Below are 115,343 nucleotides of genomic sequence, written 5' to 3'. Positions count from 1 at the left end.
TTCTTCCCAGGCGGTGTCGGTGATGAACTTCTCGACCGAGCCGATCGTCACCGCGCCGTGGCCGCTGAACTCGATGACGCAATTGCCCTCGCACAGCCGGTCCTGCGGGCAGATGCGGCCGCAGATTTCGGGCATGGTCGAGGTGGCGTTGCTAAGCTCATAGGCCTCGCGCAACCGGCCCTCCGCGGTCAGTCGCAGCCAGTCGGGGATGTGGTTGTGGAGCGGGCAGTGCACCGAGCAATAAGGCACGCCGCATTGCGAGCAGCGCCCTGCCTGATCCTCGGCGGCGGGGGTGGCATAGCGTTCGGCGATCTCGCGGAAATCCTCGGCGCGCGCGTCGGCGGCGCGCTTCGCCGGATAGGATTGCGGGCGTTCAACGAACTTGAGCATGTCGGCCATCGGTGTCCTCCGATCGCCGACCTCTCATATGGATCAGGCGCTGTCACGCCGAATTCGTCAGAACTGACAGCATTGCTGACCTAAATATCGGGCGAAGTTGCTAGTAGCTGCGACCAGCTTGCAACAAGAGCCGCAAAGTAGGTCCGGTTCAATCCTTATCGGATCGCCAGCGCAGCGAGCGCCATGACGCCGACGATGATTCGATACCAGGCGAAGGGCGCAAAGCCGTGCTTGGTGACGATCGCCATGAACCAGCGGATCACCACCATTGCGACGATGAACGAGACGACGAAGCCGATCGCGATTGCCGAAAGATGCGCGTCGCCCAGCTCATGCCGGCTTTTCCAGAGCGCCAGCGTCGTCGCGCCCATCATCGTCGGAATGGCGAGAAAGAAGCTGAACTCGGCGGCGGTTTCCTGATCGACTCCCATCGCGCGCGCGCCCATGATCGTCGCGCCCGAGCGGCTGACCCCCGGGATCATCGACAGGCATTGCACCACCCCGATCCCAAGCGCGGTCTTCCAGCGCATCGTCTCGACCGAGCCGCCGGCGGCGCGCGGCGCGACGCGCTCGATGAACAGGATCGCGACGCCGCCGACGATCAGCGCGACCGCGACGACGAACGGCCCGGTGCCCGGCGCCTCCAGCACCGCGCGGATCGCCGAATAGGCGATCGCGCCGACGAACGCCGATGGCAGGAAGCCGAGCAGGACGTTGCGCGTGAACTGGATCGCCGGGGGCTCGCGCCGCAGCAGCCCGGTGCCGACGCGGAGGAAGCGCCGCCAGAACAGCACGACCACCGCGAGGATCGCGCCGAGCTGGATGACGATGTCGAAGGTCGCATCGCCTTCGGACAGGCCGAGCAAGGCACCGGCGAGAACGAGATGGCCGGTCGAGGAGACCGGCAGGAATTCGGTGACCCCCTCGACGACGCCGAGCAGGATGATGGTGAGAAGGTCGTTCACGCGCGGTCCCCGCTAAAGGATGGCCGCGGCAGGCGTCAGCCCGCCGCGCGTTCGATCATGCTGAAGCGGCCCGCCTTGCGGTAGCGCACCAGCCAGTCGGGTGCGACCGCGTCGAGCAACGTCGCGCCGATCCCGAGCGCCGCCAGCCCCTCGGCGCCGGCGCCGACCACGCTGTCATGCCCGAGCAGCTTCCATTGGTCGGCGCTGATCGGCGTCCCCGGCAGCGCGGCGAGCAGCCCGCCGACCGCGTCGGGCAGGGGGGCGAAATGCGGCGTGCGGCCGATGTGGCGTGCGATCCGCTGGTGCAGTTCGAGCATCGTCAGCACCTCCGGCCCGCCCAGCTCGAAGGTGCGGCCGCCGAACGTCTCTGGATCGGCGAGCGCGGTCACCGCGGCGCGCGCGACGTCGCCGACGAACACCGGCTGGAAGCGGGCGTTCGGCTTGAGCACCGGCACCACCGGCAGTCGCGCGATCATCCCGGCGAAGCGGTTCACGAACTGGTCCTCACGCCCGAAGACGGTCGAAGGGCGCAGGATCGTCGCCGACGGGCAGGCGGTGCGGACCGCGTCCTCACCCTGACCCTTGGTCCGGGCATAAAGGGAGTCGCCGTTCGCGTCCGCGCCGATCGCCGAGACATGGACCAGCGCCGCACCGTTCCTCGCCGCGACGTCCGCGACGTGTCGCGCGCCGTCGACGTGAACGCGCGCCAGATTGCCCGCGAAGGTGCCGACGAGATTGACGACGCCATCCGCGCCATGGACCGCGTTGGCAATCGTCTCGGGACGGGTCACGTCGACCGCGACGAACTGCGTCTGCCCGAGACCGCCCTGCGGCTTCAGGAAGAATGCCTGCCGCGGATCGCGCTGGGCGATGCGCACCCGTGCGCCCGCCGACAGCAGCGCCTGCGCGATATAGCGACCGAGGAAGCCTCCGCCGCCGATCAGCGTCACCAGCTTGTTGTCCATGCCGTCCTTCATCCCGAAAGCCCTTTCGCCCGTGCGCGTGCCTTGCCCGCCGCACCCGGCGTTGACAAGGTTTAGCCGCTTTCGATGCCGCGGTGCAAAAAATGCCGCGGGTGCGACAAAATCGTGTTGACACCCCCGGCACCCGCCCATAGAGGCACCGGCCTACCCCGTGCCCAGATGGCGGAATTGGTAGACGCACCAGCTTCAGGTGCTGGCGATCGCAAGGTCGTGGAGGTTCGAGTCCTCTTCTGGGCACCATTTTCCATCAGCGCGTTGGCGCGATGGGACTGACGGAAATCCACGGCTTCGGGCGACCGTCTGGTACGAACGTACCGGGCTCACGCCGGTGAGTCCCGCGCATCATCGATCTTCGGAAATCTCGCGATCATGGGCGGCGTGTCGTTCCGGACAGCGCTTCCATGCGGCGGGCCGGACGTGATCCGGAATCCGGCTGACTGGCGCAGTCGCGGATAGCGACGCCGCGGATCACGTCCCCACCGCGTCGAGCAGCGAATTGTGCGGTTCGATACGCGGGCGACGACCGTGGGAATCGCGATCGTCGCTTCGGTCTTGCCGGCCATCCGGCGGCCTTTGCGAGCAAGCGAAGGCCGGCTCAAGCTCAACGTCGACCCCGCCAGGCCGTCAGGCGGGGTTCATCGCGTGAACCCCGCCATCCCGCCGGGTGAGCGCGTGGTGAGCGCGCTTATTGACAGGCGAGGCACTCGTCATAGTCGGTGGTTTCGCCGATCGAGAATTTCGGCGTCGCGATCGTGTTGTCGGCCTCGACCCCGCCCGAGCCTTCCGAGCCCGCGAAGCCGGCGCGCTGCACCGACTTGGAGCGGAGATAATACAGCGACTTGATGCCCAGCTCCCACGCGCGGAAGTGGAGCATCAGCAGGTCCCACTTTTCGACATCGGCGGGGATGAACAGGTTCAGCGACTGCGCCTGATCGATGTACGGCGTGCGATCGCCGGCGAGTTCGAGAAGCCAGCGCTGGTCGATCTCGAACGAGGTCTTGTAGCAGTCCTTCTCTTCCTGCGAGAGGAAGTCGAGGTGCTGCACCGACCCGCCGTGCTCGAGGATCGAGTTCCACACCGAATCCGCGTTCTTGCTCTTCTCGCTGAGCAGCTTCTCCAGATACGGGTTCTTGACCGCGAAGCTGCCCGACAGCGTCTTGTGCGTGTAGATGTTGGCCGGGATCGGCTCGATGCACGCGCTGGTGCCGCCGCAGATGATCGAGATCGATGCGGTGGGCGCGATCGCCATCTTGCAGCTGAACCGCTCCATGACGCCGACATCGGCGGCATCGGGGCACGGCCCGCGCTCATGCGCGAGCACCATCGACGCCTCGTTCACCTGCGCATTGATCTGCTTGAACATGCGGAGGTTCCAGCTCTTGGCCATCGCGCCCTCGAACGGCAGCCCGCGTGCCTGCAGGAACGAGTGGAAGCCCATCACGCCCAGACCCACCGAGCGCTCGCGCGCCGCGCTATAGGCCGCGCGCTCCATGCCGGGTTCGTGGCGGTCGATGTAATCCTGCAGGACGTTGTCGAGGAAGCGCATCACGTCCTCGACGAAGCCCTTCTCGTCCTTCCACTGGTCCCACGTCTCGAGATTGAGCGACGACAGGCAGCAGACTGCGGTCCGGTCGTTGCCGAGATGATCGGTGCCGGTCGGCAGCGTGATCTCGCTGCACAGGTTCGAGGTCGAGACCTTGAGCCCGAGTTCGCGGTGATGCTTGGGCATCGTCGAGTTCACATGGTCGGAGAAGACGATGTACGGTTCGCCAGTCGCCAGCCGGGTTTCGACCAGCTTCTGGAACAGGGCGCGCGCGTCGACGGTGGCGCGGACGGTCTTGTCTTTCGGCGACAGCAATTGCCATTCCGCGCCCTCGCGCACGGCGGCCATGAACGCGTCGGGGATCAGCACGCCGTGGTGCAGGTTAAGCGCCTTGCGGTTGAAATCGCCCGAGGGCTTACGGATTTCGAGGAACTCCTCGATTTCCGGGTGCGAGATGTCGAGGTAGCAGGCCGCCGAACCGCGGCGCAGCGAACCCTGGCTGATCGCGAGCGTCAGCGAATCCATGACGCGCACGAACGGGATGATGCCGCTGGTCTTGCCGTTGAGCCCGACCGGCTCGCCGATCCCGCGGACATTGCCCCAATAGGTGCCGATCCCGCCGCCGCGCGACGCGAGCCAGACGTTCTCGTTCCACGTCTTGACGATGCCGTCGAGGCTGTCGGGGACCGAGTTGAGATAGCAGGAGATCGGCAGCCCGCGGCCGGTGCCGCCGTTCGACAGCACCGGGGTGGCCGGCATGAACCACAGCTTCGAGATATAGTCGTACAGCCGCTGCGCGTGCGCCTGATCGTCGGCATAGGCGCTGGCGACGCGGACGAACAGGTCCTGATAGCTTTCGCCCGGCAGCAGATAGCGGTCCTTGAGCGTCTCCTTGCCGAAGTCGGTCAGCAGCGCGTCGCGGCTGTGATCGACGTCGAGCGGATAGGGCGCGGTACGCGCGCCATGCTTGGCGATCGCCTGTTCGGTGGCAGTCGCCTCTGCGGTCGCCTGGGCCGTCATGGTCTCGATCATGTCTGCGCTCATCGCCTCGGCGTCCGTGGTCGTGAAGTTCATGCTCTCGCCCGCCTGTCAGTGGTGCGATCCGTGTCGGATCGGCTATTTCAAGTTCGCGGCCGGTCGCGCCAGCGATGGGGGGCGTCACCCGCCACCTTACCACCGATAGCGCCGCAGTCCGGCCTCTACCTCTACAGATTGTGGCAGATGCGCCGGGCAGGCAAGTCCCCTCATCGCAGCCTGCGAACCGGTCGCCGGAGCGACGCGTGGACTTGAGCCGATTTTCGGAATGCAAGCAGGCAAAAATTTTTTGCATGCTACGCGCATGAAGCGGGCCGGCGCGCGGCGCTGTTGCCGCGGAGCGAGCGCGCTTATAGAGCGTCGCCATGACGACCGTGATCCGTACCGCCGACCTGATCGAGAGCGTCGCCGACGCGCTTCAGTTCATCAGTTACTATCACCCGATGGATTATATCCGCGCGCTGGGCACCGCCTACGAAGCGGAGCAGTCGCCCGCCGCCAAGGACGCGATCGCACAGATCCTGACCAACAGCCGCATGTGCGCGGAGGGGCATCGCCCGATCTGTCAGGACACCGGGATCGTCAACGTCTTCGTGAAATGGGGCATGGACTGCCGGCTCGACGACAACAGCCGCTCGATGCAGGAGGTCGTCGATGAGGGGGTGCGGCGCGCGTATCTCCATCCGGAGAACAAGCTGCGCGCCTCGGTGCTCGTCGACCCGGCGTTCACGCGCCGCAACACCAGGGACAATACGCCGTGCGTGCTGCACGTCGAGATGGTGCCGGGCAATACCGTCTCGGTCGATGTCGCGGCCAAGGGCGGCGGCAGCGAGAACAAGTCGAAGTTCAAGATGATGAACCCCAGCGATTCGATCGTCGACTGGGTGGTCGAGATGCTGCCGCAGATGGGGGCGGGCTGGTGCCCGCCGGGGATGCTCGGGATCGGAATCGGCGGCACCGCCGAACATTGCGTGCTGCTCGCCAAGCAGGCGCTGATGGAGCCGATCGACATGGGGCCGCTCAAGGCGCGCGGGCCGCGGAATGACATCGAGGCGCTGCGGATCGAGATCTTCGACAAGGTCAATGCGCTCGGCATCGGCGCGCAGGGGCTGGGCGGGCTGTCGACGATCCTCGACGTCAAGATCAAGGACGCACCGTGCCATGCCGCGGGCAAGCCGGTGGCGATGATCCCGAATTGCGCCGCGACCCGCCACGCGCATTTTACGCTCGACGGCTCGGGGCCGGCGTTCCTCGAGGCGCCGAAGCTGGCGGAATGGCCCGACGTCAACTGGACGCCCGACAAGGCCGCGATCCACGTCGATCTCGATACGCTGACGCCGGAAGTGGTGCAGTCATGGAAGCAGGGCGACCGGCTGCTGCTCAACGGCAAGATGCTCACCGGCCGCGACGCCGCGCACAAGCGCATCGCCGATATGCTCGCGAAGGGCGAGGATCTGCCGGTCGAGTTCAAGGGGCGCGTGATCTATTATGTCGGCCCGGTCGATCCGGTCGGCGAGGAAGTGGTGGGGCCGGCGGGTCCGACCACCGCGACGCGGATGGACAAGTTCACGCGGATGATGCTCGATCAGGGCCTGCTCGCGATGGTCGGCAAGGCCGAGCGTGGGCCGGCGGCGACCGATGCGATCCGCGAGGCGAAGAGCGCCTATCTGATGGCGGTCGGCGGGGCGGCCTATCTGGTCGCGCGCGCGATCAAGGGCAGCAAGGTCGTCGGTTTCGAGGACCTCGGGATGGAGGCAATCTACGAATTCGAGGTGTCCGACTTCCCGGTGACGGTCGCGGTCGATGCCGAGGGAAACAACGTCCACCAGCTCGCGCCTTTGGTGTGGCGCGAGAAGATCGCACGTGAGGGGTTGCTGGTGCCCGCCAATTGACGCCATCCGGGACTTGATCCGGGACGACGAAACCTCGTCGTTGCGAGCGTAGCGAAGCAATCCAGAGCCGGATCAGGACGCCCTGGATTGCTTCGCTACGCTCGCAATGACGGAAGGACTTAGGCCGCGTTCCCCCGCGGTTTGCGGCCCCATGGCTCCTCGCGGAACCACTTGGTGATGATGTATTTGGTGCCCTCCAGTACCGCCATGCCCTCATGCAGCGTCGCGGTGTTCGGACTGCCGTCGGGGTTCATGTTGTTCCACGCGAGCAGCATCCCCTTGCGCGGCGCGACGCGCAGGCCGCCCTTCGGGAACCAGGTCGCGCCGCCTTCCTCGACATCGTTGAGGTAGATCATCGCGGTGAAGGTGCGCTGGCCGCCGTTCTCGCGCATCGCCGGCCAGTAGCTTTCGGCCTCGTGGAAGTAATCGTGGTGCGCGCGGAACAGCTGGCCGGGGGCATAGCGCTGCCCCTGCATCGTCTCGCCGAACGCGGGCGCGATGCCGAGCGAGGCGGCGATATATTCGTCGATCTGGCGGATGCCGTCGGCGTTGCGATCCATGTCGCAACTGTCGCTGGTGCGGCTGGCCGGGCCGCCGCGATCGCTGAACAGCGTCGAGGGGCGGCGATTGCCGTCGATCACCTGCACCAGCCAGTCGCAATTGGCGGCGTCGAGGAAATCGGGGCAGCGCCACGCCGCGACCGTGTCGCTGGGCAGGCGCTGCATTCGCGGATCGGCGTCGAGCCGCGCTGCCACCGCCGCGCCCAGCTGGGCACGGACGGCGGACGGATGGCCGGGCGGGGTGGTGGCGAGCGACATGGCGAAAGTGTGTCGCGCGCCGCCGCGACTTTCAAGCCGTCGCGCTTATTCGAAGATGCTGTGGATGACGTCGACGACGGTGCCGTCCTCGATGTCGACCAGCAGCGCGTCGTCGTAATAACGCACCCAGCGATACGGCTCGCCGGCGTCGGGCAGGCGATAGGCGTAAGGATCGTAGATCCAGTAGCGCGGCGTGTAGAGGATCGGCGCGATCGCGATCCCGACGCCGAACCGCCGGTAGCCGCCCTGCCAGCCATAAGGCGCGTAGTAACGCGGCAGGCGGAAGACCGATCGCCGCTCGTTGCGATAGCGGTTCCAGTCATATTGCGGTTCGCGCCGCCATTCGCGGTCCCAGCGCCCGACGCTTTCTGCCCGCCATACCGCGGCGGGCGGGCGCGGCGCGTCGTGCCGGTCGTAGCGGCGGCGACCCGGCTCGGCGCTCCAGACACGATCGGGTGCGCGTCGCGCGGGATCGCGCCAGTCGTCGCGGCGATCCTGCGCCGCGCGATCGTTGCGCCAGTCGCCACGCGGCGTGGGCGGGCGCTCGCTCCGCCAGTCGCCGTTCGGGACGGATGGGCGCGGCGGATCGTCGAAGCGGCGATCGTCGCGCGGTGCGGGCGGGCGTCCGCTCCGCCAGTCGCCGTTCGGCGCGGGGGGGCGGTCGTCGCGATCCGCGCGCGCCGGATCGCGACGACCGGGCGCGGCGTCGCGTTCCCAGCGACCTGGTGCCGGCGCCGATGGCCGATCGACCGCGCCGGCCGTGCCAGCGTCCCCCGCGGATCGCGGCGGCGGCGCCGGCATTTCCGCGCGGTTGCGCCGCCATTGCCCGCGGTCCATCGACCGCCCGTCCTGCATGCCCCGGTCCTGCGCGCCCCTATCCTGCGCCAGCACCGGCGGCACCAGCGCGGTCATCGACAACAAGCCCGCCACCATCGCCTTCAACATCACCACCCTCCGACCATCTTGCCGCCTTTCTGCCACGGCGTCCGACAACGAAGACTGAACCGGTCGTGCAGCCGATTGAAAGCCGCGGCTCACCCCTCGGCGAGGATCGCGCGCACGCGCTCCAGCAACATGCGGCGCGGATAGGGTTTGCGGATCAGCCGGTCCTCGCGCACCCCCTCCATATCGGACGGATCGGCATGGCCGGTGACGAACAGCAATTCGACGTCGCGATGCAGGTCCTGCATCCGCCGTGCGAACTGGATGCCGGTCATGCCGGGCATCGCGATATCGGTGACGACCAGCCGGATCGCCGGTTCGTGGAGCAAGGCCTCCAGCGCCGACTCGCCATCGGCGGCCTCGACCACGCGACACCCGGCCTCGCGCAGCGCCTCGACCGCGACCTGCCGCACGCGATCGTCGTCGTCGAGCACCATCACCGTCGCGCCGTGCAGCGGCTCGGCGGGGGCGGCGGCGGGGGCGTCGGACGGCGCGTCGGCGGCGGTCGCGGCGCGCGGCACGAACACGCTGACCGTCGTGCCAGTGCCCGGCGTGCTGTCGATCCGCACCCCGCCGCCCGATTGCTTGGCGAAGCCGAACACCTGCGCGAGCCCGAGCCCCGAGCCCTTGCCGACCTCCTTGGTGGTAAAGAACGGCTCGAACGCGCGCGCCAGCACCGCGTCGGCCATGCCGGTGCCGGTGTCGGTCACCGCGACGCGGACGTAATCGCCGGGCGGCGGTTCCTCGGCGCGCTCCGGCCTCCCCAGCGTCTCGTTCGCGACCGACAGCACCAGCGTGCCGCCGTCGGGCATTGCATCGCGCGCGTTGATTGCGAGGTTGAGGATGATGAGCTCCATCTGCGTCGGATCGACGAAGGCGGGCCAGATGCCGGGCGGCGTCCGCGTCTCGATCGCAATGTCGCGCCCGAGGGTGCCGCCGAGCAGATCGAGCAGCCCGGTGACGGTGCGGTTCAGGTCGACGACCTTTGCCTCCAGCCGCTGCCGCCGCGAGAAGGCGAGCAATTGCGCGGTCAGCGCCGCGCCGCGCTCGGCGGCGATGCGGACATGGTCGAGGCGCGGTTCGAGCCGCGGGTCGAGCAGCCCGCGCTTCCCCGCGGCGACCAGCGAGTCGACGTTGCCGAGGATCACCGTCAGCAGATTGTTGAAATCGTGCGCGACGCCCGAGGTGAGCTGCCCGATCGCCTCCAGCCGTTGCATCTGGTGGAGCGTTTCCTCGACCCGCTCGCGCTCGGCGATCTGCGCGGTCAGTTCGGCGGTGCGCTCGGCGACGCGCGCTTCGAGCCGTTCGCCGGCGAGATGCGCGTCGGTCACGTCGATCGCGCAGGCGGTATAGCCCTGGAAGGCCTCGCCGACGAAGCGCGGGCGCGCCTCGATGTGCATCCAGCGCGTGGTGCCGGCGGGCGTCAGCAGCGGATGTTCCCCGCTGAGCGGCCGGGGCGCGGCGAACCAGCGCTTTCGCGCCGCCAGCGCGGCGTCGCGGCGGTCCGGACGAAGCAGCGCGACCCAGCCGCGCTCCTCGATCGTCTCGGGCGCGACGCCGAGGATCGTCTCGAACCCCCGGCTGGCGAAAGTGACCTGACCGTGCGGATCGGTCATCCACACCAGTGCGGGCAGGCTGTCGGCGAGCGTGCGGAAGCGGGCCTCGCTCTCGCGCCACGCCTCGGCCTGCAACTTGCGGGCGGTGATGTCGATGATCGTGCCGACGACGCGGACGCAGGCATCACCCTCGAAGATCCCGCGCCCACGGACCGACAGCCAGCGCACCGCGCCGACGCGTTCCTGCGCGACGCGATATTCGACATCGAACGGCGCGCGCACCGTCGGGTCGATGACCGGGGGGAAGGCCTCCTCCAGCACCGGAAGGTCGTCGGGTTCGACCAGCAACCGGAACGCCTCGCGCGACATCGGCTGACTGTCGGGCGGCAGCCCGTAGAGCGACATGCCGAGCGGCGAGCAGCTGAAGCGATCGTGCCGCAGGTCATATTCCCAGGTCGCGATCTCGCCGGCCTCGGTCGCCTGTTCGAGCGACGCGCGCCCGCGGGCCAGCGCCGCGCGCGCATGGTGGCGATCGGTACGGTCGACCCCCTCGATGAAGATCGTGACGACACTGCCGTGCTCGTCGGTGATCGGCTGGCAGATGAAGTCGATCCAATAGTCGCGAAGCACGCCGGGCGTCGCGGTCGGCAATTGCACCGGCATGTCGACCGCGCGGAACGGAGCGCCGGTCCGGCGGACCTCGTCCAGCCGCTCCAGAAAGCCCGAGGCGGCGACCTCGGGCAGCGCATCGGCATAGCGCCGGCCGACCAGATCGCGGTCGCCGGTCATGCGGCGGTAGGTGGCGTTGGCCAGCTCGATCACATAATCGGCGCCGCGCAGCACCGCGATGAAGCCGGGCGTCTGGTCGAACATCTGGACGAGCCGCGCGCGCTCGCGCGTGGCGGATTCGACGGTCCGCATCCGCTCGGTCACGTCCGACACCACCCCCAGCACGCCGCCGACCGTGTCGTCCTCCAGCAGCACCGCCGACAGCGACATGTCGAAGTGCAAGGTGGTCGGCTGTCCGTCGGCGAGAATGTCGAAGCGGCGATCGCCGAGCGTCAACGTCCGCGCGGTTGCGAAGACCTCGTCGACCATCGGCGCGACCTCGACCCACGCGCGGTGCCAGCGCTCGTCCGCGGGCTGGCCGAGCGCGGCGGGGTGACGGTCGTGGAGCAGCGCGGCATAAGCGTCGTTGTAGAAAACCCGGCGCTCCGGCCCCCAGATCAGCAGCATCTGCGCGCCCATCGGCAACAGCAGCTCCAGCGCCGCGCGCAGCGGTGCCGGCCATGCCGCGATCGGTCCCAGCGACGTGCGCGACCAGTCCGTCGCGCGCAGCAGCTTCCCGACTTCTCCTGCGCGCGCAAATGGTTGTCGGGCGCTGTCCTCGCGGGGAAGGGAAGGCATCATCCTGACTGATGTAGCTTAGCCGATGCACCGCGAACAGTTGGCAAAGTCACCCGCCGGCCGGTATTCGACGGCCATGAACCCAGCCTTCCGCTCGCTGCATCGTCACGGCATGGTGCGCGTCGCCGCCGCCACCCCGCTCGCCACCGTCGGCGACCCCGCCGCCAATGCCGAGGCCGCGATCGGGATCGCGCGCACCGCGCACGACGCCGGCGTCGACCTGGTCGTCTATCCCGAGCTGAACCTCAGCAGCTATGCGATCGACGACCTCCACCTGCAAGCGGCGCTGCAACGCGCCACACGTGAAGCGGTCGCGGCCGTTGTGGCGGCGAGCGCCGATCTACGCCCGGTGCTGCTGGTCGGCGCGGCGCTGGAGCGCGGCGGGCGGCTCTACAATTGCGCGCTGGCGATCGCGCGCGGGCGCGTGCTGGGGGTCGTGCCCAAGACCTTCCTGCCCAATTACCGCGAATATTACGAAAAGCGCTGGTTCGCGAGCGGGGTGGGGCTCACCGGGTTGACGATCGCGATCGATGGCGAGGAGGTGCCGTTCGGCGCCGACCTGATCTTTGCCGCCGACGATCTGCCGCATTTCTTGATCCATGCCGAGATCTGCGAGGATTATTGGGCACCGACCCCGCCCTCGACGCAAGGCGCGCTGGCGGGGGCGCTGATCTGCGCCAATCTGTCGGCGTCGAACGTCGTGATCGGCAAGTCGCGCGAGCGGATGATGCTGTCGGCATCGCAGTCGGCGCGCGCGATGTGCGCCTATGTCTATTCCGCGGCCGGGCCGGGCGAGAGCACGACCGATCTGGCATGGGACGGACAGGGCAGCGTCCATGAACTGGGCGAGTTGCTGGCGACCTCCGAACGCTTCGCGCACGAGCCCGGACTGACGATCGCTGACGTCGATACCGAGCGGCTCGTGCAGGAGCGGTTGCGCAACGGCACCTTCAACGACGCCGCGGCGTTCGCCGGGCATCCCGAGACGCGCTTCCGTCGCGTCGCGTTCCGGCACGAACCCGACTTCGCCGATGTCGGGCTCAAGCGCGAGATCCGCCGCTTCCCGTTCGTGCCCAACACGCCCGACAAGCTCGACGCGGATTGCTACGAAGCCTTCAACATCCAGGTCGAGGGGATCGCCAAGCGCTTGGTCGCCGCGCGCGCGCGGCGGCTGGTGATCGGCGTGTCGGGCGGGCTCGACAGCACCCACGCGCTGATCGTCGCCGCCAAGGCGCTCGACCGGCTGGGGCGGCCGCGCAGCGACATCCTCGGCATCACCATGCCCGGCTTCGCAACCAGCGAGGGGACGAAGGGCAACGCTTGGAAGCTGATGCGCGCGCTGGGGATCACCGCCGAGGAGATCGACATCCGCCCCGCCGCGACGCGGATGCTGGAGGACATGGGGCATCCGTTCGGGCGCGGCGAGCCGGTCTATGACGTGACGTTCGAGAATGTGCAGGCGGGGCTGCGCACCGATTATCTGTTCCGCATCGCCAACCAGCGCGACGGGCTGGTGGTCGGCACCGGCGACCTGTCGGAGCTGGCGCTCGGCTGGTGCACTTACGGCGTCGGCGACCAGATGAGCCATTATGCGGTCAATGCCGGCGTGCCCAAGACGCTGATCCAGTTCCTGATCCGCTGGGCGATCGGCACCGACCAATATGATCGCGAGACCGATGCGGTGCTCGAAGCGATCCTCGGGCAGGAGATCAGCCCCGAACTGGTGCCCGGCGAGGAATTGCAGAGCACCGAGAGCAAGATCGGGCCGTATCCGCTCAACGACTTCTTCGCGCATTACTTGATCCGCCACGGCCTCGCGCCGTCGAAGGTCGCGTTCCTCGCCTGGCATGCGTGGCATGATGCCGCAGCGGGGCGCTGGCCGCTCGGCTATCCGGAGAGCGCGCGCACCGCCTATGATCTGGCGACGATCATGCACTGGCTGGAGCGGTTCCTGATCCGCTTCTTCCAGACCAGCCAGTTCAAGCGCTCGGCGATCCCCAACGGGCCGAAGGTGTCGGCGGGCGGCGCGCTGTCGCCGCGCGGTGACTGGCGTGCGCCGTCGGACGGAACCGCGGCGGCGTGGCTGGCCGAGCTGAAGGCGAACGGGCCGCGGATCGACGGGTAATCGACTTCGTCATCCCGGACCCTTCGACACGCTCAAGCGGGACCCCGGATCAAGTCCGGGGTGACGAACGCAGCTTGGGCGGTGAACCCGAGGTTCGCCAGCAGGCTTTCCTTCCTTTCAACCGGGTCGTAGAAGGCGGCATGCTACAAGCAAGTCCGGGTTTCTCGCTGTCCACGCGTCCGGCGGCGCTCGCGCGCTGGCTCTATTGGGTTGCGGCGCTGATCGTGGCGATGGTCGTGGTCGGCGGGATCACGCGCCTGACCGAATCCGGGCTGTCGATCACGCAATGGAAGCCGATCAGCGGCGTGGTCCCGCCGCTCACGCAGGCGCAGTGGCAGGCCGAGTTCGCCAATTACCAGCGCATTCCCGAATATCAGCAGCTCAACCGCGGGATGACGGTGGACGGGTTCAAGGCGATCTTTTTCTGGGAATATCTCCACCGGCTGCTCGGGCGCGTGATCGGGCTGGCGTTCGCGCTGCCGCTGTTGTGGTTCGCGGTGAAGCGGCAGATCCCGCGCGGCTATGGCTGGCGGCTGAGCGCGCTGCTGGCGCTCGGTGGGCTGCAGGGTGCGATCGGCTGGTGGATGGTCGCCTCGGGGCTGTCGGTGCGCACCGACGTCAGCCACCTGCGGCTGGCGACGCATCTCGGGACCGCGTTGTTCATCCTCGGCGGGATCATCTGGACCGCGCGCGACCTGAGCACGCTCGCCGCCAACCCGCTGGCGCGCCCCGCGGCGCTGCGCGCCGGCCCCGCGTTGGCGATCGCGGCGCTGGGGGTGCAGATCACGCTCGGCGCGCTGACCGCGGGGCTCGACGCGGGTTATGCCTTCTCGAGCTGGCCGCTGATGGGAGACGCGTGGTTCCCCGCCAACGTCCCGATGCTGGCGCCGGCGTGGAGTAATGCGGTCGACAACCCGGTCGTCGTGCAGTTCCTCCACCGCTGGATCGCGTTCGTCGCGGCCGGGGCGCTAGTGTGGCTGGCGTATCAGGCGCGGAAGATGCGTGCGGATCGGGTCGCAGCGACGGTTGCGCTGCTGGTCGTGGTGCAGATCGCGCTCGGCATCGCAACGCTGCTGACGGGGGTCGAAATCGTCGTCGCGGTGGCGCATCAGGCCAATGCCGCGTTGCTGCTGATCGCGACCGTCGTCGCCGCGCATGCGGTCAGTCGCCGCCGGGCGTAGCAGCGGCTGCCGCCGCTGCCGGTATTATAATACCCGTCAGCAAACCCGCGGAAACCTTGACAGGATCGGCCGCGCGCGGCATTGCGCCGCCATCGACGCGTGCACCCGGCGGGGTGGCGCGTTTTTCTCTTTCGACGCGAAATGAAGGTCACCAGGCACCATGAAGGCGCTGATGAAGACCACCAAGGCGGCCAAGCCGCACGAGGTGGAAAAGAAGTGGCACATCGTCGACGCCACCGACCTCGTGGTCGGTCGTGCGGCGGTGGTGATCGCCAACGTGCTGCGCGGCAAGCACAAGACTAGCTTCACCCCGCACGTCGATTGCGGTGACAATGTCATCGTCATCAACGCGGACAAGGTGCGGTTCACCGGCAACAAGCTGACCGACAAGATCTATTACAAGCACACCGGCTATGCCGGCGGCATCAAGGGCATCACGCCCGCCAAGGTGCTGGAGGGCAAGTTCCCCGAGCGCGTGCTAGAAAAGGCCGTCGAGCGGATGATCCCGCGCGGTCCGCTGGGCCGTCAGCAGATGCGCAACCTGCGGATCTTCGCGGGCGCCGAGCATCCGCATGAAGCGCAGAACCCGGAAGTCCTCGATATCGCGGCGATGAGCCGCAAGAACAAGGTGGGCGCATAATGTCCGACAACCGCCAGTCCCTTTCCGATCTGGGTGCGGCGCTCCAGCAGCAGCAGCAGGCCACCGACGGCGCACCGGTCGAAACCTCGGCCGATGCGTATCTGGCCGGCGACGTGCAGGAGCCGGTGCAGCGCGCGCCGCTGCGTGCGCAGGAGATCGACAAGTACGGCCGCGCCTATGCGACCGGCCGTCGTAAGGACGCCGTTGCGCGCGTCTGGCTGAAGCCGGGCTCGGGCAAGATCACGATCAACGGTCGCGATCAGGAAATCTATTTCGCGCGTCCGACGCTGCGGCTCGTCATCAACCAGGTGTTCGGGATCACCGAGCGCGAAGGTCAGTATGACGTGATCTGCACCGTCAAGGGCGGTGGCCTGTCGGGTCAGGCCGGCGCGGTGAAGCACGGCATCAGCCAGGCGATCACCCGCTACGAGCCGGCGCTGCGCGCGCCCGTCAAGGCGGCAGGCTTCCTGACGCGCGATCCGCGCGTCGTCGAGCGTAAGAAGTACGGCCGCGCGAAGGCACGTCGTAGCTTCCAGTTCTCGAAGCGCTAAGACGCAGGCGACCCCGGATCGTTCGCACGATCCGGGGTCGCTGTGGTTCTGCTGGTTCCTGCGGAGGAGCGGTCAAGCGATTGGCCGCTCCTTTGTCGTGATTGCCCGGCCGGGACATGATCCGGAACTCCCGTTGACCCGGTAAGAAGCGGGGCCCCGGATCAAGTCCGGGGCGACGAAGCTATCGGGGCGGTGGACCGAAATCCGGTACATGCGCGGCGCGCGCCACGGACGTAGAGCGGAACGTTCAAAAATGCAGCGCTGGCGAAGGCCGGCGTAGCTGGGCCCTGTTCGCGGGGATGACGCGCGGTGCGGTGATGTCGGCCAGCGCCGCGAAAACGTCGCTACGCCGCGCCGTTCTCGCCGAGAAACGTCCGCAGCCGGTCGGCCATGTCCTGCAGCGTCACCTGCGCGATGTCGCCGTCCGCCCCGTTCGAGGTGCGCAGCAAATCGGCGATCGCGAGCTGGATCTGCGTGATATGGTCGATACGCTGGAGGCTCGCCATGTGGCGGCGCAGCGTCGCGCCGTCGCTGCCGAGATCATAAGCGAGATCGGCCAACATGCGCGACGCGAGCACCAGCTCGGCGGCGAGCGCCTGTGCCAGCGGGCGCGGCACGCCGCCCGCCGACGCGCTCCCGTCCGCCGGAAGCGTCGCCGCTGCAGCGGTCATTTCGAGCACATCTTCATGACGCCCGCCACCAGCGCGTCGCTGGCGACCGGCTGCGAGACCATGCCACGGGTCAGCGTGTAGCCGCCGCCGCTTTCGGCCGGGGCAAAGGCATAGCCGCCCGCCGCGTTCATCGCGCGCAGCCCGCCCGCACCGTCTTCATTGCCATCGAGCAGCAGCACGCCGACCGCATTGGCCGCCGCCGCCTTCGCCGCGGAGGCGAACAGCAGCGAGATCGACGGACGCTCGCCCGCAACCGGGTCCTTGGGGAGCAGGCGCAGCGTGCCGTTCGGCCAGCTGTCGATAACCAGATGCGCGTCGCCGTGCGGGGCGAGATAGATATTGCCCTGTTCCGGCTTCATGCCGTCGGTGGCGACCACCACCTTGGGTGCGCATTGCTCGGCGAGCTTCTCGGCCATGCTCTCGACCATGCCCGGCCCGAGATGCTGGACGACGATGGTCGGCGGACAATTGGCCGGGAAGCCGGCGAACAGGTCGAAGATCGACTTGGTGTTCGAGGCGTCGCCACCGACCAGTAACAGGCGACCGTTCCAGTCGATCGGCGGCGACTTGGCGGACTTGGGCGCACTCTTCGGCTTCAGGTCGGCCTTCTTCGCGGCCTTCAGGCGCTTGGCGAGCTTGGCGATGATCGCGTCCAGCTCGGCCGGCGCGGCGACGCGCGGCTTGGGGAAGCAGTCGAGCGCGCCGAGCCGCAGCGCCTCGATCGATTCCGCCGCGCCGTCCTGCGTGCGGGTCGAGAACATGATCACCGGCATGGGTTTGGTGTCCATGATCTCGGCGAGATAATCGAGGCCGCTCATCCCCGGCATTTCGACGTCGAGCGTCATCACGTCGGGGCGGGTGCTCTCCACCAGCCCGCGCGCTTCCGCCGCGCCATCGGCCATGCCGACCACTTCCACGCCCGGGATCCGCTCGAGAGCGCCCGAGATCAGCGCGCGCATGGTCAACGAGTCGTCGACCACCAATACTTTCGTTCCAGCCATGACCCCGTCCTACTCTACGCGCGTTAACTAATTGTATTCAGGCCGCATCCGCCATTGCGGCGCGCTCAACCAGCCGATCGAGCGCCAGCACCAGGATCAGCCGCTGGTCGATCGTCGCCAGCCCGTCGAGGAACTGCTGCGCCGCCGAATCGCCCATGTCGGGGAGCGGCTGCATGTCCTCGTTCTGGACGGTGACGATGTCGTTGACCGCGTCGACGATGATGCCCTGCAACTGCTCGCCGATCCGCACGACGATGATGACGTGGCGCGCGGTCGGGTCGGTCATGCCCCAGCCGAGCCGGTGGCGCAGATCGAGGACGGGGAGCACCACGCCGCGCAGATTTACCACGCCGCGCACGTGGCTGGGGACGTTCGGGAGCGGGGTGGCCGGCGACCAGGCGCGGATTTCGCGGATCGCCATAATGTCGACGCCCAGATACTGGTCGCCGAGCTGGAAGGTGATGAGCTGACGGGACATGGGGTTCGTTCCTTGTATCATCAGTGCAGGACGCGGCGGATCGCGGCGGCGAGCTTTTCGGGGTGGAAGGGCTTGACGATCCAGCCGGTGGCGCCGGCCTGTCGCGCGCGCTGCTTCTTCTCGTCGGAGCTTTCGGTGGTCAGCACCAAGATCGGCAGCGTGCGGCGACCGTCGGCGCGGACGTTCTCGATCAGCCCGAACCCGTCCATCCGCGGCATGTTGATGTCGGTGATGAGCAGGTCGGGCTCGTCCTCCTCGTCGAAGCTGGCCAGCGTTTCGAGCGCGTGGACGCCATCCTCGGCCTCGACGACGTGGTAGCCGAGGTCGGTAAGCGCGGCGCGCAGCAGCATTCTCATGCTGGGCGAGTCATCCACAGTCATGATCGTCTTGGTCACGGGTATCGGCTCCTGGGCAGAATGCGGGGCGTAGGCAGAGGCGGGATCAGAAGAATTCGACGTCGCCGAGCGACGCGGGCGGCGGCGGCGGGGCGGCCGGGCGGATGCGGACCACCGGCGCCGGGATCGAGTGTTCGGTCACGACTCGGCACCGGGCGAGGCCCACCGCCGGGCGGAACTCGACGCGCCGCGCGCCATTGCCGCCGACGTCCTCGCCGACCAGCGGGATGCGCTCGTCACGCAGGAAGCGGCGCGCGAAGGCGATGTTGTCGCCGCCGATGTCGCGAAAGCCGGAGCGCATCGTCGCCCCGCCGAAGATCCGCGCCTTGAGCCGCGAGCGCGCTCCGCCCATCGCCAGCATGGCGTTGATGAGGACTTCCATCGCATAGACGCCGTAGCGCTGCATCGAGGCGGGGTCGGAGGCATGACCCTCCGCTAACAGGTAGTGGTTAATACCTCCTACCTTGGCGACCGGATCGTAAAAACAGGCCGCGATACAGCTGCCGAGCACGGTGGTGAGCACCACGTCGGTCTCGTCGCTGACGCGCGTCTCGCCCTGCGCCACCGTGATGCGGCGCAGCCCGTCGCGGAGCGCAAGCGCGCTCATGCACGGCACTCCTGGAGCAGGCGGGGGGCGATGCGGCGCAGCGGCATCTGCTGGACGACCGCGCCGATCCGGTGCGCGACCGCCGGCATCCCGTAGACGACGCTCGACGATTCATCCTGACCGATCGTCACCGCGCCGGCCTGCCGCATGGCGAGCATCCCTTCGGCACCGTCGGCGCCCATGCCGGTCAGGATCGCGCCGACCGCGTCACCGCCGGCGACTCGCGCCACCGAGTGGAACAGCACGTCGACCGATGGCTGGTGCCCGCTCGCCTTCGGACCCGCGAGCAGGCGGCAGTAGCGGCGCGTCGCCGGACCGGCGATCTCCAGATGCTGATCGCCGCCGGGCGCCAGATAGACCTTGCCCGGACGCAGCACCGCGCCGGCGCGCGCTTCCTCGACGCTCGGCTTGCACAGCCGGTCGAGCCGCGCGGCGAAGCTGGCGGTGAAACTGGGCGGCATGTGCTGGACGATCACCGTCGGTGGGCAATTGGCCGGAAAGCCGGAGAGCAGCTCGATCAGCGCCTCGACCCCGCCGGTCGACGCGCCGACCGCGATCATCGACTGGTCGCGCGGCCGGTAATCGGCGAGCGGCGCCGGATCGAGCGCGCGTGGCGCCGCGGCGACGCTGCGCCCGCGCGACCCGGAGGCGGCACGGACCAGCGCGGGGAGTCGGATCGCCTCGTCGGGACGGCGCAGCGCGAGCTTGTCGAAACATTCGAACGCACCCAGCTCGAGCGCGGCGATGCTGGCGTCCGCGCCCTCTGAGGTCAGCGTCGACAGCATCACCACCGGGGTCGGGCGCAGCCGCATCAGCCGCTCGAGAAAGTCGAGCCCGTTCATCCCCGGCATCTCGATGTCGAGCGTCACGACATCGGGATCGAGTTCCTTGATGCGCGCGCGCGCTTCCTCGGCGCTCGACGCGGTGCCGACGACCTGGATTTGCGGATCGCTGGCGAGCGTGCGCTGGATCAGCGCCTGCATGGTCAGCGAATCGTCGACGACGAGGGTGCGGACGCTCATGCGCGCACCTTCAGATAGGCCGTGCGCCCGACGCAGTCGAACCGCGCGGCAACCTCGGGCGACAGCCGCTCCGAATGGCCGATGTAGAGCATCCCCCCGGTCTCCAGATGATCGGCCAGCCGCGCCTGCAGCTTCGCCTTCGTTGGTTCGTCGAAATAGATCATGACGTTGCGACAGCAGATCGCGTCGAACCGCCCCTTCATCGGCCACGGGCCGAGCAGGTTGAGCGGGCGGAACGAAATCGCCTCGCGCAGCGCCGGGTCGACCACCAGCCGGTCGCTGACCCAGGTCGCGCGCAATTTGGCAGGCACGGTGCGCAGCGTGTCGGCCGAATAGCGTCCGGCGCGCGCCGTCTCCAGCACGCTGGGCGACACGTCGGTGGCGAGCATCCGCAGATCGCCCTTGAGCAACCGCTGCGCCGCCGAGCGGTCGTGGCCGAGCGCGGCCATCAGCCAGGTATAGGGCTCCTCGCCGCTCGAACAGGCCGCCGACCACAGCCGCACGCGCCCGCCGCTCGCGAGCCGTTGCGACAGCGTCGGCCACATCCGCTCGACGAAATCCTCGAAATGATGCGCCTCGCGGAAAAAGCTGGTGTGGTTGGTGGTGAGCGCATCCAGCATCCGGTTGCGCTCGTCCTCATCCTGCTCGATCACGGCCAGATAGGCGGACACGCTGGTCAGCCCGCAGGCGCGCACGCGCGGCGCGACCCGGCCGTAGACGAGCTGCGACTTGCCCTCCGGCAACAGGATGCCGAGCGTGTCGTAGACGATTCGCGCAATCTTCTGGTGATCGGCGGGCGCGAAGTCGAACTCGCGCTTCGCCGCCGAGACGGGGAGGGCGATCGCGAGCGTCACGCGGCGTGCGCCAGTTGCGCGCGGCGCGAGCGCTGCGAGGTGAGCGCGTCGACGTCGATGATGAGCGCGACGCGCCCGTCGCCGAGAATCGTCGCGCCGGCCAGTCCGTCGATCGCCTGGTAATTGGCCTCGAGGCTCTTGACGACCACCTGCCGTTGATCCTGGATCGAATCGACCAGCAACGCGGCCTGGCCCTGATCGCCCTCGACGACGATCAGCACGGCCTTCTCCGGGTCGCGCTCGCTGCCGCCGATCCCGAGCTGCTCGGCGACCGGATAGATGGGCACATAGGCGCCGCGCACGTCGAGCACCGCGCCATCGGTGCCGATCGCGGTCACCGACCCGTCCGTCGGGCGCAGGCTTTCGACGATATGGCTGAGCGGGATCACGAACGTCTGGTCGCCGACCGTGACGATCATCCCGTCGACCACCGCCAGCGTGAGCGGCAGGCTGAGCGAGAAGCTGGAGCCCGAGCCGAATTTCGAGTGAATGCCGATGCGGCCGCCGAGCGCCTGGACGTTCTTGCGCACCACGTCCATCCCGACCCCGCGTCCCGAGATGTTCGAGACGGTCGCCGCGGTCGAGAAGCCCGGCGCGAAGATCAGATTGTCGACTTCCTCGTCGCTCAGCACCGCGTCGGGCAGGATGATCCCGCGCTCGACCGCCTTGGCGCGGACGCGCGTGCGGTCGATCCCGCGGCCGTCGTCGGCGACGGTGATGACGATCCGCCCCGAATGATGCGCCGCCGAGAGCGTGACGACGCCGGTTTCGGGCTTGCCGGCCTTGATCCGCTCTTCGGTGGTTTCCAGTCCGTGGTCGACCGCGTTGCGGATCAGGTGGGTGAGCGGCTCGCCGATCCGCTCGACGACGGTCTTGTCGACCTCGGTCATCTCGCCCTCGATATCGAGGCGGACGCGCTTGCCGGTCTCGCCCTCCAGCTCGCGGATGATGCGCGGCACGCGGCTGAAGACGGTCTTCATCGGCTGCGCGCGGATCGCCATCGTCGATTCCTGAAGCTCGCGCGTCAGGTGATCGAGATCGGTCAGCTCGGAAATGCCCGCCATGTCGTTCTCGCTCAGTCGTTGAGCGAGCATCGCCTGCGTGATGACGAGTTCGCCGACGAGGTTCACGAGCCGGTCGAGCTTGTCGAGGTCGACGCGGATCGTCTGCGCAACCGGGGTGGGCGGCGCCGCCGGTGCGACCGCGACCGGGCGCGGCGCGGGAGCCGCTGCCACCGGCGCGGAGGCGGCGGGTGCCGGCGTCGCGACGGCAGCCAGCGCCGGCGCGGCAGCGGCCGGGGCAGTGACGGGGCCGACCGGGGCAGCCGCCGGTGCGACCGCGGCAACGGGGGCGGGAGCCGGCGCGATCGCGGCGGGTTCCGGTGCGGGGGCGACCACGATCGTCGGCGCAGCGACCGACGGCAGCGCCGCCACCTTCTCGAGCGTCAGCGCGCAGCCGTCGGTGAACTCGAAGACGCCGCGGATATCGTCTTCCTCGACCGTCGCGGGCACCGCGATCCGCCACGCCAGATAGGAGCGTTCCGGGTCGAGGGCCGCGAGCGGCGGCAGCGTGTCGGCGTCGCACGACAGCACCTGTGCGCCCATCCGCTGCAACTCGCGGAGCAGCAGCAACGGCTCGCCGCCATTGTCGAGCGCGTTGGTCGGGGGACGGAAGGTCAGCAGCCAGCCCGGCGCTGCCGCCGGCTCGGCGTCGAAATCCTCGAGCGCGATCGGTCCGGGACCGTTGACGCCGTCGAGCATCGCCATCAGGTCGTCGAAATCGTCGCCGATGCCCACCGGCACCACGTCGATCACCGGCGCGGCGGCGACCGGCTCCGGCATCGCCTCGGGCGAGGCCGCCGCTTCGCCGCTCGACGCCGCAATCAGCCGCGCCAGCATCGCCGCGTCATCGGGCACCTCGCCGCCGTCGCGCGCCGCGGCGACGTGGTCGGCGAGCATGTCGAACGCCGCGACGATCAGGTCGACCAGCGGTGGGGTCAGCGCCAGCGTCTCGCTGCGCAGCAGGTCGAGCAGCGTTTCATATTGATGGGTATAGGCCTGCAGCCGCTCGTGCCCGAACGCGCCCGCGCCGCCCTTGATCGAATGAACCGCGCGGAAGATGCCGTTGATCGTCTCGCCGTCATATTGCTGGTCGCGCAGCGCGGCGAACGCGCTTTCCATGCCGGCCAGGCCTTCTTCGCATTCCTGGAAGAAGATCTGCTGGATTGCATCGAGGTCCAAGGTCGGGCTCCTGCGAAGGGGTCTTGAAGTCAGGCGGCGGCGAGAACGTCGACGGCGGCGAGGGTGCCGGCCTCGACCATCGCGACGCTGGGAAAGGCAACCTGCCACGACAGGCCGCGCGCCACCGCCGCAGCGCGCGCGGCGGCCAGCACCTGAAGGCACGCCTGACCGATCTGGTCGACCGCGGCGGCGTCGATCGCGACCGGCGCCCCGGCGTCGACCAGCTTGAGCAGCGACTGGCGCAGCGGTGCCGCGGCGGCGGTATCCAGTCGGGGGCTGAGGACGATCGACATCGCGGCCTTTCCTGTCAGATGGCGGCGGGACGGCGCGGGACGAAGCGATGTTCGGGCATGTTCGTCCTGTCCTTCCCCAAGTTGGTCGACCCCCGCGCATCATCCGCCGACGGGGGACGGGTCAAAAACCGATCTGCCCGATCTCTCCTAAGATGACGTTAAATGCGCGGGTACGCGTCGCCGCATGCGCCACGACTTCCCCGGTTAATCCGATGACAACCAATGAGCTGCATGGATGAGGCGCGTCCGGAAATGCGGCGCGCAGGAGATCGTTTTGGTGCGGGCGGTAAGGACGGTCATGCCGGAGACTCGGGCGGAGGAGTTGCTGCGCCAGTCGGCCGTGATGCGCGCGATCGGTTCCCCGTTCGTCGCGGCGGTGCTGGCGGCGGCGTACCGGCAACTCGCGGCGGCGCCGCTTACCGGCGCGATGCTGGCGGACTGGCCGGGCGATCCGGCGGCGGCGGCGGTCGCGATGCGGCTGAACGCCGCGCTGCACGCGCTGGCGCGGCGCAACACCCCGCCGGCGCTCGGCGCCTTGTATCGCGGCACGCATGACGATTTCGATGGCGCGGTGCGCGCGGCGCTGGCCGCAAACGACGCGTTCATCGCGCGCTGGCTGGCGGACACGCCGCAGACCAACGAGGTCGGCCGCGCCGCCGCGATCCTCGCCGCGCTGATGGAGGTCGTCGGACGCGCGGCGCTGCCGGTCGAGCTGCTCGAACTCGGATCGAGCGCGGGGCTCAACCTCAATCTCGCGCTTTACCGCTACGATCTGGGCGGCGTGACCGCCGGGCCGGACGGGTCCGCGGTGCGGATCGCGCCGGAATGGCGCGGTGCGCCCCCGCTCGACCGCGCCGTCGCGGTCGTCGCGGCGGAGGGGGTCGATCTTCATCCGCTCGACCCGCACGACCCCGCGACGTGCGAGCGGCTGATGGCCTATGTCTTCGCCGACCAACCCGCGCGCGCCGCCCGGCTGGCGGCCGCGCTGTCGCTGGCGCGTGCATATCCGCCGCGGATCGCGCGCGCAGACGCCACGGTCTGGCTGGCGCAGCGGCTGGCGGCGGCGCAGCCGGCCGGGCGGTGGCGCGTGATCTTCCATTCGATGATGGCGCAATATGTCGGCACGGCCGAGCGCGCGGCGCTGGAACGCAGCATCGCGGCGGCGGGCGCACGCGCGGACGGCGCGCGGCCGCTGGCGCGGATCGCCTTCGAATGGAATGCGCCGCGCAGCGCGGTGGAGCTGCGGCTCACCTGCTGGCCGGGGGGCGACACGCGCGTGCTGGCGACCTGCCACCCTTATGGCGCGTGGATCGACTGGTCGGAGTGAAAGTGCCGCCTTTATCCATGTTTAACTAACCAGGCGCTAAGGCTGGCGCGTGCAAGCGGCGCCTGCGGCAGAAAGACCATCGATGTTCAAGACCCTGAGCATACCGAGGAAGCTGGGCTTCTCCTTCCTCGTCATCAATGCCTCGGCGGCGATCATGATGGTCGTTTTCTTCGCCAACATCTGGATGATCCGCGCGGCGACCGCGAACAACAACAACAGCCAGCAGGTCTATGCCAAGGCGCTGACGCTGGAGACGTCGATCCTGCGCGAGAACAGCCAGTTGCGCGGCTATCTGGTCACGGCCGACCCGACCTATCTCAAGTCGTACAACGAAGCGCGCACCCAATATGACGAGACGACGGTGGCGCTGGAGAAGCTGCTGCCCGACGCGGCGCAGCGCGCGCTGGTCCTGACCTCGCGCGACGAAACCGCCAAATGGCGTCGCGACTGGAGCGACCGTTTGGTGGCGATGGTCAAGGCCGGGCAGCGCGAGGCCGCCGAACAGGCGGTGCGCGACGCGGGCAAGAAGGTGCTGACCAGCGCGATCGTGCTGCCGTTGCGCGACCTGCGCGAACAGGAAACCGCCGCGATCGAGGAAAATGCCGCCGGCCAGACGCGGGCGCTGACCATCGCGACGATCGCGCTGGTGCTGGGCGGCATCGCGCTGATCGGGATCGCGGTCCTGCTCCAGATGGCGCTGAGCCGCAGCATCGCGCGCCCGGTCAGCGCGCTGACGCGCCGCATGGCCGATCTGGCCGCGGGGAAAAGCGCGATCGACGTGCCCGATGTCGCGCGTGCCGACGAACTGGGCGACATGGCGCGCGCGGTGCTGGTGTTCCGCGACGCGGCGCAGGCCAAGCTGACCGCCGATCAGGAGCGCGAGCAGGCGATGCGCGCGATCGGCGACGGGCTGCACCGCTTGTCGGAGGCCGACCTGACGGTGCGGCTGACCGCCCTGCCGGGTTCCTATGCGGTGCTGTCGAAGGACTTCAACGGTGCGGTCGGCAAGCTGTCCGACCTGACCTGCAACGTGCGGCGCAGCGTCGAGACGATCAAGCAGAATGCCGACGAGATCAGCCAGTCGGCGCGCGACCTGTCGGCGCGCAGCGAGCAACAGGCGTCGAGCCTGCGCGAAACCGCCGCGGCGATGGACGAGATCACCGGCACGGTCCGCGAAGGCGCGACCAACGCCGCCGATGCGAATCGGGCGATGGCCGAGGCGCGCGACGCTGCGCAGCAGGGCGGGGCGGTGGTCCGCAAGTCGGTCGAGGCGATGAACGGCATCGACAAGGCAAGCCGCGAAATCGCCGACATCATCAGCGTGATCGACGGGATCGCCTTCCAGACCAACCTGCTCGCGCTCAATGCCGGGGTTGAGGCAGCACGCGCGGGCGAGGCGGGCAAGGGCTTCGCCGTCGTCGCCAGCGAGGTGCGCGCGCTGGCGCAGCGCTCCGCCGATGCCGCCGCCGACGTGAAGACGCGGATCCTGTCGGCGATCCACCACGTCAAATCGGGGGTCGAACTGGTCGACGCGACCGGACACGCGCTGGAGCGGATCATCGAGCGCGTCGGCAGCGTCAGCGAGGTCATGGCGACGATCGCGCGCGCCTCCGACCATCAGGCCGAGAGCCTGGGACAGGTGAACGTCGCGATCAACGAGATGGACGGCGTGACGCAGCAGAATGCCGCGATGGTCGAGGAATCGACCGCCGCCGCCAGCTTGCTGGCGCGCGAGTCCGAACAGCTCGCCGGTGCGGTGGCGATTTTCACCGTCGACGAACCCGCCGCGCGCGCGGTGCCGCTGCCGGTCAGCGCCCCGCACGCCCGGCATATCACCGCCCCCACGCGTCCCGCGCCGCGCACGATCGGCAACACCGCACTGGCGACGAGCGAGGATGACTGGTCGGCGTTCTGAACCGACCTCGCGCTGCCTTCGTCATCCCGGACTTGATCCGGGATCCCGCTTCTGGACGCGCAAATAGGGGGAGAAGCGTGCCCCCGGATCAAGTCCGGGGCGACGGGCTAAGGACAGGGTCGGTTAACCGGTAAACGCGCCGACCTCTGCCACGGTCAGATTGCCCGCGGGGATCGCCGGTGCCGCGAAGCGCAGCCGCAGGTAACGCGCCTGCCGTACCGCGAACGCCACCCGCTGCGTGGCGAGCGCATAGGCGATATTGCCGAACTCGCCGGTTGCGGCGGGCACCCAGGTCTTGCCGTCGGCGCTCGTCTCCGCATCATAGCCGCGCGGCGGCGCGGTGTCCTTGGCGATGGTGCGCGACGGCGTCAGGCTGAACCCGGCGAGCGGCAGTACGCGGCCGAGATCGATCGTTACGCTGGCGGGATTGGCCGCGGTCGGTGACGGCACCGTCCAGCGCGTCTGCGCGTCGCCGTCGATCAGCTTCTCCGCGCCCGGACCGCTCGCGGTGACGATCGACCAGCCGCGCTGCGGAATGATCGTCGGATCGGTCACCTTGGGCGGCGCGACCGCGACCGGCTGCACCTGACGGAACAGCGAGATTTCGCTGATCGCGGGGCAGGCGGGGGCGTCGACGATCCGCAGCCGAAGCCGGCGCGCCGACGACGGCTTGGGCAAGCGCACGATCCGCTGCGCGCTGATGCACTCATGTTCGGCGACGGTGCGCCACTGCCCGCCTTCCTCGAGGTCGATCGCGAACTTCGTCACGCGCACGCCGAGCGGGAGATATTCGCGCAGCCGGATCACGTCGAAGGTCCGGCCCGGCGGCAGGTCGAGCGTCAGTGTCGGCGTGGTGTCGCCGTCGGGGGTCGACCAATAGGTGTCGCGCCGCCCGTCGAGCACCTTCGACGCGGCGAACGCGCGCCCGCGCTCGGCGCTGGCGTGCGCGACCGCGCCCTGCGCCAGATCGCGCGCATAGGTCTGCGCCTGTGCCGCGCCGAAGCTCTTGAGCACCGCCACATCATGGTCGGCGACCCGGCCGCGGCGATCGGGCGGGATGTTGAGGTGCATGTTGGTGCCGCGCCCGACCGATTCGTCGAAGTAACGCAGCAGGCGGGCGGGGCTCTTCACCTTGGCGTCCTCGTCGGCGTGGTAGAACCAGCCGGGACGGATCGAGGTGTTGGTCTCGGCCGGCCACCACAAGGGCGCGCCGCGCACCCCCGAATTGCCTTCCGACTGGACATAGGGATGCGCGGGCATCGTCGGCCAGCACGGATCGCCGGCAACGCCGTCCTCGTTGCCGACCCAGCGGATGTCCGCGCCATAAGGATCGAAGGTGCACGCCATCGGCTGATGCTGGTGGACCAGCGCGATGATCGACGGCCAGTCGTAATATTTCGGTGCGTCGATCTTCCGCGTCTCGCGCGCGCCGCCATAAAAGCCGTCACCACCGTTCGCGCCATCGAACCAGAATTCGAACAGCTCGCCATAGCGGGTGCAGAGTTCGACGATCTGCTTGCGGTAATAGTCGATGTACGCCGGGCGGCCATATTCGGCGTGATTGCGGTCCCACGGCGACAGGTACAGGCCGAAGGCGAGCCCGGCATGGCGCGTCGCCTTTTCCATCTCGCCGACGATGTCGCCCTTGCCCTGCTTGTACGGGCTGTTGCGGATGCAATGTTCGGTCAACAGCGTCGGCCACAGGCAGAAGCCGTCGTGATGCTTGGCGGTGAGGATGATCCCGCGCATCCCGCCCGCCTTGGCCGCCGCGACGATCTGGTCGGCGTCGAAGTCGGTCGGGTTGAACAGCGTCGGGCTCTCGTCGCCATAGCCCCATTCGCGATCGGTGAAGGTGTTGATCGAGAAATGGATGAAGGCGTATTGCTCGCGCATGTGCCATGCGGCCTGCCGCTTGGACGGCGTCGCCCCCCATGGCTTCGGCGCGGCGCTGCCCTGCGCCAGCGCGGGGAGCGCAGTGGTGGCGGCACCGGCGGCGATCAGCGCGCGGCGGGTGAGATCGGTCATCGGGTGCTCCATGAAATGCGCTGCGGGCGGATCGTCGTTACCGGCTGCCGCTTACCTGACGGCGGCATATTCCGCCTTCGTCACCGGCTTCAGCCAGATCGTCTTGCCCTTTTGCGTCGGCGTGACGGCGAAATAGGCGAAGGGGGAGGTCGGAGTCGCGCCATGCCAATGCTCGACGCCGGGCATCGACCGGATCACGTCGCCCTTGTGCACGATCCGGCCCGGCTTGCCGCGCTCCTGATAGAAGCCCTCGCCCTCGGTGATGACCAGCACCTGCCCGCCCGGATGCGCGTGCCAGTCGAGGACCGCGCCGGGCGCGTAGGTCGCGACCGCCACGGCCGCGTCGATGACGCTGTCGCCCGCGCTCAGTTCGTTCAGCCAGATGTCGCCGCTATGGTTCCTCGCGCTCGACAGCTCGCCGCGCGCGAAGGTCGTGTCCTGTGCCGTCGCGGGCGTGGCAAGCGCCGCCAGCGACAGGATCGAACCGGCGGCGAGACGGGTAAGTGCTATCATCTGTTCGACCTTTCAGCAGGTGCCGCCGGTAAGCGTTACACGATGCCGCCGGTGTTCGACGGCGTCCTTCACGCGAGCGTCCGCCCGAACGATGGTGGGCGGTCGGCGGGCGCGCGCCCGAACGCCGGGTTCGGCGTCGCGCTCATCGTGAAGCGCAGCGTGCCGCCCTTCACCAGATCCGCGTGTGCGATCCAGCTTTTCGTCCACGGCCGCCCGTTCCACGTCACCGCGGTGACATAGGGCGTGATGGCGGTGTTGCCGGGCGCCTCGACGATCAGCTTCTTGCCGCCGGGCAACGCCAGCGTCGCGCGCTCGAACAGCGGCGAGCCGAACACATAGAGCGCCTCGACCGGATCGACCGGGTAGAAGCCGAGCGACGACATCACGAACCACGCGCTCATCTGCCCGCAATCGTCGTTGCCGATCACGCCGTCGGGATCGTTCTTGTACATCTCGGTGAGCAGCCGCCGCACCATCTTCTGCGTCTTCCAGGGCGCACCGACGAAGGCATAGAGATAGGCGACATGCTGGTCGGGCTCGTTGCCGTGCGCATATTGGCCGACCAGCCCGCTGATGTCGGGCGGGGCGTTCTTGGGCAGCGTCGACGGCGCGGTGAACAGCGCATCCAGCTTCGCCTCGAACTTCGCATCGCCGCCGATGTGCGCGATCAGGCCATAGACGTCGTGCTGGTTGAGGAAGGTCGCCTGCCAGCCGTTCGCCTCGGTATAGTCGCGCCACCACGGCTTGGGCATGTGGCCGAGCTGGATCGGATCGTAATCCTTCCACCACGAGCCATCAGCGAAGCGCGGGCGCGCGAAGCCGATCGACGCGTCGATGACGTTGCGCCAATTCCCCGAGCGCTTGAGCAGACGTTCCGCCTCCGCCTCGGCGCCCGCGACGCGCGCGAGCTTGGACGACGCCCAGTCGTCATAGGCATATTCCTGCGTGCGGCTGACGCTCTCGAACCATTTGTCGGCCGGGACATAACCCTTGGCGTCGTACAGGTCGCGGCCCTTGCTGTTGTCGAGATCGGGTGCGCTGAAGTCGAACGAGCGCTTGGCGATCGCGGGCCAGGCGGCGGCATAATCGGCGGGGATGCCCTTGGCGTGCGCCTCGGCGAGCACCGACACGCCGTGCCAGCCCATCATTGTGCCGGTCTCGACCCCCTGCAACGGCCAGACGAGCGGGCCGTAGGGGCTTTGCTGCGTCTGGCGGATCAGGTCGTCGACCAGCGACTTGGCGCGATCCGGCGCGACGATCGTCAGCAGCGGGTGGAGCGCGCGATAGGTGTCCCACAGCGAATAGGTCGAATAGGCGCGCTGCCCGGTGGGGACGGTGTGGACCTGCCGGTCGAGCCCGACGTAGCGGCCATCGACATCGGAGAAGAGCGTCGGCGCGACCATCGTGTGATAGAGCGCGCTCGCCATGATCGTGCGCTGGTCGGCGGTGCCGCCCTCGACGCTGACCGCGCCCAGCGTCCCGGCCCAGCGGCGCGCAGCGGCGCGGCGGATGGTGTCGAAATCGCCGCGCGCGGCCTCGGCCTGCAGGTTCGCGCGTGCGCCCGCGACGTCGACCGCCGAGATGCCGCAGCGGATCACGATCGGCGCCGCGCCGGCATCGTCGAAGAACAGCACCGCCTTGACGCGCTTGGCCGCCACGGAGGTCGCGCCCTTCGGCTGCTCGGCGTCATCGTCGCCGTAGAAGGCGACGCGGTCGGGCTTGCGCGAGAGCTGCATCGCGAAATGGATGCGGCGACCCTTCGCCCAGCGGTGGACGCGCCGGCTGCCGGTCAGCGTGCCATCGGCATGGAGCGTGAGGCTGCCGTCGTCGATCAGCGGCCCGCTGTCCCATTTGTCGAGGATCATGTGCGCCATGTCGATCAGGATGTGACCGGCGCCCTTCGGGAAGGTGTAGCGGTGCCAGCCGGTCCGCTCGGTCACGGTCAGCTCGGCGCGCACGCCGCTTTCCAGCGTCACGCGGTAATAGCCGGGCTCGGCATGTTCGTCCGAGTAACGCTGGCGATAGCCGGCGTCGGGGTTGTCGATCGGGCCGGGCTGGAGCTGCAAAGGGCCGCGTGTCGGGACGACCAGCACGTCGAGCATGTCGCCGATCCCGGTGCCCGACAGATGCGTGTGGCTGAACCCCATGATCGACCCGTCGCCATGGTGATAGCCGGAGCAGGTATCCCAACGCGCGACATCGGTGTCGGGCGACAGCTGCACCATCCCGAACGGCAGCGTCGCGCCGGGATAGGTGTGGCCGTCGCCGCCGGTGCCGACGAACAGATTGGGCGCGGCGCGGCGCGGGGTGGCGGCGAAGGACGGGAGCGGGGTGACCGCGACGGTGGCGGTGGTCGCGAGCAGGGCGCGGCGGGTGAGCATTACAGGGCTTCCTTGAGGATCGCAGGGTTCGTACGCGCGAGCCGCACGATCAGTTCGCCGAACAGGCCGTTCGCCCAGGCGAACCAGTGGCGCGTCCATTTGGTCGGATCGTTCATGTCGAACGTCTCGTGCATGAAGCCGGTGCCCGCATCGGTGTCGCGCAGGGTCTTCAAGCAGGTGCGGATCGTGGCCGCGTCAGTGGTGGAGAGCGCGCGGACGATCAGCGACATCGGCCAGATCTGCCCCAGCCCGACGTGCGGCCCGCCGATCCCTTCGCCCGCCGGACCGCGGAAGAAATAGGGATTGGCCTCGCTCCACGCCGCCGCCTCGGTCCGCCGCCACAAGGCGTCGTTGGGCGCGACGCAGCCGAGATAGCTGAGCCCCGACAGCGACGGGACATTGGCATCGTCCATGAACAAGGCGTTGCCGAAGCCGTCGACCTCGAACGCCCACACCTCACGCCCGTCGCGCAGCCGCATCGTGCCCCATTGCTTCAGCGCGGCCTCCACCTCGGCGGCGAGCGCGGTGGCGTCGCTGGCGAGCGCATCGTCGTGCGCGGCCTCGCTGGCGACGCGCGCCATCTCGCGCAGCGCGGTGACCGCGAACAGGTTCGACGGGATCAGGAACGGATATTGGCAGGCGTCATCGGACGGGCGGAAGCCCGACACGATCAACCCCACCGGCCGCACCGGATTGCCCCAGCCTTCCAGCGGCATCATCTCGGTGTTGCGGTTCGAGGTGCGCAGGAAACTGTACGGCCCGCGTCCGTCCTTGCGCTGCTGCTCGCGGAAGGTGCGGACGCTCGCGCGCGCCGCCGCGGCCCACGTCCCGTCGAACGGACGCGGGTCGCGCGTCGCCTGCCAGTAACCATGCGCCAGCCGCATCGGATAGCAGAGCGAGTCGATCTCCCACTTCCGCTCCGCGACGCCGGGCTTCATCTCGGTCTGATCCTTGAGCGACCACGACAAATCGGTCTTCGCCGACGGATCCTGCATGAAGGCGTTGGCATAGGGATCGATCAGGATCGAGCGCGCCTGTCGCGCGATCAGGCCGCGGAACAGCTCGCCGAGCTTCGGATCGTCCTTGACCAGATGCAGGTAGGGCGTGACCTGCGCCGAACTGTCACGCAGCCACAGCGCATTGATGTCGCCGGTGATGACGAAGGCGTCGGGCCGGCCGTCGACGTTGCCCATCTTCACGGTGGTGTCGAGCGTGTTCGGATAGCAATTTACGAACATCCAGCGCAGCTTCGGATCGGCGATCTGCTTCGAGACGCGCGCCAGCTCGCGCTCGACCGCGGGCGAGGTGAAGCGGCGGTCGGCGGGCGCGGGGCGCTTGCTGGCGAAGTCCGGCGCGGCGGCGAAGGCGGGGGTCGCGGCGAGCGCGGCGCTGCCGGCGAGGAAATGGCGGCGGGTGGGGGTCATGCGATAGTCCTTGCGTGCATCGTCATTGCGAGCACAGCGAAGCAATCCAGGGTCCAGCGCGCGACGCTCTGGATTGCTTCGCTGCGCTCGCAACGACGGAGGAGGGGAGGCGGAACGTCACCGCACCCACCGCCGTCACCCCGGCGAAGGCCGGGGTCCAGTGACGGAGCGCTGATGATGCCGTGCGGCGCCTCGTCACGACGATCTTCCCAGCCGGACCCCGGCCTTCGCCGGGATGATGGGGGAGGGGCAAGGCGAAGGGGACGATCACTTCGGCAGGTCCACGTCGGCGCCAGTCACCGTGAAGTCGGCCCACGCACCCGCGGCGCTGTCCGGCTGGCCGCCGCCGACCCACAGGCGATAGGCGCCGGGCATGATATGCCGCCGCCCGTCACGCTCGACGACGCTCATCATTCGCGGATCGATCGTGAAGCGCGCGGTGGCGCTCTTGCCCGCGCGCAACGGGACACGCTGGAAACCGACCAGCTGGCGTTGCAGCACCGGCGCGGTCATCCCGCCGCTCGCCACCTTGGGCGGGACGAGATAGGCCTGCACCACTTCCTCGCCGTCGCGCCGTCCGCTGTTGGTGACGCGCGCGGAGACGGTCAGCGGCTGCCCGCCGGCGACGCTCGCCGCGCCGGCGACCCGGTCATAGCCATAAGCGGTGTAGGACAGGCCGTGCCCGAACCCCCACAAGGGCGTGCCGGTGAAGTAACGGTACGTGCGCTCCTTCATGCCGTAATCGACAAAGGCAGGCAGGTCGGTGGTCGCCTTGTAGAAGGTCACCGGCAAGCGCCCCGACGGGTTGGTGGCGCCGGTCAGCACGTCGGCGAGCGCGGTGCCGCCGGCCTCGCCCGGATACCACAGCGCCAGCACCGCATCGGCCGCCTTCGGGTCGACCGCCACCGCGCTGCCGCTCGCCAGCACCAGCACGATCGGCTTGCCGGTCGCCTTCAGCGCGGCCAGCAGGCGTTGCTGCGCGAACGGCAGCGCGATGTCGCTGCGGTCGCCGCCGATGAAGCCGGGCACCTGCACCTGCAACGCCTCGCCTTCCAGATCGGGAGACAGGCCGCCGACCATCACCACGACGTCGGATGCATGCGCCGCCTTGACCGCCTCGGCGATCATCGGTTCCTCGGGCGGAAGCCACAGCAGGCGGAACGTCTCGTCGGGGCTGCTGTGGTTGAGCGTCAGGTCGAACGGCTGCGGCCGGCCGTCGCTGTCCCACGTGATCTCGACGCGGCCCTTGGCGATCGCGCCGTCGTGGAGCACGCGCCCGCCGACCGACAGCGTGGCGGTGTCGTGGGTCTTGCAATCCTTCCAGCATTGCGCCTGATCGAGCATCAGCCGGTACGCACCCGGCCCCGGCGGGGTCAGCGTCCCGGTCCAGCGCGCGACATAGCCCTGCACCGGCAGGCCGGGGGCGGGCGGTACGCGCGTCAAGTCGAGGTCGATGTGGCGCTCGGCGCGCTTCAGCACCTCGCGTCCCGCGACGCTGTAGCTGGCGGCCAGGTCCTTGAGCGCGGTTTCCGGGAGCACGACCGGCGCGCCGTCGGCGAGCACCGAGCCCTGCGCATAGACCACGTTCGCAAAGCGCTGGCGCAAGCCGGCGAGGGGCGTGACCGGCTGGACGGCGGTGCCGTGATAATTGCCCTGCAACACGCCGAGATCGTCGGCGTTCGCGCCGATCACCGCCAGCTTCGTGGTCGGCGCGAGCGGCAGCCGCTGGCCGTTGTTCTGAAGCAGCACGATTGCCTTGCGCGCCGCGTCCAGCGCGAGCGCGCGATCGGCGGCGGTGTTGACCGCATCGGGCTTGATCGACGCCCAGGGACTGGTCGCGCCGAAGGCGATCCCGAGCCGGCGACGCGCATCGAGCGAGCGGTGGAGCGCGGTGTCGACCTCGGCCACGCTGACCAGACCGCGCGCGACCGCCTGCGGAAGCGCCGAATAGGTATTGCCGCAATTCAGGTCGTTCCCGCCCTTGACCGCCGCCGCTGCCGCCGCGGCGGCGTCGAGCCGGTAATGGTGGAACATGTGGATGTTCGCGACCGCGTCGCAGTCGGACACGGTGAAGCCCGTGAACCCCCAGTCGCGCCGCACGCGATCGTTGAGCAAGGTGCCCGACGCGCACGCCGGGGTGCCGTGGATCGAATTATACGCGCACATCAGCGACTGCGCCTTGCCCTCGGTCACCGCCATGCGGAACGCCGGGAGATAGGTGGCCTCGAGATCCTGCGGGCTGGGGTCGACGTCGAAGCCGTCGCGGCCGGCCTCGGGGCCGCTGTGCACCGCGAGATGCTTGGGCGTGGCGATCACTTTGGGGTGGAGCGGGTCCGGCCCTTGCAGCCCGGTGACGAACGCCACCCCCAGCTTGCCGGTGAGATACGGGTCCTCGCCATAGGTTTCCTGCCCGCGGCCCCAGCGCGGATCGCGGAAGATGTTGATGTTGGGCGACCAGATCGTCAGCCCTTCGTAGATGCGGCGGTTCGCGCCCACGGGTTGCGCGTTGAACTTGGCGCGCGCCTCGGTGGCGACGACATCGCCGATGCTGTGGACCAGCGCGGTGTCCCAGGTCGCCGCCATCCCGATCGCCTGCGGGAAGACGGTCGCATGGCCGTTGCGCGCGAGCCCGTGCAGCCCCTCGTTCCACCAGTCATAGGCGGGCAGCCCGGCCTTGGCGTCGGCGGGCGCGGTGCTTTGCAACTGCGCGGCCTTTTCCTCGATCGTCATCGTCGCGATCGTCGTCGCGACAGGGTCGGCGGCGGCACTCGCCAATAGCAGCCAGATCATGGGCGTCCTCCCAGCGAGCGCAGCGTCAGCGCGCGCGTCAATTGTGCGGGCGTGGCGGTCGATTCCACGCGAATGGTCCGGCTTTCGCCGGGCGACAGGTCGAAGCCGTCGTCGGACGGCTGCGCCGGCGTCGCGCCGAAATCGAGCATCACCGCGCGCGCGAGCCGCGTGGCGGTGATCGTCACCGTCCGCCCGTCCCAGCGTGCCGACAGCCCCGGATCGGGCCAGTGGATGTCCTTCGGCAGCGCGCGCTCGACGAGGCGGCGATGCAGCAACCGGTCGCCGGCAAAGAGTTCGGCGACGCCATAGCTGTCCGCAGCGGCGACCGTGCCGAACAGCATGGCGTCCGACACCGACGCGATCTCGGCGGCGGCGAGCGGGGCGAGCGTCACGTCGCCGCCCTGTTCACCCAGCATCCGCCCGTCCATCGCATAGCCGCGCACTCGCCAGCGCGCCGCGATCGGCGTCGTCGCGTCGGAGACGAGCGCGACGCGGGTCGCGGCGTCCTGATGCTCGGTGACGATGACCTGATCCGCGAAGAAGCGCCGTGCGGCATAGTGGAGCAGCTTCCAGCGCCCGTCATAGTCGATGCTCGACCACGAGATAGCGGGCCACGTATCATTCAGCTGCCAGTAGAGCGAGCCCATCGTCACCGGGCGGCAGGCGCGATGATGCAGCGCCGCCAGCTCGATCGCCTGCGCCTGATTGACTTGGCTTAGGTACACGTAATCCGCCAGACCCTTGGGCTCGCCGAGCCGCTCGCGGATGTAGAACAGCAGCCGGTCGTTGCCCTCGCCGGCCAAAAACTTCTGATGCGCCTTCATGACCGGATCGGTGGGGGATACGTTCAGCGTCCCCGAAAAACCCTTGATCGTCGCAAGGTCGGGCATCGCCTGAAAGCCGAATTCCGACATGAAGCGCGGGCAGCTGTTCAGGTAGTTGGCGACCGGCTTCGACCCGGACCACACATCCCAGAAATGGCGGTCGCCCGCGGCATCGGTATCCACCGGGCCTTCGTAGTCGGTCGAGGGTGAACCGGGCCAGTACGGCACCGCCGGATCGAAGTCGCGCACCGCCTGCCGCAGCACGCGGTCGAACAGCACCGCCATGCCGGTGCCGATCCGCTCCTGCTCGTCCGCGCCGACCGCTTTCTTGAACGCCTTGCGATCGGACCAGTTTTCCCAGCCCGACAGCACCTCGTTGCCGCCCGCCCACAGCACGATCGACGGGTGACCGGCGACGCGCGCGACCTGTTGCTCGGCCTCGATGCGGACATTCTCGCGGAACGCCGCGTCGGGCGGGGTTACCGCGCCGCCGAACATGAAGTCCGACCAGATCATCAGCCCGAGTTCGTCGGCCGCGTCGAAGAACGCATCGGGCAGGTAGTAACCGCCGCCCCAGATGCGGATCATGTTCATATTGGCCGACTTCGCATCGGCCAGCAGCCCGTGCATCTTCGCGGCCGTGACGCGCGCGGGGAAGTTGTCGAACGGAATCAGGTTCGCGCCCTTGGCGAAGATCGGCGTGCCGTTGACCTTGAACCCGAAGGCACCGTCACCGCGGATCAGCTCGACCGTGCGCAGCCCGATGCGGCGTTCGGCGCGATCGCTCTCCACGCCGCCTTCGACAAGCGCGCCCGCCACTCGGTAGAGCGGTTGCGCGCCATAGCCGACCGGCTGCCAGCGCTGCGGCTGCGCGATCGTCAGCGGCACGGTGACGTGATTGTTGCCCGCCGCCAGCGTGACCTGCTGTTCGGCGGTGACGATCTTGCCGTCCGGGCCGGTGACCGTCGCGCGGACGAGCGCCGGGCCGGCGCGATCGGCGAAGATGGCGAAGTTTGCGCCCAGGCGGGCTTCGGCATCGTTCAGGGCGACCTGCCGAACCAGCATCCGCTCCAGCCGGGCGTCGTCCCACGCTTCCAGACGCATCGCCTGAGTGGGTCCGATGTTGACGATGCGGGGGCCCCAGTCCCAGCTCCAGTCATATTTGGGTTTGCGGATGTAGGGCGATGTTTGCTTTCCCTTCGGCTCGTCGCCGAACGCGGAATCGTACTCGCCGGGCAGCGGGTGCGGATCGGCCAGCACCTTCGGCTGCATCGTCCTGATCGGCGACGCGAAGGTGAGGGTGATCGTGTTGTCGCCGGCCTCAAGCCAGCGCCTGGCGTCGACGCGCCATTGGCGGTGCGCGTTGTCGGTGGTCAGCACTTGCTGTCCGTTGACCGCAACGGTCGCGAAGGTGTCGAGCGCGTCGAAGACGAGGTCGAGATGGTCGCGCGCGAGTTGCGCCGCGGTCAGCCGGAGCGTGCGCTGAAATTGCCAGCCGGTCAGCCCGGCCCATTGGATCGCCGCCTCGTTGGTGCCCTTGAACGGATCGGGCACCTGCCGGGTCGCGATCAGCGCCTGTTGCACGCTGCCGGGCACCGTCGCCGCGAACCATCTGGCGGCGCGCGGATGCGCCTTGGCCGCAGCGACATCCTGCGGGTCGATGCGGACCTGCCAATCCTGATCGAGCGGGGTCACCGTCTTCGGTGCCGCCACCGCCGCCGTCGAGGCGAGCAGCAACGGCACGGCCAGCCACCGCATCAACGGCGCTCCGTCAACTGAACGCTGGCGACGGCGTAATACGGGTCGCTGACCGGCGAGGTGAACTGAAAACAAATATCCTGATCCCCGGTCGTTTTCGGCAGCGTGCCTTCGAAGGTGAAGCGTTGCGGCGCGCTGGCCGGATCGGGCAGCGGAAACGCCCCGATCGCGACCGGCTTTGCGGTCTTGTCGCCGGCGTCCTGCGCTTTGGTCGCCGCCGCACAGCCGAACTGGACCAGCAACTCGCCATGCGGCGACACCGCATAATGCTGGCGTAGCTTGCCGCCGTCATGCCCGAGCGCCCAGTTGCGCGCCAGCCGCACCACCTCGACCCGGTACCCGCCTGCGACGTCGAGCGGCGCGGCTGGATAGACCGCGCAGGTGTTGAACAGGTTGAGGTTGAACGCCGGCGACGCCTCAGGCGCGTCCGGGGTCAGCGGCACACGCAGCCCGAACGGCCCGGTCCCGCACGGCGCAAGATCGTTGCTGCCGCGCCGGAGCAGCGCGGCGCGCGCGGTGTCGAACTGGCGCACCGCGGCGGTCGGCAGCCCGGCAGCGTCGAAGGCGGCGGCGCGCACCGTCACACCCGGTGTCAGCGACAGCGGCGCGCGATAGGCGCGCGACCGCGCTGTCGGCACGCTGCCGTCGGTGGTGTAGCGGATCGTACCGTATCCCGCCTGCGTGGCGAGCGTCAGCGGGACGCGGTTCGCGCGCAGCGCCGCCCCGCGCGTGCCGGTCACGGCGAAGTCGACCGCGAACGCGCTGTCGGCGACGGTGACGCCGCCGTTCGTCCAGCGCGCCGCCTGGCGTTGCACGCGCGGCAGGAAGCCGGCGAGGTCGCGCCGGTCCTTCGCCGACCAGGTGATCTCGGCGATTGCCGCCGCGCGCGGGAACAGGTGGAACTCCACCTCCGCGGGCGTGACCATATATTCGCTCCACGCATTGCCCTGCGCGCCGAGCACATGATGCGCACGGTCGGCGGGGATACCGGCGGGCATCGGATCATAAGCGTAGACGTCGACCAGCGAGCTGACGACATTCTGCCCCGGCACCTCGGTGGGCAGGTTGCTCTGCACGCGATCGAGGTACAGCGGCGTCCCCGGCGACAGCACCACGTCATGGCCCAGATTGGCGGCGGCGACCGCGCCCTGCTCGCCGCGCCACGACATCACCGATGCCGAGGCGGGCAGCCCGCCCTCGAGGATCTCGTCCCAGCCGATCAGCCGGCGGCCCTTGCTCTGGAGGTAGGTGCCGAACTGGTCGATCATCCAGCTTTGCAGCGCATCCTCGTCCTTGAGGCCGAGCGCCTTGATCTGCGCCTGCACCACCGGGCTGCGCTGCCACTGGTCCTTGAGCGCCTCGTCGCCGCCGAGATGGACGTAGGTGCCGGGGAAGACATCGGTCAGCTCGTCGAGCACTTCCTTGACGAACGCGATGCCCTTCGGCCCCGGGTTGAACAGGTAAGGCTCGATCCCCCAGCGGTTGCCGACCGGCGGACGGTCGCCGAGGATCCCCAGCTCGGGATAGGTCGCGACCAGGGCGGTGGCATGGCCGGGAAGGTCGATCTCGGGGACGATCGTGATCCCGCGTTCGCCGGCATAGGCGACGAGCGCGCGCAATTCGTCCTGCGTGTAGAAACCGCCGACCCGCGTCGTCGGCGCGGGACCGCCGGTCGAGGGCGGGGTGCGCCATGCGCCGGTCTCGGTCAGCTTGGGATAGCGCTTCACCTCGAACCGCCAGCCCTGATCGTCGGTCAGGTGCAGGTGCAGCGTGTTGAGCTTCACCGCCGCCATCTGGTCGACGACCCGCCGCAGGTCGGGCATCGGCAGGAAATGCCGCGCCGGGTCGATCATCAACCCGCGCCAGCCGAAGCGCGGCGCATCGTCGATCGTCATCGCCGCGACTTGCACCGGCTGGCCGGTGCGCGCGTCGGGGCTGAGCAATTGCACGAGCGTCATCGCGCCGTGGACGAAGCCGGCGGGGGTGTTCGCGCGGATCCGGATGCCGTCACGCGCGGCGATCAGCCGATAGGCTTCGGCGCCGGTGATGCCCGCATCCTGCTCGAAGCGGATCCGCGCCGCGGCATCGGTGACGGTGAGGCGCAGCCCGCGCGCGGTGCGGACATGTTCGACGAGCAGCCGCGCGGCGGCCGTGGCGGGGGCGGGAGCGCTGACGGTCGCGCCGTCGGCGATGGTCACGCTGCCCGCGCCGGGCACCAGCTTCTGCGGCAGCGGCAACAGTGACTGCGCGGCGCCGGGCGTCGCGAGGCAAGTCATTGAAATGGCCGCAATCGCGGTCGCGCAGGGACGGCGCATCGCTGCTCCTTGGTTCTGTTTTGGTATTGAGGCCATCATGCCGACCGCAGCCGCGCGCGTCCATGCCGCGGGCAAAAAAAATGGGCCTCCGCGGTTGCGGAGGCCCAGGGCAGGAAACGATCTAAGTTGCTGAGGTTACAGGCGGAACGTCACGCTGCCTACGAAGGTCCGACCGTTTTTGTAGAAGGCCGACGGACGGTCGGGCGTGCCGCTGTACTGGAGATAGGTTTCGTCCAGCAGGTTCTGCGCATTGACGGTCAGCGAGATGTTCTTGGTCAGCGCCAGCGAGGCGGAGGCGTCGAGCTGGTTGTACGGCGCCACCATCTCGAACGAGTTAAGCCGGCCGATCGAACGGAAATAGGCCGAGCGATAGTTATAGCTGACGCGCGCCTGGAACGGACCCTTCTCGAAATAGGGGATCACGTTGACGGTGTGCTTCGACAGGTACGGCAGGTTCAGCGCACCCTCGATGCCCGGGATCACCGAGGTCGAGCTGTCCTGATAGGCATAGTTCGCCTGGATGCCGAACCCGCCCCAGATCTCGGCCTGACCGTTGACCAGCACGCCGTTGACCTTCGCCTTGCCGGCATTGATCGGGCTGTTGACGCGATAGGTGTTGACCACCCGGCCCTCGAGCGAATTGTAGAAGCTCTGACCGGTCTGCGTCGTGGTGATGATGTAGTTGCTGATCTCGCGACGGTAGAGTTCGACCGACAGCAGCGCGCCGGCCCGCGGATAGAATTCGGCGGTGATTTCGTAATTGGTCGACTCGTACGGCTTCAGGTTCGGATTGCCGCCGCCGGCATCCAGCGTGACGTCGTTCTGCGAGATCGACGCCGCCAGATCCTGATAGCGCGGACGCGAGATCACCTTGGCGGCCGCGCCGCGCACGATGAACTGCGGCGAGACCTCGTAAGCGACGTTCAGCGCCGGCAGGAACTTCAGATAATCGGTCGAGGTGCTGGTCGGCACCGGCGTCGGGTTCTGGTTGGTCTCGGTCGGCAGCGACAGCGCGTAATAGGAGGCGTCATGGGTGTAGACCAGACGACCGCCGAGGTTGCCGCGCAGCCCGCCCTGATCGAAATTGACCTGGACGTAGCTCGCCGCGGTCCGCTCCTCGACGCGCGTCGAGGCACCGACCTTGTAGAACAGCGGGGTGTTGATGCTGTTGGCAAGGATATCGATCACCGCCTCGCGCGGCAGGTTGAGATACTTGGTCGCGGTGCCCGAGCCACCCGAGCCGTCGAAGATGCCGTCCGGCGTGGTCAGCGTGGTGACGCCGAGCTGCGAGCCGTCCTTCGACGTGGTCAGATAGCTGTTGATGCCGCGCGCATCGATCTTGTTGACGTGATCGGTGATCCGCGCGCCGATCAGCAACTGCTTGAAGAAGCCGTCGCCGAGCGGGAGCACCGCGTCGAACCCGCCGAAGGCGTCGCGATCGGTGGTGACGCTGTAATCCTGCCCGCCGATCTGCGCCGCGTTGAGCTGCGTGCCGTTGACGAGGAACGGACGGCCCTCGATCGTGACCAGGTTGTTGCTCGGGTTGGTGAAGTAATTCGCCGGGTTGGTCAGATCGCCGGTGAAGTTCACCTCCGCGGTCGTCGGCGAGATCGCGTAGCTGAACGGCAGCTTGGTCTGGACGTTGAACAGATATTCGGGGTTGCGGCCGCCGGTCGCCTTGCTCCAGCCGCCGACGAACGACACCTTGGCGCCGTCGTCGCCTTCCCAGTCGGCGAAGAAGTTGAGGTTGTCGGTCTTGAGCTTGGTCGAGCGCACCAGCGTGTCGAGCTGCGCGTTGCGCTGGCTGGTCGCCGCGCCGAAGCTGGCGTTGGTGACGACGCCGTTCGAGATCGTCGCCGATTGCAGGTCCGCGCCGCTCCATGCGCCCGGGATGGTGTACATCGACTGGCTGTAGTTGTTGTAATTGCCGTCGATGTGCAGGCCGTTCAACGTCAGCGTCAGGTTGCTGGCCGGACGATACTGGACGGTGCCCGACACGCTGGTGCGCTCGCGCTGCTGCTGGAAATAGGCGTAGTTGATCCCGAACGGCAGCGTTGCCGCGGCAAGATCGTTGCGCGTACCGCCGGTGACGGTCGCGTTCGGGTTCTTCAGCACCGCCTGCCCGCTCGCATCGCGAACGAGATTGAGGTTGCCATTGGCGTCGCGGGTCGGATCGCCCTTGGCGTCATTGATCGTCTGGAACAAGCGTCCGTCAGCCTGTTCGTAGCCGAAGAACTCGACGCCGGCGCGGACCAGCTGCTGCTTGTCATAGGTGGCGGCGACGAGGAAGCCGAACGTCTCGTCCTGGTTCTTCCAGCTGTACAGGCCCGAGCCGCGAACGCTGCCCTTCTCCGAACGGTCGTTGTAGGTGTAGCCGCCCGACGCGAACAGCGAGTTGGCGTCCAGCTCCAGCGGGCGGCGCGTGCGCACGATCACCGTGCCGCCGAGGCTGCCGTCCTCGAGCCGCGCCTCGGGCGACTTGTAGACTTCGAGCCGGTCGACCAGCTCGGGCGCGAGCAGCGAATAGTTGAAGGTCCGGCTCGACGGATCGTTGTCGTTGCCGCCCCAGTCGGCCGAGGCCAGCGCGTGGCCGTCGAGCAGCATGCGGTTGAGCGCCGGATCGGTGCCGAGGATCGCGACCTTCTCGCCCTCGCCGAAGCGGCGGTCGATCGACACGCCGGGGATGTGCGCGAGCGACTCGGCGACGTTGCGATCGGGGAACTTGCCGATGTCTTCCGCCGAGATTGCGTCGACCACGGCGTTGGCGTTGCGCTTCAGCTCGATCGCCTGACGAAGGCTGCCGGCATAGCCGGTGACGACGATGTCCTCGCCGACCGTCCCGTCAGCCTGGGTGCTATCCGGGGCGGTGCTCGACGGCGGCGTGGCGGGTGCCTGTTGCGCCTGCGCGCTGGTGGCGGCGAAACCGATCATGGCGGTGGAAACCAGCATCATCTGGCGCAAGCGCATAACTGAACCCCCTCATATGCCCGTACGCGCGGGCGTCGTGAAAACGCATCTCGAACCAGATGCTTGTCGAAGAGGTCAGCATCGGTTCTGGACTGGTCTTATAACCAATTTGGATTAGCTCCGACATACCCGGTTACAAAAATGTTTCATGCGCAAAAGGGTTTTTTAACTTTTCCTGCCCGGGTGTGGTTTTTGAGCGACATAGGCCGTGCAGCACAGGCGCGGCGTCGCCGGACTGGTATCAACGGGGCAGACCACGGGCTTGCACCGCGACAGGCTTGGGCTACGGTTACGTCAAAGTGATAAGTTCGCGTGCGCGCGGCGACAGGAAGGAATGCGGATGGCCTTTTCGGACGAGGTGGGACGGTTTCGGGAGGGCAATGCCGCACCGCTCTACCTCCAGCTGCAACAGGTGATCCGCGAGGCGATCGACGGCGGCATTCTCAACCAGGGCGACGCGATCCCCGCCGAGCGCGATCTGGCGGTCGAATATGACGTGTCGCGGATCACGGTGCGCAAGGCGATCGGCGGGCTGGTCGAGGACGGTCTGCTGACGCGGCGGCGCGGGGCGGGGACGTTCGTCGCCGGACGGGTCGAGAAGAGCTTCTCCAAATTGTCGTCCTTCTCCGAGGACATGGCCGCACGCGGCAAGACCGCGTCGAGCAGCTGGATCAGCCGCGTCGCCAGCACCGTGAACCCCGAGGAGAGCATGGCGCTGGGGCTGTCGCCAGGCGCGCCGGTGTTCCGCTTCCAGCGCATCCGCCACGCCGACAACGAGCCGATGGCGCTCGAATTGTCGGCGATCGCGGGCTATTGCCTCCCGTCGGTCGAGGCGGTCGAGGACTCGCTGTACAGCGCGCTCGACAAGGCCGGCAGCCGCCCGGTGCGCGCGCTCCAGCGGCTGCGCGCGGTGCCGTTCGGGCCGGACCATGCCAAGATGCTGGGGGTCGATGCCGGCCACGCCGGGCTGCTGATCGAGCGCCGCGGCTTCCGTCGCGACGGGCGCGCGGTGGAGTTCACGCGCTCCTATTACCGCGGCGACGCCTATGACTTCGTCGCGGAACTGTCGGACCTCTGACCTCAAGTCGTCCCGGACCCTTCGACAGGCTCAGGAGAGCCTTGATCCGGGACCCCGCTTCATCGCGACGGCAGCGCCAAGAGCGGGACCCCGGGTCACGTCCGGGGAATCGGCTATCGGGTCAGCGCCGCTGCATCCGCCACGAGCAGGTGCAGCGTGCCGTCCGCCGGCCGCGCCACTGCGCGGACGCCGAGTGCGCGCAACGCCGCCTCGTCGACCGATGCCGCCGCGAGCGTCACTCGCACGCGTCCCGGATGGACGCTTGCCGCGCGCACGTTCGCCGCGCCGCCCAGTGCCGCCAACGCCGGCCCCGACAGCACCACCGGCGCGTCGGCGGTGTCATCGACGACGTTCACTGCCGCGACCGTCACCCCGCCCGCCGCGAGCGCATCGCGGATCTCGACTGCGACGACATCGGCGATCGGCCCGAGCACGACCTGCAATGCGGTCGGTGACGGCCGGATCAGCCCGCGCGCACCGAGCGCCTTGAGCGCGGCATCGTCGACCGCCTGCTGGTCGCGGACGTTGAGCCGCAGCCGTGTCGTGCACGCGCCGACCTCGGTGAGGTTGGCGGCGCCACCCAGCGCGCGCGCATAGGCCGCGCCGCGCTCGCCCGCCGCCACCGGCACCGCCGCCGCGGCATCGCCGTCGAGCGGCTCGCGTCCCGGCGTCTTGAGGTCGAAGCGCGCGATGAAGAAGCGAAACAGCCCGTAATAGAGCGCGAAATACACCGCACCGACCGGGAGCAGCAGCAGCGGCCGCGTCGCGAGCCGGAAGTTCAGGACATAATCGAGCAGCCCCGCCGAGAAGCCGAAGCCGAGCTTCACCCCCAGCGCGTCCATCAGCGCCATCGACACGCCGGTCAGCACCGCATGGACCGCGTAGAGGATCGGCGCGAGGAACATGAAGCTGAATTCGATCGGCTCGGTCACGCCGGTCAGCATCGAGGTGAGCGCGAGGCTGAACAGCATCCCGCCGATCGCCTTGCGCCGCTCCGGCAGCGCGGCATGGTACATTGCGAGGCAGGCGGCAGGCAGGCCGAACATCATGACCGGGAAGAAGCCCGCCATGAACGCGCCCGCGGTGGGATCGCCCGCGAAGAAGCGCCGCAGGTCGCCGGTGCTGCCGTGATAGTCGCCCATCACGAACCAGACGATGTTGTTGAGCAGATGGTGCAGCCCAGTGACGAGCAGCAGCCGGTTGAGCAGCCCGAACAGGAACAGCCCCGCGCCCCCCGAGGCGGCGATGCCGTAGCTGAGATGGTCGATCCCGCTGGCGATCGCTGCGAAGCCGGTGCCGATGACGAGGGCGAGCACGAGGCCGGCCAGTCCGCTGACGATCGGCACGAACCGCCGCCCACCGAAGAAGGCGAGATATTCGGGCAGCGCGATCGTCGAGAAGCGGTTGTAGAAGAGCCCGCCGACCAGCCCGGAGATGATCCCCGCGGGCACGTCGAGCCGCGCGATCGCCTTCGCCTTCCACGCCGCAATCGCCAGATCGACCGACGGGCCGGTCAGTCCGGCGGTGACCTCGGGTGGTACCGACAGCAGCACCTTGGCCGCCTCGGTCGCGACGAGGAAGCAGACCACGCCCGCCAGACACGCCGCGCCATTGCCGTCGCGCGCGAAGCCGGTCGCGACGCCAATCGCGAACAACAGCCCGAGATGCGAGAAGATCGCGTCACCCGCCGCGCTGACGAACGCGATATCGAGCAGGTCGGGCTGGCCGAGCCGCAGCAGCAGCCCGGCGATCGGCAACACCGCGATCGGCAGCATCAAGGCGCGGCCGAGCGGCTGTAGCGTGCCGAGGATCGACTTCATCGCGCAAACTCCCGTGCGAGGCGGCGGACAGCGGCGGCGTCCGGGCAGGCGAGCGCCGCGCGCGCATGGTCGCGCGCCGCCGTGAGGTCGAGATCGCGCACCAGCGCCTTGATCTCCGGCACCGCGGCGGGCGCGACCGACAATTCGGTGACGCCGAGCCCGAGCAGGATCGGCACGGCGAGCGGATCGGAGGCGAGGCTGCCGCACACGCCGGTCCAGCGGTGGCGCAGCGCGCCGCCGCGCACCGTCTCGCCGATCAGCCGCAGCACCGCCGGGTGCAGCCCGTCGAGCGCGCCGGCGACCGCGGCATTCCCGCGGTCCATCGCCAACGTATATTGCGTCAGGTCGTTGGTGCCGATCGACAGGAAGTCGGCCTCGGCGGCGAGCAGATCGGCGCCGATCGCGGCGGCGGGAGTCTCGACCATCACGCCCAGTTCGACGTCGCGCGCGCCGTCGGTCAGCCGGTCGAGCACCGCGCGAACCTTGAGCAATTCGTCGACGCCCGCGATCATCGGCACCATGATCCGGCAGCGCCCGCGCGGGCGGACCGCGAGGATCGCCCTGAGCTGGTCTTCGAGAATGTGCGGATGCGCGAGCACGACGCGGACGCCGCGCAGGCCGAGCGCGGGGTTTTCCTCGCCCTCGATCGGCAGATAGGGCGCGGGCTTGTCGCCGCCGATGTCGAGCAGTCGGACGATCAGCGGCCGTCCGTCGAGCGCGTCGACCACCGCCTGATAATCGGCGGTCTGTTCGGCGACATCGGGGGCGGTGTCGCGGTCGAGGAACAGCAATTCGGTGCGGAGCAGCCCGCAGCCCTCCGCGCCGTTGTGGACGGCGAATTCGGCGTCGGCGGCGGAGCCGCAATTGGCGAACAGTTCGATCCGCGTGCCATCGGCGGTGCGGCATTCCTCCCCCGCGCGGGCGAGCGCATCGGCGCGTCGCGTCGCGGCGGCGGCGACGCGGGCCTGCGCGTCGGCGAGCAGTTCGGGCGACGGGGCAGGGTGGAGCCAGCCGGCGCCGGCGTCGAGCACCACCGTCGTTCCCTCCGACACCGCGCGCAATGCGCTGCCGAGCGCGACCAGCGTCGGCACGCCGCGCGCGGCGGCGAGGATCGAGACGTGCGACGTCGGCCCGCCATGTTCGATCGCCAGCCCGGCGACCCGGTCGAGATCGAGCGCCATGAACTGCGACGGCAACAGATCGTCGGCGAGCAGGATCGCGCCGTCGGGCAGCGTCACCGCTTCCTCTTCGGCCCCGACCAGCCGTGCGATCAGCTGCCGTTCGAGATCGAGCATGTCGTCGGCGCGTTCGGCGAGCCGCGGGTCGCCACCGGCGCGCAGGGCGTCGGCCTGCGGGCGGATCGCCTCGCGCCAGGCGTGCGCCGCGCTGCTGCCGCGCGTGATCGCCATCAGCGTGTTCGCGATCAGCTTGGGGTCGTCGAGGATCGCGGCATGCGCCTCGAGGATCGCGCGCGCACCGGCGGGTCCGGTGGCGGCGCGCCCGGTCAGTTCGGCGATCAAGCCGGTGCGTGCGGTCTCGAACGCCGCTTCCTCGGCCGCGACGCCGTTGCCGCTGGCGGCGACGGTCAGATCGGTCACCTGCCAGCGGAATGCCGGTCCGATCGCGAGCCCCGGCGCGGCGGTGACGCCGGCGATTGCGCCCTCTGGCACGTCGCGTGGCGCGGGCGGGGCAGGGCGGGCCGGCGTGGGCGCGGCGTCTTCCTTGATGCCGTGCAGGATCAGTTCGGCGACCGCCTCGACCGCCGCGTCGGCCTGTGCGCCGGTCGCGGCGATCGTGACGCGGTCGTTGTGCGCGACGATCAGCGACAGCAGACCGATCGGGCTGGTCGCGCCGACCGGCTCGCCGTCCTTCGCCAGCGTCACCACCGCGTCGAAGCCACGCGCCACCTCGGCGATCCGCGCGGCGGGGCGGGCGTGGATGCCGTGCGGCAGCGGCACGACGATCGTGCGTGTCGCCGACGGACCGTCACCTGCCGCCCGCTGCGCCTGCGCATCGTGCGCGGTCAGCGTCATCACGGCATCGCCGCGAGCGACGATCGCGCCGGTCGCACGATGCGCGATCGTGAAGCGATCACCGTTGGTGACGACGATCGGCGTCACCGCCGCGCGCGCGTCGCGAACGATCCGATCGAGGTCGAAGCGGATCAGCGGCTGCCCGCGCGTCACCGCGTCACCGGCCGCGACCAGCGTCTCGAATCCTTCGCCCTTTAGCCCGACCGTATCGAGCCCGATGTGGATCAGCAGTTCCGCGCCTTCGCCGGTGCGCAGCGTGATCGCATGGCCGGTCGGCTGCACCGTGACCACCTGCGCATCGCACGGCGCGACCAGCGTATCGCCGGTCGGGTCGATCGCCACGCCGTCGCCCAGCATCCGCTCCGCGAACACCGCATCGGGTACCTCGTCGAGCGCGCAGGCCCAGCCGTCGAGCGGTGCGTAGAGCGAGAGGGAAGCCATGGCGTCTCCGGAACGATCGTGGGTCAGGCGACCGGCTGCGCGCCGATCCAGGTGCTGGCGGGGTACAGGTTGCGGGTCAGGATCGCCCAGTCGGCGCGCTGCCCGACCGCGAGCGTCCCGCGCTCGTCGGACAGGCCGAGGAACGCTGCCGGGCTGGTCGCCGCCAGCCCCGCCGCCGCTTCCGGGGTCAGCCCGAGCCGCGTCACCGCGCCGCGCACCGCGCCCGCCATGTCGAGATCCGATCCGGCGAGCGTGCCGTCGGCGCCGACGCAGCGGCCGCCCTCGACGTGGATCGGCTTGCCCTGAAGGACGAAATTCTTGGTCTCGGCGCCGACACACGGCATCGCATCGGTCACCAGCATGAAGCGGTCGGCCGGACGCGCGCGAAGCGCGATCCGCAGCGCGGCGTCGTCGACATGGAAGCCGTCGACGATGATCCCGCACCATGCGCTGTCATCGTCGAGCGCCGCGCCGACCACGCCGGGCGCGCGGTGGTTCAGCGGCGACATCGCATTGTAGAGGTGCGTCACCCCGCTCGCGCCCGCCGCGAAGGCGGCGGTGGCGGTGGCATAGTCGGCGTCGGTATGGCCGAGGCAGACGCGCACGCCTGCGGCGACCAGCGCCGCGATCTGGTCGGTCGAGACGCATTCGGGCGCCAGTGTCACCATCACCCGCCCGCGGCGCGGCGCGGTGAGCAGCGCGAGCATCTCGTCATCGAGCGCGCGGAACCGCGCCGGGTCGTGGATGCCCTTGCGCGCGACGTTGATGACCGGTCCCTCGACGTGGATGCCGATCACCCCCGGCACATGCGCGTCGATCGCGGCATCGACCGCGTCGAGCCCGCGCGCGATCGCGTCGGGGGTGTCGCTGATCAGCGTCGGCATCGTGGCGGTGGTGCCGTAGCGGGCGTGGGCCATGGCGATCGCGGCAAGTCCCTCGACGGTCGGCGTGTCGTTGAACAGCACTCCGCCGCCGCCATTGACCTGCGTGTCGATGAAGCCGGGCATCACCCAGCCGCCGTCGAGATCGGTCGCGCCGGCATCCGCTTCAGCGTCGATCGCGGTAATGATCTGGTTCTCGACCCTGATCGTCGCGGCGGACAGCGTGCCGCCCGGCGTGACGATATGACCGTTGGTGAAGCTGTGCCGCGTCATAGCGTGCGGGTGACCTTGCTCAGGTGGCGGGGCGCGTCGGGATCGAGCCCGCGCGCGACCGACAGATCGTTGGCCATGCGATAGAAGCTCTGGATCGTCAGGATCGGCTCGATCGCGGGATGGTCGGCGAGCGCGGGCGGGTGGCTCCCGCCGTCGGCGCGCGCATCGGCGAGCGCGACCCGCGCGCCGCGCGCCGCGAACTCCGCCGCCGCCTCGCGCACGCCGTCGCCGGCGTTATCGGAGGTGGCGAAGGCGAGCACCGGGAAGCCTTCGCCCACGATCGCCATCGGCCCGTGCCGCACCTCGGCGGCGCTGAACCCCTCGGCATGCAGCGCGCAGGTTTCCTTGAGCTTGAGCGCAGCCTCCTGCGCCACGCCGAAGCCGAGCCCGCGGCCGATCACGAACAGGTTGTTGGCGTCGACCAGCAGATCGACCACCTCGCTCCAGTCAAGCGCCCATGCGGCGGCGAGCCGGTCGGGGAGCGTATCGACCGCAGCACGCAGTCGCTCATCGCCCGACCATTCGGCGACCAGCAGCGCCAGCGCGGCGAGCGCGGTGATGTAGGATTTGGTCGCCGCGACCGACTTCTCCGGCCCGGCCATCAGCGGCACGACCGTGTCGGCGGCCTCGGCGAGCGGCGAGGTGGCGTCGTTGACGAGCGCGACGACCCGCGCGCCCGCCGCTTTTTGCGCGGCGACGGTGGCGAGCAGGTCGGGGCTGCGCCCGCTTTGCGAGATCGCGATGCACAAAGGCGCGGCCGGGGTCTTCACCACCGATTCGTAGACCGATGCCACTGAGGGTGCCGCGGACGCGACCGGCACGCCGACGAACGTCTCGATCAGATATTTGCCATAGGTCGCGGCATGGTCCGACGAGCCGCGCGCGCAGGTGACCACCACAGCCGGCGGCGTCGCGCGCAGGTCACGGGCCAGCTCACGCAGCGTGTCGCGATTGGTGGCGAGCGTCCGCGCAACCGCGGCGGCGGATTCGGCCGCCTCGGCGAACATCAACGTCTGATCGGCGTCGGGCATGTGGTGGCGCTTCCCTCGCGAACGGTGCGGACCCGGTGTGCCGCTTTCCTGTACGATCCGGGTTAAGTCATACATTGGTATTGTTCAAGTCTCTGTCGAGCGCAGCATGGTCGTAAGTGCCGCAACGGTGGCGACATCGGTGTGTTTGGCGACGGGCGGGCTGAACCCGAAGCGCGACAGCAGCGCGTCCTGCCCGGCGACCGCCACCCGGCAGGAGGCGTGGACCTCCGTCACCCCGGTGGCGAGGAGCGCGGGTAGGGTCGCGGCCGACACGCCGCTGCCGGCAAGGATCACGATCCGCCCCGCGGCGCGTCCCACCAGCGTGGTCAGCATCGGCAGCGCATCGGCCGCCTGCGGCTGCCCGCCCGAGGTGAGGATGCGATCGAAGCCGAGCGCAATCGCCGTCTCCAGCGCGGCGGGCAGGTCGGGCGCCAGATCGAAGGCGCGGTGCAGCGTCAGCGACAGCGCGCGCCCGCGCGCCGCGCCGAGATCGCGGGCCAGCGCGATCCACGCCGCGAGCGTCTCGACGTCGAGGCGATGATCGGGCAGGCTCGCGCCGATCACCACCCCGCCGAGGCCGGCCTCGGCGGCGGTGCGGATGTCGTCGGCGACCAGCGCACGCTCGGTGGCGTCATGGACGAACCCGCCGGCGCGCGGTCGCGCGAGCAGATGGACCGGCAGCGGCGCCTGCGCCGCGGCGCGCACCAGCGAGGCGGGCGGGGTGAGTCCGCCGACGTCGAGCGCCGCACACAATTCGATCCGGTCCGCGCCCCCGGCGACCGCTGCGGCGATCCCGCGCGCGTCCTCGACGCAGACCTCGAGCAGCCGGCGGGTCATGCCGCGAACAGCGACGGTGCCTTGTGGACGACGGTGCGCCCGGCGGCATCGGTGACGGCATAGGTAAAGCCGGGCAACAGGCAGAACGCGCCGACATTGCCGCGCGGATCGAGCGCGAGGAACCCGACCTGCACGCCCTTGATCGCGTCGCCGCGCAGTCTGGCGATGTGGCGCACCACTTCCTCGCACGCGCGCTGCGGCGACAGACCGGCGCGCAGCGACGCCACCACCCGCGCGCTGCCCGAGACGCGCGTCACTTCCTCGCCAACCCCGGTCGAGGTCGCGCCGCCGACGCCGCGCTCGACGTACAGCCCCGCGCCGACCTGCGGCGAATCGCCGACGCGCCCGCGCATCTTGAACGCCATCCCAGAAGTGGTGCACGCTCCCGCCATCCGGCCGCCCATGTCGCGCGCGAGCAGGCCGATCGTGTCGTGATCGAGCGCGCCGCCCGGCGTCACGTGCCGCTGCGTGCCATAGGTGCCGGTCTCGCTGTTGGCGACCGGCTGGTATTGAGCCGTCTTCAGCCACGCGCGCCACGCCTGTTCGGCCTCGGGCGTCAGCAAATTCTCCTGCGGAAAGCCCTGATCGCGCGCGAAGCGCGTCGCGCCCTCGCCGACCAGCAACGTGTGCGGCGTCTTCTCCATGACGCGCCGCGCGACCGAGATCGCGTGCGTGGTATTCTCCAGCGCGGCGACCGCGCCGACCGCGCCGGCATCGTCCATGATGACCGCGTCTAGCGTGACATGGCCATCGCGATCGGGGTAGCCGCTATAGCCGACCGAATGGTTGTTCGGATCGGCTTCCGGAACCTTTGCGCCGGCCTCGACCGCATCGAGCAGCGTCCCGCCTGCCTTCATGGTCGCAAAGGCGACGTCGTTGGCCGCCGCACCGAAGTCCCAGGTCGAGACGATCAGCGCCGCGCCCGCGCGGGCCGCTGCTGCGGCTGGAGCGGCCGCGCCCAGCGCTGCCAGTCCGGTCATCACCGATCGCCTGTCCGTCATCCGGTCCCGCCCTCCTGCTTCGTATCATCGCCTACCATGCACGTCTGATCGCGGGTCGCAACGCCAACCTGCATTGGTCATATGTGTGGTTCTATTCAGGTATTGACCCAGCTTGCGCCATCCTGCAACCAACAGGAAGAATTAATCATGCAAAATTAATTACATATTCGGGAGCGGTCGATGGGTTTCCTCAGTCATAGCGTATCGGTGACGGCCTTGGCGGGAGCGATGCTGCTCGCCGCACCGGCGGTGGCGCAACAGGCCGCGCCGGGGGACAGCGATGCCGCCACGCAGCGCGCCGCCGCGATCGCCAGCGAGCCGGTCGAGACCCCCGCCGCGACCGGCGAAGTGGTGGTGACCGGGTCGCGCATTCAGCGTCCGAACGTCGCCAGCGCCGCGCCGATCACCTCGGTGACCGCGCAGGACATTCGCGCGCAGGCGCCGCTCAACGTCGAGGAAGTGCTCAACCGGCTTCCGCAGGTCGCGCCCGACAGCCAGCAGAACTACCAGGACTCCGACGGCCGCCAGCGGATCAAGCTGCGCAGCCTCGGCTTCGAGCGGACGCTGGTGCTGATCGACGGCAAGCGGCTCGGCACGCAGAACGGGCAGGACACCGGGATCATCCCGCCGTCACTGCTCGAGCGCGTCGACGTGCTGACCGGCGGTGCGTCGTCGGTCTATGGCTCGGACGCGGTGGCAGGCGTCGTTAACTTCATCCTGCGCCCCAGCTTCGACGGCATCCGTCTCGACGCGAACTACAGTTTCTACAATCACCAGAACAAGGGCACGACGGCGGGCGACGCCGCACGCGGTGCGGGGGTCACCCCGGTGCGCGGGCTGACCAACGACGGCGGACGCAGCGACCTGACGCTGACCGCCGGCAAGAAGCTGTTCGACGACAAGCTCAGCCTGATGGGCTTCGTCAATTACCGCCAGGCGAACTTCGTGCCGTACAACGCCCGCTCGACCTCGGCGTGCGAGGTGCAGCAGCCGGTCGCCGACGGTCCGCTGTCGTGCACCACCACCACCTATGCCCCCGGCGGCTATGTGCGCCCGGCGGTGACCGGCGGGCCTGAATATATCAACAACCCCGACGGCACGCGCAGCTTCGTCCCGTTCGGGCAGAGCAATGCGGCGTTCGACCGCCGCGGCTATCCGCTCCAGCGCGACATGGAGCGCGTCAATGCCGGCGGCTTCGCGACGCTGACGCTCGCGCCCGAGGCGGAGCTGTACGGCTCGGCGATCTGGTTCAAGGACACGTCGTACAACCGTTATCCGACGCGCGTGCTCAACAGCGGCACCTATGGCTCGGCACCGTATCAGGTGAATTGCGACAACCCGTTCCTGTCGGGGTCGCAGGCGGCGGCGCTGTGCGGCGCGGCGACCGGTACCTCGGCGCTGGCGCCGATCGACGTCGGTTATCGCTTCGACAATCTGCCCTACACGTTCGACGAATATGTCAATCGCGGCATCCGCGCGACCGCCGGGATCCGCGGCAAGGTCGGCACGGCCTGGACCTATGATGTCGGCGGCGTGTTCGCGCGCAACCAGCAGGACGTGGCGTTCGGCGACATTCCCGACGTGACGCGCGTCAACAATTCGCTGAACGTCGTCAACGTCAACGGCACCCCGACCTGCGCGTCGGTGGTCAATGGCACCGACCCGAACTGCATCCCGTTCGACGCGTTCAGCGCCGGGAACGACGGATCGGTGATGAGCTATCTGCTGGCCGGCAACCGCGCGCGCACGCGCGGCGTCGGCACGCTGTGGGACGTCACCGCCAACATGACCGGCGACCTCGGCGACTATGGCGTTACCTCGCCGTTCGCCAACGACGGCGTCGCGATCGCGCTCGGCGCGGAATATCGCAAGGACAGCTATCGCTCGACCGCCAACGGTGCCTATCGCGCGCTCTATTCGGGCACCGATTTCGACGCCTCGCAGGACGTGTGGGAGTCGAACATCGAGGTGCAGGCGCCGCTGGTGCAGGAGAAGCCGTTCGCGCACCTGTTGCAGGCCAATGGCGGCTATCGCGTCTCCAAATACAGCAGCAGCCCCGACACCTTCTCGACCTGGAAGCTGGAAGGACTGTGGGCGCCGGTGCGCGATCTGACGCTGCGCGCGAGCTTCAACAAGGCGCAGCGCGCGCCGACCGTGATCGAGATCCGTCAGGCCACCAACATCGGCTTCAGCCGGCAGGGCGGGGCGCGCGGCGATTTCTGCGCACCGACCCGCAACGCCGATGGCTCGCTGGGCGCGCCGGTCGCGTCGCTCGACGTGTGCCGCGCCACCGGCCTGTCCGACGCCTTGTACGGCACCCCGACGCTACTCTGCCCGGACAATTCGTGCACGATCCGCTCCGGCGGGTTCAACGCCGATCCGGAAACCGCCTATACCCAGACCTATGGTTTCGTGGCGCGGCCGCGCTTCGTGCCGGGGCTGACCTTCTCGGTCGATTACTACCGGATCAAGATCGACAATTCGCTCGGCTATAACGACGACAATTATTATCTCGACGGCTGCCTGCGCTCGGGCGGCGACCCGTTCTTCTGCTCGGGGATCGTCCGCGACGCCAGCGGCACGCTCTATGCCGCGGCGGGGAGCAATCCGACCAGCGGCTTCATCCGCGCGGGCACGACCAATTATTATCGCTCGATCGCGCGCGGGCTCGACTTCCAGGCGCAATATACGCTGGATGCCGGCGGGGCCGGGCGGTTCGACTGGGGGTTCACCGGATCGCTGACGACCTTTGCGGGCGGGCAGGATTCGCCGATCCAGCCGGAGCGCAATTGCGCGGGCTATTACGGGAACGGCTGCGGGCAGCTGATCCCGAAATGGTCGCACGGGCTGCGTACCACCTGGACCAGCGTCGACAAGGCGTTCAACGCCTCGCTCAACTGGCGCCATGTCGGGTCGCTGACCAACGCCAACAATTCGGGCGACGCGGCGATCGGCGGGACGCCCGATCGTGAGCAGGCGACCTATTACCGGATCGGCGCGCAGGATTATTTCGATCTGGCGTTGACCTTCAACGTCACGCAGCAGGTCGCGCTGCGGCTGATCGCGAACAACCTGCTCGATCGCGTCGCGCCGTTCGTGCCCAATTCGTACAACATCAGCCTGGCGCGCAACAACACGATCCCGCAGCGTTACGATCCGCTCGGCCGCCAGATCGTCGTCGGGGCGACCGTCAACTTCTGAGGACAGCAAAAAGGCCGCGGGTGATCCCCGCGGCCTCCTGCTTCGTTCGCGTCGTCACCGGGCAGCGCCCGCGATGACCGGCGACGGCAGCTTCTACCTCTGTGGCGCGCGACGGGCGAGAACCACGACCATCGCCAGCGTGCACAGGGCCCCGACCGCACCGACGCCGATGACCAGGATGCTAGGTACGTCCATTATCCTCTCCCTGCCGCATCGTGGCGGCTTTTCGTTTTGTGCGTGAGAGAGTGAACGCAAGCCGGCGTCGCTGCAACCGTTAACTCAATCCTGTATCATTATAGCGGCGCGCGGCTATTCGAGGTCGCTTTCGCTGACGACGATCGGCTGCGCATCGGCGTTGCGCGCCAGCGCCGACAGCGCCGCGTCGACGATCGTGTCGGAGAAGCGGTTGAACATGTCGATCGCGTCGCCGTCGGGCGCGTCGCCGCTGAGCGCCTCCAGCACATCATACTGGACGGCAAACTCATATTCGTCGCCATCGGCCTCGCCGCTGAACTCCACCTGTCGCTCGTCGATGTTGTCGAGCAGCGTGCCCATGTCGATCTCAAGCCGGTCGATCGCCATTCATTCGTCCTTTCGATGTGGTCAGGACCGAAAAACCGCAACGGCGGCGATGTTCCAAGTGGTCGGCACGATCCGCTTAACCATACTGGCGCGTGCCACGCACGTCCGGTCGCAGCACGGATGGTCGGGGACGCGGTGATGGATCAGCGATGGCGGTTCAGGGGAGACGGGCGTAGCGACCATAGATCGCTGATGTCAGAGGGAGAAAGTTTCATGCGTCATCGTTCGATCATGCTCGCGGCGTGCGGCATGTTGATGCTGGGGGCCTGCGCGAAGAAGGCGCCGCCGGCCCCGCCGCCGCCCCCGCCGCCGGGTGCGGTCGCCGGCAGCCATGCCGCGGACCGTGACGGCGACGGGATCGTCGACGGCTATTACACGTCCGACGGCATCTACCACCCCTATGCGCCGCCGGCCCCGCCGCCGCCGCCGGCCCCGACGCGCCGCGGGGAACGGGGCTGACCATCCGGTCGACGGGAGGGCGGCGGTGCCGTTCTCCCCTTGCCGGTCTCGCGATCGTGCTGGCGGTCGCCGCCGCCGCGGCGCCGACGCTGGCGGCTGCCCCGCGTACCGCAAAGGCCAAGGCGGTCTCGGGCAAGGCCGTAAAGCCGAAGACGGCGAAAGCCGGTGTGAAAAAGTCGGTCCCTGCCAAAGCCGCCAGGTCCGCCGCCGACATCGCGCGCGACCGCGCCGTCGCCGCCGCGATCCGCGCTGCGGCGGGCGGCTGGATGGCACGCGTCTATGCGCAGCGCAATTACGCGCCCTTATGGGCGAGCGGCGGACGGATCGGCCCGGCCGCCGACACGCTGATCGGCTATCTCGGCGACGCCGACCTCGATAACCTCAAACGCTCGTCCTATGATGTCGGCAAGCTGCGCGAGCGGATCGACGCGGCGCGCGGCGGCGATCCGGCGCGGGTCGCGGCGGCGGAACTGGCGCTGTCGGCGACGTTCGTCGACTATGTGCGCGACCAGCGCAAGCCGCGCGACGTCGGGATGAAATGGGCCGACCCCGCGCTCAAGCCCAAGCGCCCCAAGCCCGAAGCGGTGCTGCGCGCGGCGACCTTCCCCAAGTCCTTTCCCTCCTATGTCAAGGACATGGGCTGGATGAGCCCGCGCTATCTCGAGCTGCGCCAGGTGTCGGCGCAGGCCCGCACCAACGGCATCACCCCCGCGGCGCTGACGCGGCTGCGGCGCAACCTCGATCGCGCACGCCTGCTACCCGGTCCGTGGACGCGGCATGTCGAGGTCGACGCCTCGTCGGGGCGCCTCTGGTTCTACGAAGCCGGCGCGGCCAAGGGGACGATGCGCGTCGTGGTCGGCACGCGCGAGACGCAGACGCCGATGCTCGCCGGGACGCTGCAATGGGCGATCCTGAACCCGTATTGGAACGTCCCTGACTATCTGGTGCGCAAGAACATCGCCACCAAGGTGCTCGCCGGGCGCACGCTGGCGTCGCTCCATATGGAGGCGCTGAGCGACTGGACCGCCGGCGCGCGCCCGATCGCGGCCAGCGCGATCGACTGGCCGGCGGTGGCCGCGGGCAAGCGCGAGCTGCGGCTGCGCGAATTGCCTGGACCCGCCAATTCGATGGGCAAGGTCAAGTTCCTGTTCCCGAACGACGAGGGCATCTATCTTCACGACACGCCCAATCGCGCGCTGCTGAAGAAGGACGATCGCCATTTCAGCAACGGCTGCATCCGGCTGGAGGATGCGCCGCGGCTGGCGCGCTGGCTGATGGGCAAGCCGCTCAACCCGGGGAAGAAGCCCGAACAGGCGGTGCCGCTCACCGCGCCGACGCCGGTTTATCTGACTTATCTGACCGCGACCGGCGGCGGCGCGGGCGGGCTCAGCTTCCGCGACGACGTCTACGGCCGCGACGGGTAACGAAGACGGATCAGCGCCCCGCCGCCGGATCGAGCGCCGGCACGCGCCGTGCGGCTTCGGCGGGGTCGATCCCCGGCCGCGGCGCGGCGGGGAGGCGTTCGTCGCCGCGGATCGCCCGACCGGCGCGCTGGATCGCCTCCACCAGCCGCGGATAGATGCCGCAGCGGCAGATGTTGGTGATCCCGGCGCGGATCGCCTCGTCCGACGGCATTGGATCGCGCTTCAGCAGCGCGGCCGCCATCATGGTGATGCCGGGAATGCAATAGCCGCATTGTGGCACGTTCCCGGCGATCAGCGCGAGTTGCACTGGATGCGCGCGCTCGCGCGACAGCCCCTCGATCGTCGTGACGAACGTGCCCTCGACGTCGCGCAGCGCCACCTGGCACGATCGCACCGCCTTGCCGTCGATGTCGACGGTGCAGGCGCCGCAGCTGCCGGTGCCGCATCCATATTTGGTGCCGGTCAGGTTGGAGGCGTCGCGCAGCGCCCACAGCAGCGGCGTGTCCGGCGCCATCCGATATTCGACGGCCTCGTTGTTGACGGTCAGGCGGGTCATCGCGCAGCGTTATCCCCGCAGCGGCGGCGCAACAAGCGGCACGCGCGACGACGGCGCCGCCCGCCAGCCGCCGGATCAGCCGTCGCGACGATAGGCGTGATGAATGTTGCTGATCCAGCCCGCGCTCACCTTCGGGCCGGTCGCGCCGCGATCGCGCGGCTTGCGCGCTTCGGCGAGATCGATCGCACCCCGCGTGAAGTGCAGCCCGGCGAGCGTCGGCGACGTCCACATCACCTCGGCAGGCAGCGCGGCCAAAGACCCCATCGTCACGTCCAGCAGGTCGCCCTTGGTCAACTCGCCCGGATTGTCGATACACGCGCCGGTGACCGACAGATTGCGCACCCGCGCCTCCACCGACCGGTCGCGATGGTCGATGCGGGCATAGAGGATGACGCTGCTGCGCGGTTCGCGGGGAGGAGAGTCGGACATCGGACGGCTCGCTTAATACGCTCATGGCAAACAAGCGGTTAAAGCAATGGTTCTGCCACAGATGCTTGATCCTGTTTTAATCGCTTGATCTGCGTAAGAACGGTTGCCAGCCGCTGCGGCATTGCCATAGTGGCAACGGATGGATCCGCAACCAGCGTCGGATGACGCGCTTCTTCTGGCGGTAAGTGCGCTGACGCCCTGCGATCGGGAGCCGATCCACCTTTCCGGCGCGGTGCAGCCGCACGGCATCATGCTGGTCGCCGATCCACGCACCCTGCGCGTCGTCGCCGGGGCGGGCGATATCGAGGCGGTGCTCGGGCTGGACTGGTATGACGCCGATCTGTCGACGCTGTTGCAGCAGGACATTGCCGCGCTCACCGCGGCCGCGCCGGGGCCGGGCGGCACGGTATTGGGCACGCCCGTTGCCGCGCACGACGTTGCGCTGCATCGCGCCGGCGCGTGGCTGATCGCCGAGCTGGAGCCCGCCGAGGCCCAGCCCGGCAGCGTTGCGGTCACGCTGTCGTGGCTCGATGCGATCGGCGCAAGTTTCGAACGCGCGGGCACACTGCGGATGCTCAGCGAGCGCGCGGTGACGGCGTTCCGCGCGCTGACCGGCTTCGACCGGGTGATGATCTACCGCTTCCTCGACGATGACGCAGGCTGCGTGATCGCGGAGGATCGCGACCCGGCGCTGGGATCGTTCCTCAACCATCACTTTCCGGCCAGCGACATCCCGCGGCAGGCGCGCGCGCTGTACGTCCGCAACCGCACGCGCGTGATCCCCGATGCCAGCTATGCCCCTGCGCCGCTGCGCCCGGCGGGGTTCGAGCAGGTCGATCTCAGCGACGTCGCGATCCGCAGCGTCTCGCCGGTGCATGTCGAATATCTGCGCAATATGGGGGTGCAGGCGTCGGCGTCGATCTCGATCGTCAAGGACGGGCTGCTGTGGGGGCTGGTCGCCTGCCACAACATGACTCCGCGGCTCATGCCGCGCAGCGTGCGCGCCGCCGCCGCCGCGATGGCCAGCGCGCTGGCGCGGCAGATCCTCGCCAAGGAAGAGGCCGAGACCTATCGCGTCCGGCTCGCGCTGCGCAGCGAGGAGGATGCGCTGCGCCCGCTGTTGCAGAACAGCGATCCGTTCCGCGTGCTTGCGGAGCGCGGCGACGAACTGCGCCGGATGCTCGATGCCGACGGGCTGGTGCTGGTCCGCGACCGCATTGTCACCGCCAGCGGCGTCGCGCCGGGCGATGTCGAGGTGCTCGACCTGCTGCGCTGGGCGGCGCTGCGCGAGGATGGCCCGGTGTTCGCGACCCGCGAGCTGGCGACCGACTGGCCCGATGCCGACGCATTCGGTCCGATCACGGGCGTGCTGGCGCTGCGCATCGACGATCGTCACACGCTGATGTGGCTGCGCGTCGAGCAGATCGAGGAGATCGAATGGGCGGGTAATCCGCACAAGGCGGTGCCGCACGATCCCGACGCGACGCTCCACCCGCGCGCCTCGTTCGAATCGTGGCATGAGACGGTCCGTGGGCGCGCCCGGCGCTGGACGCTGGAGCAGGTCGAGGGCGCCAGCCGGCTTCGCCGCCTGCTGCGCGAGGCGCGCGCCTCGAACGAGCTGCGCCGGCTCAACCAGGAGCTGGAGCGCACCGGTGCTGAGAAGGACGCGCTGCTCGCGCAGAAGGACCTGCTGATGCGCGAGGTCGATCACCGTGTGCAGAACAGCCTGCAGCTCGTCTCGTCGTTCCTCGCGATCCAGGCGCGCGACGCCGGGCCGGGGATGGTCGCCGACCAGCTGCGCGAGGCACGCTCGCGGCTCTCGGCGGTGGCGCTGGTCCACCGGCGGCTGTACCGCGAGGACCAGATCGAGACGATCGATCTCAGCCGCTATCTCGGCGAACTGATCGAGGATCTGAAGGCGTCGCTGGGCGAGGAATGGTCGCGGCACATGCTGCTGTCGATCGCGCCGGTGCTGATCCCGACCGATCGCGCGGTGAACGTCGGGCTGATCGCCGCCGAGCTGGTCATCAACGCGACCAAATATGCCTATCCCGGCCGGTCGGGCGGGCCGATCGAGATCACGCTGGAGCAATATCGCAACCGGCTGCGGCTGATCGTCGCCGATCAGGGCGTCGGCAAGCAGGGCGACGGCGAAGGCTTCGGGAGCCGGATGATGCGTGCGGTGATCCAGCGCATCGACGGGCAGATGGACTATCTGGACAACGAGCCCGGGCTGCGCGCGGTGCTGACCGCGCCGATCGAGCCGGCTTAACTCAAGTGTTGATCAAAACGGCTGTGGCCAGAGCAGCCGTCATTGCGAGCGTAGCGAAGCAATCCAGGGCGTTCTGATCCGGCTCTGGATGGCTTCGCTGCGCTCGCGCTGACGGATTACGTCAGGCTGGCGGGTTCACCGCCGCCGCCTCGGCATAAAGCGCGAAGGTCGCCAGCGCGCCCGCGATCATCCGCGCCGTCCAGTCGCTGTCCTCACCCGCCGCGGCGGCGTCCAGCGCGGCGCGGATCGCGCGCCACTGGCCGGACGCATGGACCGCGCCGAGATACCGCCACGGCAAGTCGGGCGGCACCTGTCGCGAGAGCATCGCCCCTCCCAGCCGCGAGCCTTCGACGACGTAGAGCACGCCCCACAGCGTCGCCGCATCGTCGCCGGGCGCGAAGGGCAGGGGAGCGGGCGCCGTGACACCCAGCTCCTCAAGATCCGCCGCCAGCAACGGCGCGCGCGTCGGCAGCGTCCGCGCGAACGGCAACGCCGCCATCACGCGCTCCGCCGCCGGCAGCGCGCGACCATGCGCGAGCAGGAAGCGCCCGTACGCTTCCGGTGATGCGAGATCGTGCGCGCCGAATGCGGCGTCGACCGCCTCGTGCGCCGCGCCGGTCGCGTCGCGCAGCATCGTCATCGCGGACATCGGCGTCAGTCCAGCCCGCGCTCCAGAAAGCGCTCGGCCACCGCGCAATGCATCGCGACCCCGGTGGCGAGCACATTCTCCTCGATCGTCATCCGCGTGTTGTGGAGCGGCGGGTTGGTGCGCCAGTCGCTGCCCGGTGCGGCGACCCCGACGAACGCCATCGCGCCCGGCACCTCGCGCAGCACGTAGCTGAAATCCTCGCCGCCCATCATCGGCGCGGGCATCGCCGTCCAGCCCGCGCCACCCGGCACCTCCGAGGACAGCTCGCGCAGCAGCCGCGTCGCACGCGCGTCGTTGACGGTCACCGGATAGCCCTCGTCGATCGTCGTCTCCGCGACGCAGCCATGCGCGGCGGCGATCCCCTGCGCGATCTGGTGGAACGCCGCGCGCATCGCGGTGCGCGTCGCTTCCGACAGCGTGCGCAGCGTTCCCATCAGCTGCACCTCCTCGGGGATGATGTTGTGCGACGAGCCGGCATGGATCTGCGTCATCGTCAGCACCGCCGGATCGGCGACGGGCACGCGACGCGCGACATGCTGTTGCAGCGCGGTGACGAACGCGCAGGCGACCGGGATCGGGTCGATCGCCTCGTGTGGCATCGCGGCATGGCCGCCCTTGCCGCGGATCGTCGCCAGCACCGTGTCGGTCGAGGCGAGCATCGCGCCCTCGCGGCCGACGAACATGCCGGCCGGCGCATTGGGGAGGATGTGCAGCGCGAACGCCGCCTCGGGCCGCGCGACGTCGAGCAGGCCGTCGGCGATCATGTGCCGCGCGCCGTGGTGGCCTTCCTCGCCGGGCTGGAACATGAAGACGATCGTCCCCGCCAGTTCGTCGCGGCGCGCGCTCAGCGCCTTGGCCGCACCGACCAGCATCGCGGTATGCGCGTCATGCCCACAGGCGTGCATCTTGCCGGGGACGGTCGAGGCGAACGGCAGCCCCGTCTCCTCGCTCATCGGCAGCGCGTCCATGTCGCCGCGCAGCAGCACCGTACGCCCGTTCGACCCCGCGCCGCCGCTCCGCCCGCCGCGCAGGATCGCGACGAAGCCGGTGGTGCTGGTGCTGTCGTGGATCTCGAGCGGCAGCCCGGCGAGCGCCGCCTTCGCCTTGGCGGTGGTCAGCGGGCAGTGCAGCCCGACCTCGGGCTCGGCATGGATCGCCCGCCGCAGCGCGATGACGTCCGCCAGTTCGGCGGCGCCGATCGCGGTCCAGTCGGTTCGGGTGGCGAGCGTGCTGGTCATGACGGACTCCTTTGGTCACCGCTGTAACCGATCCGTCATGCCGGCGGAAGCGTCAGGGGCCGCGGCGCGCGCTGGTGATGCGGATCGCGGGCGCGAGCATCTGGCCCTTCATCGCGCCTTCACCCAGCGTGGGCGAAGTGGGAGCGAGCAGGATTTTGCGGATCACGTCCATGCCCTCCAGCACCCGCCCGAACGCGGCGAAGCCGGGCTGGCCGTCCTTGGCATCCATCGAGGTCAGGTCGCCGACCACCACGAAGAAGTCGCCGGTCGCGGTGTTCGGCGCGGCCATTGCCATCGAGATCGTGCCGTCGGTGTGGCTGAGCCCGGTCTGCGTGGTCGGCTCGAACCTGATCGGCGGCAGCGTGCGCTTGGCGTCGTTGCGCGTCCCGAACTGGACGAGCCCGAAGCCGTCCGCGACCTTCACCGCGCGGTAGAAGGACACGCCGTCTAGCTTCTTGCCGTCGACATATTTCAGGAAATTGGCGGCGGTGATCGGTGCGGCCTTGGCGTCGACGCCGATCGTGATCGGGCCGGCGTCGGTGGTCAGCACGACGCGCGTCAGCGTGGAAGGGGCAGGCGCGGCTGGCGCCGTTGACACCGGCGGTGGCGCAGCCGGGGTGGCAGGGGCGACCTGCGGCGCGGCGAGCGCCAGCGCGACGAGCGCCGCGATCATGCCGCCCCCTGCGACGCGGGCGCGATCAACACCGGCAGCGTGTTCGCCGCCGCGCCGGTCAGTTGCAGCACATAGCGACCCGGCGCGAGTCGGTAATCGACGATCTTGCGAATGCCGCTGCACGCCGGCCCGTGGCTGTGCGCGGCGGAGGGCAGCGCGCGCCCGCCGCGCACCACCTCGATCCACGCCGGTGCGCCGAGCGCGATCCGATAGGTGCCGGGACGCGTCACCTGGAAGAGCGCCACCCCGGCATTGGTCCCCGCGCCGAGATCGCGCGTCGGCGGCGCGGCGGGGGCGAGCCGGTCGAGCGGCACCAGCCGCAGCTCGGCGGCGCGGCCGACCGCGATCACCGGCGCATGGCGCGTCGCTGCCCCCGCTTCCAGCGCGACCCGCGTGGTCCAGTTCTCGAACCCGATCGGCAGCACCGGACGCGCGGCGGTGCAGGACGGCTCGGGCGCAGGCAGATCCTGCGCGGAAAAGGGCGCCGACGCGAGCAGCAGGGACAGGGCGAACGACATTCACGGGCTCCAGAAATCTTTCCTCCTTACCGCTCCCGGCGGCGCGCCACCAGCCCGGCGTTTACCCGCCTGCGGCAACCAACCACCGGCTTGCCGGGTTCAGCCCGAAGGTGCAGCCTGACGCACGCCGAAGGGAGAGTGACGATGACCGATCAACGCAACGACATGGGCCGCGCAGCCGCCGATGCGGCGCAGCAGGCGACCGACCGCCTCCGCGCCTCGGGCCAGCACATGATGGAAAGCGGCCAGACGATCAGCACCAAGATCCTCGATCAGGTCGAAGCCAATACGCAGGAAGCCTTTTCCGCGATGCGCGCCGCGGCGCAGGCCAAGGACCTGTCGCAGGTGATGCAGATCCAGAGCGACTTCCTGCGCAGCCAGGGTCAGCGCTCGATGGAGCAGGCGCGCGAGATCGGTCAGCTGATCATGCAGTTCGGCCGCGCGGCGGTGGCACCGGGCAGCGGGAACGATTCGAACGGCTAACGTCCGTCGTCGGGAGCGTAGCGAAGCCATCAAGGGCGTCCTGATCCGGCCCTGGATCGCTTCGCTGCGCTCGCGATGACGATCTAGGGAGCCGGCCGACCCGCCGGCTTCGGCCCCTGATCGGTGACCTCGAGCAGCGTGTCGCCGCCGAGGGTGCGATACAGCGTCACCAGATTGGTCGCCCGCACCAGCTGCGTCGTCACCAGCGTCCGCTGCGCCGAATACAGCTGTCGCTGCGCGTCGAGCGAGGTCAGATACGTGTCGATCCCGCCACGATAACGCGCGTTGGTCAGGTTGAGCGTATCGACCGCCGCGGTATAAAAACGCTGGTTCGCCGCCAGTTGATCGGTGATCGTCCCGCGCCGCGCGAGCGCGTCGGACACCTCGCGGAATGCGCTTTGAATCGTCAGCTCGTAATTGGCGAGCGCGGCGTCGCGTTGCGCCACGCTGTAATCGACGTTCGCGCGCCCCGCACCGGCGCGGAAGATCGGATAGCTCGCATTGGGCGCCACCGACCAGTTGAACGCGTCGCCCGAGAACAGGGTGCGCAGCGCGGTGCTCGCGAATCCGACCAGCCCGGTCAGCGAGATGCGCGGGAACAGCGCCGCGCGCGCCGCGCCGATCTCGGCATTGAACGCGCGCAACGAATATTCCGCCTGCACCACATCGGGCCGGCGGAGCAGCACGCCCGAGTCAATCCCGGCCGGCAGCTCGCCGATCGTCTGTGCGGCCTGCTCGATCCCGGCGGGAAGTTGGCTCGCGTCGATCGGCGCGCCGACCAGCAATTGCAGCGCATTGACGTCCTGCGCCAGCAACGTGCGCTGCTCGGCGAGATCGGCCTCGGCGGTGGCGAGGATCTGCTCGGCCTGCCGCACGTCGGTGCGCGGCGACACGCCGCCCTGACGCCGCGCATCGGTCAGCCGCACGCTGGCGCGCGCCGCGACCGCGGTCTGTTCGGCGACGGTCAGCAGGCTCTTGTCGGCGGCATAGTTGAGCCATGCACTGGCGATGTCGCCGATCAGCGTCAGCCGCGTCGCGCGCGCCGCCGCCTCCTGCGCGAAGTATCGCGACAGCGCTGCGCCGGTCAGTGAGCGGACGCGCCCGAACAGGTCGATCTCGAACGCGGTGACGCCGAGCTGCGCCTGAAAGGTGCTGTTCGAACCGGATACGATGGTCGTGCCACCGGTGCCGGTCCCGGTGCCACCGGTGCCCGTGCCGCCGGTCCCCCCGGTGCCGGAGCCGCCCGTTCCGGTGCCGCCGGTGCCCACGCCCGTCCCGCCGGTGTTGACCCCGGTGTTCACCCCCGAGCGGCTGTTCTGGCGATAGCTATAGGCGCCAGTCGCGTTGAGCTGCGGGAACAGGTCGGCGCGCTGGATGCGATATTGCGCGCGCGTGGACTCGATATTGGCAACCGCGATCCGCAGGTCGCGATTGTTGGCCAGCGCCTGTTCGATCAGCGTCTGCAGCCGCGCGTCGCGGAAGATGTCGCGGTAGGTGACGCTGGGCAGCGCCGCCTCGCTCTGCCGCAGATAGGCGTCGCCGACCGGCCACGAGGTCGGCACCGGCGGGGCGGGGCGGACATAGGTGGGGGCGAGCGAGCAGCCGGCGAGCGCGGCCGAGGCGCAGAGTGCGGCGATCAGGCGAGTCATCATGCCCCTTCCGGCGCGGGCAGCGCGGGCTTGTCGATCGGGCGCGGCAATTGCTTTGGCGCGTCCTGCGCCGCCGCGCCGCCATGGTCGTCACCGTCATCGTCGGGGCTGGGATCGGCACCGCGCCGCAGCCCCTTCCAGCCATCGCGGAACCCACGGCGCACCAGCACGAAGAACAACGGGATGTAGAAGATCGCCAGCACCGTGGCGGTGATCATCCCGCCGATCACCGACGTGCCGATCGCGATGCGGCTGTTCGCACCCGCCCCGGTCGAGATCGCCAGCGGCAGCACGCCGAAGATGAAGGCGAGGCTGGTCATCAGGATCGGGCGCAACCGGATACGCGCCGCCGACAAGGCGGCATCGATGACGCGCTTGCCCTTCTTCTCCTCCTGCTCGGCGAATTCGATCATCAGGATCGCGTTCTTCGCCGCCAGCCCCATCGTCGTCAGCAGGCCGATCTGGAGATAGACGTCGTTGACGAGGCCACGCAGCGTCGTGAACAGAATCGCGCCGATCAGCCCGAGCGGGATCACCAGCAGCACCGCGAACGGGATCGACCAGCTTTCGTACAGCGCCGCGAGGCACAGGAACACGACGAGGATCGACAGACCGTACAGCAACGGTGCCTGACCCGACGAGAGCCGCTCCTGGAACGACAGCCCCGCCCATGACACGCTGGTGCCCGGCACCTCTCCCGCCAGTTCCTCGATCCGCGTCATCGCATCGCCCGAGCTTTTGCCCTCGGCCGCGGCACCCTGGAATTCGTAGGACGGGATGCCGTTGAAGCGCGACAGCGTCACCGGTGCCTGGCTCCAGCCGATCTGCGAGAAGGCCGCGAACGGCACCATCTGGCCGTTCGATCCACGCACGAACCACTGGTTCAGATCGGTCGGCGCGGCGCGATACGGCGCGTCACCCTGCACGAACACGCGCTTGACCCGGCCACGATCGACGAAGTCGTTCACGTAGCGGCCACCCCAAGCGGTCGACAGCGTCGTGTTGACGTCGGCCTGCGTCAGCCCGAGCGCGGCGAGCTTTTGCTGGTCGATGTCGATCTTGAGCGTGGGGGTGTCGGGCAATTCGGTCAGCCGCACCGAGGCAAGCGCGGGATCGCCATTGGCGGCGGCGAGCAGTTTGTCCTTGGCGGCGGCGAACTGCTCCTGCGTCAGCCCGCCGGAATTCTGCAATTCCATCGTGAAGCCGTTCGACTGGCCCAACCCGCGCACCGCCGGCGGCACCAGCGCGAAGACGCGCGCGTCACGCAGCCCGCGGAACGCCGCCGAGGCGCGCGCGACGATCGAGTCGGCGGTATTCTCCTTGCCCTTGCGCTCGTCCCATGGCGCGAGATTGACGAAGCCCTGGCCGGTGTTCTGCCCGCTCGCGCCGCCGCCACCGCCGCCGCTGACCGTGAACATCGTGCGGACGTTCTTGCCCTCGCTGGTGGCGAGATAATTCTCGACCTGATGCTGCACGTCCTCGGTGCGCGAGCGCGTCGCGCCCGCCGGAAGCTGGAACTGCACGATCGCCGCGCCCTGATCCTCGGTCGGCAGGAAGCCGGTCGGCATCCGCAGGAACAGCACCGCCAGCAGCGCGACCGTCAGCAGGTAGATCAGCAGGAACAGCGCCTTGCGGTCGATCACCCGCCGCACGCCCGCAACATAGCGCGCCACGCCACGATCGAAGGTGGTGTTGAACCCGTCGCGCGCGCGCTCCAGCCCGTGCGCGACGCGCGGGAATTTGCGGCCGATCCAGCTCTCCTCGATTGGATCGCCATGCTGGTCGTGAGTCTGCTTGAGCAGCGTCGCGGTCAGCGCGGGCGACAGGATGACCGCGACCAGTACCGACAACACCATCGCCGACACGATCGTCAGCGAGAACTGGCGGTAGATCACGCCGGTCGATCCGCCGAAGAACGCCATCGGCATGAACACCGCCGACAGCACCAGCGCGATCGCGACGAGCGCGACCGTGATCTCCTTCATCGATTCGATCGTCGCTTCACGCGGGGTCATGCCGGGGTTTTCCTCCAGCAAGCGCTCGACGTTCTCGACGACGACGATCGCATCATCGACCAGCAGCCCGATTGCGAGCACCAGCCCGAACAACGTCAGCGTGTTGATCGAAAAGCCCGCGACATAGAAGACCGCGAACGTGCCGAGCAGCACCACCGGCACCGCGATCGCCGGCACCAGCGTCGCGCGCCAGCTTTGCAGGAACACGAACATGACGATGACGACGAGGATGATCGCCTCGATCAGTGTCTTGACCACTTCCTCGATCGACAGCTTGATGAAGTCGGTCGTATCGTTGGCAAAGGCATAGGTGAGCCCGGCCGGGAACGCCTTCGATGCCTGCTCGACCTGCGCCTTGACCAGCTCGGCGGTCTTCAGCGCGTCGGCGCCCGGCGCCAGCAGCACCGCGATGCCCGCGCCGGGGTGGCGGTTGACGCGGCTGAACGCGTTGTAGCTTTCCGCGCCCAGCTCGATCCGCCCGATATCGGCGAGGCGGACGGTGCCGCCGTCCTGCTCGGTCTTGAGGATGATCTGTGCGAATTGCGCCGGGGTCTGGAGCCGCGACTGCGCGGTGACGACCGCGTTGAGCATCTGCGTCGCCGGGCTCGGCTGCCCGCCGATCTCGCCCGCCGCGACTTCGGTATTCTGGTTCTGGATCGCGGTGATGACGTCGCCGGGCATCAGCTGGTAGCTGTTGAGCTTGGCGGGATCGAGCCAAATCCGCATCGCATATTGCGACCCGAAGACGTTGGTGTCGCCAACGCCCTGGATACGCCCGAGCGGGTCCTGCAGGTTGCTGACCAGATAGTCGGAGACGTCCTGATTGGTCAGCTTGTCGGTGGTGTCATAGACGCCGACGATCAACAGGAAGTCGGGGTTCGACTTGCGGACCACCAGCCCCTGTTGCTGCACCTGCTGCGGCAGGCGGCTCAGCGATTGCTGAACCTGATTCTGGACCTGTACCTGCGCGATGTCGGGATCGGTGCCCTTGTCGAAGGTGGCGGTGATCGTCACCGAGCCGCGGCTCGACGAACTCGACTGGAAGTACAACAGGCCGTCGATGCCGGTCAGCTGTTGCTCGATGACCTGCGTGACGCTGTTCTGGATCGTCTGCGCGTTCGCGCCGGGGAAGGTGGCGCGGATCGAGACCTGCGGCGGCGCGACGTCGGGATATTGCGCGATCGGCAGCGACAGGATCGCGCCGACCCCGGCCAGCATGACGATGATGGCCAGCACCCATGCGAAGATGGGGCGGTCGATAAAGATGCGGGACATGCCGGCTTAGCCCGCCTTGCCCTGACCGCCACCGGATTGTTTCTTCATTTCCTCGGGCGAGGGGGCCTTCACCGGCTGCGGCGCATTGGCGGGCACCGCGCGGATCTGTGCGCCGGGACGCAGGTTCGCGAGACCCTGCGTGATGATCTTCTCGCCGGGCTTCAGCCCGTCGGTGACCACCCAGTACGCGCCCTGTGTGCGATCGGCCTTGATGTTGCGTTGCTCGGCCTTGCCGTTCGCGCCGACCACGAACAGCGTCGCATTGCCCTTGGCATCGCGGCTGATCGCGGGCTGCGGCACGAGGAAGGCGTACTTTAGGATCGACTGTGCGAACTCGGCGCGGACGAACATGCCGGGCAGCAGCAGGCCCTGCGGGTTGGGGAAGCGCGCGCGCAGCGTGACGGTGCCGGTGCTCTGGTCGACCACCACCTCGGCGAATTCGACCGTGCCCTTGAGCCCGTAATCGCTGCCGTCCTCCAGCTTCAGCGTCACCTCGGCGCGCGCCGGGGCGGCGCCGCCGGCGGCAAGCGCGCGGCGCAGCGCGAGCAGGTTGGTGCTCGATTGCTGGATGTCGACGAACATCGGGTCGAGCTGCTGGATCGTCGCCAGCGGATCGGTCTGTGTCGCGCTGACCAGCGCCCCGACCGTGAACAAGGAACGCCCGATCCGTCCGGTGATCGGCGCGGGGACGGTGGTGAAGCGCAAATTGACGCGCGCGCTGTCGAGCTGCGCGCTGTTGACGCCGATCTGCGCCGCGGCCTGCCGCTGCTGCGCGACCGCGTCGGTATAATCCTGCGCGCTGATCGCCTCCATCTCGGCGAGCGGCTTGTAGCGGTCGGCGCGGATCTTGGCGGCGGCGAACGTCGCCTGCGCGTTGGCGACATTGGCCTGCGCCTGATTGGCGGCGGCGCGATAAAGCGACGGGTCGATCTGATAAAGCGGCTGCCCGCGCTTCACCAGCGCGCCCTCGGTGAAGAAGCGCTTCTGGATCACGCCGGTGATCTGCGGGCGCACCTGCGAGCTTTCGTAGGCGACCGTCCGGCCGGGCAGTTCGCTGATCGTCGGCACCGCGGTCGGCTGGACCACGACATAGCCGACCGTCGTCGGCCCGCCGCCGCCGGGGCCGCCCGCGCCGCCTTTGCCCTTGGCCTGTCCGCTGTCGCTGCTACCGCTACAGGCGGACAAGGCAAGCGCCGCCGCAAGGCTCGCCAGCCCGGCCGCAGCGCGAATCCGCCGTACCGTCAAATTTCTTGTCACTCTGTGCCTGTCCGAACCCGAGGGTGTCCTCGGCTAAGCGCTATTTGTCGCAAATGTTTCGCACCGACGAACATTTATTCCTCAGCGGCGTCGGAACTGCCCTGGCCGCCGCTCGGCAACCGCGCGCAATCCCTCGCGAAAGTCATCGGTCTGCATCAGCCGGTCCTGCTCGGCACGCTCATGCTCGGTACGCTCGCGCACCGCCTCGGCCAGCCCGGCGCGCAGCGTCGCGCGAGTCGCCTCCACCGCCAGTGGCGCATTGAGCGCGATTTCGGCGGCAAGCGCCTGCGCTGCCGCACGCACGCCGGGCGCGATCTGGTCGACCAGCCCGTAACGCAGCGCCTCGTCCGCCTTTACGCGCCGCCCGGTCAGCAGCATCAGGCTCGCGTGCTGCCCGCCGATCACGCGCGGCAGGGTCAGGCTGATCCCGAATCCGGGATGGAAGCCGAGCGTCACGAAATTGGCCGAGAACTTCGCCTCGGGTGCGGCGACGCGGAAGTCGGCGACCAGCGCGAGCCCGAGCCCGGCCCCGACCGCCGCGCCCTGGATCGCCGCGACGATCGGCTTCTTCGCCGAGAACAGCCGGAAGGCGCCACGGTAGAGCGCAGGTGTCTCGCTCTCGCCGTCGTCGGTGGTGAGCGGCTTGTCCCCCGACAGATCGGCCCCGCCGCAGAATACGCGTCCCTCGGTCGCGAGCACGATCGCACGCACTTCCGTATCTGCGTCCAGTTCATCCAGCACGTCGGCGAGCGCATGGATCAGCGCGGCGTTGACGTGGTTATGCGGCGGGCGGTCGATCACGACGGTGGCGACATGGCCCTCGCGGGTCACGGACAGATGCTGCTTCATGCGCGGGTTCCCAAAAGGTTGCGGGCGACGACCCAGTTATGGATCTCGGTCGGGCCGTCATAGATCCGCATCAGGCGGATGCGCGCCGCCATCTGCGCCAGCGGCAGCTCGCGGGTCATCCCCATCGCGCCGAACGCCTGCATGACATGGTCGAGCACCTCCCACGCCATCTCCAGCGCGAAGCTCTTGAGCATCGACACCTCGGTGCGCGCGTCTCGGCCCTGATCGATCTTCCACGCACAATCGTAAGCCATCAGCCGCGCGGCATGGATGCGGATCGCGGCATCGGCGACCCAATTCTGCACCGTCTGCCGCTCGCTCAGCGGCTTGCCGAACGTGGTGCGCTGCGGGGCATAGTCGACCAGCATGTCCAACGCGCGCGCCGCCATCCCGATCGCGTTCGCCGCCATCTCGGCGCGGCGCGTGTTGAGGCGCAGCTGCATCGGCGCGAAGCCTTGCCCCTCGGTGCCGAGCAGCTTCCACCCCGGCACGCGGCAATCGTCGAGCGCGACCTCATAGGTCGTTTCGCCGCCGATCATCGGGATCGGGCGCACCACCGAAAAGCCCGGCGCGTCGCGGTCGACAAGGAACGCGCTCATCCCGCCGCGCTGGCGTTTCTCCTTGTCGGTGACGGCGATCACGATCGTGAAGTCGGCGCGATCGGCCTTGGTGATCCAGATTTTGCGGCCGTTGAGCACCCAGTCGTCGCCGTCGCGCACCGCGGTGGTCTTCATGCCCGCCGGGTCGGAGCCCGCGCCCGGCTCGGAGATGCCGATCGCCGAGATCGTCTCGCCGCGCACATAGGGAGCGAGATACGCCTCGCGCTGACGATCGTCGACGGTGGCGGCGAGCATTCGCAGGTTCGGGCTGTCGGGCGGCAGCGTCCATGGCGCGATCGTCCGCCCCAGCGCCTCGTTGACCGCGACCATCGCCACCGCCGGCAGGTCGGTCCCGCCGACGTCGGCCGGCGCATCCAGCCCCCACAGCCCCAGCTCGCGCGAAATGCCGTCGACATGCGCACGTTCGTCGGCGGTCAGCTCCAGCCCGTGCCCGGCGGCATCGCGCTCCAGCAGGCCGTTCTCCAGCGGGACCAGCTCGTCATCGACGAAGCGCCGCACCAACTCGGCGATCATGCGGTGCTCGTCGTCGAGATCGAAGTTCATGCGCTCTCCCAGCGTTCGTTGCGCACGGCTCTAGGCGGTTGGCAAGGTGCGCGCCAGCGGCGTCGATGATCCGTAGCGAGGCAACTGTTTCGCCGGTGGATCGTTGCCAGTGGACGGAAGATCAAACCGGATTGCCGGGATCTTCCGCATAAAGGGGCGTTTTTCTTGGTTTTTTCGGTTCGTCACTCCCGTCTGCTCCTGGCCAGCGCCGGGATCGCGTTGATCGCCGGACAGGCGCAGGCCCAGATGCAGACCCCGGGCACCGCCCCGGCGCAGGGTCCCGACGCACCGCGCACCACGGCGCCGGCTGCCGATCCGCAGGGCGACGCCCCGATCGTCCCCGATGCCGAGTTCGACAAGGCGCTGCCGCCGCTGTCGGGCGACCTCGACGCGCCGCTCGAGCCGATGCCCGCCGACACCAAGGCCCCCGCGACGACGGCTCCTGCGACAACGCCCGCCGCTGACGCCGCCGCGCAGCAGCCGATCACCCCCGGCACGCTGCCGCCGCCGCCCGCGGTCGACCCCGCGCTCGCCCAGCCGCTCGAACCTTTGTCGACCTTCAACACCGAGCCGTTGCGTTCGGTCGCCGACGTCAAGGACGAGGACGCGCCCGACATCCGCTACACCAACGAGGTGCGCGGGCTCGACCCGCTCGGGCTGACCGACGAGTTCAACTCGCTGTCGGCGCTGCGCGAGGGCAAGGGCAAGGCCGACAATGCCACGCAAGTCGCGGCGCGTGGCCGCGAGGACGAGCAGCTCGCGGTGCGACTGATGAAGTCGCTCGGCTATTATGACGCGACCGCGATCTCGACGGTCGAGACGCTCTCCGGCAGCGAGCAGAAGATCAAGGCGATCGTCAGCGCGACGCCTGGCCAGCAATACAAGCTCGGCACGATCACGGTGAAGGCCGATCCGACCACGCCGCCCGATCTGGTCCGCCGCGAGCTGCCGCTGCGCACCGGCGACCCGATCGAGGCGCTGCGCGTGCAGGGCGCGGAGGCCAACGTCAGCCTCAAGCTGCCGCAACAGGGCTATCCGTTCGTCAAGGTCGGCGAGCGCGACATCCTGCTCGACGAGCAGACCGCACGCGGCGACTATACCTTGCCGGTCGACACCGGGCCGCGCTCGTCGTTCGGCGTGCTGCGCACCGAGGGCGAACCGGTGTTCGACCTCAAGCACCTCAACGTCTTTCCGCGCTTCGATGAGGGCGAGCTGTACGACAATCGCAAGGCCGACGATCTGCGCGAGGCGCTGGTCGCGACCGGGCTGTTCAACGGCGTCGGTGTCCAGCCGGTCCGCACCGGCACGATCCTCCCCGACGGCACCGAACAGGTTGACCTGATAATCCGCCAGTCGCGCGGCCCCGCCAAGAGCCTGTCGGGCGGCGCGGGTTTCCAGACCGGGCAGGGCGTGACGGTCGAAGGCACCTTCACCAACCGCAACCGCTTCCCGCCCGAAGGCGCGCTGATCCTCGGCGCGATCGCGGGCACGCAGCAGCAGGGGCTATCGGCGACCTTCCGCCGCCAGAACGCCGGCAAGCGCGACCGCACCGTGACGCTGGTCGCAAGCGCGCTGCGCGCCAATTACGATGCGTTCGAGGCGTTCACCGGCACGCTGTCGGGGCGGATCTCGTACGATTCGACCCCGATCTGGCAGAAGAAGTTCACCTATGCCTATGGCTTCGAGCTGGTCGGGACGAACGAGAGCGTCTTCGACTTCGCCGAGAATGACCGTGTCCGTCGCACCTATGGCGTGCTGGCGCTGCCGGGGCAGGTGCAGTTCGACACTTCGGACAATCTGCTCAACCCGACGCGCGGCTATCGCCTCAAGCTGAGCCTTAGTCCGGAAACGTCGGTGCAGGGCGCGGTACGTCCCTATGGCCGCAGCCTGATCGAGGGCACGGCCTATTATCCGGTGTCGGACAGCCTCGTGATCGCGGGCCGCGTCCGCGCCGGCAGCATCTTCGGGATCGCGCGCGACGACATCGCGCCGTCGCGGCGCTATTACGGCGGCGGCGGCGGATCGGTGCGCGGTTACGGCTTCCAGCGGCTCGGGCCGCTCGAACCCGAAAGCTCGCTCGTCCCCGGCGACGAGGACCGCGACGAGGTGAAGGACCTGCGTCCGATCGGCGGGCGCAGCCTCAACGAATTCTCGATCGAGGCACGCTATCGCTTCGGCAATTTCGGGATCGTGCCGTTCATCGACGGCGGCAACACGTATGAGAGCACCCTGCCGAACGGCAGCGACCTGCGCTTCGGCGCGGGCATCGGCGGGCGCTTCTACACCAATTTCGGCCCGATGCGCGTCGACGTGGCGACGCCGCTCAACCCGCGACCCGGCGATGCCAAGGTCGCGCTCTACATTTCGATCGGGCAGGCGTTCTGATGACTGACGAGACGCTGGCGCCGGGCGAGGGCACGATCGTGGCGGAGCGCCGCCCATTGTGGCTGCGCATCCTGAAGTGGGTTGGTATCGCGATCCTCGGCCTGCTCGTACTGGTCGTGGCGATCGTGTTGGGGATCAACACCGATCCCGGCCGCCGCTTCGTCGCCGACCAGATCGGCGGCTACACCACCGCCTCGGGGCTCAACATCAAGGTCGGGCGGATCGACGGTTCGCTCTATGGCCGGATGCGGCTCAGCGACGTGCGCGTCAGCGATCCCAAGGGCGTGTTCCTCACCTCGCCGCGGCTCGATGTCGACTGGCGTCCGTTCGCCTTCGCGAACAACCATGTCGACGTGCGCTCGGTCGCGAGCCAGCTCATCACGCTGCGCCGCAATCCCGAGCTGAAGCCCTCGACCGAGCCGACCGATCCCAACGCGCCGCTGCTCCCCGATCTCGATATCGACATCAACCGCCTGCAGGTCGCGCGGTTCGTGATGGAGCCGGCGGTATCGGGCGCGCGGCACATCGCGCGCTTCGACGGACAGGCGCATATCGCCGACCGCCGCGCGCAATTGCAGGTCAATGCCGTTGCGTTGCGCGCCCCCGGCGTCGCCGGCGGCGACGTCGCGCGCGTGAAGATCGACGCGGTGCCCGACGACGACAAGCTCGACGTCGACGTGCGCCTCACCGCCCCGGCCGGCGGGATGGTCGCGCAGCTCGGCGGGCTGAAGGCGCCGCTGACCGCGACCGTCACCGGCCGCGGCAGCTGGGCGTCGTGGCAGGGCCGCGCGCTCGCCACGCTCGGCGGCGGGCAGCTCGCCGACCTCGCGCTCACCGCGCGCAACGGCCATTTCGAGGTGCGCGGTCCGACGCGCCCGGGCCTCTATCTTGAAGGCCCGGTCGAGCGGCTGACCGCCCCGGCCTTGCAGGTCGCCGCCGACGTTACGCTCGGCGAGCGTAGCGCGGACACGCGCATCAAGCTGACGTCGAACGCGCTGGCGGTCGACGCCGGCGGGATGCTCGACCTCAAGAACAGCCGCTTCGGCAATTTCGCGGTCGATGCCAAATTGCTCACCCCTGGCGCGATCGCCCCCAACGTCCGCGGGCGCGACGTGCTGGCGCGCGTGGTGCTGAACGGTGCGTTCTCGACCCCGACGGTGGACTACAAGGTCCGCGCCACCTCGCTCGGTTTCGGCGAGATGAGTGTCGAGAACCTCTACGCCGAGGGGCTGGCGCGCGTGAACAGCGACCGCATCCTCGTGCCGGTCCATGCGCGCGCGAAGCGGATCGCGGGGCTCAATCCGGCGCTGGGCGGCCTCACCACCAATGCGCGGATCGACGGCGATCTGGCGATCCAGATGCCGAACATCCTGTCGGACAATCTGCGCATCCGCTCCGACACGATCGACGCCACCGCGATCATCGCCGCCAATATGGAAACCGGCCGCTACACGGGCGGATTGCAGGGGCGCGTCAACAACTTCCGTGTCGACAGCGTCGGCATCCTCAACATCCAGACCGATGCCAAGCTGGTGCCCGGCGCGCGCGGCGGGTTCGGGATCACCGGCCGCGTCGCGGTGCAGACCAAGCAGTTGTTCAACGAGGGGGCACGCAACTTCCTCGGCGGCAATGCGGTGCTCAGCACGCGCTTCGGCTATTCGCCCGAGGGTGTCGTCACCTTCGAGAGCCTGAAGATGAACGCGCCGCTGTTCCGCATCACGCGCGGGCAGGGGCGCTTCGATCCGGCGAGCGGTGCGCTGCTGGTCGATGCCGACGCTTACTCCAAGCAATATGGCCCGTTGTTCGCGCGCGTCACCGGCTCGGCGACCGCGCCGGTCGTGCGGCTGCGCGCGCCGCGGCCGGGAGTCGGGATCGGGCTCGCCAATCTCGACGCGCGGGTCGTCGGGCGCGGCGGATCGTATCAGGTCAATGCGACCGGCGGCACCAATTACGGTCCGTTCAACGCCGACGTGCTGGTGACGCCGGGCAAGCAACTTGCGGTCGATATCCGCCGTGTGCTGTTCGCGGGCGTGCAGTTCGCGGGCCGCGTCGTCCAGACCGCCGCCGGGCCGTTCGCCGGGCAGGTGCGCTTCAACGGTCAGGGGCTCAACGGCCTCGCGACGCTGGGCGCCGAGGGCAAGTATCAGCGCGCCAGCGTCAACGCGCGCGCACTGGCGGCGAAGATCCCCGGCGCGGTCGACTTCACGATCGGGCGCGCGCTCATCAACGCCGATGTCGTGCTCTACGACAAGCCGCAGGTCCGTGCCGACGCGCAGATCGCCGACATGCGTTACGGCGCGACGGTGATCGAGGCCGGGCGCGTGCGCGTGAACTACGCCAACGGCTCCGGCACCGCGCAGGCGTTGCTGACCGGCTCGAACAGCGTGCCGTTCCGCCTCGCCGCCAATGCGCAACTGTCGCCGTCGCAATATCTGGTGGCGCTGCAAGGCGCGGCCAACGGCGTCAACTTCCGTACCGCCGCCCCGGCGCGGATCGTCCCCGAAGGCAAGAGCTATCGCCTCGATCCGGCGCGGCTCGACTTCGACAAGGGTTCGATGCGGCTGGCCGGCAAGTTCGGCGGCGGCGCGACCGCGGCGCAGCTTCGGCTCGACCGGCTCGACCTCGCCTTGCTCAACGCGCTCGTCCCCAATCTCGGGCTGGGCGGACAGGCGACCGGCAGCGTCGATTACGTCCAGCAGGCGGGTCAGGCGTTCCCGACGGCCGATGCGCGCGTCAACATCGCCAACTTCACCCGCTCCAGCCTGACCTCGGTGTCCGAGCCGGTCGACGTGGTCTTCCAGGGCCGGTTGACCAGCGCGGCCGGTGAGGGGCGTGCGCTCATCAAGCGCGGCGGCACGCCGGTCGGCCGGATGGTCGCGACGCTGACGCCGAGCGGCAGCGGCAGCTGGACGACACGCCTGATGCAGGGGCCGCTGTCGGGCGGGATCCGCTACAACGGGCCGTCGGGCGTGCTGTTCAGCCTCGCCGGGCTCGCCGAGCAGCAATTGTCGGGTCCGATCGCGATCGCGGCGGACTTCGGCGGGACGGTCGGCGCGCCGCGCATCAACGGCCTGATCCGCGCCGACAATCTCACCTATACCAACGAGACCTATGGCACCCGCCTGACCAACATGCGGATCGGCGCGCGCTTCAACAACGACCGTCTGGAGCTGTCGCAGCTGCAGGCCAAGGCCGGCGAGGGCAGCGTCCAGGCGCAGGGCAGTGTCAGCCTCGCGGCGGCGCAGGGCTTCCCGCTCGACGTGCGGGTGGCGATGCGCAATGCGCGGCTGGCGAAGTCCGACGCGCTCGGCGCGACCGCGACCGGCGATATCCGCATCCAGAACAATGCGAACGGCGGGCTGATCTCGGGCGACATCCTCGTTCCCAACGCGCGCTACGAGATCATCCGTCAGGGCGCGGCCGAAGTGCCCGAGCTGACCGGTATCCGTCGCAAGAGCGATGCGGCGCGGCCTGCGAAGCCGACCGATCGGCCGGCGGCGCCGGCGGTGGGGCTGTTCAAGCTCGACCTGCGCGTCCACGCCGACAACCAGCTGTTCGTCTCGGGGATGGGGCTGGAGAGCGAATGGTCGATGGACCTGCGGATCGGCGGCACCAGCGCGGCGCCGACGATCGGCGGCGGGCTCGATCTGGTGCGCGGCACCTATTCGTTCGCGGGCAAGCGTTTCGAGGTGTCGCGCGGGCAGGTGCGCTTCCGCGGCGGCGCGGCGCTCACCGATCCGGACATCAACATCCTCGCCACCACCAGCAACGATGGCGTGACGTTCAATATCAACATCACCGGCACCGGGCAGCGCCCGCAGATCGCCTTCACCTCCACCCCGTCCTTGCCGCAGGACGAAGTGCTCAGCCGCCTGCTCTTCGGCACCAATCCGGAGAATCTGTCGGCAACCGAGGCGCTGCAACTCGCCTCCGCGCTCAACTCGCTGCGCGGGTCTGGCGGCGGGCTCAATCCGCTCGGCAAGCTGCGCTCGGCGACCGGGTTCGACCGGCTGCGCATCCTCGGCGCGGACGAGGCGAGCGGGCGCGGCTCGGCGCTGGCGGCGGGCAAGTATCTGACGAACGATATCTATATCGAGATCGTCACCGACGCTCGCGGCTTCACCGCCACGCAGCTGACCGTCGCGCTGACCAAGTCGATCAGCATCCTGTCGCAGGCGGGATCGTTCGGCGGCTCGAACGTCCAGCTCCGTTACTCGCGCGACTGGTAGCGGCATTCCGCGTCGCCCCGACCCGGTCCGGGGCGACGGTGTCGCGGGCAGGCGAGTGCTGCGCCGTCAGTGCCGCAACGGCATCCCCGTCGATCGGGACATGCCGCTGCGACCGGCGCGCCGCAGGTGATCCGGGGCTCGGCTGTTTATCGGCGGTGCAGGAAAGAAGTGCATTGCCGGATCAGGTCCGGAACAGCGCATAGGACAGGAGAGCGCCGCGACGACCGCAGATCGCTGGTCGGATCCCGCCTTTTCGCATGGGCGGCTCCATGCCACCCGTCATCGCTGGCTCGGCGGTCCGGCCATTGGCCGGACCGCCGCTGGAATTACCAGGGCTTGACGACGATACCGACGGCAAGCGCGACGATGAATGCGAACATGGGTCTCTCCCTTGTTTGACCCCCCGAAGGGTGACTTCTACTTAATGGATGGTTAGGGATGGCTCAATGGCGTTAACTCTTTATTCACCATCGGGCGTGACGACTTAAGTCATTCTTCAAGAGTGGGTTCTACGACCGGAAAGGACATGGCCAGCCTGTACCACCTTGCCCCGCCGTCACCGCCGGACGGCAACGCCGCGCCTCCCGCGCGACAGCAGGGTTGTGTTCTGGCCAAAGTAAGCAACTTCAACGACTTACGTCGCGACATCGGCGTCGGGCCGATGCGTCGGTTGATGCAGTTGCTGGTCGGGCGCGTCGTGGAAGCGGTGCCCGGCGCGGCGGTGGAGCTGGCGGCACGCGACGTGATCGCGGTCGACTTCGCGACGGCGCGACCCGATGCGCTGGCCCATGTCGTCGGGCTTTGCCGCTCCGCCTGCGCCACCTTGATACAGATCGAAGATTTTTCCTGCTTACCCAAAATGGTGGCGTCCGGGGCGATCGCGCCGGTCGGCGGCGATTCGACCCTGCTCGTCGAGCGCGCCGAGGCGGCGCTGGCCGACGCCGAACAGGCGATGGCCGCCCCGCGCGCGAGTTTGCCCGGCGGCGTCGAGGAGCGCGTCGTCGCCGAGGTCGACGGCGCGCTCGATCGCGGCGAGATGGTGCTCCACTATCAGCCCAAGGTGCATATCCGCCGCCAGGCGATCGACTGTGTCGAGGCGCTGGTCCGCTGGCAGCATCCCGAGCGCGGACTGGTGCCGCCCGGCGACTTCATTCCCGCCACCGAGCGCGCGCAGCGCATGGAGCGGTTGACGCTGTGGACGATCGCGCAGGCGATCACCGACCAGCGGACGCTGCGCGCGCAGGGCCATGACCTGCGCATCTTCATCAACATGTCCGGGCACCTGCTCGCCGATGCCGAGTTCGTGCGGCTGGCCTGCGCCGCGATCACCGCCGCGCCCGACGCCCGGCTGGGCTTCGAGGTCACCGAAACCTCGGTGATCCGCGATCCCGACGGCGCGATCGCGCATCTGCGCGAGTTCGACCGGATCGGGGTGCGGATCTCGATCGACGATTATGGCGCCGGCCTGTCGAGCCTCGCCTATCTGAAGCAATTGCCGGCGTGCGAGCTGAAGATCGACAAATTGTTCGTCACGCAGCTCACCAGCTCGAACCGCGATCCGCTGATCGTCCGCTCGACGATCGACCTCGCCCATGCGCTCGACATGGAAGTGGTCGCGGAGGGAGTCGAGACGCAGGCGGCGCTGGCGTTGCTGTCGGTGATGGGCTGCGACATGGCGCAGGGCTATTTCATCAGCCCGCCGCTCGCCCCGGCGCCGCTCGCCGCCTTTCTCGCCGCCGAACAGCACCATCAGGCGACACAGGACGTTCGCGGCTCGTTCACGCGTCGCGCCGCCGGCTGGAAACGCGGATGATCGCACCGGCGCGGATCGCGTTCGGCGCCCTTCTCGCCATCGCGGCGCTCGGGGCCGCGCCCGCGCAGGCCGCACCGGTCGATGTCGCCGCAATCGAGCAGAAAATGGCGAGCGATCCCGAAGCGGCGCTGGCACTGGCGACGGCGGCGCGCGCGCGACTCTCACCGACGGCCCAGCGTTCCGCGCCAGGCGCGACGTTGCTGTGGCTCGCGGGCGAGGCGCAGGTGCGCGTCGGCGATCCACGCGGCGGGCTGCGCACGCTCGACGCAGCGCACGCGGCGGCGGCGCGCGCGCCGGCCCCGGCGCGATTGCTCGCCGACATCACCTTGTCGCAGGGCGGGGCGCTGACCGATGCCGGGCAGATCGCCGACGCGCTGTCGACGCTCCAGCGCGCGCATCGCATGTTCGTGGCGTTGCACGACGGACGCAGCCAGGCGCGCGCGCTGATCCTGATCGCGTTGCTCTATGCCAGCGCGCAGGACCATGCGACCGCGCTGCGCTATTTCGATCAGGTCGAGGGCAGTTACCCCAACGACCCCGGCCTGGCGATGTCGGTCGAGAACGGGCGCGGCAATGCGCTGCTCGCGCTCGGACGCTTCATCGAGGCGCAGCAGGATTTCCGCGAGGCGCTGGCCGCCGCGCGCATTCTGCGCAGCACGCCGGTAATCGCGCAATCGCTCGGCGACCTGTCGCTCGCGCAATTGCGCGGCGGCGACGTGGCGGGCGCGGCGCGCAGCGTGACCGCCGCGCTGGCGGTCGCGCAACGCCCCGATGCCGCGGCGTTCCGCCCGCAATTGCTCGCGGCGGCAGCGGACGTCGCCTTGCACGCCGGCGATCGCGCCCGCGCGCGGCGGCTGGTCGAGGAGCGGTTCGCCGGCGTCGATCTCGCCCACACGATCCTCGCCGACCGCCATGCGCATGACGTCGCCTATCGCACCTTCGTCGCGAACGGTGACGCGGCGGCGGCGCTGCCGCATCTCGCCGCGGTACAGCGGCTCGACGCGCAGGCGACCGAGATCGCGCGCTCGACTAGCGCCGCGCTCGCCGCCGCGCGGTTCGATTACGCCAATCAGGAGCTGCGGATCGCGCGCCTGAAGGCCGCCGGGCTGGCGCGGACGATCGCCTTCCAGCGCGCCACCGCGCGTTCGCAGCGGATGATCCTGTACGGCGTGGCCGGCGCGACCTTGCTGGTGATCGCGCTGCTCGTCACCGGGTTGGCGCTGATCGGCCGCAGCCGCAACCGCGAGCGCGCCGCCAACCGCGATCTCGCCGCCAGCAACGCGCAGCTCGAGAAGCTGTCGCTCGCCAAGACCGAGTTTCTCGCCACCACCAGCCACGAGATCCGCACCCCGCTCAACGGCATCCTCGGCATGACGCAGGTGATGATCGCCGACCGGACGCTCGATCCGCTGGTCCGCGAGCGGCTGAACGTCGTGCATGGCGCGGGCCAGACGATGCGCACGTTGGTCGACGACATCCTCGACATGGCGAAGATCGAGACCGGGCGGCTGACGCTGGAGACCGCGCCGTTCGACCTGCACGCGACGCTCGACGCCGCGGCGCGGCTGTGGCGCGAACCGGCGCTGGCCAAGGGGCTGCGGTTCGAGGTCGACATGGCCGATGCGCCGCACTGGATCAGCGGCGATGCGGCGCGGCTGCGGCAGATCGTGTTCAACCTGTTGTCGAACGCGGTGAAGTTTACCGACGCCGGGCTGGTCGGGCTGCGCGCCACGACGGCGGACGGACGATTGCGGATCGCGGTCACCGACCAGGGCATCGGCATGGACGGCGCGACGCAACGGATCATCTTCGAATCGTTCCGCCAGGCCGACGCCAGCACCACGCGCCGCTTCGGCGGCACCGGGCTGGGGCTGGCGATCTGCCGCAACCTCGCGCGCGCCATGGGCGGTGACGTGACCGTCGCGAGCCGGCCGGGCGAGGGGTCGCAATTCAGCCTCGACCTGCCGCTGATCGTCGCGGAGCCGCCGGCGACGGTCGTCGCGACCGGCGGGTTGCTGATCGTCGAGCGACACCCGATCACCCGCGCGACGCTGCGCGCCCTGTTCGCCGCCGAGCCGGTGGTCGAGTTCTGCACCGCCGACGACGCGGTGGCGCGCGCCGCCGAACTGCGCCCGCGCGGGGTGCTGGTCGACACCGGCACCTATGGCCGCGCGCCCGCCGATCTCGCCGCGCTGGTCGCCGCGGCGCCGGCGGCGCGGGTCGCTTTGCTCGGCCCGCCGCTGTCGGAAAACGAGCGCCGGGAAGTGCGTGGCGCCGGTATCACAAATGTTATCGAAAAGCCTGTTTCCAAACAGGGTCTTGTAGACGCAATAGGTGCGATGCTCGGGCACCCTGTCAGGGACGCCGCGTGAAGGGCATGACCGGTCGCGCATTCGGCGCCGGGGCGTTGGTCAGGAAAGGCGGATCATGGCGGCGATGACGGTGCTGTTCATCGAGGATGACAGAATGAACCGTCGGGTCGTGCGCGACATGCTGGACGTCGCCGACGTCGAGATGGTCGAGGCGGAGAGCGCGGAAATCGGGCTGGAGCTGATCGATACGCATGATTTCGCGATCGCGCTGATCGACCTGCGGATGCCAGGGATGGATGGCATCACCGCGATCGGCCATATCCGCGCGCGCACCGATGCCAAGGCGCGGATGCCGATCATCGTCGTCACCGCCGACACCGCGGTCGACCTGCGCCAGCGCTGCATCGCGGCGGGCGCCAATGACGTGATCTTCAAGCCGGTGGCGATGGACGAATTGTTCGACGCGATGGGCCGGCTGCTCGCCGAGGACGGCGACGCCGCGCTGATGTGAGCCGCGCCTACGCCGTCGGTGGCCGCAGCGCCGCCGCTAGCGATGCGCCGGCACTTCCGCGCCGCGCCGGCTTCGGCTGGTCGGGGGAGGGCGACCAGCCGGTGAGGAAGATCAGGTCGAAGCGCTCGGCGGTCCGCCCGTCCGGCGCGGCGCGCGCGGCGAAGTCGGCAGCGGCACACGCCAGCACGTCACGACGCAGCGGGTGACGCGTCGCGAGCGTGTTGCTCGCCGCCATCCCGCGCAGATCGTCGAGCAACCGCCCGAACGCGCCATAGCGCACCGTCAGCGTCTCGCTGTCCGCGACCGGCAGCGTCAGCCCGGCGCGCACCAGCAGATCGCCCGCCGAGCGCAGGTCGACCTGCGGATGCAACCGCGCGACCGGCCGCTCGCCCTCGGCGTCGCGCAGCACGGCGCGCAGCGTTGACAGGCTGCTCCCGCCGACGAACGCGCCCAGGAACAGTCCGTCGGGACGCAGGGTTCGCCGGATCAGCGTCAGCGCGCCGGGCAGGTCGCCGACGCTGTCGAGCGTCCCCGCGGCCACCACCAGATCGAAGGCGCCGTCGGCGAACGGCAACCGGTCCTCGTCGCCCTGCACCCCGCCGGCCGCGCGCGCGAACGCAAACCCCGGATCGAAGCGCGCCACTCGCGCGCCCACCGGCGGCACGAACGACGCGTCGAAACAGCCGAGGTCGAGCACGTCGGTGAAGTCGCGCTTCACCGCGCCCAGCCGGTCGACGATCCCCTCGATCATCGCGGCGCGCAGGAAATCATGCCCGGCATAGCCGCCGGCGGCGCGGTCGCGGCGGGCGCGACGCGCAGCGCGATCGAAGATGTCGGGAGAGGCCATGATGCGCCCGGCTTGTGCCCGTTCGCGGCGCGCGCCACAAGGCCGGGCGTGTTCGGCCATCTGCTCGATCTGGTCCTGCCGCCGCGCTGCCCCGGCTGCGGCGCGACCGTCGCGGGGCAGGGGCGGTTCTGCGCGCCGTGCTGGTCGCGGCTGCGGCTGCTCGCGCCGCCGTGGTGCGCGGGCTGCAACCTGCCGTTCGCGTTCGATCGCGGCCCGGACGCCCTATGTGGCGCCTGCCTCGCCGACCCGCCCGACCATGCCGGGGTTCGCGCGGCGGTCGCTTATGGCGAGGTGGCGAGGACCGTCGCGCTGCGGCTCAAATATGGCGGGCGACCCTTCTACGCCGCGACGATGGCGGCGCTGATGGTCCGCCACGTGCCGCCGGGGGCGACGTTGCTGGTCCCGGTGCCGCTGCATCGCCGACGGCTCTGGTCGCGCGGCTATAATCAGGCGGGTCTGATCGCGGCCGCGCTGGCGCGCCGCGCGCGGCTGCCAGTCACGATGCACGCGCTGGAGCGTCACCGCGCTACCCCGCCGCTGCGCGACCGCTCCGCGCGCGAGCGCCGCGCGACTGTCGCGGGTGCCTTTCGCGTTACTCCGCATGGTCGCGAAGTAGTGCGCGGCGCGTCGCTGGTGCTGGTCGACGACGTCTACACCAGCGGCGCGACCGCGGCGGCGTGCGTGCAGGTGCTGCGTGCCGCGGGGGCGGCGTCGGTGACGATCCTCGCCTGGGCGCGCGTCATTGAGGGCCCAAGCGATTGACAGCGCGGGTTGCCGCTCACACCTAGGGGCGATGGCACAGGTCGAGATCTACACCAAGGCATTCTGTCCCTATTGCGCGCGCGCGATGAACCTGCTGGCGTCGAAGGACGTCGCGGTCGAGGAGACGGACATCGGCATGAACACCGCCAAGCGCGGCGAGATGATCGAGCGCGCCGGCGGTCGCACCACCGTCCCGCAGATTTTCATCGACGGCACGCACGTCGGCGGCTCCGACGATCTCGCCGCACTGGAGCGCGCGGGCAAGCTCGACGCGCTGCTCGGCCGCTGACGATGCGATGATCGTCTTCGATCTGCGTTGCGCGCGCGACGGCCATGTGTTCGAGGCATGGTTCGCGTCGTCAGCCGCTTACGAAGACCAGCGCGCGCGTGGCCTGCTGGCCTGCCCGTCGTGTGGCGCGGGCGAGATCGACAAGGCGGTGATGGCGCCGAACGTCGCGCCGAAGGGCAATCGCGGCGTCGCGCCCGCCGAGGCGAAGGCGTTGCTCGTGAAGGTTGCGGAGGCGCAGCGCCGCGCGCTGGCCGGCTCGCGCTGGGTCGGCGGCGACTTCGCGGCCGAGGCACGCGCGATGCACGCCGGCGACAAGCCCGATGCGCCGATTCATGGCCAGGCCAGTCTCGCCGAAGCGAAGCAGCTTGCCGACGAGGGCGTTCCGATCGCACCGCTCCCGCTGCCGGTGACGCCGCCGGAGACGGTGAACTGACGCGGTCCGCTTACCGTCGCCATCCCGGCTCACGGTTTCTGCACGGACCTTCCAAGCCGTCATCTCCGTGAAGGGAGGAAGCCAGAACCTCTGACGGTGCGGCCTTGCGAAAGGTTGCGCGTCTGGACCCCCGCCTTCGCGGAGATGACGGGAGACGCCGCGTTAGATCAGCACGCCACCACCCGCTCGTGCAGCAATAGCGCGCCGTCGTCCGCGACCTCGACCGAGAGCGCGCCATAGTCCACCACGCTGCCATGCGCCGTCTCCAGCCGCGCGTGATGCGTCGCGGTAATGACCATCACGTCCGCCCCGGCCGCCTCGCCCGCTGCGATCCCGGCGGGTGCATCTTCCCATATCAGACAGTCGCTGGCCGCCACCCCAAGCCGCTCGGCGGCGAGCAGGAAACAATCGGGGGCGGGCTTGCCGCGCTCGACGTCGTCAGCGGTCACCATCACCGCCGGCGGCACCAGCCCGGCCGCGCGCAGCCGCACCTCCGCCAGCGTGCGCGGCGCCGACGTAACGATCGCCCAGCGATCCGCCGGCAGGGCGCGCGTGAACGCGGCGGCCCCGGCGATCTCGACCACGTCGGCGACATCGTCGATCTCGGCCTGCAACAGCGCTTCGAACTCCGCCTGCGGGTCGACTCCGGGCGGCGCGAAGCGGCGGATCGTCTCGATCGCGCGGACGCCGTGCATCACCGCCATCAGCGCGTCGACGTCGATCGCGTGCCGCTCGGCCCAGGCCGTCCACGCGCGGATCGCCGAGGGAATGCTGTTGATCAGCGTCCCGTCCATGTCGAACAGGAACGCGGCGTAGCGGCGCGTCACGCGCGGTTCGCCGCGGAGAGCACCGCGCGGACGCTGGCGGTGGCGATGTCGCTGTCGATGCCGACTCCCCATACCGTCCGCCCGTCGCCGGTCCGGCATTCCAGATAGGCGACCGCCTGCGCGCCCGCGCCGTGCCCGATCGCGTGCTCGCTATAATCGATCACGTCCAGGTTCGGCCCGGTGCTGTCGGCCAGCGCTGCGATCACCCCCGAGATCAGACCGTTGCCGCGTCCCGACAGCGAGCGTTCCTCGCCGTCGATCGCGACCCGCCCCACGAACATGCGCTCGCCGGATGCGCCGGTTTCCTCATAATCGCGCAGTACGAAGCGGTCGCCGTCGCCGGGCAGATACGCCTGCTCGAACGCGCCCCAAATATCGGCGGCGTTGAGTTCGCGGCTGCTCGCGTCGGCCAGCGCCTGGACGTGGCGGCTGAAGTCGGCCTGCATCCTTTTGGGCAGCTTGAGCCCCTTGTCCTGCTCCAGCACCCAGGCGACACCGCCCTTGCCGCTCTGCGAGTTGACGCGAATGACGGCTTCGTAGCTGCGCCCGAGGTCGGCAGGGTCGATCGGCAGGTACGGCACCTCCCACAACGTGTCGTTGCGCGCGGCCTGCGCGGCAAAGCCCTTCTTGATCGCGTCCTGATGGCTGCCCGAAAAGGCGGTGAACACCAGATCGCCGGCATAGGGCGTGCGCGGATGCACCGGGATGTTCGTCGCATATTCGACCGTCTTCACGATCTCGTCGATGTTCGACACATCGAGCTGCGGGTCGGTCCCTTGCGTGTACATGTTGAGCGCGACCGTTACGAGATCGCAATTGCCGGTCCGCTCGCCATTGCCCAGCAGGCACCCCTCGACGCGATCCGCGCCCGCCATCAGCCCCAGCTCGGCGGCGGCGACCCCGGTGCCGCGATCGTTGTGGGTGTGGAGCGAGATCACCACCGCCTCGCGGTTGGGGATGTTGCGCCCGAACCATTCGATCTGGTCGGCATAGACGTTCGGCGTCGCGCACTCGACCGTCGCCGGCAGGTTCAGGATGATCGGCGCATCGGCGGTCGGACGCAGCACCTCCATCACCGCCGCACACACCTCGACCGAGAAATCCAGCTCCGCGGTCGAGAAGGTTTCCGGCGAATATTCGAACTGCCAGCGGGTGTTCGGGCGCTTCGCCGCTTCGTCGCGCAGCACCTTCGCGCCCTCGACCGCGATGTTCCTCACCTCGTCGCGCGTCATCCCGAACACGATCTTGCGCCACGCCGGGCTGACGGCATTGTAGAGGTGGACGATCGCGGTTTTCGCGCCCTCCAGACTTTCGAAGCTGCGCGCGATCAGGTCGCGGCGCGATTGCGTCAGCACCTGGATCGCGACGTCGTCGGGCACGCGACCGTCGCGCACCAGCCCGCTGATGAAGTCGAACTCGGTGGCACCCGCGCTCGGGAAGCCGACCTCGATCTCCTTCAACCCGACCTTCACCAGCAGGTCGAAGAAGCGCGTCTTCTTCTCGGCGTCCATCGGGTCGATCAGCGCCTGGTTGCCGTCGCGCAGGTCGGTCGACAGCCACCGCGGCGCGCGCGTGATCGCGGTCGACGGCCAGCGCCGGTCGGGCAGGTCGACGGTAGGGAAGGGACGGTATTTCTGGCTCGGGTCGCGCAACATCACGGGCTCTCTTGTGCAGGAGCGTCAGGGAAGGTCGGAACAGCCCTTAGGCGCGTCGCGCGTGCGATGCACGCGTCGGCAGGTCCGCGCCTAAGGGCGCGTAAGTCGCAGGAGCAGGGCCGGGCAGCGCGTCATCGCGGCCGTGCCTAGCGCGCGCACCGCCCCGCTGTCCAGTGCGGCAAACAAGTTGAGGAAAAAGCAAGACTTCCCGGTCATTTGCAGAGGCCACAGGAGTTCGCATGCTACAGATCGTCTACATCAGCACGGCAACGGGCACCGTCGATACCGCGGCGATTCTCACCACCTCGCGTCGCAACAATGCGCGCGATGGCCTGACCGGGCTTCTTTACACCAACGGCAAGCGCTTCCTGCAGGTGCTGGAGGGCGACATCGCAAACGTCGAGCGCGCGCTGGGGCGGATCGATGCCGACCCGCGGCATCGCGCGATGGTGGTGCTGTCGTCGCGTGACGTGAACGCGCGTGAGTTCGGCGGGTGGGCGATGGCCGAACGCGTCGCGGGCGACGATGGCGACGCCTTCGTGGCGCGCGTGCGCGCGTTGGTCGCGCAGGCGTCGCCATCGGTCCGTGCGACCTTCGACGGCTTCGTCCAGCTCCACCGCGCCGCCTGAGATCGGCGCTTGCCGGGCGCTCGGGCCGGCGCAATAACTTTCCCCGGATAACAAGGGGGAGGGCGACGATGCATACGATCATCACGGCCGCGGCGATCGCGATGGCCGCCGCGGCACCGGCAGCGGAGGCCGGCGATTACGGCCCCGCGTTGCGCCGGATGCTTACCGAGACGGCCGGCGGACGCTGTCCCGACGATCTGATGGCCGAGCCGCTGCTCTCGGCCTGCCGCGCGCAGTTGCCGCAGATGCAGCCCGGGCTGAGCGCGCTGGGGACGGTCGGCGATCTGTCGTTCATCAAGGGCGAGGGCGAGGGCGACACGCGCGTCGAGACCTATGCGGTCAAGTTCGCGGGCGGGAAGACCGCGATCTGGAGCATCGGCCATCGCAAAAACGGCAAGTACGGCGCCGCTTACTCGCTGGGCGAGTAAAGCCGGCCCCGCGCGCGGCGGGGCCGGGCGGGTGCTCAGGCGGTGAACGCCGCCTGCACCGTCAGCTTGACGTTGTCGGAAACGACCGGCGCGGCATAGCCGAGCCCGAAGTCGCTGCGCTTGATCGTGCCGGTGCCGGTGAAGCCGAAGTTGACCTTCTTGCTCATCGGGTTGGTGCCCGCGCCGACGAACGTGACGTCCAGCGCGACCGGCTTGGTGACGCCCTTGATCGTCAGATTGCCGTTCAGCGTCGCGCGGTTCGGGCCGCGCGGCGTGACCGAGGTCGAGACGAAGCGCGCGGTCGGGTTCGCGGCGGCGTCGAAGAAGTCGCCCGACTTGAGGTGATTGGCGAACTGCGCCGAGGTGGTCGACAGCTCGTTGATCGCGAAGGTCACCTCGACCTTGGTCGCGGCGGGCTTCTTCGGGTCGATCGTGATCGAGCCGCCTTGCGCGCCGAACTGCCCCTGCAGCATCGAGAAGCCCATGTGGTTGACCTCCCACGTCACCTGCGTGTGCGCGGGGTCGACCTGATAGGTGCCCGCGGCGACGCGCGCCGCCTGCGGCTGGCCGGGCTGCTGCGGAGTGGTCGCAAGCTGCGCGACGGCGGGAACCGCGAGCGTCGTGGCGAGAACGGCGGCGATGATCGGACGCATGTTGTTGATCCTCCTGTTGTGCGGGCGGTTGCACCACAGTTTGGCGTCGTTGCGAAGACGCCACGCGCGAAACGGATCATTTCGCGGCGAGGCCGCTATTCGCCCGCCGGGTCCTGATCCGGATCGGGGCCGCCGGTGGGGATGATGTCGAAGCGGATCCGCACCCACGCGCCGATCAACTCGGTCCCGCCCTTACGCGGCGGGCGGACGAGGAACTGCCATGCCGCCTGCCGCAATCCCCGTCCGATCCCGGAGCCCGGCGTCTCGCCCAGCTCGCGGCAATCCTCGACATGGAAGCGCGGCGCGGTGCGGCACGCCACCATCCCCCAACCGGTCTTGCCGCGCGGCATGTACGGCTGCGTCTCGGCGGGGCGCGGGCGGCGATACCATTCGGCGGCGTACAGCGGCTCGCCGCCCGGCCCCAGCCCGACGGTCTGCGTGTCGTCGCCGCGTCCGCTATCGCCCTTGCCGCTGCCGGACGGGCCGGCAGTGCCCTTGATCGTGCCGATATCCGACGCGGCGTAATCGACATGGTTGAGGATCATCACGCCGGGCAGGTGCAGCGGCTGCTCGGGGAGCGGCGGCGCGGGCACCGGGCGCGGGGTGACGACGCGCGGCGGGGTGATCTCGCTGCGGGTCGGCGCGGCCTGCTGGCGTTCGGCCTTTTGCGTCTCCGACTTCTGCTGCTTGGCGCCCTCGTTGCGGACGTCGAAGCTGACCAGCCGGCGTCCGTCGCCGAAGTCGCCGTGCACCACCCCGCCCATGGTGAGCAGCGCAAGGATGATCGCGATCGCGATGCCGACCGCCAGCAGCACCGACACGATTCGGCTGCCCGTGTCCTGACGGGTCCGGTACGACGAAGCTCGGTACGTCGCCGTCCGCATCTGCGCGCGAGTACAGGAGGCGGTCGCGGGCGGCAATCGGCTTCGCGGTTACAAAGCGGTTAGGTGGGTCGCTGTAAAAGCCCCTCCCTTGAAAGGGAGGGGAGCAGCGCTCCCCGCCCGCCGGCCCGTCGGACCCGGCAGAGCCGTGCCCTCTGGGCCGGCTCTGCCGCGCCGGCCGATCTGGCGCAGTCGAGCGGCAGCGTGGCTGCCGCACGCTGCGCTGCGATCAGTTCTTGTCCTTGTCCACCAGCTTGTTCGCGCCGATCCACGGCATCATCGCGCGCAGCTCCGCACCGGTCTTCTCGATCTGGTGCGCCGCCGCGGCCTTGCGCGCCGCCTTCAGCTCGGGCTGGCCCGCCCGATTGTCGAGCACGAAGTTCTTCACGAAGCGGCCCGACTGGATGTCGGCCAGCACGCGCTTCATTTCCTTCTTCGTCTCGTCGGTGATGATCCGCGGACCCGTGACGATGTCGCCATATTCGGCGGTGTTCGAGATCGAGTAGCGCATGTTCGCGATCCCGCCCTCGTACAGCAGGTCGACGATCAGCTTCGTCTCGTGCAGGCACTCGAAATACGCCATTTCCGGCGCATAACCGGCCTCGACCAAGGTCTCGAACCCGGCCTGGATCAGGTGGGTCACACCGCCGCACAGCACCGCCTGCTCGCCGAACAGGTCGGTCTCGCACTCTTCCTTGAAGTTCGTCTCGATGATCCCGGAACGGCCACCGCCGACGCCCGAGGCATAGGCGAGCGCAACGTCATGCGCGTTGCCGCTCGCGTCCTGATGGATCGCGATCAGGCACGGCACGCCGCCGCCGCGCACGTACTCGCTGCGCACGGTATGGCCCGGCCCCTTGGGCGCGATCATGATGACGTCGATGTCCGCCGGCGGCTCGATCAGCCCGAAGTGGACGTTGAGCCCGTGCGCGAAGGCAAGCGCGCTGCCCGGCTTCATCCGGCCCTTGATGTCGTCCTCATAGATCGCGGCCTGATGCTCGTCGGGCGCGAGGATCATCAGGATATCGGCCCATGCCGCGGCCTCCTTGGTGCTCATCACCTTGAAGCCCGCGCCCTCGGCCTTCTTCGCGGTCGCCGAGCCCTCGCGCAGCGCGATCGCGACCTCGGCGATCCCCGAATCGCGCAGGTTCTGCGCATGGGCGTGGCCCTGCGAGCCATAGCCGACGATGGCGATCTTCTTGCCGGTGATGAGATTCAGATCGGCGTCGCGATCGTAATAGACCTTCATGTTCTTGCTCCTCTTTCGTCACCCCGGCCTTGCGCCGGGGTCCCGCTTCTTCGCTGGCGTGGCAGAGGAAGCGGGACCCCGGATCAAGTCCGGGGTGACGGGTTATGTTGATCCAATAGCGAAGTTTTAGGCCGCGTCCTTGCCGCGCGCGATCGCGACCACGCCGGTGCGCGCGACCTCGATCAGGCCGACCTCGTCCATCAGCTCGACGAACTTGTCGATCTTTTCGATCCCGCCCGTCACCTCGAACACGAAGCTGCTGGTCGTCGCGTCGACCACCCGCGCGCGATAGACCTCGGCGAGCCGCAACGCCTCGATCCGATGGTCGCCGACGCCGCGCACCTTGACCAGCGCCAGCTCGCGTTCGACGTGATCGCCCTCGGCGGTCAGGTCGTGGACGCGGTGGACCGGCACCAGCCGGTCGAGCTGCGCGACGATCTGCTCCAGCGTCGCCGGGCTGGCGCTGGTGACGATCGTGATCCGGCTGACCGCCTTGTCGGCGGTGATCTCGCTGACCGTCAGGCTCTCGATATTATAGCCGCGCGCGGTGAACAGCCCGGCGATCCGGGCGAGGATGCCCGGCTCGTTGTCGACGATCACCGCCAAAGTGTGGCGTTCGGCTTTCTCTTCACGGATGTGCATTTCAGCTCTCACTCCCCTCCCTTGCGAGGGAGGGGTCGGGGGTGGGTGGCGTCTTGGCGGCGTACAGCTGATCGGGGCGCGGGCGGTGCCGTATCACGAGCACGACACCCACCCCCAGCCCCTCCCTTGAAAGGGAGGGGAGCCTCGATCAAACCAGCGCCTTGGCCTCGTCGTCCATCGTCCCGCTGACCTCATTGGCCTGCAGGATCATGTCGGTATGCGCCGCGCCGCTCGGGATCATCGGGAAGCAATTGGCGAGTTTCGCCACCATGCAATCCACCATCACCGGGCCATCATGCGCGAGCATCGCGGCGATCCCGTCCTCAAGCTGATCGGGATGTTCGATCCGGATGCCCTTCCAGCCATAGGCCTCGGCCAGCTTCACGAAATCGGGCAGCGAGTCCGAATAGCTCTCGGCATAGCGGCTCTCATAGGTCAGCTCCTGCCACTGGCGGACCATCCCCATATATTCGTTGTTGAGGATGAACACCTTCACCGGCAGGCGATATTGCGTCGCCGTCGCCAGCTCCTGGATGTTCATCTGGATCGACGCCTCGCCCGCGATATCGATCACCAGCGCATTCGGATTGCCGAGCTGCGCGCCGATCGCGGCGGGCAGGCCATAGCCCATCGTGCCGAGCCCGCCACTCGTCAGCCACTTGTTCGGCAGGTCGAACCCGAAATGCTGCGCGGCCCACATCTGGTGCTGGCCGACCTCGGTGGTGATGATCGGCTGGCGGTGATGCGTGGCGTCGTACAGGGCGCGGACCGCGCGCTGCGGCATGATCTCGCCGTTCATCGAATTCGGACCGTTCTCGGGGAAGTCGAGGCATTTGCGCGCCCGCCAGCCCTCGATCCGCCGCAACCACTCGGCAATGTCGGGTTTCGGATGCTGGCGCGCCTTCCAGACGTGGATCATGTCCTGCATCGCGTGGCCGGCATCGGCGACGATCGGAAGGTCGATCCGCACCGTCTTGTTGATGCTCGACCGGTCGATGTCGATATGCACCTTGCGACTGTTGGGCGAGAAGGCGTCGAGCCGCCCGGTCACCCGATCGTCGAAGCGCGAGCCGATCGCGACGACCAGATCGGCCTGGTTCATCGCCATGTTCGCTTCATAGGTGCCGTGCATCCCCAGCATCCCGAGCCATTGCGGCCCGCTCGCGGGATAGGCGCCCAGCCCCATCAACGTCGAGGTCACCGGCGCGCCGGTGATCCTGACCAGCTCCTGCAGCAATTGCGAGGCCGCCGGCCCCGAGTTGATGACTCCGCCACCGGTATAGAGCACCGGGCGCTCCGCCGCCGCCAGCATATCGACGACCTGCTCGATCGCGGCGCGATCGGCCTTGAGCTGCGGGCGATAGGTCTTGTGCTGGATCGGGCCGGGCTTGGCATAGCCGGCGGTCGCGACCTGCACGTCCTTGGGGATGTCGACCACGACCGGGCCGGGGCGGCCCGAGGTCGCGATATGAAACGCCTCATGGATCACCGCGCCGAGCCGCGCCGGGTCCTTCACGAGATAATTGTGCTTCGAGCAATGACGCGTGATGCCGACGGTATCGGCTTCCTGGAACGCGTCCGAGCCGATCAACGCGGTCGGGACCTGCCCGGTGATGACCACCATCGGGATCGAATCGAGCAACGCGTCGGTGATCCCGGTGACCGCATTGGTCGCACCGGGGCCGGAGGTGACGAGCACGACGCCCGGCTTGCCGGTCGAGCGCGCATAGCCTTCCGCGGCATGGGTGGCGGCCTGTTCGTGACGCACGAGGATGTGCCGGATCTTCCCACCTTTCTCGACGGAATTCCGGAACAAGGCGTCGTAGATCGGCAGGACGGCACCGCCCGGATAGCCGAACACGACCTCCACGCCGAGATCGCACAGCGCCTCGACCAGGATGTCTGCTCCGCTCTTCTCGGTCACGTCACGTCTCCTCAAGAAAGGAAAGGGCGGGTGTCTTACTCCGCCGGGCAGGGGCGCGCTACGGCATAGAAAGTTACGCGTCAACCGCTTTTCGAGAAATATAATTGCAAATTTGGCGCGGCGCAGCATTGCCATTCAGTGGGTAACTGATTGCGAAACCACGTATATTGCCGCTTGGCATAGCGCCGTGTCGCGAGCTGCGCGGCCGTCAGCGCATCGTCGCGTGACCGCTCGCCCGAGAGCATGGCGACGATTTCCGGCACCCCGATCGCGCGCCGCACGGGCGCGTCGGCGGGGATGTCGGCCCGCGCGAGCAGCGCGGCGACCTCCTCGACTCCGCCCATGGCGAACATCTCCGCCAGCCGCGCGTCGCAGCGTGCCATCAGCGTCTCGCGGTCGGGCAGCAGCACGAGCCCGCGCACGTCGAACATGTGGCCGATCCCGCCGCTTCGGTCGGCTTGCCACGCCGCCAGCGTCCGCCCGGTCGACCGCACCACCTCCAGCGCGCGGGCGACCCGCGTCGTATCGCGCGCATTGAGCCGCGCCGCCGCTTCCGGGTCTTCCCGCGACAGCGTCGCATGGGCCTCGGCGACCGGCATCGCCCGCACTGCCGCGCGGACCGCGGCGTCGATCTCCGGCACCGGCGCGATTCCGTCGAGCAGGGTGCGCAGGTACAGCCCGGTCCCGCCGGCCAGCACCGGCACGCCGCCCGCGGCATGAACGCGCCGCACCTCCGCCGCGGCATCAGCCGCCCAGCGCGCCGCCGAACACGCCTCCACGCCATCGACATAACCGAACAGCCGATGCGGTACGCGCGCTTCGTCGGCGGGGGAAGGGCGTGCCGACAGCACGCGCAGGTCGCGATACACCTGGCTGGCGTCGGCGTTGATGACCGTCCCGCCGACCTCCTCCGCCAGCTCGATCGCCAGCGCGCTCTTGCCGCTGGCGGTCGGCCCTGCGATGAGCGCCAGCCTTGGCTTTGCGGGGTTAGGCATGTTCACGGCGACGCTGATAGCAGCAGGGCGGCTGACGCCCAACATCATGGCCGAGGCGCACGATCGCCTCGCCGCGGCGGGCTGCGCGCCGACGACCATGGCGTGGATCGACGAGGGCGACGCCGCCGACTGGCACTTAGAGCTGGCGCCCGCCGAGGCGCGCGTCGCGCTGGAGGGCGCGTTCGAGCGCGTCGACGTGGTCGTCCAGCCCCGCGACGGTCGCCGCAAGATGCTGCTCGTCGCGGACATGGATTCGACGATGATCACCGTCGAGTGCATCGACGAACTCGCCGACTATGCCGGGCTCAAGCCGAAGATCGCCGCAATCACCGAGGCGGCGATGCGCGGCGAGCTGGACTTCGAGGCCGCGCTCGACGCGCGCGTCGCGTTGCTCAAGGGGCTCGACGCCGCGGTTATCGACACCTGCCGCGCCGAGCGCGTGCAATTGATGCCCGGTGCGCGCGCGCTGGTCAGGACGATGCGCGCGTGGGGGGCAAGCGCGGTGCTGGTGTCCGGCGGGTTCACGCGCTTCGCCGAGCCGGTCGCCGCCGAGATCGGTTTCGACCGCGCGATCGCCAACGTGCTCGAGATCGACGGCGCGACCTTGTCGGGGACGGTCGCGCGCCCGATCGTCGGCGCCGCCACCAAGCGCGAGACGCTGCTGGAGACGCGCGCCGCGCTCGGGCTGGCGGACGCGGCGACGCTGGCGGTCGGCGACGGGGCGAATGATCTGGCGATGATCGAGATCGCGGGGCTGGGCGTCGCTTACCACGCCAAGCCGATCGTCGCCGCGGCGGCGGCGGCGCGGATCGAACACGGCGATCTCACCGCGTTGCTCTGGGCTCAGGGCGTCCCGCGCGCTGAATGGGCAAGTATCTGACCGAACGGCATTAACGCTTCCTCCACCATCCGTGTGCGATGCAGTCACCCGGATCAAACGGGGACATCGGCAGCCGACATGCGCGTACTCGCGGTGGCATCGCAAAAGGGCGGCTCGGGCAAGACGACGCTGGCCGGGCATCTCGCGGTGCAGGCGGAGCGCGCCGGCCTCGGGCCGGTTGCGCTGCTCGATCTCGACCCGCAGGGCACGCTCGCGCCATGGGCGGCCGCGCGCACCGCGCCATCCCCGTCGTTCGCCGCCTCGGGCGTCACCCGGCTCGGGCCGGACCTCGATGGCTTGCGCGAGAAAGGCGTGCGGCTGGTATTGATCGACACCCCGCCCGCGCTGACCGTCGCGATCCAGGCCGCGATCCACCTTGCCGAGCTGATCGTCGTGCCGACGCGGCCCAGCCCGCACGATCTCCACGCGGTCGGCGGGACCGTCGAGCTATGCGAACGCTCGGGGAAGCCGCTGCTGTTCGTCGTCAACGCCGCGACCGCGGGCGCCCCGATCACCGCGGACACCGCCATGGCCTTGTCGCAGCACGGCACCGTCGCCGCGATCACCGTCCACCAGCGCACCGAATATGCCACCGCGATGGCCGATGGCCGCACCGTGCTGGAAACCGACCCGGACGGCCCGGCCGCCGGGGAGATCGTGGCGCTGTGGAGCCACGTCTCCGACCGGCTCGAAAAGAATTTCCGCCGCACCGTCTTCACGACCAGCACGCCCGGCGGCGGCTATGGCGCGGTGCGCGCGACCGCGCACAGCTTCGGCCGGCGGGTGCTGACCTGATGAAGGTTGGCCCGTCCCGCCTCGCCACGATCGTCGCCGCCGCGCTGTCGCTGGCCGGGTGCAGCGTCTGGCATTTCGATTTCGGCCGCGCGCACGTCGTCGCCGATGCCGGCGCGGCCGATGTCGCCGCCGCCGAGCGCGCGCTCCGGCATCGCCACTGGCCGGAAGCGGTCGCGCGCGCGGAACAGGCAGTGACGCGCGACGGCAGCGACGGCGCGCGCCGCGCGCTGCTCGGCACCGCCTATTTGCGCGCCGGCCGCTTCCGCTCGGCAGCGCAGGCGTTCGATGACGCGCTCGCGCTGCGGCAGGCCGACGGCGCGACCGCGCTCCACCTCGTGCTCGCGCAGATCGCGAGCGGGCAGCATGACGCCGCGCAGGCGACGCTGTCGCGCTATGCCGCGCTGATCCCCGCCGCCGACCGCGGGCTGGCGCTGGCGCTCGCCGGCGCGCCGGGGCAGGGCGTCGAGGTGCTGATGGCGGCGATGCGCGTCCCCGGCGTCGATGCGCGCACCCGGCAGAATCTGGCGCTCGCGCTCGCGCTGGCCGGCGAATGGCCCGACGCGTTCTTCCTCGTCGGGCTCGACCTTCCGCCGGCCAAGGCGCGCGAGCGGATCCTCGGCTGGATGCGCTTCGCCCGCCCGCACGGGGCCGCGGATCAGGTCGCCGCGCTGCTCAAGATCACCCCCGCGATCGACCCCGGCCAGCCCGAGGCGCTGGCGCTCCACCGCGCCGATTCTGTGACGGTGGCGGCATACTGACATCTCCGTCGTCCCGGACTTGATCCGGGACCCGGCTTCTTTCTTCTGACGCGCCGCAAAGCGGGACCCCGGATCAAGTCCGGGGTGACGGAGTGAAAGGAGCGCGCGGTCGCTCACCCCGCGATCGCGCGGCCGCCCTTCCACATCGCGACGACGCGACCCTGCACCGGCAGCCCGTCGAACGGCGTATTGCCCGCCTTGCCCGGCAGCCGGTCGGCGTCGATCTGCCACGGTGCGCTCTCGTCGATCAGGATCACGTCGCCGGGCATCCCCGCCGCCAGCGTTCCCGTCTCCAGCCCGAGCAGCGCCGCCGGGCCGGTGGCGAGCAGCGCGAACAGCCGCGGCAGCGTCACCCGCCCGTCGCGCGCCAGCCCCAGCGCGAGCGGTAGCAGCGTCGCCGCATCCGCCGCGCCCGCGCTGGCGTCCGCGAACGGCAGCCGCTTTTCCTCCGGCCCGCGCGGATCATGCCCCGAACACAGAAGGTCGATCGTCCCGTCCGCCAGCGCCGCCAGCGCCGCCTTGCGGTCGTCCTCGCTGCGCAGCGGCGGCGAGAGATGCGCGAAGGTGCGGAAATCGCTCATCGCATTGTCGCTGAGCAGCAGATACGCCGGGGTGACGCCGCACGTCACCCGCACCCCGCGCGCCTTGGCCGCGCGCACCAGGGCGAACCCCGCCGCGGTGGTGACGCAGCGCAGGTGCAGCCGCGCGCCCGTCTCTTCCGCCAGCATCAGGTCGCGCGCGATCGCCAGCGGCTCGGCGAGCGCCGGGGCGGACGGGAGCCCGAGCCGCGTCGCGGTCTCGCCCTCGGTCGCCACCGCGCCCGCCGCCAGCCCGCCGTCCTCGGCGTGGGTGACGACCACCACGTCGAGGTCGCGCGCATACATCAGCACGCGGTGCATCACCCCCGAATCGGCGATCCAGCCGCGCCCGGTCCCGACCGCGCGCGCCCCCGCCGACAGGCAGATCGCCATTTCGGCAAGATCGGCCCCCGCCAGCCCGCGCGTCGCCGCCGCGATCGGATGGATCCACAGATCGGGCCGCCCGATCAGCGCGAGTCGCTGCACCGCGCCCGGCTCGTCGAGCACCGGCACCTGGTCGGGCATCGGCGCGACCCGCACCACGCCCCCGGCGCGCGCCGCCGCGCGGTCGATCCGCGCCACGCCGACGTCGATGATGCCGGGCGCGAGCAATTTGCCGCGACAGTCGACGCGCTCGGCATGGCTCGGCGCCTCGCCCGAAACGATCGTGCCGTCGACGATCAGCAACTCGCCGTCGCGCTCGCCGCCCGCCGGGCAGACCAGCCGCGCATTGGTCAGGTGCAGCGCCTGCGTCATGCCCAGCCCTCCACCTTGCGCGCACGCCGTGTCAGCACGTCCAGACACGCCATCCGCACCGCCACGCCCATCTGCACCTGCTCCGTGATCGCCGATTGCTCGACATGGTCGGCGACCGCCGAATCGATCTCCACCCCGCGGTTCATCGGTCCCGGGTGCATGACCAGCGCCCCCGGCGCGCGATCGTTGAGCCGCTCCAGCGTCAGCCCGTAGCGCAGATGATATTCGCGCGTTGAGGGGACATAGCCGCCCGCCATCCGCTCGGTCTGCAACCGCAGCATCATCACCACGTCCGCGCCCTCGATCGCCTTATCGAAATCGGTGAAGGCGGTGACGCCGAACCGCTCGATCGCCGGCGGCATCAAGGTCGAGGGCGCGCAGACACGTACCTCGGCAGCCAGCGCGGTCAGCGCGAGGATGTTCGAGCGCGCCACGCGGCTGTGCAGCAGGTCGCCGCAGATCACGACCCGCTTGTTGGCGATCCCGCCGAGCCGCCGCCGGATCGTCAGCGCATCGAGCAGCGCCTGTGTCGGATGCTCGTGCCGCCCATCACCGGCGTTGAGCACCGGGCAATCGACCTTGTCCGCGATCAGCCGCACCGCGCCGGACGACATGTGCCGGATCACGATCACGTCGGCGCGCATCGCGTTCAACGTCATCGCGGTATCGATCAGCGTCTCGCCCTTCTTCACGCTCGACTGCGCGGCGTGCATGTTGACGACATCCGCGCCCAGCCGCTTGCCCGCGATCTCGAAGCTCAGCAACGTGCGCGTGCTGTTCTCGAAAAAAGCGTTGATCTGCGTGAAGCCCGCCAGCCGCTGGTCGGGCGCGGCGCGGATGCGGTTCGCCTCGACCCAGGTTTCGGCCTCGTCGAGCAGGAAGGTGATTTCATGGGGCTCCAGGCCCTCGATCCCGGTCAGATGGCGGTGCGGAAACACCGCGCCTCCGGGGATCAGCGTGGCGGGGCGGTGGTCCGACTGGTTCATCGAAGCCGCTGCCTAATGGCGGAGCGGGGAGGGGGCAAGTCGGGTGTGGGGTCGGGCCGGGTCGCCACTCGTCATCCCTCCTATCGTCGCCCCGGACTTGATCCGAGGCCCCGCTTCTACGTTGCGACCGAGCTAAGAAGCGGGATGCCGGATCAAGTCCGGGAGGACGGCATGTTGCGGGAAGCGCCCACCTTACCACCTGCCTCTTTCCGTCATCCCGGCGGAGGCGGGGATCCAGACGCGCAGGTCTTCGAGAGGGCCGAGGCGTCATAGGTTCTGGATTCCCGCCTTCGCGGGAATGACGGGGGCGAAAGAATCAGGCCACCGCCACCAGCGCGTCGATTGCCGCCTGCAGGATATGCGCCGCGGCATGATTGTCGATCCGCTCGGCCCGCTTGGCGCGGCTGAAGTCCTGCTCGATCAGCGCGCGCTCCGCCGCGACCGTCGACCAGCGCTCGTCCCACAGCAGGATCGGCAGCCCTGTGTCGCGACAGTTGCGCGCGAACGCCCGCGTCGACTGGCTGCGCGGGCTCTCGGTGCCGTCGAGATTGAGCGGCAGCCCGATCACCCAGCCGCGCACCTGCTGCGCCTGCGACAGCGCGACCAGTGCCGCCTTGTCGGTCGTGAACTTCGTCCGCCGGATCAGCTGCGCCGGGCTCGCGAAACTCCATCCGGCGTCGCACAGCGCCGTCCCAACCGTCTTGGTCCCGACGTCCAGCCCAAGCAACCGCCCGCCCTCGGGCAATAACGCGCGGAACGCCGCCGACCCGGTGACGATCATCGAAACCCCCGTCATTGCGAGCGCAGCGAAGCAATCCAGGGCGTCCTGGTCCAACCCTGGATTGCTTCGCTGCGCTCGCAATGACGGAGCAGGTCGACGCCATCGGACGCCAGAGCATTTACCGAGTGCATGGCTCTACCAACCCCGTTCCTGCTCGGCCTGTCGAAGCTCGTGTCCCGGCACACGCCCTTCGACAAGCTCAGCGCGAACGGAGTTGGAAGGTCACACGTCACGCGTCATCACCGCGCCGCGAGCCGCCGCGCCGCATCGGCGCGGACGTTCGCCCAGAACAGGCTGTAATCGTAAACGTGGTAGTTGTTGCCGGGCAGCGTGTACGGGCCGACATCCGGCGGCGACCCGATCAGCAACAGCCCGCGCCCGCCGCAATGCGCGCCGATCCGCCCCGGCTCAATCCGCGCCTCGCTCATCGCCGCATTGGGGAACAGCGTCCCCAGGTTGGCGGACGGCGGCGCGGCGGCGTTCGGCGTGCCGGTCAGCGGGTTGGTGCACAGCATCTGCGTGCCGCGCCGGGGCTTGCCGTCGAACCCGGTCGAGCGATCGTAATTGTCGAGGATCAGCGACGGATCGGCGGGCTCGGCGAAGGTCTGCCACGACAGCACGCAGCCGCGCTGGTCGGCGCGTTCGCACGCCGGCAACCCCAGCGCGGGCAAGTCGTTGCTGACCGACACCGGCCAGCCGACGACATAGGCCGCGACGATCCGCTTCGCGAGCGGCGTGCCGGCGACCCGGTCCTTGAGAAGATGCGTCAGGTGCAGCCCGCCCTGGCTGTGCCCGGCGAGGATGATCGGGCGCGTCGGCCCGGCCTCGGCCAGAAACGCGTCGAACGCGGCGAGGATGTCGCCATAGGCCAGCGCCAGCGCCTGTTCGGCGGCGCGCTGGTCGGTCAGGAACGCGCCGAACGTCGCCTGACGATAGCGCGGCGCCCAGATCTCGCCCGCCTCGTTGAACGCGCTCGCCTGCCCGCGCAGGAACAGGGCCGCGCGGTTGTTGGCCTCCGGGTCGGTCAGCGGCGCATTCCAGTGCGCGCGGTTGAGGTAGGAGGTCGGATGGATGAAGAACACCGCCGCGCCGCCGGGGGCTTTGCGCGGCGAATAGCCGGGCGGCGTCCACAAGGCCGGATTGCCCGCCAGCGCCGGTCGCGCCAGCCACATCGAATCAGGCGCATAATCCTTTGCGGTCAGGCGGTTCTGGTCACGAAACGACTCGCCCGGCACCATCGCCATCCGCATCATCCCGACGCCCCACAGGCGGTAGGCAAAGGCAGCCGCGGTCGCCAGCACGATCAGCGCGACGACGACATAGAGGAATTTGCGGACCAAATGTGCGACACCATTGTGCGGTGCAGCAAAATCGCCGGGTCCGCAACCGCAAAGCTGGTGCCCCAGGAATGCGGCGCGCGCAACCGCGTGCGAGGCGTGTTGCAAGATCGGGGCGCCGGGTGGTAGCGGCGGCGGCATGTCCGTTGACACCGCAACCGTCAGGCGCATCGCCGGCCTCGCCCGCATCGCCATCACCGACGACGAAGCCGCCCGGCTCGCGCCCGAACTCGGCAACATCCTCGACTGGATCGAGCAACTCGGCGAGGTCGACACCGCCGGGGTCGAGCCGATGACCGCCGTCATCCCCAACCACCTGCGGCTGCGCGACGATGTCGTCACCGACGGCGGGGTCCGCGACAAGGTGCTGGCGAACGCGCCGCAGGCCGAACATGGCTTCTTCACTGTGCCCAAGGTGATCGAATAATGACCGCACTCACCGATCTGGGCATCGCCGCGATCCGCAATGGCGTCCGCGACGGCGACTTTTCCGCGCGCGAAGTGGCCGAGGCGTTCAACGCCGCGGTGGCCGCCGCCAAGCCGCTCAATGCCTTTCTCGTCGAAACCCCCGACCACGCGCTCGCCGCCGCCGATGCCGCCGATCAGGCGCGCGCCGCGGGCGAGACGCTCAGGCCGATGGCGGGCGTGCCGATCGGGATGAAGGACCTGTTCTGCACCAAGGGCGTGCCGACCACCGCGGCCAGCCACATCCTCGAAGGCTTCACGCCCGAATATGAATCGACGGTGTCGCAGAACCTGTGGAATGCCGGCGCGGGGATGCTCGGCAAGCTGAACCTCGATCAGTTCGCGATGGGCTCGTCGAACGAGACCAGCTATTTCGGCAACGTCATCAGCCCGTGGCGGCGCAACGACGGCGGCAACGCCCCGCTCGCGCCGGGCGGCTCGTCGGGCGGCTCGTCCTCGGCGGTTGCGGCGCGCATCGCGCCGGGCGCGACGGGCACCGACACCGGCGGCTCGATCCGCCAGCCGGCGGCGTTCGTCGGCATCTCGGGGATCAAGCCGACCTATGGCCGCTGCTCGCGCTGGGGGACGATCGCCTTCGCCTCGTCGCTTGATCAGGCCGGGCCGATGGCGCGCGATGTCCGCGACTGCGCGATCATGCTGGAGGCGATGGCCGGGTTTGACGCGAAGGACGCGACCTCGCTCGACCTGCCGGTGCCGAACTGGGAGGGGCAGCTCAACGCCTCGCTCGCCGGCAAGCGCGTCGGCATCCCGAAGGAGTATCGCGTCGACGGCATGCCCGCCGAGATCGAGGCGCTCTGGCAGCAGGGGATCGCGTGGCTGAAGGATGCCGGCGCCGAGATCGTCGACGTCTCGTTGCCGCACACCCGCTACGCGCTGCCGGCTTACTACATCATTGCACCGGCGGAGGCGTCGTCGAACCTCGCGCGCTATGATGGGGTCCGTTACGGCCTCCGCGATCTCCCCGACGGGGCTAATTTGCAGGAGATGTACGCACGGACGCGCGCCAAAGGCTTCGGTGACGAGGTCAAGCGCCGCATCCTGATCGGCACCTACGTCCTCTCCGCCGGCTTCTACGACGCCTATTACACGCAGGCGCAGAAGGTCCGCACGCTGATCGCCCGCGATTTCGAGCGCGCCTGGGAGGTCTGCGACGTGCTCCTGACCCCGACCGCACCCTCGGCGGCGTTCGCGCTCGGCGAGAAGTCGGCCGATCCTTTGGCTATGTATCTCAACGACGTATTCACCGTCCCCTCCAGCCTCGCCGGCCTGCCTGCGATGAGCGTGCCGGGCGGCGTCGACGCGTCGGGGCTGCCGCTCGGGCTGCAGGTGATCGGCAAGCCGCTCGACGAACAGGGCGTTCTCAACGCCGCGCTGGCGATCGAGGAACGCGCCGGCTTCACGGCGCGACCGGCTAAGTGGTGGTAAGAAAGACGAATCATGGCTGACGCATCCACCCCGTTCCGCATCAAGGGCGCCACCGGCGATTGGGAGGTCGTGATCGGCCTTGAAGTCCATGCGCAGGTGACGTCGAACGCCAAATTGTTCTCGGGCGCGGCCACCACCTTCGGTGCCGAGCCGAACACGCAGGTGTCGCTGGTCGACGCCGCAATGCCCGGCATGCTCCCGGTCCCGAATCGCGAGTGCATCCGTCAGGCGGTCCGCACCGGCATGGCGATCGACGCGCAGATCAACAAATGGTCGCGGTTCGATCGCAAGAATTATTTCTACGCCGATCTGCCGCAGGGCTATCAGATCAGCCAGCTTTATCATCCGCTGGTCGGTGAGGGCGCGATCGAGATCGAGGTCGGCGACGACACCAAGACGATCGGTGTCGAGCGCATCCACGTCGAGCAGGACGCCGGCAAGCTGATGCACGACCAGCATCCGACGCGCTCCTACGTCGACCTCAACCGCTCGGGCGTCGCGCTGATGGAGATCGTCAGCCGCCCCGACATGCGCTCGCCCGCCGAGGCCGGGGCGTATCTGACCAAGCTGCGCTCGATCCTGCGCTATGTCGGGTCGTGCGACGGCAATATGGATCAGGGTTCGATGCGCGCCGACGTCAACGTCTCGGTGCGCAAGCCCGGCGAGGAATTCGGCACCCGCACCGAAACCAAGAACGTCAATTCGATCCGTTTCGTCATGCAGGCGATCGAGCATGAGGCGGCGCGGCAGGTTGACGTGCTGGAGGCCGGCGGCACGATCGTGCAGGAAACGCGGCTGTTCAATCCCGACAGCGGCACAACGCGCTCGATGCGCTCGAAGGAAGACGCGCACGATTACCGCTACTTCCCCGATCCCGATCTGCTCCCGCTCGAACTCGACGAGGCGTTCCTCGACGAATGCCGCGCCAGCCTGCCCGAGCTGCCCGACGTCAAGCGTGCGCGCTACGAGGGGCTGGGGATCACGCCGTACAATGCGCAGGTGCTGACCGCCGAGGTCGAGAGCGCGCGCTGGTTCGACGCGCTGCTCGACGCGGGCGCCAAGCCGGCGGCGGCGGCCAATTGGGTGACCAGCGAACTGTTCGGCGCGCTCAATCGCCTCGGGAAATCGATCGGCGAGAGCCCGGTCACGCCCGGTCAGGCGGCCGAGCTGCTCGCGCTGGTCGCCGACGGTACGTTGTCGGGCAGCCTCGCCAAGCAGGTGTTCGAGGCGATGCTGGAAACCGGCGACGCGCCGGGCAAGATCGTCGAGGAGCGCGGTCTGAAACAGACCAGCGACACCGGCGCGATCGAGGCGGTGATCGCCGAGGTGCTCGCCAAGAACCCCGGTCAGCTGGAGCAGTATCGCGGCGGCAAGGTCGCGCTGTTCGGCTTCTTCGTCGGGCAGACGATGAAGGCGATGGGCGGCAAGGCCAATCCGGCCGTCGTCAACGACCTGCTGAAGAAGGCGCTGGGGTAAACGACCCAATGCAGGATGCGCCCGCTTGCTCCGGCGGGAGTAGCAGCTAAGTTCCTCCTTGTCGTCGTTCGACGGCAAGGGGGGAATTTAGATGAGATTACTAATCGCTACGCTGCTGGCGTGCGCGCTGCCGAGCGCTGCCTCGGCCGAAACCCTGAGCAACGCCACGATCGTCACGCTGGTCAAGGCCGGGTTGGGCGACGAGGCGGTGATCGCAAAGATCAAGGCGACGCCCGGCCAGTTCGATCTGTCGACCGATCAGATTATCGCCTTGAAACAGCAGGGAGTTCCGTCGGGGGTGATTGCGGCGATGCTGGCGACCGCCAGTGCGACGGCGGCGCCGGCCGCCTCGATCGATTCACCCGACTGGAGGGTGCCGCATCCGGCAGGAATTTACTTGTTGAAGGGAGAGGGCGCGGCCGCCGCAATGGCGAGGATCGACCCGACGACCGCGAATCAGGCGAAGACCGGCGGTATGCTCGGCTATATGATGACCGGCGGCCTTGCCTCCATCAAGATGAAGTCGGTCATCCCCAACGCACATGCGCGTATTCATGGAACGGCGGCGCGCCCGGAATTCTATTTCTACTTCGATGAGGCGAACAGCAGCCTGTCGCACGGCGCCAACACCGGGTCGTTCATCGCCGGACCGGCGGTAACGATCACGTCGCCGAATGAATTCAGCCTCATCCGCTTCGACGTAAAGGCGGACCGGCGTGAAGCGCGCGTCGGCAGCTTCAACATCGCCGGCTCGAAGACGGGCATCATGGACAAGGATCGCATCGCGTTCAGCTATGACCGCGTCGCGCCCGGCGTCTTCCGGGTACGCCCCGACGCCGATCTGACGCCGGGCGAATACGGTTTCCTTTACTCGATGTCGGCTGGTTCAGGTTCTGGGCTCTATGCCGGCGGTGTGATGAGCGCCCGCGTCTATGACTTTGCCATAGGCGGCTGAGTCAGGCGGACAGCACCGGCGGCGCCACAAAATCTATTGCTGCGTCAGGTCCTGGTTCTTCACTTCGCCGCCGGTGCCGCTGTTGCCGTCGAACTCGCCGGTATCGGTGAAACGGGCCGGCTCCTCGCCGCCTTCGCCGCGCGCCACCGCGTCGCTGCGCGCCTCGACCGCCTGCTGGATGTCGGGGCGCTCGTCGTCGCGGTTCGGGATCGGATCGATCGTCTTCTCGGTCATGGCCTCAGCTTCCTCAAATGCTCGGATTGGTCGGGGGCGTGCCGGCCGGATTACCGGGCGCGGGGACGTCGATGTCCGGACCGGGCGGGGTGATTTCGGGCGGCGGGGTGTCCGGCGTGCCCGGCTGCGTGGGCTGCGGCACGTCCGCGGGAAGATCTCCGGGATTGGTCGCCATGGCATTTTTCTCCTTCGCACCCTCAACGCGTAGTCGAAGCGCGGGTTGCCCGCTTGCCCCATCGCGCGCGTCGGTATAGATGCCGCCGACCGGCGGTGTCCGACTAGCGGGCGTGGCGGAACTGGTAGACGCGCCAGATTTAGGTTCTGGTATCGCAAGATGTGGGGGTTCGATTCCCTTCGCCCGCACCAGTCCCCGCGCCAGCGGGGTTGGCCACCACTAACGAAATTCTTCTGACGAAAGCGGCCAATGCAGACTGTCGAGACGCTGAACGAGGGCCTGAAGCGCGCCTTCACCCTGACGATCCCCGCCGGCGACATCGCCAAGCGGGTCGATGCCGAGCTGAAGCGCGTTGCGCCGCAGATCAAGATGCCGGGCTTCCGTCCGGGCAAGGTGCCGACCAATCTGGTCAAGAAGATGCACGGCCCTGCGATCGAGCAGGACGCGCTGAACACCTCGATCCAGGAAGGCATCCAGGCGCTGATCGCCGAGAAGCAGCTTCGCCCCGCGATGCAGCCGACCGTCGAGCTGGCCGAGGGCTATGAGTCGGGTAAGGACGCCGAGCTGAAGGTCGAGCTGGAAGTGCTCCCGCAGGTGCCGGCGCCCGCCATTGAGGGCCTGAAGCTCGAGCGGCTGACCGTGCCGGTCGACGAATCGGCGATCGACGAGCAGCTCAAGCGCTTCGCCGACGGTGCCAAGCGTTGGGAAGACGCCGGCGACAAGGCCGCCGAGACCGGCGATCAGGTCGTCATGGATTTCGTCGGCAAGACGCTGGACGGCGTGGCGTTCGACGGTGGCACCGGGACCGACATGGCGGTCGAGATCGGCGCGGGTCGTCTGATCCCCGGCTTCGAGGAGCAGGTCATCGGCGCGAAGGCCGGCGAGGAGCGCCAGATCAAGGTCACCTTCCCCGAGGATTACGGCGCGAAGGAACTGGCCGGCCAGGACGCGACCTTCGTCCTGACGATCAAGTCGGTGAAGACCGCGGGCGAGAGCCAGATCGACGACGAGATGGCCAAGAGCCTCGGGCTGGAAAGCCTCGAGCAGCTGCGCGGGCTGGTGAAGGGCCAGTTCGAGCAGGAGAACAACGGCCTGACGCGCACCTATATGAAGCGCAAGTTGCTCGACCAGCTGGCAGAGGGGCATGACTTCGACGTGCCGCCGTCAATGGTCGAGGCCGAGTTCAACCAGATCTGGCAGCAGCTCCAGCACGAAGCGACGCACGAGCCCGATCCGCAGGCCGCGCTCGACGAGATGGAGAAGGAGCGCGACGATTACCGCAAGATCGCCGAGCGCCGCGTTCGTCTCGGCCTGCTGCTGAGCGAGATCGGTCAGGCCAACGGCGTCGAGGTAACGCAGCAGGAAATGCAGCGGCTGCTGATGCAGGCGGCGCAGCAATACGGTCCCGAGGATCGTCAGCGCTTCATGCAATACGTCCAGCAGGACCCGATGGCCGCCGCGCAGCTCCGCGCCCCGCTGTACGAGGACAAGGTCGTCGACCTCCTGTTCGACAAGGCCGAGATCACCGAGCGCGAGACGACCAAGGAAGAGCTGGAAGCCGCAATCGAGAGCGAGGACGGTTTCGCGACCGGCACGCACAGCCACGATCACGACAATCACAAGCCGACGCAGGCCCGCGGCAAGAAGAAGGCCGAGGCTGCGGACGAGGGCGAGGCGTCCGAGGCGAAGTCCGCCAAGAAGGCTGCCGCCAAGAAGCCGGTCGCCAAGGGCGAGGACGCCGGTGCGGTGATCGAGCCGGCTGCCGACGCCGACGCCGAAGCGGCGCCCGCCAAGAAGCCGCGTGCCAAGAAGGCGGCTGCGCCGGTCGAGACGGAAACCCAGGTGACGGAATCGTCGCCGGAGGCAGCCGAAGCTGCCGAGGGGGCGCAGGCGGCCGACGCCGCACCGGCCAAGAAGCCGCGCGCCAAGAAGACCCAGTAAGCGCGGTTCGCATGGCGCCCGGCGGCGGTGATGCTGCCGGGCGCCATGCGCCCCCGACTGTCCCATTGTCGCACATGAAGGCGGATGACGCCCCTCTTTCCGGCTGTTAGACGCGGCCGTTCAGGGGCGTTGGCAAAGGGGGCCTGCGATGGACATGGCGTTGGGCGGCGAAAACGAGCGGCGGGACACCGCCGCGCGGAACGGTCGCACTCGCTTGCTCGACCTCCTCCGTCATCTCGTCTGCGTGCTCGCATTGATGTGGACGGGGCTCGTCAACGGCCAGCCGTTCTTCTTTCCGGACAGCACCAATTACATTCGTGCCGCCGATCTGGCGGTGCATCTCGCCTCGGGCCGGACGCTGTCGACCGCGTGGACCGCGCGTTATGCCGAGCAACTGCCCGCCGGTCCGCCGGCCGCGCGCGCACCCTTGCCCGACCGTCCCGCCACCGCCGAAGCCGATCACCGCACCAGCGCCAACGACCTGAAGAGCGGGCTCGTCATGAGCGGCCGCTCGCCGTACATCGGCGCGCTGATCTACGCCGGCTGGGTGCTGGGCTGGTTCTGGCCGTTCGTGCTGCTTCAGGCGGTGATCGCCTATCTGCTCATCATCATGGTGCTGCGGCGCTTCGACGTGGCGACTCCGCGCCTCGTGACGCTGGTGACGCTGGTCCTGGCGCTCACCACCAGCCTGCCGACCTACAACAGCATGTTGCTCGCGGACGGCTTTGCGTCGTTCGGGATGCTGGCGGTGGCGCTGCTCGCGCTGCCGGGGCGATTGTCGCGCTGGCAGATCGCGTTCCTCGTCGCGGTCATGGTGATGTCGGCGATCGCCCATCTCACGCATCTGACCATGTTGATCGGCATGACCGGCACGCTGGTGCTGTTGCGGTTGCTCGGCTGGCTGCGACCGCCGCCGCGCGCCTGGTGTGCCGCGATCGGGACGATCGTCGTGGCGGTGCTGGCGCTGCAGGCGACCACCTTCGCCACGCGCATGGCGATCGGACGCGCGCCGCAATTGCTGCCGCTGCTCACCTCGCGTTTCTACGCCGACGGGCCCGGGCAGAAGTTCATCGAGGCCGGCTGCGAGGGCAATCGTTTCGAGGCCTGCCGCATTCCCATGGGCAAGCCGTACAACAACGCCGCATGGCTGTTCTCGGTCGAGCCGCAATATGGCGCCTATATGCTCGCCTCGCCCGAGCAGCGCCGGATCATGGGCGAGGAGGATGTCGCCTTCGCCATGGCGGTGCTGCGCGCCTATCCGGTCGAGCAGGTCACCGCCTCGGCGCGCAACACGCTCCAGCAATTGCTGTGGATCGACTATGACGCGCTCAATCAGGGTTGCGGCACTGTGCCGACCTGCTGGGAGAGCCTGCCGCCGTCGGTGCGCGCGCGCTTCATGCGCACTCCGTCGGGCCGCAACGCTTGGCCGCGCGACCTGATGAACGCGATCCTCTACGCCGCGGTGATCGCCTCGCTGCTCGCGCTGGCCGTGACGCTGCCGATGCTCGCACGTCGCGACCGCACGGCGTTCGTGCAGATGCGCAACCTGCTGGTCATCACCGGGGTCGGGATGCTGGTCTGCTGCTTCTTCGGCGGCGCGGTCGCCGATCCGCAATATCGTTATCAGGGCCGGCTGATCTGGCTGCCGGTGTTCTTCGCGCTGGTGGCGGTGCTGCGCACGCGGCAGGCGCGGTCGATGGAGGACGTGCTGCGGTGAAGTCGACGTCGCGGGTCGCGGTGCTGTTGCCCTGCTATAACGAAGAAGCCGCGATCGCGCAGACCGTGGCGTCGTTCCGCGCCGCGCTGCCCGAGGCGACGATCTACGTCTACGACAACAACAGCCGCGATCGGACCTGCGAGCGCGCCGCGGCGGCGGGCGCGATCGTCCGTACCGAGCGGATCCAGGGCAAGGGCGCGGTCGTCCGTCGCATGTTCGCCGACGTCGATGCCGATGTCTATGTGATGGCCGACGGCGACGCGACCTATGACGCCAGCGCCGCGCCCGCCCTGGTCGCGCGAATGCTCGACGAGCAGCTCGACATGGTGGTCGGCTGCCGCGTCGGCGAGGCGGCGGCTGCCTATCGCCGCGGGCACCGGCTCGGCAACGCGCTGCTGACGGGCATGCTGACCCGGCTGTTCGGGCGCAGCTTCACCGACATCCTGACCGGCTATCGCGTCTTTTCGCGTCGCTTCGTCAAGAGCTTCCCGGTGCTGTCGGTCGGCTTCGAGATCGAGACCGAAATCAGTGTCCACGCGCTCGAACTCAAGATGCCGGTCGGCGAGGTCGAGACGCCCTATTTCGCGCGCCCGGAAGGGTCGGTGTCGAAGCTGAGCACCTATCGCGACGGCTGGCGAATCCTCGGCACGATCGCGACCCTCTACCGGATCGAACGGCCCTTGTGGTTCTTCGGCGGGATCGGCGGGCTGCTTGCGGTGCTGGCGGTGATCCTCGCGGCACCTCTGGTCGTCACCTACATGCACACGGGGCTGGTCCCGCGCTTCCCGACCGCGATCCTGACCACCGGGCTCATCATCCTGGCGGCGCTTTGCTTTTTCGCCGGGCTGATCCTCGACACGGTGGTGCGCGGGCGGCGCGAGGTGCGGCGGCTCGCCTATCTGCAACTGCCGGCGCCGAGACGGGTAAGCGAAGGGGCTTGAACCGTTTCGCGGAAGCACCGATGTTGCGGCTCTTCCTAAGCGAAAAGAGAGTTTCCATGCACAATCCGTTCGACACCGGCGATTTCGCGGGCAAGCTGGCGAGCGCCGGGCTCGGGCTGCATCAGACCCAGGCCGGGCTGGTGCCGATCGTGATCGAGCAGTCGAACCGCGGCGAGCGCTCGTTCGACATCTTCTCGCGGTTGCTGCGTGAGCGGATCGTGTTCGTGACCGGCGGGGTCGAGGACGGCATGGCCAGCCTCATCACCGCGCAGCTGCTGTTCCTCGAGTCGGAAAATCCGAAGAAGGACATCTACATGTACATCAACTCGCCGGGCGGTGTCGTCACGGCGGGCATGGCGATCCATGACACGATGCAATATATCCGCCCGCGCGTCGGCACGGTCTGCATCGGTCAGGCCGCGTCGATGGGCAGCTTCCTGCTCGCCAGTGGTGAGCCGGGGATGCGCGTCGCGCTGACCAACAGCCGCATCATGATCCACCAGCCGTCAGGCGGGGCGCAGGGCATGGCCGCGGACATCGAGATCCAGGCGCGCGAGATCCTGCGGATGCGCCATTTCCTCAACACGCTCTATGCCAAGTACACCGGCAAGCCGCTCGAGGAGATCGAGCGCGCGATGGACCGCGACAAGTTCATGAGCGCCGAGGAGGCGAAGGAATTCGGTTTGATCGATCAGGTGTTCGACAAGCGCCCGCAGCCGGCCGAGGACGCGGCGGCGGCGTGATCCGGGGCAGCGGCGCGCGCGACCGGCGCGCGTCGATACCAATTGCTTACCCTGACTTGCTATAACCGGTTCGCGACGAACCGCGCCGGGCTCGCCCTTGAAGCCCGTCGCGGTACGTTCGATATAGGACGTTGCGCCGGCGCGAAGCGGGACCTTCGCGCCGCGCGGCGGCCAACGACGCTTTGTACGTTGTTGCTTAAGGAGCGGTGCGTTAGCCTGCGCCGCGCACAGAGCGGGTCGACGATCCGCGACGAAGGATGGACTGAATGACGAAACTTAGTGGCGGCGATAGCAAGAGCACCCTCTACTGCTCGTTCTGCGGCAAGTCGCAGCACGAAGTGCGCAAGCTGATCGCCGGACCCACCGTCTTCATCTGTGACGAATGCGTCGAGCTGTGCAACGACATCATTCGCGAGGAGACGAAGTCCGCGCTGGTCGCCAAGAAGGACGGCGGGGTGCCGACGCCGCAGGAAATCTGCGATGTGCTCGACGATTACGTCATCGGGCAGAAGCAGGCCAAGCGCGTGCTGTCGGTGGCGGTCCACAATCACTACAAGCGGCTGAACCACGGTGCCAAGGGTGCCGATGTCGAGCTGGCCAAGAGCAACATCCTGCTCGTCGGTCCTACCGGCTGCGGCAAGACGCTGCTGGCGCAGACGCTCGCGCGCATCCTCGACGTGCCGTTCACGATGGCCGATGCCACGACGCTGACCGAGGCCGGCTATGTCGGTGAAGATGTCGAGAACATCATCCTCAAGCTGCTCCAGGCGTCGGATTACAACGTCGAGCGCGCGCAGCGCGGCATCGTCTATATCGACGAGATCGACAAGATCAGCCGCAAGGCCGAGAACCCGTCGATCACCCGCGACGTGTCGGGCGAGGGCGTCCAGCAGGCGCTGCTCAAGCTGATGGAAGGCACCACCGCCAGCGTGCCGCCGCAGGGCGGGCGCAAGCATCCGCAGCAGGAGTTCCTGCAGGTCGACACGACGAA

General features: G+C 68.9%; 93 protein-coding genes and 2 tRNA genes (2 of these 95 running past the window's edge). 37 read left to right on the top strand and 58 right to left on the bottom strand.

Annotation, left to right across the window (positions count from 1 at the left end):
• From FHS97_RS06285 to FHS97_RS06275, 3 genes are all read right to left on the bottom strand, one after another.
• Positions 1 to 399 carry the 5' portion of an NAD(P)-dependent oxidoreductase gene (locus FHS97_RS06285; RefSeq protein WP_184034712.1) on the bottom strand. It extends 1,041 nt beyond the left edge of the window, so only the first 399 of its 1,440 coding nucleotides appear in the window; the start codon lies at positions 397 to 399; its stop codon lies beyond the left edge, outside the window.
• A gap of 155 nt (positions 400 to 554) precedes the next feature.
• Positions 555 to 1,364 carry an undecaprenyl-diphosphate phosphatase gene (locus FHS97_RS06280; RefSeq protein ID WP_184034709.1) on the bottom strand — a complete coding sequence of 270 codons (810 nt, stop codon included), beginning with the start codon at positions 1,362 to 1,364 and terminating at the stop codon, positions 555 to 557.
• A 35-nt stretch (positions 1,365 to 1,399) separates the two neighbouring features.
• Positions 1,400 to 2,329 (bottom strand): complex I NDUFA9 subunit family protein, encoded by a 930-nt coding sequence (locus tag FHS97_RS06275; RefSeq protein WP_184034706.1) that lies wholly within the window; start codon positions 2,327 to 2,329, stop codon positions 1,400 to 1,402.
• 171 nt (positions 2,330 to 2,500) lie between these two features.
• On the opposite strand from FHS97_RS06275, the gene FHS97_RS06270 reads away from it, so the two are divergent.
• Positions 2,501 to 2,587, top strand: a tRNA-Leu gene (locus FHS97_RS06270).
• 80 nt (positions 2,588 to 2,667) lie between these two features.
• Here the strand turns inward: FHS97_RS06270 and FHS97_RS06265 are convergent.
• Complete coding sequence (locus tag FHS97_RS06265) at positions 2,668 to 2,910, bottom strand: hypothetical protein (protein ID WP_184034704.1); 243 nt, start codon at positions 2,908 to 2,910, stop codon at positions 2,668 to 2,670.
• Positions 2,911 to 3,032: 122 nt separating this feature from the next.
• Positions 3,033 to 4,910 (bottom strand): ribonucleoside-diphosphate reductase subunit alpha, encoded by a 1,878-nt coding sequence (locus FHS97_RS06260; RefSeq protein WP_425506292.1) that lies wholly within the window; start codon positions 4,908 to 4,910, stop codon positions 3,033 to 3,035.
• A gap of 380 nt (positions 4,911 to 5,290) precedes the next feature.
• Between FHS97_RS06260 and FHS97_RS06255 the strand changes: the two genes are divergently transcribed.
• Positions 5,291 to 6,817, top strand: coding sequence for a fumarate hydratase (locus FHS97_RS06255; RefSeq protein ID WP_184034698.1), 1,527 nt, complete (start codon positions 5,291 to 5,293; stop codon positions 6,815 to 6,817).
• Between the two features lie 119 nt (positions 6,818 to 6,936).
• On the opposite strand, the gene FHS97_RS06250 is transcribed toward FHS97_RS06255, so the two are convergent.
• From FHS97_RS06250 to FHS97_RS06240, 3 genes are all read right to left on the bottom strand, one after another.
• On the bottom strand, positions 6,937 to 7,635 hold the full coding sequence (locus tag FHS97_RS06250; protein ID WP_184034695.1) for a prolyl hydroxylase family protein: 699 nt from the start codon (positions 7,633 to 7,635) through the stop codon (positions 6,937 to 6,939).
• Positions 7,636 to 7,680: 45 nt separating this feature from the next.
• A complete protein-coding gene (locus FHS97_RS06245; RefSeq protein ID WP_184034692.1) occupies positions 7,681 to 8,580 on the bottom strand; it encodes an RcnB family protein in 900 nt (299 codons plus the stop codon).
• 89 nt (positions 8,581 to 8,669) lie between these two features.
• Positions 8,670 to 11,540, bottom strand: coding sequence for a PAS domain-containing hybrid sensor histidine kinase/response regulator (locus FHS97_RS06240; protein WP_184034673.1), 2,871 nt, complete (start codon positions 11,538 to 11,540; stop codon positions 8,670 to 8,672).
• Positions 11,541 to 11,616: 76 nt separating this feature from the next.
• Here FHS97_RS06240 and FHS97_RS06235 point away from each other — a divergent pair, with 76 nt between their 5' ends.
• The 4 genes from FHS97_RS06235 to rpsI all read left to right on the top strand — a co-directional run bounded on the left by FHS97_RS06235 (position 11,617) and on the right by rpsI (position 16,037).
• On the top strand, positions 11,617 to 13,665 hold the full coding sequence (locus FHS97_RS06235) for an NAD(+) synthase (RefSeq protein WP_184034670.1): 2,049 nt from the start codon (positions 11,617 to 11,619) through the stop codon (positions 13,663 to 13,665).
• Positions 13,666 to 13,805: 140 nt separating this feature from the next.
• Positions 13,806 to 14,846 carry a COX15/CtaA family protein gene (locus tag FHS97_RS06230; protein ID WP_184034667.1) on the top strand — a complete coding sequence of 347 codons (1,041 nt, stop codon included), beginning with the start codon at positions 13,806 to 13,808 and terminating at the stop codon, positions 14,844 to 14,846.
• Between the two features lie 160 nt (positions 14,847 to 15,006).
• The gene (rplM, locus tag FHS97_RS06225) at positions 15,007 to 15,486 is read left to right on the top strand and encodes a 50S ribosomal protein L13 (RefSeq protein ID WP_184034663.1); all 480 of its coding nucleotides are present in this window, start codon (positions 15,007 to 15,009) and stop codon (positions 15,484 to 15,486) included.
• A complete protein-coding gene (gene rpsI, locus FHS97_RS06220; RefSeq protein WP_184034660.1) occupies positions 15,486 to 16,037 on the top strand; it encodes a 30S ribosomal protein S9 in 552 nt (183 codons plus the stop codon). The genes rplM and rpsI overlap by 1 nt, the downstream gene beginning before the upstream one ends.
• A 344-nt stretch (positions 16,038 to 16,381) precedes the next feature.
• Here rpsI and FHS97_RS06215 read toward each other — a convergent pair whose 3' ends face one another.
• Genes FHS97_RS06215 through FHS97_RS06175 form a run of 9 tightly spaced genes read right to left on the bottom strand, consistent with a single transcriptional unit; the run spans position 16,382 to position 23,598 of the window.
• Positions 16,382 to 16,708, bottom strand: a complete 327-nt coding sequence (locus tag FHS97_RS06215; protein WP_184034657.1) for a hypothetical protein — start codon at positions 16,706 to 16,708, stop codon at positions 16,382 to 16,384.
• Positions 16,705 to 17,709: a chemotaxis protein CheB gene (locus FHS97_RS06210; protein WP_184034655.1), complete on the bottom strand. Its 1,005-nt coding sequence runs from the start codon at positions 17,707 to 17,709 to the stop codon at positions 16,705 to 16,707. The genes FHS97_RS06215 and FHS97_RS06210 overlap by 4 nt, the downstream gene beginning before the upstream one ends.
• Positions 17,710 to 17,746: 37 nt before the next feature.
• Positions 17,747 to 18,187: a chemotaxis protein CheW gene (locus FHS97_RS06205; RefSeq protein ID WP_184034652.1), complete on the bottom strand. Its 441-nt coding sequence runs from the start codon at positions 18,185 to 18,187 to the stop codon at positions 17,747 to 17,749.
• 20 nt (positions 18,188 to 18,207) lie between these two features.
• Positions 18,208 to 18,582 (bottom strand): response regulator, encoded by a 375-nt coding sequence (locus FHS97_RS06200; protein ID WP_159757834.1) that lies wholly within the window; start codon positions 18,580 to 18,582, stop codon positions 18,208 to 18,210.
• Between the two features lie 46 nt (positions 18,583 to 18,628).
• Entirely contained in the window at positions 18,629 to 19,189 is a 561-nt protein-coding gene (locus FHS97_RS06195) for a chemotaxis protein CheD (protein ID WP_184034649.1), read from the bottom strand.
• Complete coding sequence (locus FHS97_RS06190) at positions 19,186 to 20,211, bottom strand: protein-glutamate methylesterase/protein-glutamine glutaminase (protein WP_184034647.1); 1,026 nt, start codon at positions 20,209 to 20,211, stop codon at positions 19,186 to 19,188. Before FHS97_RS06190 ends, FHS97_RS06195 begins: the two co-directional genes overlap by 4 nt.
• Positions 20,208 to 21,065: a CheR family methyltransferase gene (locus tag FHS97_RS06185; protein ID WP_184034644.1), complete on the bottom strand. Its 858-nt coding sequence runs from the start codon at positions 21,063 to 21,065 to the stop codon at positions 20,208 to 20,210. The genes FHS97_RS06190 and FHS97_RS06185 overlap by 4 nt, the downstream gene beginning before the upstream one ends.
• Positions 21,062 to 23,305 (bottom strand): chemotaxis protein CheA, encoded by a 2,244-nt coding sequence (locus FHS97_RS06180; protein WP_184034641.1) that lies wholly within the window; start codon positions 23,303 to 23,305, stop codon positions 21,062 to 21,064. Before FHS97_RS06180 ends, FHS97_RS06185 begins: the two co-directional genes overlap by 4 nt.
• 29 nt (positions 23,306 to 23,334) lie before the next feature.
• Entirely contained in the window at positions 23,335 to 23,598 is a 264-nt protein-coding gene (locus tag FHS97_RS06175) for an STAS domain-containing protein (RefSeq protein ID WP_184034639.1), read from the bottom strand.
• 235 nt (positions 23,599 to 23,833) lie between these two features.
• On the opposite strand from FHS97_RS06175, the gene FHS97_RS06170 reads away from it, so the two are divergent.
• Together FHS97_RS06170 and FHS97_RS06165 are read left to right on the top strand one after the other, a co-directional pair.
• Entirely contained in the window at positions 23,834 to 24,925 is a 1,092-nt protein-coding gene (locus tag FHS97_RS06170) for a DUF2332 domain-containing protein (RefSeq protein WP_246346501.1), read from the top strand.
• Between the two features lie 82 nt (positions 24,926 to 25,007).
• Positions 25,008 to 26,840 carry a methyl-accepting chemotaxis protein gene (locus tag FHS97_RS06165; RefSeq protein WP_246346500.1) on the top strand — a complete coding sequence of 611 codons (1,833 nt, stop codon included), beginning with the start codon at positions 25,008 to 25,010 and terminating at the stop codon, positions 26,838 to 26,840.
• Between the two features lie 123 nt (positions 26,841 to 26,963).
• Here FHS97_RS06165 and FHS97_RS06160 read toward each other — a convergent pair whose 3' ends face one another.
• From FHS97_RS06160 to FHS97_RS06125, 8 genes are all read right to left on the bottom strand, one after another.
• Entirely contained in the window at positions 26,964 to 28,865 is a 1,902-nt protein-coding gene (locus tag FHS97_RS06160) for an alpha-L-fucosidase (RefSeq protein WP_184034636.1), read from the bottom strand.
• A 51-nt stretch (positions 28,866 to 28,916) separates the two neighbouring features.
• Positions 28,917 to 29,378, bottom strand: coding sequence for a cupin domain-containing protein (locus FHS97_RS06155; protein ID WP_184034633.1), 462 nt, complete (start codon positions 29,376 to 29,378; stop codon positions 28,917 to 28,919).
• 68 nt (positions 29,379 to 29,446) lie between these two features.
• On the bottom strand, positions 29,447 to 31,759 hold the full coding sequence (locus tag FHS97_RS06150) for a GH92 family glycosyl hydrolase (protein ID WP_184034630.1): 2,313 nt from the start codon (positions 31,757 to 31,759) through the stop codon (positions 29,447 to 29,449).
• On the bottom strand, positions 31,759 to 33,183 hold the full coding sequence (locus tag FHS97_RS06145) for a glycoside hydrolase family 125 protein (protein WP_184034627.1): 1,425 nt from the start codon (positions 33,181 to 33,183) through the stop codon (positions 31,759 to 31,761). Before FHS97_RS06145 ends, FHS97_RS06150 begins: the two co-directional genes overlap by 1 nt.
• A 267-nt stretch (positions 33,184 to 33,450) precedes the next feature.
• Positions 33,451 to 35,973, bottom strand: a complete 2,523-nt coding sequence (locus tag FHS97_RS06140; protein WP_184034625.1) for a glycoside hydrolase family 3 C-terminal domain-containing protein — start codon at positions 35,971 to 35,973, stop codon at positions 33,451 to 33,453.
• Positions 35,970 to 38,555 carry a beta-mannosidase gene (locus tag FHS97_RS06135; RefSeq protein ID WP_184034622.1) on the bottom strand — a complete coding sequence of 862 codons (2,586 nt, stop codon included), beginning with the start codon at positions 38,553 to 38,555 and terminating at the stop codon, positions 35,970 to 35,972. The genes FHS97_RS06140 and FHS97_RS06135 overlap by 4 nt, the downstream gene beginning before the upstream one ends.
• Positions 38,555 to 40,870 carry a beta-N-acetylhexosaminidase gene (locus tag FHS97_RS06130; RefSeq protein WP_184034619.1) on the bottom strand — a complete coding sequence of 772 codons (2,316 nt, stop codon included), beginning with the start codon at positions 40,868 to 40,870 and terminating at the stop codon, positions 38,555 to 38,557. Before FHS97_RS06130 ends, FHS97_RS06135 begins: the two co-directional genes overlap by 1 nt.
• 135 nt (positions 40,871 to 41,005) lie before the next feature.
• A complete protein-coding gene (locus FHS97_RS06125) occupies positions 41,006 to 43,837 on the bottom strand; it encodes a TonB-dependent receptor (RefSeq protein WP_184034615.1) in 2,832 nt (943 codons plus the stop codon).
• 340 nt (positions 43,838 to 44,177) lie between these two features.
• Between FHS97_RS06125 and FHS97_RS06120 the strand changes: the two genes are divergently transcribed.
• Complete coding sequence (locus FHS97_RS06120; protein WP_184034612.1) at positions 44,178 to 44,915, top strand: GntR family transcriptional regulator; 738 nt, start codon at positions 44,178 to 44,180, stop codon at positions 44,913 to 44,915.
• Positions 44,916 to 45,028: 113 nt separating this feature from the next.
• Here the strand turns inward: FHS97_RS06120 and nagE are convergent, their stop codons facing one another.
• The 6 genes from nagE to FHS97_RS06090 form a co-directional block, all read right to left on the bottom strand.
• Positions 45,029 to 46,735: an N-acetylglucosamine-specific PTS transporter subunit IIBC gene (gene nagE, locus FHS97_RS06115; RefSeq protein WP_184034609.1), complete on the bottom strand. Its 1,707-nt coding sequence runs from the start codon at positions 46,733 to 46,735 to the stop codon at positions 45,029 to 45,031.
• Complete coding sequence (gene ptsP / locus FHS97_RS06110) at positions 46,732 to 49,209, bottom strand: phosphoenolpyruvate--protein phosphotransferase (protein WP_184034606.1); 2,478 nt, start codon at positions 49,207 to 49,209, stop codon at positions 46,732 to 46,734. Before ptsP ends, nagE begins: the two co-directional genes overlap by 4 nt.
• Before the next feature lie 23 nt (positions 49,210 to 49,232).
• A complete protein-coding gene (gene nagA / locus FHS97_RS06105; RefSeq protein WP_184034603.1) occupies positions 49,233 to 50,363 on the bottom strand; it encodes an N-acetylglucosamine-6-phosphate deacetylase in 1,131 nt (376 codons plus the stop codon).
• The gene (locus tag FHS97_RS06100) at positions 50,360 to 51,394 is read right to left on the bottom strand and encodes an SIS domain-containing protein (RefSeq protein WP_184034600.1); all 1,035 of its coding nucleotides are present in this window, start codon (positions 51,392 to 51,394) and stop codon (positions 50,360 to 50,362) included. The genes nagA and FHS97_RS06100 overlap by 4 nt, the downstream gene beginning before the upstream one ends.
• An 84-nt stretch (positions 51,395 to 51,478) precedes the next feature.
• Positions 51,479 to 52,231 (bottom strand): copper homeostasis protein CutC, encoded by a 753-nt coding sequence (locus FHS97_RS06095; protein WP_184034597.1) that lies wholly within the window; start codon positions 52,229 to 52,231, stop codon positions 51,479 to 51,481.
• Positions 52,228 to 53,211: a glycosylasparaginase gene (locus FHS97_RS06090; protein WP_425506287.1), complete on the bottom strand. Its 984-nt coding sequence runs from the start codon at positions 53,209 to 53,211 to the stop codon at positions 52,228 to 52,230. Before FHS97_RS06090 ends, FHS97_RS06095 begins: the two co-directional genes overlap by 4 nt.
• A 201-nt stretch (positions 53,212 to 53,412) precedes the next feature.
• On the opposite strand from FHS97_RS06090, the gene FHS97_RS06085 reads away from it, so the two are divergent.
• Positions 53,413 to 56,433 (top strand): TonB-dependent receptor domain-containing protein, encoded by a 3,021-nt coding sequence (locus FHS97_RS06085; RefSeq protein WP_184034591.1) that lies wholly within the window; start codon positions 53,413 to 53,415, stop codon positions 56,431 to 56,433.
• Positions 56,434 to 56,742: 309 nt separating this feature from the next.
• Here FHS97_RS06085 and FHS97_RS06080 read toward each other — a convergent pair whose 3' ends face one another.
• The gene (locus FHS97_RS06080; protein ID WP_184034588.1) at positions 56,743 to 57,015 is read right to left on the bottom strand and encodes a DUF1488 family protein; all 273 of its coding nucleotides are present in this window, start codon (positions 57,013 to 57,015) and stop codon (positions 56,743 to 56,745) included.
• Positions 57,016 to 57,228: 213 nt separating this feature from the next.
• Between FHS97_RS06080 and FHS97_RS06075 the strand changes: the two genes are divergently transcribed.
• Positions 57,229 to 57,474 carry a hypothetical protein gene (locus FHS97_RS06075; RefSeq protein WP_184034584.1) on the top strand — a complete coding sequence of 82 codons (246 nt, stop codon included), beginning with the start codon at positions 57,229 to 57,231 and terminating at the stop codon, positions 57,472 to 57,474.
• A 56-nt stretch (positions 57,475 to 57,530) separates the two neighbouring features.
• Complete coding sequence (locus FHS97_RS06070) at positions 57,531 to 58,898, top strand: L,D-transpeptidase family protein (protein ID WP_343053385.1); 1,368 nt, start codon at positions 57,531 to 57,533, stop codon at positions 58,896 to 58,898.
• Between the two features lie 10 nt (positions 58,899 to 58,908).
• Here FHS97_RS06070 and FHS97_RS06065 read toward each other — a convergent pair whose 3' ends face one another.
• Positions 58,909 to 59,454, bottom strand: a complete 546-nt coding sequence (locus tag FHS97_RS06065) for a (2Fe-2S)-binding protein (RefSeq protein WP_184034581.1) — start codon at positions 59,452 to 59,454, stop codon at positions 58,909 to 58,911.
• 75 nt (positions 59,455 to 59,529) lie between these two features.
• Entirely contained in the window at positions 59,530 to 59,883 is a 354-nt protein-coding gene (locus tag FHS97_RS06060; protein WP_184034577.1) for a PilZ domain-containing protein, read from the bottom strand.
• Between the two features lie 139 nt (positions 59,884 to 60,022).
• Between FHS97_RS06060 and FHS97_RS06055 the strand changes: the two genes are divergently transcribed.
• The gene (locus FHS97_RS06055) at positions 60,023 to 62,155 is read left to right on the top strand and encodes a histidine kinase dimerization/phosphoacceptor domain -containing protein (protein WP_184034574.1); all 2,133 of its coding nucleotides are present in this window, start codon (positions 60,023 to 60,025) and stop codon (positions 62,153 to 62,155) included.
• Positions 62,156 to 62,276: 121 nt separating this feature from the next.
• On the opposite strand, the gene FHS97_RS06050 is transcribed toward FHS97_RS06055, so the two are convergent.
• Genes FHS97_RS06050 through FHS97_RS06035 form a run of 4 tightly spaced genes read right to left on the bottom strand, consistent with a single transcriptional unit; the run spans position 62,277 to position 65,233 of the window.
• Entirely contained in the window at positions 62,277 to 62,804 is a 528-nt protein-coding gene (locus FHS97_RS06050) for a biliverdin-producing heme oxygenase (protein ID WP_184034571.1), read from the bottom strand.
• 5 nt (positions 62,805 to 62,809) lie between these two features.
• Complete coding sequence (locus tag FHS97_RS06045; RefSeq protein WP_184034568.1) at positions 62,810 to 64,042, bottom strand: M20 metallopeptidase family protein; 1,233 nt, start codon at positions 64,040 to 64,042, stop codon at positions 62,810 to 62,812.
• A gap of 52 nt (positions 64,043 to 64,094) precedes the next feature.
• Entirely contained in the window at positions 64,095 to 64,715 is a 621-nt protein-coding gene (locus tag FHS97_RS06040) for a peptidylprolyl isomerase (protein ID WP_184034565.1), read from the bottom strand.
• Positions 64,712 to 65,233: a hypothetical protein gene (locus FHS97_RS06035; RefSeq protein ID WP_184034562.1), complete on the bottom strand. Its 522-nt coding sequence runs from the start codon at positions 65,231 to 65,233 to the stop codon at positions 64,712 to 64,714. The genes FHS97_RS06040 and FHS97_RS06035 overlap by 4 nt, the downstream gene beginning before the upstream one ends.
• Before the next feature lie 144 nt (positions 65,234 to 65,377).
• Here FHS97_RS06035 and FHS97_RS06030 point away from each other — a divergent pair, with 144 nt between their 5' ends.
• Positions 65,378 to 65,716, top strand: coding sequence for a phasin family protein (locus tag FHS97_RS06030; protein ID WP_184034558.1), 339 nt, complete (start codon positions 65,378 to 65,380; stop codon positions 65,714 to 65,716).
• An 83-nt stretch (positions 65,717 to 65,799) separates the two neighbouring features.
• Here the strand turns inward: FHS97_RS06030 and FHS97_RS06025 are convergent, their stop codons facing one another.
• From FHS97_RS06025 to FHS97_RS06005, 5 genes are all read right to left on the bottom strand, one after another.
• Entirely contained in the window at positions 65,800 to 67,365 is a 1,566-nt protein-coding gene (locus FHS97_RS06025) for an efflux transporter outer membrane subunit (protein WP_184035050.1), read from the bottom strand.
• A complete protein-coding gene (locus FHS97_RS06020; protein ID WP_184034555.1) occupies positions 67,365 to 70,655 on the bottom strand; it encodes an efflux RND transporter permease subunit in 3,291 nt (1,096 codons plus the stop codon). The genes FHS97_RS06025 and FHS97_RS06020 overlap by 1 nt, the downstream gene beginning before the upstream one ends.
• Before the next feature lie 6 nt (positions 70,656 to 70,661).
• Complete coding sequence (locus FHS97_RS06015; RefSeq protein ID WP_184034552.1) at positions 70,662 to 71,900, bottom strand: efflux RND transporter periplasmic adaptor subunit; 1,239 nt, start codon at positions 71,898 to 71,900, stop codon at positions 70,662 to 70,664.
• 93 nt (positions 71,901 to 71,993) lie between these two features.
• Complete coding sequence (locus FHS97_RS06010; protein ID WP_184034549.1) at positions 71,994 to 72,761, bottom strand: enoyl-CoA hydratase/isomerase family protein; 768 nt, start codon at positions 72,759 to 72,761, stop codon at positions 71,994 to 71,996.
• Positions 72,758 to 73,924: an acyl-CoA dehydrogenase family protein gene (locus tag FHS97_RS06005; protein WP_184034546.1), complete on the bottom strand. Its 1,167-nt coding sequence runs from the start codon at positions 73,922 to 73,924 to the stop codon at positions 72,758 to 72,760. The genes FHS97_RS06010 and FHS97_RS06005 overlap by 4 nt, the downstream gene beginning before the upstream one ends.
• A 246-nt stretch (positions 73,925 to 74,170) precedes the next feature.
• On the opposite strand from FHS97_RS06005, the gene FHS97_RS06000 reads away from it, so the two are divergent.
• The 5 genes from FHS97_RS06000 (at position 74,171) to FHS97_RS05980 (ending at position 85,174) form a co-directional block, all read left to right on the top strand.
• A complete protein-coding gene (locus tag FHS97_RS06000) occupies positions 74,171 to 76,309 on the top strand; it encodes an autotransporter assembly complex protein TamA (RefSeq protein WP_184035048.1) in 2,139 nt (712 codons plus the stop codon).
• Positions 76,309 to 80,538, top strand: coding sequence for a translocation/assembly module TamB domain-containing protein (locus FHS97_RS05995; protein ID WP_184034543.1), 4,230 nt, complete (start codon positions 76,309 to 76,311; stop codon positions 80,536 to 80,538). Before FHS97_RS06000 ends, FHS97_RS05995 begins: the two co-directional genes overlap by 1 nt.
• A 526-nt stretch (positions 80,539 to 81,064) precedes the next feature.
• Positions 81,065 to 82,351: an EAL domain-containing protein gene (locus FHS97_RS05990; RefSeq protein WP_246346499.1), complete on the top strand. Its 1,287-nt coding sequence runs from the start codon at positions 81,065 to 81,067 to the stop codon at positions 82,349 to 82,351.
• On the top strand, positions 82,348 to 84,723 hold the full coding sequence (locus tag FHS97_RS05985) for an ATP-binding protein (RefSeq protein ID WP_184034540.1): 2,376 nt from the start codon (positions 82,348 to 82,350) through the stop codon (positions 84,721 to 84,723). Before FHS97_RS05990 ends, FHS97_RS05985 begins: the two co-directional genes overlap by 4 nt.
• A 64-nt stretch (positions 84,724 to 84,787) precedes the next feature.
• A complete protein-coding gene (locus FHS97_RS05980; protein ID WP_184035044.1) occupies positions 84,788 to 85,174 on the top strand; it encodes a response regulator in 387 nt (128 codons plus the stop codon).
• A gap of 7 nt (positions 85,175 to 85,181) precedes the next feature.
• On the opposite strand, the gene FHS97_RS05975 is transcribed toward FHS97_RS05980, so the two are convergent.
• Positions 85,182 to 86,021: a class I SAM-dependent methyltransferase gene (locus FHS97_RS05975; RefSeq protein WP_184034537.1), complete on the bottom strand. Its 840-nt coding sequence runs from the start codon at positions 86,019 to 86,021 to the stop codon at positions 85,182 to 85,184.
• A 48-nt stretch (positions 86,022 to 86,069) separates the two neighbouring features.
• On the opposite strand from FHS97_RS05975, the gene FHS97_RS05970 reads away from it, so the two are divergent.
• From FHS97_RS05970 to FHS97_RS05960, 3 genes are read left to right on the top strand one after another with little or no spacing between them, the layout of a single operon-like run.
• Entirely contained in the window at positions 86,070 to 86,783 is a 714-nt protein-coding gene (locus FHS97_RS05970) for a double zinc ribbon domain-containing protein (protein ID WP_184034534.1), read from the top strand.
• A 31-nt stretch (positions 86,784 to 86,814) separates the two neighbouring features.
• On the top strand, positions 86,815 to 87,072 hold the full coding sequence (gene grxC / locus FHS97_RS05965; RefSeq protein WP_184034531.1) for a glutaredoxin 3: 258 nt from the start codon (positions 86,815 to 86,817) through the stop codon (positions 87,070 to 87,072).
• Between the two features lie 7 nt (positions 87,073 to 87,079).
• Entirely contained in the window at positions 87,080 to 87,505 is a 426-nt protein-coding gene (locus tag FHS97_RS05960) for a DUF1178 family protein (protein ID WP_184034528.1), read from the top strand.
• A 167-nt stretch (positions 87,506 to 87,672) separates the two neighbouring features.
• On the opposite strand, the gene FHS97_RS05955 is transcribed toward FHS97_RS05960, so the two are convergent.
• Positions 87,673 to 88,332, bottom strand: a complete 660-nt coding sequence (locus tag FHS97_RS05955; RefSeq protein WP_343053384.1) for an HAD-IA family hydrolase — start codon at positions 88,330 to 88,332, stop codon at positions 87,673 to 87,675.
• A complete protein-coding gene (leuA, locus tag FHS97_RS05950; protein WP_184034522.1) occupies positions 88,329 to 89,987 on the bottom strand; it encodes a 2-isopropylmalate synthase in 1,659 nt (552 codons plus the stop codon). Before leuA ends, FHS97_RS05955 begins: the two co-directional genes overlap by 4 nt.
• Before the next feature lie 239 nt (positions 89,988 to 90,226).
• On the opposite strand from leuA, the gene FHS97_RS05945 reads away from it, so the two are divergent.
• Together FHS97_RS05945 and FHS97_RS05940 are read left to right on the top strand one after the other, a co-directional pair.
• Entirely contained in the window at positions 90,227 to 90,616 is a 390-nt protein-coding gene (locus FHS97_RS05945) for a BLUF domain-containing protein (RefSeq protein ID WP_184034519.1), read from the top strand.
• A gap of 68 nt (positions 90,617 to 90,684) precedes the next feature.
• Complete coding sequence (locus FHS97_RS05940) at positions 90,685 to 91,044, top strand: hypothetical protein (protein WP_184034516.1); 360 nt, start codon at positions 90,685 to 90,687, stop codon at positions 91,042 to 91,044.
• Positions 91,045 to 91,079: 35 nt separating this feature from the next.
• On the opposite strand, the gene FHS97_RS05935 is transcribed toward FHS97_RS05940, so the two are convergent.
• The 6 genes from FHS97_RS05935 to miaA all read right to left on the bottom strand — a co-directional run bounded on the left by FHS97_RS05935 (position 91,080) and on the right by miaA (position 97,388).
• Positions 91,080 to 91,697: a YceI family protein gene (locus FHS97_RS05935; protein WP_184034513.1), complete on the bottom strand. Its 618-nt coding sequence runs from the start codon at positions 91,695 to 91,697 to the stop codon at positions 91,080 to 91,082.
• 95 nt (positions 91,698 to 91,792) lie between these two features.
• Positions 91,793 to 92,518: a hypothetical protein gene (locus FHS97_RS05930; protein ID WP_221233156.1), complete on the bottom strand. Its 726-nt coding sequence runs from the start codon at positions 92,516 to 92,518 to the stop codon at positions 91,793 to 91,795.
• A 289-nt stretch (positions 92,519 to 92,807) separates the two neighbouring features.
• Entirely contained in the window at positions 92,808 to 93,827 is a 1,020-nt protein-coding gene (gene ilvC, locus FHS97_RS05925) for a ketol-acid reductoisomerase (protein ID WP_184034510.1), read from the bottom strand.
• Positions 93,828 to 93,953: 126 nt separating this feature from the next.
• Complete coding sequence (gene ilvN, locus FHS97_RS05920) at positions 93,954 to 94,469, bottom strand: acetolactate synthase small subunit (protein WP_184034507.1); 516 nt, start codon at positions 94,467 to 94,469, stop codon at positions 93,954 to 93,956.
• A 148-nt stretch (positions 94,470 to 94,617) separates the two neighbouring features.
• On the bottom strand, positions 94,618 to 96,393 hold the full coding sequence (ilvB, locus tag FHS97_RS05915; protein WP_311770250.1) for a biosynthetic-type acetolactate synthase large subunit: 1,776 nt from the start codon (positions 96,391 to 96,393) through the stop codon (positions 94,618 to 94,620).
• An 80-nt stretch (positions 96,394 to 96,473) separates the two neighbouring features.
• Complete coding sequence (gene miaA / locus FHS97_RS05910) at positions 96,474 to 97,388, bottom strand: tRNA (adenosine(37)-N6)-dimethylallyltransferase MiaA (protein ID WP_184034492.1); 915 nt, start codon at positions 97,386 to 97,388, stop codon at positions 96,474 to 96,476.
• Here miaA and serB point away from each other — a divergent pair.
• The 3 genes from serB to FHS97_RS05895 all read left to right on the top strand — a co-directional run bounded on the left by serB (position 97,387) and on the right by FHS97_RS05895 (position 99,821).
• Positions 97,387 to 98,268 (top strand): phosphoserine phosphatase SerB, encoded by an 882-nt coding sequence (serB, locus tag FHS97_RS05905; protein WP_184034489.1) that lies wholly within the window; start codon positions 97,387 to 97,389, stop codon positions 98,266 to 98,268. The genes miaA and serB overlap by 2 nt on opposite strands.
• A gap of 78 nt (positions 98,269 to 98,346) precedes the next feature.
• The gene (locus FHS97_RS05900; protein ID WP_184034486.1) at positions 98,347 to 99,063 is read left to right on the top strand and encodes a ParA family protein; all 717 of its coding nucleotides are present in this window, start codon (positions 98,347 to 98,349) and stop codon (positions 99,061 to 99,063) included.
• A complete protein-coding gene (locus tag FHS97_RS05895; protein ID WP_184034483.1) occupies positions 99,063 to 99,821 on the top strand; it encodes a tetratricopeptide repeat protein in 759 nt (252 codons plus the stop codon). Before FHS97_RS05900 ends, FHS97_RS05895 begins: the two co-directional genes overlap by 1 nt.
• 113 nt (positions 99,822 to 99,934) lie before the next feature.
• Here FHS97_RS05895 and FHS97_RS05890 read toward each other — a convergent pair whose 3' ends face one another.
• The 4 genes from FHS97_RS05890 to FHS97_RS05875 form a co-directional block, all read right to left on the bottom strand.
• A complete protein-coding gene (locus FHS97_RS05890) occupies positions 99,935 to 101,155 on the bottom strand; it encodes a dihydroorotase (RefSeq protein WP_184034473.1) in 1,221 nt (406 codons plus the stop codon).
• Positions 101,152 to 102,141, bottom strand: coding sequence for an aspartate carbamoyltransferase catalytic subunit (locus FHS97_RS05885; protein WP_184034470.1), 990 nt, complete (start codon positions 102,139 to 102,141; stop codon positions 101,152 to 101,154). The genes FHS97_RS05890 and FHS97_RS05885 overlap by 4 nt, the downstream gene beginning before the upstream one ends.
• A 316-nt stretch (positions 102,142 to 102,457) precedes the next feature.
• Positions 102,458 to 102,922: a Holliday junction resolvase RuvX gene (gene ruvX / locus FHS97_RS05880; RefSeq protein WP_184035036.1), complete on the bottom strand. Its 465-nt coding sequence runs from the start codon at positions 102,920 to 102,922 to the stop codon at positions 102,458 to 102,460.
• A gap of 239 nt (positions 102,923 to 103,161) precedes the next feature.
• Positions 103,162 to 104,262 (bottom strand): DUF3089 domain-containing protein, encoded by a 1,101-nt coding sequence (locus FHS97_RS05875; protein WP_184034467.1) that lies wholly within the window; start codon positions 104,260 to 104,262, stop codon positions 103,162 to 103,164.
• Between the two features lie 136 nt (positions 104,263 to 104,398).
• Here FHS97_RS05875 and gatC point away from each other — a divergent pair, with 136 nt between their 5' ends.
• The 4 genes from gatC (at position 104,399) to FHS97_RS05855 (ending at position 108,601) form a co-directional block, all read left to right on the top strand.
• Entirely contained in the window at positions 104,399 to 104,686 is a 288-nt protein-coding gene (gene gatC / locus FHS97_RS05870) for an Asp-tRNA(Asn)/Glu-tRNA(Gln) amidotransferase subunit GatC (protein WP_184034463.1), read from the top strand.
• Positions 104,686 to 106,170, top strand: coding sequence for an Asp-tRNA(Asn)/Glu-tRNA(Gln) amidotransferase subunit GatA (gene gatA / locus FHS97_RS05865; protein WP_184034460.1), 1,485 nt, complete (start codon positions 104,686 to 104,688; stop codon positions 106,168 to 106,170). The genes gatC and gatA overlap by 1 nt, the downstream gene beginning before the upstream one ends.
• Before the next feature lie 12 nt (positions 106,171 to 106,182).
• Positions 106,183 to 107,646, top strand: a complete 1,464-nt coding sequence (gene gatB, locus FHS97_RS05860; RefSeq protein ID WP_184034457.1) for an Asp-tRNA(Asn)/Glu-tRNA(Gln) amidotransferase subunit GatB — start codon at positions 106,183 to 106,185, stop codon at positions 107,644 to 107,646.
• A gap of 193 nt (positions 107,647 to 107,839) precedes the next feature.
• Complete coding sequence (locus FHS97_RS05855) at positions 107,840 to 108,601, top strand: hypothetical protein (protein WP_184034454.1); 762 nt, start codon at positions 107,840 to 107,842, stop codon at positions 108,599 to 108,601.
• Between the two features lie 33 nt (positions 108,602 to 108,634).
• On the opposite strand, the gene FHS97_RS05850 is transcribed toward FHS97_RS05855, so the two are convergent.
• Positions 108,635 to 108,835 carry a hypothetical protein gene (locus tag FHS97_RS05850; protein WP_184034451.1) on the bottom strand — a complete coding sequence of 67 codons (201 nt, stop codon included), beginning with the start codon at positions 108,833 to 108,835 and terminating at the stop codon, positions 108,635 to 108,637.
• Between the two features lie 13 nt (positions 108,836 to 108,848).
• Positions 108,849 to 109,010, bottom strand: coding sequence for a hypothetical protein (locus tag FHS97_RS05845; RefSeq protein WP_184034448.1), 162 nt, complete (start codon positions 109,008 to 109,010; stop codon positions 108,849 to 108,851).
• A 106-nt stretch (positions 109,011 to 109,116) separates the two neighbouring features.
• Here FHS97_RS05845 and FHS97_RS05840 point away from each other — a divergent pair.
• From FHS97_RS05840 to clpX, 6 genes are all read left to right on the top strand, one after another.
• Positions 109,117 to 109,201 (top strand) — tRNA-Leu (locus FHS97_RS05840).
• A gap of 58 nt (positions 109,202 to 109,259) precedes the next feature.
• Complete coding sequence (gene tig / locus FHS97_RS05835; RefSeq protein ID WP_184034446.1) at positions 109,260 to 110,951, top strand: trigger factor; 1,692 nt, start codon at positions 109,260 to 109,262, stop codon at positions 110,949 to 110,951.
• Positions 110,952 to 111,099: 148 nt separating this feature from the next.
• On the top strand, positions 111,100 to 112,668 hold the full coding sequence (locus FHS97_RS05830) for a hypothetical protein (protein WP_184034444.1): 1,569 nt from the start codon (positions 111,100 to 111,102) through the stop codon (positions 112,666 to 112,668).
• Entirely contained in the window at positions 112,665 to 113,609 is a 945-nt protein-coding gene (locus tag FHS97_RS05825; RefSeq protein ID WP_184034442.1) for a glycosyltransferase, read from the top strand. Before FHS97_RS05830 ends, FHS97_RS05825 begins: the two co-directional genes overlap by 4 nt.
• Before the next feature lie 56 nt (positions 113,610 to 113,665).
• Positions 113,666 to 114,352: an ATP-dependent Clp endopeptidase proteolytic subunit ClpP gene (clpP, locus tag FHS97_RS05820; protein ID WP_246346497.1), complete on the top strand. Its 687-nt coding sequence runs from the start codon at positions 113,666 to 113,668 to the stop codon at positions 114,350 to 114,352.
• Positions 114,353 to 114,618: 266 nt separating this feature from the next.
• Positions 114,619 to 115,343, top strand: the 5' portion of a protein-coding gene (gene clpX, locus FHS97_RS05815) for an ATP-dependent Clp protease ATP-binding subunit ClpX (RefSeq protein ID WP_159758985.1). The gene runs 544 nt beyond the window's last position; the window shows 725 of its 1,269 coding nt (coding positions 1-725); it begins with the start codon at positions 114,619 to 114,621; the stop codon falls past the right edge of the window.

The sequence above is a fragment of the Sphingomonas endophytica genome, from assembly GCF_014199415.1.
GTDB classification, from domain to species: domain Bacteria; phylum Pseudomonadota; class Alphaproteobacteria; order Sphingomonadales; family Sphingomonadaceae; genus Sphingomonas; species Sphingomonas endophytica.
This window is presented reverse-complemented; position numbering and strand designations above follow the sequence as displayed.

Excerpts from the sequence above, each read along its gene's own strand:
- leuA (WP_184034522.1), bottom strand. The coding sequence starts at position 89,987 with ATGTTGCGCGACCCGAGCCAGAAATACCGTCCCTTCCCTACCGTCGAC.
- gatA (WP_184034460.1), top strand. The coding sequence starts at position 104,686 with ATGACCGCACTCACCGATCTGGGCATCGCCGCGATCCGCAATGGCGTC.
- FHS97_RS06120 (WP_184034612.1), top strand. The coding sequence starts at position 44,178 with ATGGCCTTTTCGGACGAGGTGGGACGGTTTCGGGAGGGCAATGCCGCA.
- FHS97_RS06050 (WP_184034571.1), bottom strand. The coding sequence starts at position 62,804 with ATGTCCGCGATGACGATGCTGCGCGACGCGACCGGCGCGGCGCACGAG.
- FHS97_RS06190 (WP_184034647.1), bottom strand. The coding sequence starts at position 20,211 with ATGAGCGTCCGCACCCTCGTCGTCGACGATTCGCTGACCATGCAGGCG.
- FHS97_RS05945 (WP_184034519.1), top strand. The coding sequence starts at position 90,227 with ATGCTACAGATCGTCTACATCAGCACGGCAACGGGCACCGTCGATACC.
- tig (WP_184034446.1), top strand. The coding sequence starts at position 109,260 with ATGCAGACTGTCGAGACGCTGAACGAGGGCCTGAAGCGCGCCTTCACC.
- FHS97_RS06155 (WP_184034633.1), bottom strand. The coding sequence starts at position 29,378 with ATGATAGCACTTACCCGTCTCGCCGCCGGTTCGATCCTGTCGCTGGCG.
- FHS97_RS06235 (WP_184034670.1), top strand. The coding sequence starts at position 11,617 with ATGAACCCAGCCTTCCGCTCGCTGCATCGTCACGGCATGGTGCGCGTC.
- FHS97_RS06240 (WP_184034673.1), bottom strand. The coding sequence starts at position 11,540 with ATGCCTTCCCTTCCCCGCGAGGACAGCGCCCGACAACCATTTGCGCGC.
- FHS97_RS06060 (WP_184034577.1), bottom strand. The coding sequence starts at position 59,883 with ATGTCCGACTCTCCTCCCCGCGAACCGCGCAGCAGCGTCATCCTCTAT.
- FHS97_RS06055 (WP_184034574.1), top strand. The coding sequence starts at position 60,023 with ATGGATCCGCAACCAGCGTCGGATGACGCGCTTCTTCTGGCGGTAAGT.
- FHS97_RS06215 (WP_184034657.1), bottom strand. The coding sequence starts at position 16,708 with ATGACCGCTGCAGCGGCGACGCTTCCGGCGGACGGGAGCGCGTCGGCG.
- FHS97_RS06035 (WP_184034562.1), bottom strand. The coding sequence starts at position 65,233 with ATGTCGTTCGCCCTGTCCCTGCTGCTCGCGTCGGCGCCCTTTTCCGCG.
- FHS97_RS06045 (WP_184034568.1), bottom strand. The coding sequence starts at position 64,042 with ATGACCAGCACGCTCGCCACCCGAACCGACTGGACCGCGATCGGCGCC.
- FHS97_RS06195 (WP_184034649.1), bottom strand. The coding sequence starts at position 19,189 with ATGAGCGCGCTTGCGCTCCGCGACGGGCTGCGCCGCATCACGGTGGCG.
- FHS97_RS06075 (WP_184034584.1), top strand. The coding sequence starts at position 57,229 with ATGCGTCATCGTTCGATCATGCTCGCGGCGTGCGGCATGTTGATGCTG.
- FHS97_RS06000 (WP_184035048.1), top strand. The coding sequence starts at position 74,171 with ATGCAGACCCCGGGCACCGCCCCGGCGCAGGGTCCCGACGCACCGCGC.
- FHS97_RS06255 (WP_184034698.1), top strand. The coding sequence starts at position 5,291 with ATGACGACCGTGATCCGTACCGCCGACCTGATCGAGAGCGTCGCCGAC.
- FHS97_RS05890 (WP_184034473.1), bottom strand. The coding sequence starts at position 101,155 with ATGACGCAGGCGCTGCACCTGACCAATGCGCGGCTGGTCTGCCCGGCG.
- FHS97_RS06030 (WP_184034558.1), top strand. The coding sequence starts at position 65,378 with ATGACCGATCAACGCAACGACATGGGCCGCGCAGCCGCCGATGCGGCG.
- ptsP (WP_184034606.1), bottom strand. The coding sequence starts at position 49,209 with ATGGCTTCCCTCTCGCTCTACGCACCGCTCGACGGCTGGGCCTGCGCG.
- FHS97_RS05960 (WP_184034528.1), top strand. The coding sequence starts at position 87,080 with ATGATCGTCTTCGATCTGCGTTGCGCGCGCGACGGCCATGTGTTCGAG.
- rpsI (WP_184034660.1), top strand. The coding sequence starts at position 15,486 with ATGTCCGACAACCGCCAGTCCCTTTCCGATCTGGGTGCGGCGCTCCAG.
- FHS97_RS06205 (WP_184034652.1), bottom strand. The coding sequence starts at position 18,187 with ATGTCCCGTCAGCTCATCACCTTCCAGCTCGGCGACCAGTATCTGGGC.
- FHS97_RS06260 (WP_425506292.1), bottom strand. The coding sequence starts at position 4,910 with ATGACGGCCCAGGCGACCGCAGAGGCGACTGCCACCGAACAGGCGATC.
- ilvN (WP_184034507.1), bottom strand. The coding sequence starts at position 94,469 with ATGCACATCCGTGAAGAGAAAGCCGAACGCCACACTTTGGCGGTGATC.
- ruvX (WP_184035036.1), bottom strand. The coding sequence starts at position 102,922 with ATGATCGTCACCGGGTCGGCGGCGTTCCGCGCGTTATTGCCCGAGGGC.
- FHS97_RS06005 (WP_184034546.1), bottom strand. The coding sequence starts at position 73,924 with ATGAACTTCGATCTCGACGACGAGCACCGCATGATCGCCGAGTTGGTG.
- FHS97_RS06100 (WP_184034600.1), bottom strand. The coding sequence starts at position 51,394 with ATGCCCGACGCCGATCAGACGTTGATGTTCGCCGAGGCGGCCGAATCC.
- FHS97_RS06065 (WP_184034581.1), bottom strand. The coding sequence starts at position 59,454 with ATGACCCGCCTGACCGTCAACAACGAGGCCGTCGAATATCGGATGGCG.
- FHS97_RS06265 (WP_184034704.1), bottom strand. The coding sequence starts at position 2,910 with ATGGCCGGCAAGACCGAAGCGACGATCGCGATTCCCACGGTCGTCGCC.
- FHS97_RS06250 (WP_184034695.1), bottom strand. The coding sequence starts at position 7,635 with ATGTCGCTCGCCACCACCCCGCCCGGCCATCCGTCCGCCGTCCGTGCC.
- FHS97_RS05985 (WP_184034540.1), top strand. The coding sequence starts at position 82,348 with ATGATCGCACCGGCGCGGATCGCGTTCGGCGCCCTTCTCGCCATCGCG.
- FHS97_RS06150 (WP_184034630.1), bottom strand. The coding sequence starts at position 31,759 with ATGCTCACCCGCCGCGCCCTGCTCGCGACCACCGCCACCGTCGCGGTC.
- FHS97_RS05990 (WP_246346499.1), top strand. The coding sequence starts at position 81,065 with ATGGCCAGCCTGTACCACCTTGCCCCGCCGTCACCGCCGGACGGCAAC.
- gatC (WP_184034463.1), top strand. The coding sequence starts at position 104,399 with ATGTCCGTTGACACCGCAACCGTCAGGCGCATCGCCGGCCTCGCCCGC.
- FHS97_RS05980 (WP_184035044.1), top strand. The coding sequence starts at position 84,788 with ATGACGGTGCTGTTCATCGAGGATGACAGAATGAACCGTCGGGTCGTG.
- FHS97_RS06095 (WP_184034597.1), bottom strand. The coding sequence starts at position 52,231 with ATGACCCGCCGGCTGCTCGAGGTCTGCGTCGAGGACGCGCGCGGGATC.
- FHS97_RS06140 (WP_184034625.1), bottom strand. The coding sequence starts at position 35,973 with ATGATCTGGCTGCTATTGGCGAGTGCCGCCGCCGACCCTGTCGCGACG.
- FHS97_RS06230 (WP_184034667.1), top strand. The coding sequence starts at position 13,806 with ATGCTACAAGCAAGTCCGGGTTTCTCGCTGTCCACGCGTCCGGCGGCG.
- FHS97_RS06125 (WP_184034615.1), bottom strand. The coding sequence starts at position 43,837 with ATGCGCTTGCGCCAGATGATGCTGGTTTCCACCGCCATGATCGGTTTC.
- FHS97_RS06020 (WP_184034555.1), bottom strand. The coding sequence starts at position 70,655 with ATGTCCCGCATCTTTATCGACCGCCCCATCTTCGCATGGGTGCTGGCC.
- FHS97_RS06170 (WP_246346501.1), top strand. The coding sequence starts at position 23,834 with ATGAGGCGCGTCCGGAAATGCGGCGCGCAGGAGATCGTTTTGGTGCGG.
- clpP (WP_246346497.1), top strand. The coding sequence starts at position 113,666 with ATGCACAATCCGTTCGACACCGGCGATTTCGCGGGCAAGCTGGCGAGC.
- FHS97_RS05995 (WP_184034543.1), top strand. The coding sequence starts at position 76,309 with ATGACTGACGAGACGCTGGCGCCGGGCGAGGGCACGATCGTGGCGGAG.
- miaA (WP_184034492.1), bottom strand. The coding sequence starts at position 97,388 with ATGCCTAACCCCGCAAAGCCAAGGCTGGCGCTCATCGCAGGGCCGACC.
- FHS97_RS06130 (WP_184034619.1), bottom strand. The coding sequence starts at position 40,870 with ATGCGCCGTCCCTGCGCGACCGCGATTGCGGCCATTTCAATGACTTGC.
- FHS97_RS05940 (WP_184034516.1), top strand. The coding sequence starts at position 90,685 with ATGCATACGATCATCACGGCCGCGGCGATCGCGATGGCCGCCGCGGCA.
- FHS97_RS06135 (WP_184034622.1), bottom strand. The coding sequence starts at position 38,555 with ATGCGGTGGCTGGCCGTGCCGTTGCTGCTCGCCTCGACGGCGGCGGTG.
- FHS97_RS05975 (WP_184034537.1), bottom strand. The coding sequence starts at position 86,021 with ATGGCCTCTCCCGACATCTTCGATCGCGCTGCGCGTCGCGCCCGCCGC.
- FHS97_RS05895 (WP_184034483.1), top strand. The coding sequence starts at position 99,063 with ATGAAGGTTGGCCCGTCCCGCCTCGCCACGATCGTCGCCGCCGCGCTG.
- FHS97_RS06025 (WP_184035050.1), bottom strand. The coding sequence starts at position 67,365 with ATGACTCGCCTGATCGCCGCACTCTGCGCCTCGGCCGCGCTCGCCGGC.
- FHS97_RS05885 (WP_184034470.1), bottom strand. The coding sequence starts at position 102,141 with ATGAACCAGTCGGACCACCGCCCCGCCACGCTGATCCCCGGAGGCGCG.
- FHS97_RS06090 (WP_425506287.1), bottom strand. The coding sequence starts at position 53,211 with ATGACCGGACTGGCAGCGCTGGGCGCGGCCGCTCCAGCCGCAGCAGCG.
- FHS97_RS06080 (WP_184034588.1), bottom strand. The coding sequence starts at position 57,015 with ATGGCGATCGACCGGCTTGAGATCGACATGGGCACGCTGCTCGACAAC.
- FHS97_RS06010 (WP_184034549.1), bottom strand. The coding sequence starts at position 72,761 with ATGAAGCAGCATCTGTCCGTGACCCGCGAGGGCCATGTCGCCACCGTC.
- ilvC (WP_184034510.1), bottom strand. The coding sequence starts at position 93,827 with ATGAAGGTCTATTACGATCGCGACGCCGATCTGAATCTCATCACCGGC.
- nagE (WP_184034609.1), bottom strand. The coding sequence starts at position 46,735 with ATGAAGTCGATCCTCGGCACGCTACAGCCGCTCGGCCGCGCCTTGATG.
- FHS97_RS06165 (WP_246346500.1), top strand. The coding sequence starts at position 25,008 with ATGTTCAAGACCCTGAGCATACCGAGGAAGCTGGGCTTCTCCTTCCTC.
- FHS97_RS06085 (WP_184034591.1), top strand. The coding sequence starts at position 53,413 with ATGGGTTTCCTCAGTCATAGCGTATCGGTGACGGCCTTGGCGGGAGCG.
- rplM (WP_184034663.1), top strand. The coding sequence starts at position 15,007 with ATGAAGGCGCTGATGAAGACCACCAAGGCGGCCAAGCCGCACGAGGTG.
- FHS97_RS05850 (WP_184034451.1), bottom strand. The coding sequence starts at position 108,835 with ATGACCGAGAAGACGATCGATCCGATCCCGAACCGCGACGACGAGCGC.
- FHS97_RS06145 (WP_184034627.1), bottom strand. The coding sequence starts at position 33,183 with ATGACCCCCACCCGCCGCCATTTCCTCGCCGGCAGCGCCGCGCTCGCC.
- FHS97_RS06040 (WP_184034565.1), bottom strand. The coding sequence starts at position 64,715 with ATGATCGCGGCGCTCGTCGCGCTGGCGCTCGCCGCGCCGCAGGTCGCC.
- gatB (WP_184034457.1), top strand. The coding sequence starts at position 106,183 with ATGGCTGACGCATCCACCCCGTTCCGCATCAAGGGCGCCACCGGCGAT.
- serB (WP_184034489.1), top strand. The coding sequence starts at position 97,387 with ATGTTCACGGCGACGCTGATAGCAGCAGGGCGGCTGACGCCCAACATC.
- FHS97_RS05900 (WP_184034486.1), top strand. The coding sequence starts at position 98,347 with ATGCGCGTACTCGCGGTGGCATCGCAAAAGGGCGGCTCGGGCAAGACG.
- grxC (WP_184034531.1), top strand. The coding sequence starts at position 86,815 with ATGGCACAGGTCGAGATCTACACCAAGGCATTCTGTCCCTATTGCGCG.
- FHS97_RS05935 (WP_184034513.1), bottom strand. The coding sequence starts at position 91,697 with ATGCGTCCGATCATCGCCGCCGTTCTCGCCACGACGCTCGCGGTTCCC.
- FHS97_RS06160 (WP_184034636.1), bottom strand. The coding sequence starts at position 28,865 with ATGACCGATCTCACCCGCCGCGCGCTGATCGCCGCCGGTGCCGCCACC.
- FHS97_RS05830 (WP_184034444.1), top strand. The coding sequence starts at position 111,100 with ATGGACATGGCGTTGGGCGGCGAAAACGAGCGGCGGGACACCGCCGCG.
- FHS97_RS06175 (WP_184034639.1), bottom strand. The coding sequence starts at position 23,598 with ATGTCGATCGTCCTCAGCCCCCGACTGGATACCGCCGCCGCGGCACCG.
- FHS97_RS06245 (WP_184034692.1), bottom strand. The coding sequence starts at position 8,580 with ATGTTGAAGGCGATGGTGGCGGGCTTGTTGTCGATGACCGCGCTGGTG.
- FHS97_RS06275 (WP_184034706.1), bottom strand. The coding sequence starts at position 2,329 with ATGGACAACAAGCTGGTGACGCTGATCGGCGGCGGAGGCTTCCTCGGT.
- nagA (WP_184034603.1), bottom strand. The coding sequence starts at position 50,363 with ATGACGCGGCACAGCTTCACCAACGGTCATATCGTCACGCCGGGCGGC.
- FHS97_RS06210 (WP_184034655.1), bottom strand. The coding sequence starts at position 17,709 with ATGGCTGGAACGAAAGTATTGGTGGTCGACGACTCGTTGACCATGCGC.
- FHS97_RS05845 (WP_184034448.1), bottom strand. The coding sequence starts at position 109,010 with ATGGCGACCAATCCCGGAGATCTTCCCGCGGACGTGCCGCAGCCCACG.